General features: G+C 49.8%; 93 protein-coding genes and 2 pseudogenes (2 of these 95 running past the window's edge). 78 read left to right on the top strand and 17 right to left on the bottom strand.

What is annotated here, in order from left to right:
• The 17 genes from ACFPYJ_RS03835 to ACFPYJ_RS03755 all read left to right on the top strand — a co-directional run.
• Positions 1-191, top strand: the end of a protein-coding gene (locus ACFPYJ_RS03835) for an anti-sigma factor domain-containing protein (protein ID WP_379186715.1). 1165 nt of this gene lie to the left of the window's left edge; the window shows 191 of its 1356 coding nt (coding positions 1166-1356); the start codon falls outside the window, past its left edge; its stop codon occupies positions 189-191.
• A gap of 164 nt (positions 192-355) precedes the next feature.
• On the top strand, positions 356-754 hold the full coding sequence (locus tag ACFPYJ_RS03830; RefSeq protein WP_379186714.1) for an ATP-binding protein: 399 nt from the start codon (positions 356-358) through the stop codon (positions 752-754).
• Between the two features lie 3 nt (positions 755-757).
• Positions 758-2131: an ATP-binding protein gene (locus ACFPYJ_RS03825; protein WP_379186713.1), complete on the top strand. Its 1374-nt coding sequence runs from the start codon at positions 758-760 to the stop codon at positions 2129-2131.
• Positions 2132-2201: 70 nt separating this feature from the next.
• Positions 2202-3737 (top strand): leucyl aminopeptidase, encoded by a 1536-nt coding sequence (locus tag ACFPYJ_RS03820; protein WP_379186712.1) that lies wholly within the window; start codon positions 2202-2204, stop codon positions 3735-3737.
• A gap of 243 nt (positions 3738-3980) precedes the next feature.
• Positions 3981-4592 (top strand): sulfite oxidase-like oxidoreductase, encoded by a 612-nt coding sequence (locus ACFPYJ_RS03815; RefSeq protein WP_379186711.1) that lies wholly within the window; start codon positions 3981-3983, stop codon positions 4590-4592.
• Between the two features lie 151 nt (positions 4593-4743).
• Complete coding sequence (locus ACFPYJ_RS03810) at positions 4744-6783, top strand: molybdopterin-containing oxidoreductase family protein (protein ID WP_379186710.1); 2040 nt, start codon at positions 4744-4746, stop codon at positions 6781-6783.
• Between the two features lie 195 nt (positions 6784-6978).
• On the top strand, positions 6979-7818 hold the full coding sequence (locus ACFPYJ_RS03805; protein WP_379186709.1) for a sugar phosphate isomerase/epimerase family protein: 840 nt from the start codon (positions 6979-6981) through the stop codon (positions 7816-7818).
• A gap of 124 nt (positions 7819-7942) precedes the next feature.
• Complete coding sequence (locus tag ACFPYJ_RS03800; RefSeq protein ID WP_379186708.1) at positions 7943-8722, top strand: DeoR/GlpR family DNA-binding transcription regulator; 780 nt, start codon at positions 7943-7945, stop codon at positions 8720-8722.
• 6 nt (positions 8723-8728) lie between these two features.
• Entirely contained in the window at positions 8729-9649 is a 921-nt protein-coding gene (locus ACFPYJ_RS03795) for an HAD-IIA family hydrolase (protein ID WP_379186707.1), read from the top strand.
• An 8-nt stretch (positions 9650-9657) separates the two neighbouring features.
• On the top strand, positions 9658-10821 hold the full coding sequence (locus ACFPYJ_RS03790) for a sn-glycerol-1-phosphate dehydrogenase (protein WP_379186706.1): 1164 nt from the start codon (positions 9658-9660) through the stop codon (positions 10819-10821).
• A 573-nt stretch (positions 10822-11394) separates the two neighbouring features.
• Positions 11395-12261: a helix-turn-helix transcriptional regulator gene (locus tag ACFPYJ_RS03785; RefSeq protein ID WP_379186705.1), complete on the top strand. Its 867-nt coding sequence runs from the start codon at positions 11395-11397 to the stop codon at positions 12259-12261.
• 97 nt (positions 12262-12358) lie between these two features.
• The gene (locus tag ACFPYJ_RS03780) at positions 12359-13246 is read left to right on the top strand and encodes a phytanoyl-CoA dioxygenase family protein (RefSeq protein WP_379186704.1); all 888 of its coding nucleotides are present in this window, start codon (positions 12359-12361) and stop codon (positions 13244-13246) included.
• Between the two features lie 404 nt (positions 13247-13650).
• On the top strand, positions 13651-14316 hold the full coding sequence (locus tag ACFPYJ_RS03775; RefSeq protein WP_379186703.1) for a DUF4912 domain-containing protein: 666 nt from the start codon (positions 13651-13653) through the stop codon (positions 14314-14316).
• A gap of 1 nt (position 14317) precedes the next feature.
• Positions 14318-17173: a 1,4-alpha-glucan branching protein domain-containing protein gene (locus tag ACFPYJ_RS03770; RefSeq protein WP_379186702.1), complete on the top strand. Its 2856-nt coding sequence runs from the start codon at positions 14318-14320 to the stop codon at positions 17171-17173.
• A 324-nt stretch (positions 17174-17497) separates the two neighbouring features.
• Complete coding sequence (locus ACFPYJ_RS03765; RefSeq protein ID WP_379186701.1) at positions 17498-19135, top strand: response regulator transcription factor; 1638 nt, start codon at positions 17498-17500, stop codon at positions 19133-19135.
• On the top strand, positions 19128-20921 hold the full coding sequence (locus ACFPYJ_RS03760; RefSeq protein WP_379186700.1) for a sensor histidine kinase: 1794 nt from the start codon (positions 19128-19130) through the stop codon (positions 20919-20921). Before ACFPYJ_RS03765 ends, ACFPYJ_RS03760 begins: the two co-directional genes overlap by 8 nt.
• A complete protein-coding gene (locus tag ACFPYJ_RS03755) occupies positions 20918-22465 on the top strand; it encodes an extracellular solute-binding protein (RefSeq protein ID WP_379186699.1) in 1548 nt (515 codons plus the stop codon). The genes ACFPYJ_RS03760 and ACFPYJ_RS03755 overlap by 4 nt, the downstream gene beginning before the upstream one ends.
• A 333-nt stretch (positions 22466-22798) precedes the next feature.
• On the opposite strand, the gene ACFPYJ_RS03750 is transcribed toward ACFPYJ_RS03755, so the two are convergent.
• Both ACFPYJ_RS03750 and ACFPYJ_RS03745 read right to left on the bottom strand, forming a co-directional pair.
• Positions 22799-23212 (bottom strand): DoxX family protein, encoded by a 414-nt coding sequence (locus ACFPYJ_RS03750; RefSeq protein ID WP_379186698.1) that lies wholly within the window; start codon positions 23210-23212, stop codon positions 22799-22801.
• A gap of 41 nt (positions 23213-23253) precedes the next feature.
• On the bottom strand, positions 23254-23742 hold the full coding sequence (locus tag ACFPYJ_RS03745; protein ID WP_379186697.1) for an SRPBCC family protein: 489 nt from the start codon (positions 23740-23742) through the stop codon (positions 23254-23256).
• A 293-nt stretch (positions 23743-24035) separates the two neighbouring features.
• Between ACFPYJ_RS03745 and ACFPYJ_RS03740 the strand changes: the two genes are divergently transcribed.
• On the top strand, positions 24036-25268 hold the full coding sequence (locus ACFPYJ_RS03740) for a molybdopterin molybdotransferase MoeA (protein WP_379186696.1): 1233 nt from the start codon (positions 24036-24038) through the stop codon (positions 25266-25268).
• A 112-nt stretch (positions 25269-25380) separates the two neighbouring features.
• Here the strand turns inward: ACFPYJ_RS03740 and tatC are convergent, their stop codons facing one another.
• Positions 25381-26136: a twin-arginine translocase subunit TatC gene (gene tatC / locus ACFPYJ_RS03735; protein ID WP_379186695.1), complete on the bottom strand. Its 756-nt coding sequence runs from the start codon at positions 26134-26136 to the stop codon at positions 25381-25383.
• A 21-nt stretch (positions 26137-26157) separates the two neighbouring features.
• Positions 26158-26403, bottom strand: a complete 246-nt coding sequence (locus ACFPYJ_RS03730; protein ID WP_379186694.1) for a MerR family transcriptional regulator — start codon at positions 26401-26403, stop codon at positions 26158-26160.
• Positions 26404-26681: 278 nt separating this feature from the next.
• On the opposite strand from ACFPYJ_RS03730, the gene ACFPYJ_RS03725 reads away from it, so the two are divergent.
• The 3 genes from ACFPYJ_RS03725 to ACFPYJ_RS03715 are packed head-to-tail and all read left to right on the top strand — an operon-like array spanning position 26682 to position 29069.
• Positions 26682-28286, top strand: coding sequence for a flavin monoamine oxidase family protein (locus tag ACFPYJ_RS03725; protein WP_379186693.1), 1605 nt, complete (start codon positions 26682-26684; stop codon positions 28284-28286).
• A 21-nt stretch (positions 28287-28307) separates the two neighbouring features.
• A complete protein-coding gene (locus ACFPYJ_RS03720; RefSeq protein ID WP_379186692.1) occupies positions 28308-28874 on the top strand; it encodes a RidA family protein in 567 nt (188 codons plus the stop codon).
• Between the two features lie 18 nt (positions 28875-28892).
• Positions 28893-29069, top strand: a complete 177-nt coding sequence (locus ACFPYJ_RS03715) for a twin-arginine translocase TatA/TatE family subunit (RefSeq protein WP_379186691.1) — start codon at positions 28893-28895, stop codon at positions 29067-29069.
• 110 nt (positions 29070-29179) lie between these two features.
• Here the strand turns inward: ACFPYJ_RS03715 and ACFPYJ_RS03710 are convergent, their stop codons facing one another.
• Positions 29180-29482, bottom strand: a complete 303-nt coding sequence (locus ACFPYJ_RS03710; RefSeq protein WP_379186690.1) for a hypothetical protein — start codon at positions 29480-29482, stop codon at positions 29180-29182.
• Between ACFPYJ_RS03710 and aceB the strand changes: the two genes are divergently transcribed.
• From aceB to ACFPYJ_RS03670, 8 genes are all read left to right on the top strand, one after another.
• A complete protein-coding gene (gene aceB / locus ACFPYJ_RS03705; RefSeq protein WP_379186689.1) occupies positions 29472-31079 on the top strand; it encodes a malate synthase A in 1608 nt (535 codons plus the stop codon). The genes ACFPYJ_RS03710 and aceB overlap by 11 nt on opposite strands.
• Before the next feature lie 39 nt (positions 31080-31118).
• A complete protein-coding gene (locus tag ACFPYJ_RS03700) occupies positions 31119-31895 on the top strand; it encodes a fumarylacetoacetate hydrolase family protein (protein WP_379186688.1) in 777 nt (258 codons plus the stop codon).
• Positions 31896-32401: 506 nt separating this feature from the next.
• Entirely contained in the window at positions 32402-32914 is a 513-nt protein-coding gene (locus ACFPYJ_RS03695) for a response regulator (RefSeq protein WP_379186687.1), read from the top strand.
• Between the two features lie 40 nt (positions 32915-32954).
• On the top strand, positions 32955-33494 hold the full coding sequence (locus ACFPYJ_RS03690; protein WP_379186686.1) for an ROK family protein: 540 nt from the start codon (positions 32955-32957) through the stop codon (positions 33492-33494).
• A gap of 205 nt (positions 33495-33699) precedes the next feature.
• Entirely contained in the window at positions 33700-34668 is a 969-nt protein-coding gene (locus ACFPYJ_RS03685; RefSeq protein ID WP_379186685.1) for an ABC transporter permease, read from the top strand.
• 51 nt (positions 34669-34719) lie between these two features.
• Positions 34720-35604 carry a carbohydrate ABC transporter permease gene (locus ACFPYJ_RS03680; RefSeq protein WP_379186684.1) on the top strand — a complete coding sequence of 295 codons (885 nt, stop codon included), beginning with the start codon at positions 34720-34722 and terminating at the stop codon, positions 35602-35604.
• 52 nt (positions 35605-35656) lie between these two features.
• Positions 35657-37234, top strand: coding sequence for an extracellular solute-binding protein (locus tag ACFPYJ_RS03675; protein WP_379186683.1), 1578 nt, complete (start codon positions 35657-35659; stop codon positions 37232-37234).
• 118 nt (positions 37235-37352) lie between these two features.
• Complete coding sequence (locus tag ACFPYJ_RS03670) at positions 37353-43328, top strand: glycosyl hydrolase family 28-related protein (protein ID WP_379186682.1); 5976 nt, start codon at positions 37353-37355, stop codon at positions 43326-43328.
• A 162-nt stretch (positions 43329-43490) separates the two neighbouring features.
• Here ACFPYJ_RS03670 and ACFPYJ_RS03665 read toward each other — a convergent pair whose 3' ends face one another.
• The 3 genes from ACFPYJ_RS03665 to ACFPYJ_RS03655 all read right to left on the bottom strand — a co-directional run bounded on the left by ACFPYJ_RS03665 (position 43491) and on the right by ACFPYJ_RS03655 (position 45816).
• Positions 43491-44153 (bottom strand): DedA family protein, encoded by a 663-nt coding sequence (locus ACFPYJ_RS03665; RefSeq protein ID WP_379186681.1) that lies wholly within the window; start codon positions 44151-44153, stop codon positions 43491-43493.
• A gap of 158 nt (positions 44154-44311) precedes the next feature.
• On the bottom strand, positions 44312-44788 hold the full coding sequence (locus ACFPYJ_RS03660) for a hypothetical protein (protein WP_379186680.1): 477 nt from the start codon (positions 44786-44788) through the stop codon (positions 44312-44314).
• A gap of 95 nt (positions 44789-44883) precedes the next feature.
• On the bottom strand, positions 44884-45816 hold the full coding sequence (locus ACFPYJ_RS03655; RefSeq protein ID WP_379186679.1) for a proline dehydrogenase family protein: 933 nt from the start codon (positions 45814-45816) through the stop codon (positions 44884-44886).
• A 340-nt stretch (positions 45817-46156) separates the two neighbouring features.
• Between ACFPYJ_RS03655 and ACFPYJ_RS03650 the strand changes: the two genes are divergently transcribed.
• Entirely contained in the window at positions 46157-46456 is a 300-nt protein-coding gene (locus tag ACFPYJ_RS03650; protein WP_379186678.1) for a hypothetical protein, read from the top strand.
• A gap of 183 nt (positions 46457-46639) precedes the next feature.
• On the opposite strand, the gene ACFPYJ_RS03645 is transcribed toward ACFPYJ_RS03650, so the two are convergent.
• The 4 genes from ACFPYJ_RS03645 to ACFPYJ_RS03630 all read right to left on the bottom strand — a co-directional run bounded on the left by ACFPYJ_RS03645 (position 46640) and on the right by ACFPYJ_RS03630 (position 52276).
• The gene (locus ACFPYJ_RS03645; RefSeq protein ID WP_379186677.1) at positions 46640-47638 is read right to left on the bottom strand and encodes a YihY/virulence factor BrkB family protein; all 999 of its coding nucleotides are present in this window, start codon (positions 47636-47638) and stop codon (positions 46640-46642) included.
• 537 nt (positions 47639-48175) lie between these two features.
• On the bottom strand, positions 48176-48751 hold the full coding sequence (locus tag ACFPYJ_RS03640) for a hypothetical protein (RefSeq protein WP_379186676.1): 576 nt from the start codon (positions 48749-48751) through the stop codon (positions 48176-48178).
• Between the two features lie 64 nt (positions 48752-48815).
• The gene (locus ACFPYJ_RS03635; RefSeq protein WP_379186675.1) at positions 48816-50426 is read right to left on the bottom strand and encodes a response regulator; all 1611 of its coding nucleotides are present in this window, start codon (positions 50424-50426) and stop codon (positions 48816-48818) included.
• Between the two features lie 5 nt (positions 50427-50431).
• Positions 50432-52276 carry a cache domain-containing sensor histidine kinase gene (locus tag ACFPYJ_RS03630; RefSeq protein WP_379186674.1) on the bottom strand — a complete coding sequence of 615 codons (1845 nt, stop codon included), beginning with the start codon at positions 52274-52276 and terminating at the stop codon, positions 50432-50434.
• Positions 52277-52468: 192 nt separating this feature from the next.
• Here ACFPYJ_RS03630 and ACFPYJ_RS03625 point away from each other — a divergent pair, with 192 nt between their 5' ends.
• From ACFPYJ_RS03625 to ACFPYJ_RS03535, 19 genes are all read left to right on the top strand, one after another.
• Positions 52469-53935 (top strand): extracellular solute-binding protein, encoded by a 1467-nt coding sequence (locus tag ACFPYJ_RS03625; protein WP_379186673.1) that lies wholly within the window; start codon positions 52469-52471, stop codon positions 53933-53935.
• Positions 53936-54013: 78 nt separating this feature from the next.
• Positions 54014-54919 (top strand): carbohydrate ABC transporter permease, encoded by a 906-nt coding sequence (locus ACFPYJ_RS03620; protein ID WP_379186672.1) that lies wholly within the window; start codon positions 54014-54016, stop codon positions 54917-54919.
• A 27-nt stretch (positions 54920-54946) separates the two neighbouring features.
• Positions 54947-56263 (top strand): carbohydrate ABC transporter permease, encoded by a 1317-nt coding sequence (locus ACFPYJ_RS03615; RefSeq protein ID WP_379186671.1) that lies wholly within the window; start codon positions 54947-54949, stop codon positions 56261-56263.
• A gap of 23 nt (positions 56264-56286) precedes the next feature.
• Positions 56287-57051: an SDR family NAD(P)-dependent oxidoreductase gene (locus ACFPYJ_RS03610; protein WP_379186670.1), complete on the top strand. Its 765-nt coding sequence runs from the start codon at positions 56287-56289 to the stop codon at positions 57049-57051.
• 30 nt (positions 57052-57081) lie between these two features.
• Complete coding sequence (gene dgoD / locus ACFPYJ_RS03605; RefSeq protein WP_379186669.1) at positions 57082-58215, top strand: galactonate dehydratase; 1134 nt, start codon at positions 57082-57084, stop codon at positions 58213-58215.
• 83 nt (positions 58216-58298) lie between these two features.
• Complete coding sequence (locus tag ACFPYJ_RS03600; RefSeq protein WP_379186668.1) at positions 58299-58730, top strand: acyl-CoA thioesterase; 432 nt, start codon at positions 58299-58301, stop codon at positions 58728-58730.
• Positions 58731-58857: 127 nt separating this feature from the next.
• Positions 58858-60348, top strand: coding sequence for an aminoacyl-histidine dipeptidase (locus tag ACFPYJ_RS03595; protein ID WP_379186667.1), 1491 nt, complete (start codon positions 58858-58860; stop codon positions 60346-60348).
• A 610-nt stretch (positions 60349-60958) separates the two neighbouring features.
• Positions 60959-62104: an ROK family transcriptional regulator gene (locus ACFPYJ_RS03590; RefSeq protein ID WP_379186666.1), complete on the top strand. Its 1146-nt coding sequence runs from the start codon at positions 60959-60961 to the stop codon at positions 62102-62104.
• Between the two features lie 661 nt (positions 62105-62765).
• A complete protein-coding gene (locus ACFPYJ_RS03585; RefSeq protein ID WP_379186665.1) occupies positions 62766-64241 on the top strand; it encodes a sodium:solute symporter family protein in 1476 nt (491 codons plus the stop codon).
• A 67-nt stretch (positions 64242-64308) separates the two neighbouring features.
• Entirely contained in the window at positions 64309-65595 is a 1287-nt protein-coding gene (locus ACFPYJ_RS03580) for an AGE family epimerase/isomerase (RefSeq protein WP_379186664.1), read from the top strand.
• Position 65596: 1 nt separating this feature from the next.
• The gene (locus ACFPYJ_RS03575) at positions 65597-66796 is read left to right on the top strand and encodes a neutral/alkaline non-lysosomal ceramidase N-terminal domain-containing protein (protein ID WP_379186663.1); all 1200 of its coding nucleotides are present in this window, start codon (positions 65597-65599) and stop codon (positions 66794-66796) included.
• 9 nt (positions 66797-66805) lie between these two features.
• A complete protein-coding gene (locus ACFPYJ_RS03570; RefSeq protein WP_379186662.1) occupies positions 66806-67579 on the top strand; it encodes a glucosamine-6-phosphate deaminase in 774 nt (257 codons plus the stop codon).
• An 18-nt stretch (positions 67580-67597) separates the two neighbouring features.
• Complete coding sequence (locus tag ACFPYJ_RS03565) at positions 67598-68764, top strand: N-acetylglucosamine-6-phosphate deacetylase (protein ID WP_379186661.1); 1167 nt, start codon at positions 67598-67600, stop codon at positions 68762-68764.
• 28 nt (positions 68765-68792) lie between these two features.
• Positions 68793-69560 (top strand): sugar isomerase domain-containing protein, encoded by a 768-nt coding sequence (locus ACFPYJ_RS03560; RefSeq protein WP_379186660.1) that lies wholly within the window; start codon positions 68793-68795, stop codon positions 69558-69560.
• A 128-nt stretch (positions 69561-69688) separates the two neighbouring features.
• Positions 69689-70399, top strand: a complete 711-nt coding sequence (locus ACFPYJ_RS03555) for an SDR family oxidoreductase (RefSeq protein ID WP_379186659.1) — start codon at positions 69689-69691, stop codon at positions 70397-70399.
• Entirely contained in the window at positions 70396-71673 is a 1278-nt protein-coding gene (locus ACFPYJ_RS03550; RefSeq protein WP_379186658.1) for a nickel pincer cofactor-dependent isomerase, group 22, read from the top strand. Before ACFPYJ_RS03555 ends, ACFPYJ_RS03550 begins: the two co-directional genes overlap by 4 nt.
• Before the next feature lie 126 nt (positions 71674-71799).
• The gene (locus ACFPYJ_RS03545) at positions 71800-72810 is read left to right on the top strand and encodes a Gfo/Idh/MocA family protein (protein ID WP_379186657.1); all 1011 of its coding nucleotides are present in this window, start codon (positions 71800-71802) and stop codon (positions 72808-72810) included.
• Positions 72811-72852: 42 nt separating this feature from the next.
• Positions 72853-73002 carry a hypothetical protein gene (locus ACFPYJ_RS03540; protein WP_379186656.1) on the top strand — a complete coding sequence of 50 codons (150 nt, stop codon included), beginning with the start codon at positions 72853-72855 and terminating at the stop codon, positions 73000-73002.
• A 41-nt stretch (positions 73003-73043) separates the two neighbouring features.
• Positions 73044-74330 carry an MFS transporter gene (locus ACFPYJ_RS03535; protein WP_379186655.1) on the top strand — a complete coding sequence of 429 codons (1287 nt, stop codon included), beginning with the start codon at positions 73044-73046 and terminating at the stop codon, positions 74328-74330.
• Between the two features lie 333 nt (positions 74331-74663).
• Here ACFPYJ_RS03535 and ACFPYJ_RS03530 read toward each other — a convergent pair whose 3' ends face one another.
• Positions 74664-76046 (bottom strand): extracellular solute-binding protein, encoded by a 1383-nt coding sequence (locus ACFPYJ_RS03530; protein WP_379186654.1) that lies wholly within the window; start codon positions 76044-76046, stop codon positions 74664-74666.
• 238 nt (positions 76047-76284) lie between these two features.
• On the opposite strand from ACFPYJ_RS03530, the gene ACFPYJ_RS03525 reads away from it, so the two are divergent.
• The 17 genes and pseudogenes from ACFPYJ_RS03525 to ACFPYJ_RS33175 form a co-directional block, all read left to right on the top strand.
• The gene (locus tag ACFPYJ_RS03525) at positions 76285-77094 is read left to right on the top strand and encodes a hypothetical protein (protein ID WP_379186653.1); all 810 of its coding nucleotides are present in this window, start codon (positions 76285-76287) and stop codon (positions 77092-77094) included.
• A gap of 30 nt (positions 77095-77124) precedes the next feature.
• Complete coding sequence (locus tag ACFPYJ_RS03520; protein WP_379186652.1) at positions 77125-78111, top strand: Gfo/Idh/MocA family protein; 987 nt, start codon at positions 77125-77127, stop codon at positions 78109-78111.
• 59 nt (positions 78112-78170) lie between these two features.
• Positions 78171-81845 carry a hypothetical protein gene (locus ACFPYJ_RS03515; protein WP_379186651.1) on the top strand — a complete coding sequence of 1225 codons (3675 nt, stop codon included), beginning with the start codon at positions 78171-78173 and terminating at the stop codon, positions 81843-81845.
• A gap of 18 nt (positions 81846-81863) precedes the next feature.
• Positions 81864-84863, top strand: a complete 3000-nt coding sequence (locus tag ACFPYJ_RS03510) for a heparinase II/III domain-containing protein (RefSeq protein WP_379186650.1) — start codon at positions 81864-81866, stop codon at positions 84861-84863.
• A 221-nt stretch (positions 84864-85084) separates the two neighbouring features.
• Complete coding sequence (locus ACFPYJ_RS03505) at positions 85085-86278, top strand: DegT/DnrJ/EryC1/StrS family aminotransferase (RefSeq protein ID WP_379186649.1); 1194 nt, start codon at positions 85085-85087, stop codon at positions 86276-86278.
• 33 nt (positions 86279-86311) lie between these two features.
• The gene (locus ACFPYJ_RS03500) at positions 86312-87910 is read left to right on the top strand and encodes an extracellular solute-binding protein (protein WP_379186648.1); all 1599 of its coding nucleotides are present in this window, start codon (positions 86312-86314) and stop codon (positions 87908-87910) included.
• Between the two features lie 41 nt (positions 87911-87951).
• Complete coding sequence (locus ACFPYJ_RS03495) at positions 87952-88899, top strand: ABC transporter permease (protein WP_379186647.1); 948 nt, start codon at positions 87952-87954, stop codon at positions 88897-88899.
• Positions 88900-88915: 16 nt separating this feature from the next.
• Positions 88916-89797: a carbohydrate ABC transporter permease gene (locus tag ACFPYJ_RS03490; protein WP_379186646.1), complete on the top strand. Its 882-nt coding sequence runs from the start codon at positions 88916-88918 to the stop codon at positions 89795-89797.
• 16 nt (positions 89798-89813) lie between these two features.
• Complete coding sequence (locus tag ACFPYJ_RS03485) at positions 89814-91571, top strand: ligand-binding sensor domain-containing protein (RefSeq protein ID WP_379186645.1); 1758 nt, start codon at positions 89814-89816, stop codon at positions 91569-91571.
• Between the two features lie 21 nt (positions 91572-91592).
• Positions 91593-92399, top strand: coding sequence for a M55 family metallopeptidase (locus tag ACFPYJ_RS03480; RefSeq protein WP_379186644.1), 807 nt, complete (start codon positions 91593-91595; stop codon positions 92397-92399).
• 194 nt (positions 92400-92593) lie between these two features.
• Positions 92594-94078, top strand: coding sequence for an extracellular solute-binding protein (locus tag ACFPYJ_RS03475; protein WP_379186643.1), 1485 nt, complete (start codon positions 92594-92596; stop codon positions 94076-94078).
• Positions 94079-94104: 26 nt separating this feature from the next.
• Positions 94105-95376, top strand: coding sequence for a neutral/alkaline non-lysosomal ceramidase N-terminal domain-containing protein (locus tag ACFPYJ_RS03470; RefSeq protein ID WP_379186642.1), 1272 nt, complete (start codon positions 94105-94107; stop codon positions 95374-95376).
• Positions 95377-95477: 101 nt separating this feature from the next.
• A complete protein-coding gene (locus tag ACFPYJ_RS03465; RefSeq protein ID WP_379186641.1) occupies positions 95478-97211 on the top strand; it encodes a polysaccharide deacetylase family protein in 1734 nt (577 codons plus the stop codon).
• A complete protein-coding gene (locus tag ACFPYJ_RS03460; protein WP_379186640.1) occupies positions 97204-98109 on the top strand; it encodes a Gfo/Idh/MocA family protein in 906 nt (301 codons plus the stop codon). Before ACFPYJ_RS03465 ends, ACFPYJ_RS03460 begins: the two co-directional genes overlap by 8 nt.
• 16 nt (positions 98110-98125) lie before the next feature.
• A complete protein-coding gene (locus ACFPYJ_RS03455; RefSeq protein ID WP_379186639.1) occupies positions 98126-99373 on the top strand; it encodes a DegT/DnrJ/EryC1/StrS family aminotransferase in 1248 nt (415 codons plus the stop codon).
• Positions 99374-99409: 36 nt separating this feature from the next.
• The gene (locus ACFPYJ_RS33180; protein WP_465263353.1) at positions 99410-99625 is read left to right on the top strand and encodes a hypothetical protein; all 216 of its coding nucleotides are present in this window, start codon (positions 99410-99412) and stop codon (positions 99623-99625) included.
• A pseudogene (locus tag ACFPYJ_RS33175) lies at positions 99603-99776 on the top strand (epimerase); the annotation flags it as partial. The gene ACFPYJ_RS33180 and the pseudogene ACFPYJ_RS33175, both read left to right, overlap by 23 nt.
• 243 nt (positions 99777-100019) lie before the next feature.
• Here the strand turns inward: ACFPYJ_RS33175 and ACFPYJ_RS33170 are convergent.
• Positions 100020-100190 (bottom strand): annotated as a pseudogene (locus tag ACFPYJ_RS33170) (TetR/AcrR family transcriptional regulator); the annotation flags it as partial.
• Between the two features lie 281 nt (positions 100191-100471).
• Between ACFPYJ_RS33170 and ACFPYJ_RS03440 the strand changes: the two are divergent.
• Both ACFPYJ_RS03440 and ACFPYJ_RS03435 read left to right on the top strand, forming a co-directional pair.
• A complete protein-coding gene (locus tag ACFPYJ_RS03440) occupies positions 100472-100774 on the top strand; it encodes a hypothetical protein (protein ID WP_379186637.1) in 303 nt (100 codons plus the stop codon).
• The gene (locus tag ACFPYJ_RS03435) at positions 100746-101495 is read left to right on the top strand and encodes a nitroreductase family protein (protein ID WP_379186636.1); all 750 of its coding nucleotides are present in this window, start codon (positions 100746-100748) and stop codon (positions 101493-101495) included. The genes ACFPYJ_RS03440 and ACFPYJ_RS03435 overlap by 29 nt, the downstream gene beginning before the upstream one ends.
• 112 nt (positions 101496-101607) lie before the next feature.
• On the opposite strand, the gene ACFPYJ_RS03430 is transcribed toward ACFPYJ_RS03435, so the two are convergent.
• Positions 101608-101805 (bottom strand): DUF2188 domain-containing protein, encoded by a 198-nt coding sequence (locus ACFPYJ_RS03430; RefSeq protein ID WP_379186635.1) that lies wholly within the window; start codon positions 101803-101805, stop codon positions 101608-101610.
• Positions 101806-101955: 150 nt separating this feature from the next.
• Between ACFPYJ_RS03430 and fumC the strand changes: the two genes are divergently transcribed.
• The 3 genes from fumC (at position 101956) to ACFPYJ_RS03415 (ending at position 105771) form a co-directional block, all read left to right on the top strand.
• Entirely contained in the window at positions 101956-103344 is a 1389-nt protein-coding gene (gene fumC / locus ACFPYJ_RS03425; RefSeq protein WP_379186634.1) for a class II fumarate hydratase, read from the top strand.
• Positions 103345-103574: 230 nt separating this feature from the next.
• Positions 103575-104540: an aldolase catalytic domain-containing protein gene (locus ACFPYJ_RS03420; protein ID WP_379186633.1), complete on the top strand. Its 966-nt coding sequence runs from the start codon at positions 103575-103577 to the stop codon at positions 104538-104540.
• A 151-nt stretch (positions 104541-104691) separates the two neighbouring features.
• Positions 104692-105771, top strand: a complete 1080-nt coding sequence (locus ACFPYJ_RS03415) for a lactonase family protein (RefSeq protein ID WP_379186632.1) — start codon at positions 104692-104694, stop codon at positions 105769-105771.
• A 677-nt stretch (positions 105772-106448) separates the two neighbouring features.
• Here ACFPYJ_RS03415 and ACFPYJ_RS03410 read toward each other — a convergent pair.
• Positions 106449-107627, bottom strand: a complete 1179-nt coding sequence (locus ACFPYJ_RS03410) for a cytochrome P450 (RefSeq protein ID WP_379186819.1) — start codon at positions 107625-107627, stop codon at positions 106449-106451.
• Between the two features lie 287 nt (positions 107628-107914).
• Here ACFPYJ_RS03410 and ACFPYJ_RS03405 point away from each other — a divergent pair, with 287 nt between their 5' ends.
• The gene (locus ACFPYJ_RS03405; RefSeq protein ID WP_379186631.1) at positions 107915-108343 is read left to right on the top strand and encodes a MarR family winged helix-turn-helix transcriptional regulator; all 429 of its coding nucleotides are present in this window, start codon (positions 107915-107917) and stop codon (positions 108341-108343) included.
• 73 nt (positions 108344-108416) lie between these two features.
• On the opposite strand, the gene ACFPYJ_RS03400 is transcribed toward ACFPYJ_RS03405, so the two are convergent.
• Positions 108417-109286 (bottom strand): hypothetical protein, encoded by an 870-nt coding sequence (locus ACFPYJ_RS03400; protein ID WP_379186630.1) that lies wholly within the window; start codon positions 109284-109286, stop codon positions 108417-108419.
• Positions 109287-109343: 57 nt separating this feature from the next.
• On the opposite strand from ACFPYJ_RS03400, the gene ACFPYJ_RS03395 reads away from it, so the two are divergent.
• From ACFPYJ_RS03395 to ACFPYJ_RS03370, 6 genes are all read left to right on the top strand, one after another.
• Entirely contained in the window at positions 109344-109997 is a 654-nt protein-coding gene (locus ACFPYJ_RS03395; RefSeq protein ID WP_379186629.1) for a response regulator transcription factor, read from the top strand.
• Between the two features lie 22 nt (positions 109998-110019).
• On the top strand, positions 110020-111129 hold the full coding sequence (locus ACFPYJ_RS03390) for a sensor histidine kinase (RefSeq protein ID WP_379186628.1): 1110 nt from the start codon (positions 110020-110022) through the stop codon (positions 111127-111129).
• 143 nt (positions 111130-111272) lie between these two features.
• Positions 111273-112208 (top strand): ABC transporter ATP-binding protein, encoded by a 936-nt coding sequence (locus ACFPYJ_RS03385; RefSeq protein WP_379186627.1) that lies wholly within the window; start codon positions 111273-111275, stop codon positions 112206-112208.
• Between the two features lie 27 nt (positions 112209-112235).
• Entirely contained in the window at positions 112236-113360 is a 1125-nt protein-coding gene (locus ACFPYJ_RS03380) for an ABC transporter permease (RefSeq protein WP_379186626.1), read from the top strand.
• Between the two features lie 3 nt (positions 113361-113363).
• Positions 113364-114512, top strand: coding sequence for an ABC transporter permease (locus ACFPYJ_RS03375; protein WP_379186818.1), 1149 nt, complete (start codon positions 113364-113366; stop codon positions 114510-114512).
• Positions 114513-114742: 230 nt separating this feature from the next.
• Positions 114743-115343, top strand: the 5' portion of a protein-coding gene (locus tag ACFPYJ_RS03370; RefSeq protein WP_379186625.1) for a hypothetical protein. It continues 5 nt past the right edge of the window; 601 of the gene's 606 nt are visible here — the first part of the coding sequence; the start codon lies at positions 114743-114745; the stop codon falls past the right edge of the window.

Below are 115343 nucleotides of genomic sequence, written 5' to 3'. Positions count from 1 at the left end.
AGGGGCGGAATCAAAATTCCGCTCAATCACCTTCATCTGCGGATAAAGAGAAATCCAAGCTTCGTGACCATTCATCCGATAAGAAGAAGTCCAAAAGGGATGATTCGAGAAGGGATGAATCGAAGAAAAATGATTCGAAAAGGAATATTCCAAGAAGCAGCAGTCAAATCGTCAAGATCATTAAGGGATAACATGCGAAGGCAGTGGCATCGATTGCTGTTGCCTTTTTTGGGTTGGTCTAATGCGGCAAAATTCGACAGTATCTCCTGTTGACATAAATTAGGCGTTATCTCTATGATAATTGTAACCGTATTCCTTAACTCTTATGATCACTATGAGCGGGGGCGAAAGACAAGTGGAAATGTTTCGCATTCAAGAGTTGTCTGATGCAATCCTAGTTCGTCAGAAAGGAAGAGACATCGCAAGGATGGTTGGCTTCAATTTGGTTGATCAAACGGTCATCACGTACACCATCTCAGAACTTGCGCTCTATCTAATTTCCCTCTCAGAGAAAGGTCATATGACGATTCGGGCAATCGGATCTCACAAAGGAGAAGTGAAATCGGGAATTGAGGTACGCTTATTTGATCATTATCGAGGTCCAACCCGTGTTAATCCGCTATGGTTTGAAAAGGTAGCCGCCGATTTGGATGTGACCTGTGATCCGCTGCGAGGGACGATGATTACGTTTCGGAAATGGAAGGTATTACCATTGCGAATCGACTCAACGATTTGTGCTGCAGGAGAGGAGTAAGCCATGCACCCCATTCGAAAGCGCTATTTTCCGGCGCTTGCCGAATACATAAGAAGCGGTAGCGAGGCATCGCTTTTTGAAGCAACTGAAATCGGTAAATTGCTTCACGGCATTCATCCGGAAGACATTATTGCAATCCACGAAGAATCGATGCAAATGCTTGTGGCCAACGTGGAATCGGAAGAAGCACTCAAACTTTACAGCCGGTCCTTTATTTTCCTCATCGAATTAATGGTAGCTTTTCGATTTCGGCTGCAGCCTGATCAGACACCCGAGCAGCGGTTTAGTGAAATGCGGGACATGCTGTTAAATTCTCATCGCTCGTTTCGTATGGTAAAGAATAAATATGAGAATGTTCTCCAGCATATGGATAGCGGAATTGCTATTTTTGATGGGGACGGGATATTATCATTCGTTAATTTGCAGATGGCCCGGCTGCTGGATATTCCGCGAAAGGCGCTTATTGGCAGTAATTTAACCGATTTGTTATATCACCCACAGCTGCGCCGGGGAACCAAACGAATCGTATTGCGAATCTATAAAGAAATTTTTCTTAGACGAAGCCGCTATCTGGAGTTTCAAGATGCCAGCGGCAGACATCTGCTCGTAACCGTGACATACGGGGATCAGCTGGAAGGTGATTATCTCTTCAGCGTGAAGGATGTTACGGAATATAAGCAAATTGAGCAATCTGCTTATCAGAATGACAAGCTTGCCATGCTGGGTAAAATCGCGGCTTCTATTGCACATGAAATCCGAAATCCGCTTACTTCCATACGAGGCTTTATTCAACTGCTCAGACCCCATTTGATTCAGCTTGGCAAAGAAGAATATTCCCGGATTATCCTTGCAGAGATTGACCGGGCTAACGATATTATTTATGAATTTCTAAACTCTTCCAAACCCTCTGCCCCCATGAAACAGAAAGTGCTCATAAACTCCCTTCTGAAAGAAGTCATTCTTCTCTCCGACAGTGAAGCGCTAATGAAGGGCTGTCAGATCAATCATGAAACGTATGATGAGGATTTGACGATTTCGATTGATGTGAAGCAGATCAAGCAAGTGATATTGAATATCGTTCGTAATGCAATGGATGCGATTGGTGAGCTGGATGATGACCGGAGCGGACGTATCGACATCATAACGAAGCGGGACGGAACGTACGGGGAAATTACGATTCGGGATAACGGCAAAGGCATGGATTTGACGACGAAAGCGAAGCTGTTCGATCCATTTTTTACGACGAAGGTCGCTGGAACCGGACTTGGATTATCGGTCAGCTACCGGATTGTCCGCAACCATGGCGGGACGATCCGAGTATCAAGCAACGCCGGGGAAGGTACGGAATTTAATATCTATTTGCCATTGGTTGAATAAAGGATTAAAATCGGGGAAACCCGATTTTTTTGCGTTATGATAGACAAAGTTACTAGAGGAGTTGTTGAAGATGAGTGTTCAATTTACATATGGAGTAAATGGGCAGGATGGGAGTAATGTGGCTGATGTAATAGTGAGATTTATTAGCCGTGAGGAGCTGAAACGGGAGGATGCTGCTCGCGCGCAGTGGGTGCATCCTCAGCTTGATGAAGCGCTTCGCGGGCATTTTGATAAGGAGCTGTTTAAAGCGGAGCCTAAAGAAGTGCTCGTTCTGCCTACGCTGGGTTTACTGCCGGCCTCGCATGTCATTTATGTCGGGATTTCACCGGATGGCGGGTTAACGGTTCATGGTTTACGTGATTCTGCTGCAGCGGCAGCTAAAGCCGCCAGACGAGTCAAGGCAGTCCAAGTACAGCAGCTTGTACAAGATTCACTCTTCCTGGGCGCTGTGGAATATACGGTTAGCCAAGCGGCTCAGGCGCTGACTGAGGGTTATTCACTAGGATCTTATACACGCAGGACGGAAAAGAAAGAGGACGAGAAGCGTCAATCGTCTGTGCAATCGGTCTTATTCTCGCCTGTGCATAGCGGGTCTGCTCAGCAATCGGCTGAGAGCTCGGAGCAATGGACGGCGGGGATTCGCCGGGGCGCCGTATTTGCTGATTCGGTGAAGCTTGCAAGGGATTTGACTAATTTACCTGCAAATAAACTGACGCCTGAGATACTGGCCGAGGAAGCGGAAAGACTTGCCCTGAGCTACAGCCTCGATTGTGAAATCATTGATGAATGGACAGCAGCTGAACAGGGAATGGGAGGCTTGCTCGGTGTAGGTCAAGGCAGCGTCAACCCGCCGCGAATGATCGTTATTCATTATCAAGGCGCTCCTGACAGCGAAGAAACATGGGGGATTATCGGGAAAGGAATCACCTTTGATACTGGCGGTATTTCGCTGAAGAAGGCGCCTGGCATGGAGGAAATGATCAGTGATATGGGCGGTGCGGCAGCAGTGCTGGGGGCAGTCCGCATTATTGGCGAGCTCAAGCCGGAGATCAATGTGGTTGCAGTCATTCCGACCGCAGAGAATATGCCGTCTGACCGTGCGTTCAAGCCCGGTGATGTCTTGAAAATGATGAATGGAACGACGGTTGAAATCGTCAATACCGATGCGGAAGGACGTCTTGTTCTGGCAGATGGGCTTACGACGGCCATTCGCCGGGGTGCAACGAAGCTGATAGACGTTGCGACATTAACGGGTGCCGTGATGGTCGCGCTTGGTGACGTTGCGACAGGCTCAATCACGAATGATGAAGTGCTGCAGCATGAGGTCGTGCTGGCATCGAAAAAAGCCGGCGAACGCATTTGGCCGATGCCCGCTTACCCTGAATTCCGCAAGCAGCTGGACAGCGATGCAGCCGATATGAAGAATGGCGGAAGCCGTTTTGGCGGGGCGAGCATCGGCGGATTGTTTATCGGCGCTTTCGCAGAGGAGAAACCTTGGGTGCATTTGGATATTGCCGGAACAGCTTGGCTGGATCATGAGCGTACCTGGGAGACAAAAGGCGCTACAGGAGTAATGGTTCGAACATTGGGCGAGCTGCTGGTGTAACAAACTGAATAAGAACTAACCTTTACGACACCAAGAAGGGGTTACATCAACATGTCATTTTGGAATCATGTTTGTTCCGTGCGTGATTTAAAAACGCATTGAAGACAGCCCGCTGTGGCTGCAAAGCTATGGGGTTTCATTCCTCATCGGCGCTGCATTATTGATTCTTTCGCTTACAATCGGGCCGTTGGTCCTGCGTGAGGCCACGCAGCCGCGTTTACTAAAGAATGGAGGCAGGTAGCAATGGCTTTTGGAATCGGCAGCACTAAAAAGAATGAAGCGGGTGATGATGGTTCCCGCACACCGCCAGGCCAGAGGCTGACAGCAGGATTTCCGGTCCTGCATCATGGCGAGGTTCCTATTTATAAGGATTTGAGTACATGGAATTTGAAGCTGCTTGGACTCGTCGAGGAAGAGGTTGTAATTCCCTACAGCGAGTTTATGGAGCTGCCAAGGCAAGAGTTCGGCAACGATATTCACTGCGTGACGACCTGGTCGAAGCTCGATAACGTATGGGAAGGGATTGCGGTCTCCACCATCATGGACAAAATCAAACTGAAGCCGGAGGCGAAGTTTGTGATGCTGCATGCGGAGCATGGCTTCACGACGAACCTGCCGATGGAGGACTTCCTGAGGGAGACTTCATTCCTGGCGCTCCGCCACAATGGGGAGCTGCTGACGCCGGAGCATGGGTACCCTGTGCGGATGGTCGTACCTCATCTGTACTTCTGGAAGAGCGCAAAGTGGCTGCGCGGCATCGAGTTTATGGCTGCTGACAAGCCGGGCTTCTGGGAGCGGAACGGGTACCATATGTATGGAAATCCATGGGATGAGCAGCGATATGATTTTGACTAGGTGCATATAAGAAGACTGGAGAAGACACAAGCGAACCTTAATCGCCTGTGTCTTTCTTACATTATTGCGAAAACACTTTGATCTTTGCCCCGCTTTCTTTATAATGATTCTAATCACTAGCTTAGCAGGTGAAGGGAGCAATCATAAGACAATGAAATCAATGATCGAACAGCAAACCGGTGTTTTTCCATCCGTGTGTTCACTGGACTGTCCAGACCAGTGCGGACTTCTGGTTCATAAAGAGGATGGTAAAATCGTGAAAATAGAAGGTGACCCGTCTCATCCGGTCACGCAGGGCGCAATCTGTAATAAAGTCCGCCACATGGGGGAGCGCATCTATGACGAGAAGCGTCTTCGTTACCCGATGAGACGGGTGGGCCGTAAAGGCGACAGCCGGTTCGAGCGGATCACTTGGGAGGAAGCGATCAAGGAGATCACAGGCCGGTGGAAAGCGGTTATTGCTGCCGAAGGCGCCGAAGCGATTCTGCCGTACAGCTTTTATGGGAATATGGGCAGAATCGGCACAGAGGGCATGGGCAGACGGATTTTTAACCGAATGAGCGCAAGCAGGCTTATTTACTCGATTTGTGAAGCGGCCGGGTCGGAAGGGTATGGGTATACGATGGGCGGAAGCTATGGAATAGATCCTGAGGATTCGGTTCATGCCAAGCTGTTCATTATGTGGGGAATCAATGCGGTCAGCACGAATATGCATCAGGTTACAATTGCGGAGAAGGCTCGCAGGAACGGAGCCAAAATCGTTGTAATCGATGTTCATAATAACCGTACAGCTAAGTGGGCGGACTGGTTTATTCCGATACTGCCGGGGACGGATTCTGCGCTTGCGCTTGGAATGATGCATATTTTGTTCGCCGAGGGCAAGGTTGATGAGGATTTTCTTCACCAATATACCGTCGGTTATGAAGAGCTGCGCGAGCATGTGAAGCAGTATTCACCTGAGGTTGTTTCATCGATTACCGGCGTACCCGTTGATGATCTATTCAAGCTTGCACGTATGTACGGGGAGACGGAGTCTGCCTTTATTCGTATCGGCAACGGCCCTCAGCATCACGATAACGGCGGCATGACGATTCGGACGATTGCCTGCTTGCCGGCGTTAACAGGCCAGTGGCTGAAGCTTGGCGGAGGCGCGATTAAAGGCAACGGCGGCCATCTGACGCTGAATCATCGTGCCTTGGAGCGGCCGGATCTGATGAAGACGAGCACAAGACGGATCAATATGAATTTGCTTGGCAGTGCGCTGCTCGAATTAGACCCGCCAATCCGCTCGTTGTACGTGTATAATTCGAATCCGGCACTCGTGGCTCCGCATGCGAACAAGGTGCGTGAAGGACTGTCGCGGGATGATCTGTTCACCGTCGTGCATGATCTGTTCCTGACAGAGACGGCATCCTATGCGGATATCGTGCTTCCGGCGACTTCAGCTTTTGAGAATACGGATTTATACAGCTCCTATTGGCATCATTATGTGCAGATTCAACAGCCGGTTATAGCCCCTTTCGGGGAAAGCAAATCCAATGACGAGGTATTCCGGTTGTTGGCGGCAGCTATGGGCTTCGGAGAGGAGCAGGCTTTCCTGGACACGCCGGAGGACATGATCAATCAGGCACTGAATAATCCCAACAATCCAAACCTTCAAGGAATAACCGCTGAGCGATTGATGGAGCAGCAGTTTATTAAAGCTTCGGTGAAGCCGCTGTTCCCCGGAAAGCTGCGCACGCCAAGCGGAAAGATCGAGCTGTATTCCAAAACGATGGAGCGCAGGGGGTTCCCGGCACTGCCGACCTATGTGCCTCTTGCCGAAGATGAACCGCTGCCGTTCCTGTTCATTCCGACAGCTAATCATAACTTCCTTAATTCAACCTTCTCCAACAATGAGAAGCATGTACAGCTGGAGAAGACGCCGAAGCTGTATATGAATATAGCGGATGCTTCCGCTCTTGGTATCGCAGCCGGAGACGCGGTTCGGGTATGGAATAAGCGCGGCAGCTGTGAGCTGAAGGCTGCAGTGGGAGAGGATGTTCTGCCAGGCGTAGTTCTATGCCAAGGTCTATGGGCGGATGGAGAAACCGGCAAGTCGACTCTCAATGCATTGACTCCCGACCGGGTGGCGGATATGGGGGAAGGAGCAACTTTCTTCTCAGGGCGAGTTGAGGTGGAGAAGTGCTAGAGTGAGGATTTTTGCAATATAGTCAGCGCAAAAGCTGCGCCTTAAGAATCGGGCTTGTCCTTGGGGAAACGAAGAGTTATCCATGGACTATCGTGCCAACCCTTGATGAAATGTACCGTTTGTTCGAAGAACGGTTCTGCCGCGGGTACAAGCCTGCTGTGAAGTTTAATCCAGATTCAGAGAGGACAGATGATCTTGTATACCTACAGTGCGACACAATGGATATTTGGCAATGAAGATATAGAGACAAGCCTGATTCGGTTGAAAAAATACGGATACGACGGGGTTGAGCTTGCGGGAGAGCCCTACAAGATGGATTTGGAGCGGATTATAGAGCTGCTTCATCAATATGAAATGGTTTGTACGTCAATATGCGGAATTTATACGCCGGAGAGAGATCTCTCTTCATCTGATCCTGCGGTCCGGGGCAATGCCATTCAATATGTGAAGGACTGCGTCGATATGGCAGAGAGGCTGGGTGCCAAGCTCGTTATCGTCGTGCCCGCCCCGGTCGGCAAGACAGCACCTGACCCGCAGTCGAGCGCGGCCGCAGAATGGTCGAATGCGGTGAACAGCTTGCAGGAAGCCGGTCAATACGCGGCAGCGAAACCGGTGAAGCTTGCTATCGAAGCGTTGAACCGCTTTGAGACTTATCTCGTCAATAACCTGACGACAGCCAGGCGTCTGGTGGAAGAAGTGAAGGTCAAGAGCGTTCAGATCATGGCCGATCTATTCCATATGAATATCGAGGAGCGCAATCATACAGAAGCGCTTAGAATGATTGCCCCTTACCTCATTCATGTGCATATCGCCGATAATACGAGGGAAGCCGCAGGGCTTGGGCAGACTGATTTTGAGCCGATTATGAAGACACTTGCGGAGATTGGATATGAAGGCTCGATTACGATGGAGTTTCTGCCTCCGGTATCAAACCCGTACTTGGCGGCTTCAAGTGACGGGGCTGCTGAAATTTTCGATGACTATACGGAACGCTCCATTCGGGAAATCAAACGCGTTTTGACTCGGATTGGTTAAATGAAGTTTATTTCTTAAGCAAACTGAAATCAGCCTTCTTCGAGAATGCTGATTTTTGTTGTTGTTTACTGATATTTATCGACGATTAACGGTATAATAGATGAAAAACGGTGGGGGTCTGTCTATGTTTGCTTCGCAACGAAGAGATAGAATCATGGAGCTGCTGCGGCGGAACAAGCAGATCGTGGTCAAGGAATTGGCGCAGGAAATGAACGTCTCGGAGGGGACGCTTCGGACGGACCTGCGGATGCTGGAGGAAGAAGGGGTACTTGAAAGGACGCATGGAGGAGCTGTTCTTGCCCGGTCGAAATCGGCAAAGTCTGCTGTCGCTGACAATAACTCCGCGACCCGCAGCGATATGAATCATGAGGAGAAGGCAGCGATCGGGCAGCATGCGGCGAGTCTGGTGGCGAGAGGGCAATGCATCATTCTCGATGCCAGCTCCACCGTGCTGGAGCTGGCCAAAGCGCTGGTTGATTATGATTATCTGACTGTTGTCACCAATGGTTTGGAATCGGCGATGGTACTGAATCAGAATCCGCGGATAAACGTGATACTGGTTGGAGGCGTGCTTCGCGCCGGATCGAGAACGGTTGAGGGCGTTATCGGCAAGAGCATTCTGGAGCAGATCCACGCGGATCTGTTCTTTACTTCCGCAGAAGGGCTGAGCCTTGCGGAGGGCATGACCGATTTCAGCTTGTATGAGGCGGAGCTGAAGAAGGTTATGACGGCGAATGCCCGCCAAACCATTGCGCTTGTGGATCATACGAAGCTTGGCAGAAGATCAATAGCGACTTCCGTACTCTTAGAGCATATTCATACGCTGGTTACGGATGCCAAGGCGGATCCCGAATTCCTCCGGCGAATCCGCGGTCCGGAAATCATCATTGCGACGGCAAAATAACAAGAAATGAATCGTCATGTGATAACGTTTGAAAACGACAACAAAAGCAAACAGTCGTTGACACTCGAAGATAAATGGGGCGAAAATAGAGAGGAGAAGCACAGCGGAAGGAACGATCCTGACATGATAGATACGATCGATGGTTACATTATTGATTTGGACGGAACGGTATACCGGGGCAAACAGGCGATAGATGGAGCCAAAGAGTCCATTGCGCTCCTGCGGTCCCGCGGGAAACGGATGGTGTTTCTAAGCAACCGGGGTAACATCTCGCGAACGATGTGCCATGACAAACTGAAGAGTATGGGGATTGATGTCCGGCCGGAAGAGATTCTGCTCTCATCTACGGTTACGGCTCAATATCTGCAGGCCAATTACCCGTCCGCCAAAGCATGGGTGCTTGGGGAACAGGGCCTAAGAGATGAGTTATCTATTGCAAAACTGGCATTAGCGGAGCGGCCTGAAGAAGCAGATTGGTTAGTGATTACCCTGCACGAGACACTCACGTACGCAGAGCTGAATCAGGCATTCCGGGCAGTACGTCATGGAGCGAGGATCATCGCTACGAATGCCGATAAATCCTTTCCGGGGGATGATGGCGAATCTATTGATGTCGGCGGGATGATAGGCGCGATTGTTGCGGCTGCCGGCCAAGAAGTCGAAATTGTGATCGGCAAACCATCTAAGGTCATGTCGGATGCTGCACTGCGCTTGCTTGATCTTCCGGCCGATCGCTGCGTTGTGATCGGCGATAGTTTTGCATCGGATATCCGTCTTGGCAAGCAGGCAGGAATACGAACTGCGCTTGTGCTTAGCGGCTCCGCAAGCATGGAGGATGCAAAGTCGGCAGCCGATAAACCCGATTGGATTTGGGAATCCCTTACTGCACTATCTACTCTATTACAAAGAAACGAGGAACTAGGATGAGCGATTTCATGCATAAAATTAAACAAGCAGCTTCGAAAATTGAAGGTTATGACCCCGGCTTGCTGGCCATCGGTCCAGTCCAGCTTGAACACGGGGCTGTTAAGCAGGTCGCACCTTACTTGAAAGAACAGTCCTATACCGCAGTCTCGATTGTTGCTGACGCAAACACGTATGAAATTGCCGGAGCGGCATTGGAGGCATCCATACAAGAGCTTGGCATAACAGCACGCGTAACCCTGATCAATCCGGACCGTCAGGGCGATGTTATTGCAGACGAAGCTTCAATTATTCAGCTTATTTTGGATTTGAAGACAAATCCGTCTGAAGCCATTGTAGCTGTGGGCTCGGGAACACTTCATGATATTGCGCGCTTTTCCTCCTATACACTGGATATTCCCTTTATCTCGGTCCCGACCGCACCTTCCGTGGATGGATTTAATTCCAAAGGCGCGCCGATCATTCTAAGGGGAGAGAAGAAGACGATCACAACGATTGGACCGTCGGCAATCTTTGCAGATCTGGACATTCTGACGAAGGCTCCAGCGGCGCTTGTTGCGGCAGGCTTTGGCGATATGCTGGGTAAATACACCTCCCTATTCGATTGGAAGTTCGGCAGCATTGCCGGAGGCGAACCGTATTCCGAGGTTGTGGCCGAGATGACAAGAAACGCGCTTCAGCAGTGCGTGGATCATGCAGATGAGATAGCAGGGCGCAGCTCAGAGGGCATCCGGCTGCTGACAGGCGCTCTCCTAGAATCCGGCTTTGCGATGCTGCTCTTCGGGCAGTCCCATCCGGCTTCAGGTGCAGAGCATCATCTGTCCCACTATTGGGAAATGGAGTTCCTCCGCGTTGGAAGCAGACAAATCCTGCATGGAGCCAAAGTAGGCGTGGCATGCGCACAGATATCGCATTTGTACCATAAACTCTCCGCAGAATCGATGGTGCCGGTTGATGCTGCCCTGCAGCATGTCATCCGGGAGGAGATTAGCCGGATTCCTGACGGGCAAACCATTCGCCATCTGCTCAAAACGGTAGGAGGACCCACTACTCCAGAGGAGCTTGGGGTTAGCCCGGATCTGCTTAACAGAAGCTTGAATGAAGCGCATCTGGTTCGTCCTAATCGATATACGCTGCTTAGAGCTTATAACGAAGCGAAGCCAATTAACTCCTGATTTCACTGCTGAACAAGTTGGCAATAATGGAGGCCAATTGTTATCCGCTGTATAGCGGCAGTTCGCTGCTTTCTGCGCCGCTCGCAGCTCCAGGCGCGCGGATTGGCGCTGCATGACTGCGGTCAATCATATGCTGGATTTATTTTTTCCTTGGCACTGATCTATACTGGATTTCATACAGGATAGAGAGTGACATTTGTTCGTACATGCTGCTATACTGCATTCCATACAGTTAAATCTGCACCATAGGTCTTTATGGAGCTGAATTGCGGGATAATAACTGGAAATATCCAGTATAGCGCTCGTAATGAGGTTAAAAACGTTCTAATAACTGCAGATATCCAGTATAGAATGTACTGGAAAATTTTAAAGAGTTGTAATGTAGATTCACACCGCGTGCAGCTCTCAGCGCGTGGTGCTGAGCTGCATAGCGGCGGTCAACCCTGAAAGAGGACAACTGGAGCTGCCCTATGCCGAGAATTTGATCTGAGTAAGCGTCAATGTCTGAATGGACGGTTGTGTCGCTTCCAGCAAAGATACTCTCACACCACTGAAGTGCGATAGGGGGGCGTCATGAGTTTACGTATTCTTATGCATGATCGGAGCTTAAGGATCGAGCATATCACGACAGATCGGAAGCTGAACCGCAGAGGCATGATAACCCACTATCATCAGCATCCCGTCTTCCATCTGATGTTCATTACGGAGGGGCAAGGCACTTTTATCATTAATGACCGGACAACTACAGCGTCTCCCGGTCTTCTATACATGATTAGCCCGAATGAGCGGCATCAATTTTACGGGGATGAACGGCTTGGCTTGAACAATTTGGAATGTACCTTTCTCGTTAGAGATGAGCAGGATGAACCCGCAGCGGCGAATTTCCTCGATTGGGTGGAGGAGAAAAGAGGGCTGCCGCTTCCGGAATCGTTCCGGCAAGGGCCCGTCGCTGTACCGACGCATCTGCGTCCCTTTCTTCTGGATGGTTTTAACCGGCTGCTGGATCCGGCTAACCGCTATATGACCGCAGAACATTTGTCGCTGATGGTGGCTGATCTGATGCTTCGCACCGAGGAGACCATCTGGCAGGCCGGCAGGGAAGAGGATGTACCCGGCATACATGGCGGGGCCAAAGAAATTGACCTGCTGAAGCATTTTATGAAAGCGCATATCGGAGATTCGTTGAGGCTTGAGCAGCTTGCTCAGCTGGTCCATTGGTCCCCCAATTACTTATGCCGCATCTTCAAGGCGCATACCGGAAAAGCCCCGCTTGCTTACCTGCAGTGGCTGCGGATGACGGAAGCGGAGAAGCTGCTTCTGTACACGGATCTGCCTGTATTCGCGATTTCGGAGATGCTGGGCTACGAGGATGCTTCCTACTTTGCCCGCTTGTTCCGCAAGCATCATGGCCGCGCACCTTCCGCATATCGGATAATATAGTCCGTATGATGCGTTGTTTTCTACCTTCAACCTGCCGTAAGCGCTTGCTAAGATAAGGAGGAACTAACAAACCCTTATCTATGGAGGCATGGTAAGCATGAGATTATCGTTGGAGCAGATTATTCGTTATCAGACGGAAGGCTACTTAATCGTGGAGAATGTATGCAGCCATGCGGAGCTGCAGCCGGTCATCGAAGAGATCGCAAGCGAAATAGACAAGCGGGCTGATCGGCTTTTCGCGGAAGGCAAGCTGGCTGAGCTCTATAAGGATGAGCCCTTTGAACGCCGCTACTCTCTGCTGCACAGGCAGTGTCCCGAAATCGGAAGGGGTTTCGATATTGCCGGCTACTTGGGTGATGAGATATTCAAGCTGCTCTGCAATAAGAATTTAATTGATCTTGTGGAATGCTTGCTGGGAAGCGAGATCAGCTGCAATCCCATCCAGCACCTTCGCGCGAAGCATCCGGCGAGAGGGAGCGCGGATGGATCTTCAGCACCGGATTATTTTCAAAATGTGCCTTGGCATCAGGACTGCGCCGTTACGAGCGAAGATTCGGAAGCGTCTGAAATTATCACGTTTTGGATGCCGCTGGTGGATGCCACGGCAGAGACCGGCTGCATGGAAGTGATGCCGCATGTGTTCAAGCTTGGTTATTTGAACCATCAGGCCGAGGGAGGGACGATGATTGTGCCCGAGAAGCTCCCTCAGGTCGAACCGGTTCTGGCGGAATGCCCGAAGGGAAGCCTGGTCATTATGAACAAATACACCCCTCACCGTGGAATCTCCAACCGATCCGATATCATTCGCTGGTCCATAGACCTTCGGTACCATAAGACAGGTGCGAACTCGGGGCGTTCCTTCCAGCCTTCTTTCCCTGTCCGAAGCAGCTCCGACACCGGCAGCGTTCTGAGAGATCCGGATGTATGGCGTACGCTGTGGCGTGAAGCGGCTAATGGTGCGGGACGCAAAATTCATCGGGTATAATAAATACGGATCCATAGAGACTTCCCCTGCATGCGAGAGCGTGCAGGGGAAGTCTTTTTATTTGCGCATAAGTATCGATCAAAAGTCGAATTTTCTTTGCCGTGGAAGATTATGTCGATTTTGGTTGAGGGGGCCGGTAGTTCATTTGTCGAGTAAAATATCATCAAAATATCATGATTAGGAGGGAGAGTTTAATTAATTAAATAATTCTATGAATTATGCCCTTAAATATACATTTATTACAAGATCGTTGTGTGAATAGATGAATTTCTATCTACAAAAAAAGGGTTATTTCGAAGACTTGTTTCGGCAGACTTTATCATCACTTATCGGTTACACTTACAACCATGCTGTGGTAAAGAGAGTCAAGCCAAGGCAAAATACTTGATTAGGGGGTATGCATCTTGGATATCACAATGATCCTGAGACTGTTGGAAACGGGGAAAACACAAAAGGAAATAGCCGAGCAGTTGGGCATGCCGGTTAGCAGACTAAGGTATCAGCTGTCCAAGCAGAAGAACATCACAGCTTCAGCGACTTCTGCCGGGGACAGCAGCCTTGAGGACTATACCACTATACAAGAGACATATGGTACGGACAGGCTGTTCACACTCCCTAGAGACCCGCAATCGCTTTATTTGTATTGGGAATTGACATCAGAACGAAAACGGATGGTAGAAGAGCATTTTCACTGCGGATGGACGGAGCTTCCGAAGATCCTGCGCGTATATGATGTTTCTTTCCATTATTTTGAAGGAAACAATTTCAACCGTTATTGGGATTTTTCCATTAATCAGGAGGCAAGCAATTGGTTTGTTAAAGGTATTGCGCCGGATTGTTCCTATATCATTGATTACGGAGTCCAGACGATAGACGGAAGGTTTATTACGATTCTGCGTTCAAATAGTGTCAAAACACCGCCGAAAGAGGAACGTTATCATGGTGAATATCGGTGGACCCGGATGGAGGTCACTCCAAATGAGGTGATCCCGATGTCGGAATGGCAGTCTCTATTATCCGATTGGGGACTTTCCGAGGCAATTATGGAGAAAGCGGAAGGGGGATTCTAATTTGACTAAAGGGTATTTGTCTCTCGTGCTTCATGCTCATTTACCGTTTATCCACCATCCTGAGAGTGAAGAATTCATTGAAGAGAGATGGCTCTTTGAGGCGATAACCGAGAGCTACATTCCTCTTCTGGACGTGTTCGAGAGGCTTGCCAATGATGGCGTCGATTTTCGGATCACGATGTCTATGACACCGACGTTATTATCGATGCTCTCAAGCCCGATGCTTCAAAAACGGTATATAAAATATATCGATAATCTCATTGCACTGAGCAAACAGGAATGCAAACGAACGAAGAAAGACAAAGCTTTCTTCCCGCTCTCTACGATGTACAGGGAGCACTTCATACATATTCGAAAGCGTTTCATTCAGACCTATGAAGGGGATCTCATTAACGGGTTCAAACGGTTTCAAGCATCCGGCCATCTCGAGCTGATCACCTCATCCGCGACACATGCTTTTCTTCCCTACGTGAAAACAGAGCAGGCGCTGCGTGCCCAGATCGAGAATGCGGTGCGCATCCACACCGATCTTTTGGGGAGAGCGCCGCAGGGCATTTGGCTTCCGGAATGCGGTTTTGTTGAAGGGCTGGACCGGATTCTGAAGGAGTACGGGATCACCTTTTTCTTGACTGATACCCATCATGTGCTTCATGCGAGCCCTAAACCGGTTCATGATGTATATGGTCCTGTTCTCACGCCGCACGGAGCGGCCGCATTCGCGAGAGATCATGAAACGTCCAAGCAGGTGTGGAGTTCGCTTGAGGGTTATCCGGGCGATTACGATTATCGGGAATATTATAAGGATATCGGTTATGATCTAGATTATGACTATGTGCTTCCTTATCTGCATCCATCAGGAGTCCGTCTGAATACCGGAATCAAATACTACCGGATTACCGGAGGGGATCAGCCGAAGGAGCCGTATTATCCGGAATGGGCAAGGGAGAAGGCTGCGCGTCATGCGGGCAACTTCATGTTTAACCGGGAAAAGCAGATCGAACATCTGAGCGGCATAATGGACCGTAAGCCGATTATCGTTGCTTCCTACGATGCCGAATTATTCGGACATTGGTGGTACGAAGGTCCGATGTGGATCGAGTTTCTATGCCGCAAAATCCATTATGACCAAGATACGGTGGGCATGATTACGCCAGCCGAATATTTACAAGAGTATCCGGATAATCAGCAGTGCGAGCTTTCCTTCTCCAGCTGGGGAAGAGGCGGGTATGGCGAGGTATGGCTCGGGCAGAACAATGAGTGGATCTACCGTCATCTGCATCAGATGGAAGAGCGGATGATTGAGCTTGCGGACAGCTACGAAGAAGCTGAGGGGCTTAGGCTGCGCGCGTTGAATCAGGCCTCAAGGGAGCTCATGCTGGCGCAGAGCAGCGATTGGGCGTTCATTATGGACACCCAAACGATGGTGGAATACGCCATCAAACGCACGAATAACCATATCGGTAGATTTCAGCGGATATATGAGAATGTAAAGCAGGGAGAGATAGATGAAGGGTGGCTGCGTGAAGTGGAAGCGCGGGATTCCATCTTTCCACATGTGGACTACAGGACGTACCGGTCCAAGCCGGTGGTGCTGCAGGGGATTAGGGAAGCTCTACCTTCAGGCAGACAGCAGATGCACTCCCGCATCATCATGCTGTCTTGGGAATTTCCTCCTATGACGATAGGCGGCTTGTCCAGACATGTTTTTGATTTATCACGCACGCTAGTGGAGCAGGGAACCGAAGTGCATGTCATTACAACCTATGTGAACGGATATCCCGCTTACGAGATTAATCAAGGCATTCACGTGCATCGCGTTAGAACCTATCAGGAGCAGAATTTGGATTTCATGGATTGGGTGTTCCAGCTCAATCTGGCGATGACCGATTATACGAAGCATTTGATCAGGAACTATGGACCGTTTGATCTCATTCATGCTCATGATTGGCTGGTCGGCCAGGCGGCGAAAACGTTGAAGCACGCCTTCAGGCTGCCGCTGGTGGCGACGATTCATGCGACGGAGCACGGACGTAATCAGGGCGTGCACAGCGAGCTGCAGTACCGCATTCATAATTTGGAAGGGCAGCTCACATATGAAGCTTGGCGGGTTATCGTTTGCAGCAAGCACATGGTTCAGGAGATCAAACAGCTGTTCCATCTGCCGGCCGAAAAAATCGATATGATTCCAAACGGCGTTGATCCCGCTTTGATTCGAGCCCATCCTTCTGACAGCGATGCAAAAGAACCTTATGCGCTGCCGGAAGAAAAAGTTGTTCTCTTCGTCGGGCGGCTTGTCCGCGAGAAGGGCGTCCAGGTACTGCTGCAATGTATTCCTGCTGTATTGGATGCCTGTCCGGAAGCCAAGTTCGTCATTGGCGGCAGCGGGGCGATGATGGAGGAACTGCAGGAAATGGCGAGGGCGCTCGGCATTGCGCACAAGACGGCCTTCATCGGATTCGTTGATGATCAGACGCGCAACCATCTGCTTCACATCGCTTCCGCAGCGGTCTTCCCGAGCTTGTACGAGCCGTTCGGAATCGTGGCACTTGAAGCGATGGCTGCCGGAACTCCGGTCATCGTATCCGGTGTTGGCGGACTGCAGGAAATTATTCAGCACGGGGAGGACGGCTTTACCGTGCTGCCGGGAGATGTTCCTTCCTTGTCCGCCCACCTTGTTGCCATGCTGCAGTTCGAGGATATGGCGCGTTCGATGGCGAAGAAGGCATTCCAAAAAGTAAATACGTTGTATGACTGGGATCGAATCGCGGAACAGACGTCCGTGACCTACAATTATATGCTGAATAAGCTTCCAGATGGCCTGCTTTACAAGGAGCTTGCCGCAGCCCGTGAAGCATGATTCTCTCGTACCTTCAGTTTGAACGGCCATAATGGATAGAAATGGGACTGCTCAAAGGTATTTCACTTTGAGGCAGTCCTTTTTCATGGATCCGAACGCTTAAATTCCGCTTGTTCTGCCGGGGGAAACCTGTGAACCGGATATCGGACAGCTTTAGCCGATTCCTCCGGCTGTATTGGATAAGATTGCAAGGATTTGTTTAAGATTTTCTCCTTGTTTCTGTCAGGCATCAGCTTTAAAATAGAGGCACTTCCTTGAGGTACCGTACAAAGATAAGAAGGAGCGGCATGACGAAGGAAATCTTCATCTGGAGGAGGGGTTACCATGATGCGTGTTCTCATTGTCGATGATGAATTCGAGATTCGCGAAGGACTCAGGAACCGGTTTCCATGGGCAGCCTACGGAATTGATGAGGTGGAAGTGGCTGATGACGGCGACTCTGCACTGGCAATCGCTCTTGAGAGACAGCCCGAGCTTATCGTGACAGATATCAAAATGAACCGGATGTCAGGCACTGATTTTCTCCGTTCTCTGACTGCAGTGGACGGTTATGATTGGAAAGCGATCGTCATCAGCGGGTATGATGATTTTGATTTGGTGAAGCAGGTCATGAAGCTCGGAGCGATGGACTATGTCTTGAAGCCGATTAATACGGATGAATTGGATCAGGTTGTAAGGAAAAGTGTGGATCAGATCCGCAGAGAACGTATGGAGCGTCAGAATCAGCTGCTCCTGAATAATCAAATTCATTTCGCGCTTCCCAAGATGCGCGAGGAAATGCTCCTGGAGTTAATTGAAAGCGGTTACGTTCCATACCGGGAGCTGAGAACGAGACATCGGCTGGAGACGCTGAATCTGGGATGGATGAATCATGAGTCCATGCTCCTGATGATGCTGGAAGTGGACGATCTGAAGGCGATCGACAATCAGAAGCGATATTCGAAAGAGAGGGAGCTGGTCTTATTCGGAATCGGGAATGTCGTCACCCAAACGCTCGAGGAGGATTATCCCTTCCCGTTCGCCCTCTGCTTGAATGCGCAGAACCGCTGGATTGCCGTATTGAGCTGCAGCCATCAGGAACAGACTGATCTCTGCCAGGAGGTAGCGCAGCAGTGCATTCGAAGAATTAATCAATATGTGAAGGTTAAAGTGAGCATCGCCATGTGTGCAGCCCCGAAGACTCTGCCCAATCTTCATGATATGTTCGTCGAGGCAGACGAAATTTTGGAACAGAAGGCCGTCTATGGAGGCAATCAATTATTTACGGTTCAGGGGCTTGGTGCTGTAAAGGAACGGGTGGATCTGTCGCTTCAAGAAATGGACGAAGTCCTGGATTTGGTCAAGTATGGCACGGACGAAGACATCAGCTCGGCGATGGACCGGTTTGTTGAGCTGATGCAATCTTGGGGACTGACACAGCTAAAAGATATCCAGCAGCGGATATTCGAGTGGCTGCTTGAGATATTCAAGAAAGCATCGGCTGCCGGCTGGCAGGATAAAAGCTGGCAGAAGAATCCGATTGCGATCTGGGAGCAGCTGGAGCAATATGATACTCTGCATTCTCTGCGCATTCAGGTGGAGAAGTTTTTGTTATCGATAGCGCTTGATTTCCAGAATCAAACCGCAGCGCCCAGCCAAATCATATGCGAAGCGGAGAAAATACTGCGGATGCAGTTCGCAGAAAGCCTGACGCTGCAAAGCGTGGCTTCGGAAGTTCATGTCACCCCTGTCTGGCTAAGCAAGCTCTTCAAGAAAGAGAAGCAGAAGACATTTCTGGAGTCATTGACGGATATAAGGATGGAGAGGGCGAAAGAAATGCTTGGCGATGTGCGTAGTAAAATCTATCAAATTTCCTGCCAGGTGGGCTATAAGGATCCGGTCCACTTCTCGAAGCTGTTCAAGAAGCAAACCGGCTGTTCACCCAAAGAATACAGGAAGCAGCTGGGGATCTCCGATGAATAATGCGGCGCTGCGTCTGGGTTCGTCGATCCGCAACAAAATGATCGTGATCTTCTTCCTGATCATCATCGTTCCTTTCCTGCTGTTTGCTTATTACGCGCATATCAAGTCGATTGAGGGAATTACGAACGCGAATGCCGCTTTTTCGATGAGCTATCTGCAGCAGGCGAAAACAAATTTTGAAACCTACCTCAATCAATTGAATGACCAGGTGAATGAAATAATCGGCAATAAGCAGATTCAGGATCTGCTTGGTCAGAAGCCCGGGAAGGCGGCGCAGGAAGAAGCGTTCGCCGTGAATATGCTGACGGAGCTCTATCTCCAAACGCCTCTTGTCGATGCGTTCCGGGTAAGGGTGTATCCGCTCGAGCCTTCCCTGTATCCTACGTATATGAGCACGATAGGGGAATCTCCGCTGCTGGGAAATGAGCGTTGGTTTCAATATTCCAAGTCGGCCATCGTCCCTTCCTGGAATCTCTTTATGCCGCAGCAGGGTCGTTATACAAGGCCGCTGCTCTCTTATATCAAACGATTCTCAGGGCTGTATGATCAAATTCCGCGCGGAATCATCGTAACGGATCTGTCTGAGGACCAAATGAAGCGATTCTTTTCTCCCTCTGAACAGATGAAGGGGCAGAAGTTTCTGCTGATGAACAATGCGGGTGCAGTTCTCTATGATTCTCAAGATAATCAGTGGACAGGCAGCCTCATTCCATCCGCTAATTTCACGGCTTTCATTAAGTCGAAGGCAGAGGGGTCAGAGACGATCCTCATTGACGGAGAGAGGAACTTAGTTACTTATATTCAGATGGACAGCGAGCCATGGCTGATTGTCAGCCTGACCCCGCTTCATGAACTGACGAAGCCGATTCAAGAGATGAACCGGCTGCTGATTTTTTTTCTGATTATCTATCTGATATGCTGCTTCGGAGCTGTCATCTACATTACTATGTATTTCACCCAGCCCATTGCCAAGCTGGTCCGGTTCATGCGCAAATTAGAAACAGGCGACTTCCAGTTTACATTTCCCGGGTCTTCGCGCAGGGATGAGGTGGGCTGGTTATACCGCGGATTCGGCGATATGAGCCAGAAGATCGAAGGTCTAATCGAGCAGGCCTCCCAGTCGGAGCGAAAAAAGAAAGAGCTGGAGTTTCAAGTTTTGAGCCATCAGATCAATCCGCATTTTTTGTACAATACGCTTGAATCTATTCGTTGGAAAGCTGAGAATCATGGCCGGAGCGATATCAGTGAAATGGTCTCGGCGCTTGGCAATCTGCTGCGTTTAAGCCTGAATCAGGGGAAGGAAATCACGACGCTGGGGCGCGAAATCGAGCAGGTGAAAGCTTATGTCCAAATCGAACAGGCCCGCATGGGTCAGCCTGTGCGTATTCTATATGCTTTTGACGAGGAAACGCTTGCTTTGCCTTTTCTGCGCCTGCTGCTTCAGCCGCTGGTGGAAAATGCGATCCAGCACAGCATTCGCGATAACTTTGAAAAAGGTAAAATAGTTGTATCCGGCCGCAGGGAAGGCCAGGATATTGTGATTGAAATTGCCGACAACGGCAAAGGGATCCCGTCAGCTGTGCTTGTGCGGCTGCAGGATCAGAGTGAGCAGGAGCCTGGCCGAAGGGGTGTGGGACTTCGCAATGTCAATGATCGGCTGCGGTTATATTACGGCGATCATTACAAGCTCCAGATCGAGACAGGGCCTGAGTTCGGAACCAAAATTACGGTGCGCAGCCCCATTGCAAGCGAGCAGGCGTTACAAGGAGGAAACAGGCAGCCATGAACATCATCAAATCCAAGCTTCTCCTTGTTGGCCTTCTGATTCCAGCTGTTGTCTTATCCTCCTGCGACAAGGGAGGAGGCACGGTAGGCAGCATGGCGAATTCACAGTCAGCCTCTGAGGAAGCCGGACAAGAGGTCACGCTCAAGTTTTTTTTCAGCGGCGACAAGAAGTCGGCGACTGACGAAGTATGGTCAGCGGTAAGCGATTATGTGAAGAGCAAAGGGTTGAACGTCAGATTCGATATTCATTTTATACCGATCGGCGACTATAAGAATAAAATGTTAGTGATGGCAGCCGCCGGTGACAGATGGGATATGAATTTCGATGCGGATTGGCTGTCCTATAAGCAAATGGCAGCCAAAGGCGCTTACATGAGATTAAACGAGCTTCTTCCAAGCTACGCGCCCCACTTGTACAGCAAGTATAAACAGCAGAATAACCTGGAGGCTGCAACCTTGGACGGCAGCATTGTCGGGCTTCCTTGGATGCTCAAGATGAGTCAGCGCCTGTATGCCCAGTGGCGGTCGGATATGACCAAGAAGGCCGGAATCAATCCGGCGCCGGACTCCATTCAGACCATTGAGGATATTGATGTTCTGCTTCATGCCTTCAAGAAAGCCTATCCCAATGTAAAATTGACACGCACCTTGCCAAGAGATATCTATAAGCTTCGCGATGAGTGGGTTGATCTTGGCTTTCACGGAATGGGCTTTTATATTAACGATCCCAAGGTGCGGATACAGCCTATTGAACAGCAGCCGTTTTATATGGAGGCTGCGATCATGGCACGGAAGTGGTATGCGGACGGGATTCTGAACAAAGATACGATGATTGACAAAGAGGATGGGGCCGTCCTGTGGCGGGGCGGCAATATGTATTTCACCTCCCAGTCCCATGAATGGGTTCATGCCAATCAAGGCTTCACCGATCCTTCCTTCGAGCAGGAGAGTTCGCTGCTGTATCCGGATAAAAATGTGGTTAATCGCACGTCACTTGCCAATGTGGTTGCCATTAACCGTAATTCCGCCCATCCGGACCTGGTGCTGCGTTTTCTCGATATGCTGGAGACGGACCAGGCGCTGTATGATCTCGTTCAATATGGAATTAAAGGTAAAACGTATGTGCTGGATGGCGAAGCCGTGAGCTATCCGCAAGGATTAAATACGAGTACAAGCAATTATATGGAATGGGGAGGACAGTGGAGCCTGTGGAAGCCTCAATTTATGCGTCCTACTCCCACTTACGGGAAAGACTTTTGGGTTAAAGAAGCTGAATTCGCCGGTGCAAGCCATAATGTGGATTCGCCGATTGACGGCTTATTCCTATCGGAGGACAAGATAAAGAACGAGTTATTAGCCAGGGACCGCCTGATCGAGAAGTGGACAGGACCGATTGAAATTGGCTCCGTCTTGAATCCGAAGGAGGCTGTAGCTGCGTATATTCAGAAGCAGAAGGAGAGCGGCCTTGATGCGATTATTGCACAAGCGCAGCGGCAAATTGATATTTTCCTGGCGAAGAGAAAGCTCGCAGGGAAAGGCGGATAGTCCGGTTCAAAAACGAAAAGAACCTTAAGCACCACACTTTCATCGTGGTTTTTAAGGTTCTTTTGCATGAATGAGATGGGAATTGCAGCTCTTGGGTCTCCCTTAGGGGAGAGCCTCTATATTTGCTGCCGGCAGTTAAGCTTGACCGTCTGCTTATTCTTCCATATAAAGCACTTCCCATAGGTGATTATCGACATCTTGAAAGCTCCAGCTGTACATGAAGCCATGGTCCATCATCATGGTAAGGTTTACTGCCGGCTTCCAGCGCTTTATGGACAATCTCGTTGCGCCGGTAAATTGGATTGGTTCTGAAGAAGCAGATCTCCGTTCCGGCTATATGGCTTGCTGCGTTACATGGGTTGACTTGCTTTGGTGCAATGAACTTGCTTTGAGTCTTTTATGGTAGTAAACATAGGACCCGGCTATCAGCACATATCCGATGAAGAAAACGATCCATCCGCTCGCAGGATCACCAACGGATATGCTCGAATACATCGCGCCTGTTAAATCAATTGTTAATCCGGCATAAGCCCACTCCTTAATGCGCGGGAAGCCGGGAATCAGTATCGCTGCACACCCTAATAATTTGGCAGTCCCGAGAAAGGGAAGCAGATAGTCAGGGTAACCCAAATGTTCGAATAAAGTAATTGCATCCGCAGCAGACAGAATATCGGGAATAGAACCAACAGCCATTAAAGCAATCAACAACCCGGTAAAAATCCAGTAGACAATGAGCGTTTTTTTCATGTCTTGTCATTCCTCCATTGGTTTGGTTTGTTCTGGCCTTCTTATCCTCCAAGCTTCGCCAAATGCTCTTCAAGCCGGTCAAACGTTGATTTAGCACCCTCAATCGCTCCGTACTCTTTAACGACCTTATCCAGTTCTTCGGCTGATTTGAAGATCATCCGCATCGTAATCTCGGTCTGATTGCTTTGCTCTGCAAAATTCACCGTCACTTGAAATTGATCATCTTCGCCTTCTCCGCCATGGGAGTAAACGAGCCGCTCGGGATTTACGACTTCGATGTAGACGATTTTATTGTCATAGTCGATTCCATCGGGGCCATGCATGATATAATGCCAAACGCCTCCCGGACGAACGTCGATCTCATGTGTGGTGATCGTAAAGCCTCTAGGCCCCCACCATTTCGGCAAATGCCCGGGATCTGTCCAGGTTTGGTAAACGAGTTCACGCGGTGCCGGGAATACACGGTTTATTATGAGTTCCTTGCCTTGCATGGATGTAGTCGTACTGCCCGTTGAATGATTAGCTGACATAAGTTCACTCCTCCAAGATTTTATTATCGGTTTAGCAACAAAGCCGATTTCATGTTTTTAGTATACCTTTTAAGGAATATTCCTGTCAAGGAATATTTAAGGTGTTTTTGAATGATGAATGGCTGGGATTTATTTGTTTATATCAAAGTATAGGTTTTGAAATCTCCTATGATTATGTTATGTAATATGACATATGAGGTTGACTTTATCGTAGAACGATATATATTAAAAGTATTAATCCTTAAAAACACGAATAGGTTATCCGCGTTTTAGCAGGTATAAGGAGGAGTACGATGGAAGCGCAAGCGCGTAAAGGCGTTGCCGTAGAAGATGGCTTAGAGTTGTTATTCGCCCATACCGGGAAGCGTACCATCAAGCGAGTACCGCTTATGGAATCATTGGGGAGAGTTCTTGCCGGCGATTGTTATAGCCCGTTCCCAATCCCTTCATTCCGCAAAGCCGCCATGGATGGTTATGCTGTTAAATATAGTGAAATAAAACATGCTGCCCCCGAGAATCCGGTTGTTCTGCGAGTCACCGATGAGATTAAGCCAGGCTCTGTAGAATTCCCTGCCGGACATCATTTCGCTGTGCGTATTTTTACAGGAGCTCCGGTTCCTGAGCCTTACGATACCGTTATTATGCAAGAAGCCGTAATTGCTCAAGAGGACGAGTCTTCTCTCTGCCGGTTTTTGTTCCCGTCGGAACGGGGTAAACATGTTGCTGAAATCGGTGAGGACATTCCAGCGAATGCATGTATAATCACGGAAGGTACTGTTATTAGTGCCAAAGAAATTGCCATATTGGCTGCATTCGGAACTCAGGACATTGAAGTTTACCGCAAACCCATTGTGGCAGTCATTCCGGTAGGCGATGAGCTGCAGCTGCCGGGCGAAGCTTTAAGCCCCTATCATCTCTATGAATCAAATGGATTTATGCTGGAAGCGAAGTTGAGGGAGTTAGGAGCGGATTGTATCCGGTATGCGCCCGTGCCTGATAATAAATCCAGCATTTCTCAGGCGATCCAAGCCGCATTAAGGGATGCGGATTTCATCATAACGACCGGTGGAATTTCAGTCGGAAAATATGACTATCTCCTGGATGTGATGAACGAACTATCGGCGGAAGCTTTGTTCACGAAGGTGTTAATGCGTCCTGGTGCACCAACATCTGTATATAAAATAAAGGAAACATTGAGCTTTCATCTATCGGGTAATCCATCGGCTTGCTTTGTCGGTTATGAACTGTTTGTTAAGCCGAAGCTGCTATTCGAATTAGGGTGCAGTAAATATCGAAATGAGATGATGGAGGCTGTTCTTGAAGGGGATGTGAGCAAGCCTTGCCCTTATCCCAGATATGTGCGGTCCTTCGCCGAAATTAGAAAGGGCAAGCTTTATGTTGCCCCGCTGACAAAGGATCAATCCGGAAATTTAGCAGCTTTTGCCAAATCCAATGCGTTATCCTTGATTCTCGCAGGTGGAAAAGGAGCAGCAAAAGGGCAAGTCGTTCAAATGTTCTGGATCTGAAATCTTAGTACCGCATGAGAAAGGGACTGCCGGAGGCAGTCCCTTTCTCTTTCAAACAACATAGATGAATTAGCGCCAGCGTCCCTTATTCCGGCGTTTGACCGTCAGCGGATTATCCATTCATTACAGCCGTATCGATAGCTGGAAGCTTCGTCTTTTTACGATAGATGGCACGGGACAGCCAGACACTAATCTCATACAGGACGACTAAAGGGATAAAGACCATCAGATGGGAAATAAGTTCGGGCGGCGAGATTAAGCTGGCTAATATGACTAGTGACAGGTAGGCATAACGGCGCATGCCGCTTAGCATTTTGGGCGTCAGCACCCCGATTCGGGTGAGAAACATGATGACCACCGGCAGTTCAAAGGCAAGGGACATCGGAATGACAATACTGAGCATAAAGCCGAAATATTGGGCGATTCCATATGTCGGGGTAAGATCCAGCCTGTCAGAGATCCGGGAGGTGAAGTCAAAGCTCATCGGGAATACGACAAAATACGCAAAGGATAAGCCGGTGAAGAAACAAAGGATGGAATAGGGGATGTAGCGCAGAGTGGCCTCCTGTTCCTCCTTCTTTAGTCCGACTTTCATAAAGCTCCAGAGCTGATATAGGATATAGGGCAGGGTTACGGCTGCCGAGAACACGAATGCGACCTGCATATAAATACGTAGACCATCCCACGGCGAGAAGACGTTCCAAGTAATCCCGGAAGCCGGGGGGATGCTTTTCAGATAGAGAAGTACTTTTGGAGAGAGGAACAGGCCTCCGATCATGGTTAGAAATAGAACGACAACCACCCCAATAATCCGCTTCCGAAGCTCCGCAAGATGTTCAATTAAGGACATCCTCTTGTCGTCGATCATAACGGTCTCCCCTTTCTTGGATTAGGCCTGACTTCTTCTGCGCGTCCGTTTATTCAGCATGCCTTCGAGCTCAAACGTTCGGAAGCCATCCTTAATGTTCCGGTTGATCTCACGAAGATGATTCACATCCTCAAATGAATATTTTCGCACGCCTCCTTTTGTCCTGACGGGAAATACGAGCTTTCTTTCCTCGTAATAACGAATTTGCCTTTCAGATAATCCCGTCAGCTCGCTCACTATCCCTATGTACATCACTTTCTCTTCCATAATCCTTAGCCTCCTTTGGTGATTGAATGCTGCAACATCAATACAGGTACCAAGATTACTGAGATGTTAAGAAACCTAACGCAAATAAAGGGGTTGGGACGGATTATAACAAGCGTTTTGATCGTTTGCAAGCGTATTAGAGAAGTTTATTGCAATATATACCTATGTAAAAAATTATTTATGTAAGGTATTCTAACATAATTTGCTTACCGAGCATGATTTATGTGATACATTTCTCTTGCAAGGTTGAGTCCACTTTGAGAAGGAGATGTTACGCCGTGGAGACCAAAGAGAAGCCGAACGAAATCACCCGCAGACAGTTCTTGACAACCGTTGGGAAAGTGGGAGGATCAGCTGCCTTATTTAGCGTGATGGGGACGCTGGGACTGCTTTCTCCGGAAGCTGCAAAGGCAGCGGATTTCACGCCTCCGGGGAACAGCGATCTGACGGTAACCAACCGCAATGGCAAGAAAGTGATTATTCTTGGCGCTGGTATCGGAGGCATGACAGCTGCTTACGAGCTGGGCAAAGCCGGATATGACGTTACGATTCTCGAAGCCAGAGACCGGGCCGGCGGACGGAACTGGTCGATAAGGCGGGGCACAACATCCACCGAGATCGGTGCTTCCAAGCAGGTGGCCCGGTTTGATGACGGGATGTATCTGAATGCAGGTCCCATGCGTATCCCTCAATTTCACGTGACGATGGAGTACTGCCGTGAATTTGGCGTGGAGATTGAGCCTTTTAACAATGTGAATGACAGCGCTTATTATTATAACGAGAATGCAGGCACTCTCTCCGGCAAGAAGATTCCGAAGCGGGCGGCAAAAGCTGATATGCGGGGTTACGTATCCGAGATGCTGGCCAAAGCGATCGATCAGAAGGCGCTTGATCTCCCGATTACGCCGGAGGATAAAATCAAACTGGTTAACTATCTCAAGGTGGAAGGGGATCTTGACGAGGATTTGTTTTATCGGGGCTCCGAGCGCGGCGGCTATAAGGATGAACCGGGGAGCAGGCTGGATGCCGGCGTTCTCCGGGATCCTTTCGACATGAAAGCGATCATTGGTTCCGGCTTCGGTAATTTCTTCAGCAGCGAATACAGCTATGATCAGCAGATGATGATGTTCCACCCTGTCGGCGGCATGGATATGATTGCGAAAGCCTTCGAGAAAAGGGTCGGCCACAAGATCAAATATCATGCGGAGGTTACGGAAATCCGCCAGTCTTCCACGGGGGTCCGTATTGTCTTTAACGACCTGGACAAGAATACAGCGAAAGAAGTAAGCGGTGATTATTGTATTTGCACGATCCCTTTATCGGTTCTTAAAAGCATTCCCGCCGATTTCTCGCCTGACATGGCCAAAGCAATCTCCAGTGTCGGATATGCCTCTGCCGGCAAGATAGGGCTGCAATTCAAACGCCGATTCTGGGAGGAGGACGAACAGATTTACGGCGGCAACACACTGACCAATATGGATATCACATCCATTTACTACCCGCCCACTAAGTATTTTTCCAAAAAAGGCCTCCTACTTGGCTACTATGCCTTCGGCTCCAACGCGGATAAGCTGGGCAAGATGAGCTACCAGGAACGTGAAAAACTCGCCTTGATGCAGGGAGCTAAGATTCATCCTCAGTATTATGAAGAATTCCAGGCCTCTTTCTCTATCGATTGGAAGAAGATCAAATACAATCTTGGGGGCTGGGTCGCTTATTCCTCAGATGACCGGAAAACCTATTATCCTACGCTGTGTAAGCCGGACGGGCGGATCTATCTTGCAGGGGAGCATATCAGTTACATAACGGCTTGGCAGGCCGGGGCGATCGAATCCGCCCGTTCCGTTGTAACGGATATCCACCAGCGCGTAATGAAAGAATAATAGGCTGATAGGAGGCGTATGATGAATCTGCCGAAAAAAGTAAAACTGCTGATAGGCGCCGTGGTCATATCCAGCTTTGTCTGCGTGAGCGCATTTGCCGCCCAGGAGGACCCCGCTACCCCTAGCAAATATCCGAGTGAGCCCATTAAGGAAGTGGATTACTATGGAAGTCCAACATCTTCCATATCCAGCGCAGTCGCGGTCCCGGCCGGTTCCTCCACTTTCTCGACAAGCGGCACAGTACCGCCGCTTCTCAACAAGGACGGCAAAACCATTTATGAACGTTACGGCAATACAAAGACCCAAGGTGTCGGAATCTTGAAGGAAATTGAAAAGCAGCTGAAGGAGCAGGGTCTGACGCTTGCAGATGTCGCTTATCTACGGGTGTACGTCGCTGAGGACGCGGGAAAAGAGAACAAATTCGATTTTGACGGCTGGTTCCAAGCATACGCCCAATTCTTCAACACACCGGCTAACCCCGTAAAACCAGCCCGCTCCACGGTGGGAGTCGCTGCTCTGGTCAATCCCGACTGGCTGATAGAAATTGAAGCTGTCGCCGTCTATCCGAAACACCGCAATCAAGATTAAAGATGAAGGAGTGATCGCATGCTGCAAAATATTGGTTTGCCCGGACTTATGATGATTCTCGTTGTCGTTTTGATTGTTTTCGGCCCGTCCAAGCTGCCGGAGCTCGGCCGCGCAGTAGGGCGTACGCTTCACGAGTTCAAATCGTCGGCTAAGGAACTTGTCACCGATCATAAAGAGGAAGAAAAGCAGGTATAGGGAGTGTTACGAATAGACGAAGGCAAAAAGATGTGAGGACCCGTTAAGGGTCTCACATCTTTTTTATTTGGTCTGCATTCTTTTTTGATATCCAGCATCTAAACCTCTATTTAATATGATATACTGAACTCATTTTTTCGAATTGCCGCACAGGCCACTTTAACGAGGAGAAGAAGCATGATGCCGTCCGTGCAGCCGCTTCCAGCGTTCCCGAAGAAGAGTTGTATGAACATTGCACGATTACGAGTATATTTAATGAAAAGGCTGTGCAGCCGGTTTGCGATGCTGTCATCGAAGCGGCGCTTCGATGGCAGGCGCGGCGAAACGGAGGCCGCCGGAATTTGACTCCTCTGGAAGAGATCAGGCTTTATCAAATCCAAGTATGGAAAGGTTTGTGATTTCATGAGCGCCATTAATCAAAGCCTCCTTGCCGACAAGATCCGGGTAACGGGTGAAACCGGCGGTGCGCTGGATGATATTCTCACACCGGATGCCCTCCGGTTCGCAGCGGCGCTGCACCGCAAATTTAATCCGATCCGCGAAGCTTTGCTGGCTGCCCGCGAGGAGCGGCAGCGCGAGATCGACGGCGGCAAGCTTCCCGATTTCCTGCCCGAGACCGCGCATATCCGCAGCGACAGCTGGCGCGTGGCTCAAGTTCCTGCAGATCTGCAGGATCGGCGCGTAGAAATTACAGGACCTGCCGGCGACCGCAAAATGGTCATTAACGCCTTGAATTCGGGGGCAAAGATGTTCATGACGGATTTTGAGGATGCGAACTCGCCGACCTGGCTTAATTCTGTCGGCGGACAAGTAAATCTGCGCGATGCCATCCGCCGGAAAATCGACTACGTAAGCCCGGAAGGCAAGTCTTACAAGCTGAATGAGCAAACGGCCGTGCTTATCGCGCGCCCGCGGGGATGGCATTTGATCGAGAAGCATGTAAGGGTTGATGGTGAACCGATCTCAGCAAGCCTCTTCGATTTCGGCCTTTATTTCTACCACAATGCCAAGGAGCTGCTAGCCAGAGGAAGCGGTCCGTATTTCTATCTGCCGAAGCTCGAAAGTCATAAGGAAGCCCGCTTATGGAACGATGTATTCGTATATGCGCAGAACGAGCTGGGGGTGGAGCAAGGCTCGATTAAAGCAACCGTATTAATCGAGACCATTCTCGGAGCTTTCGAAATGGATGAAATTCTGTATGAGCTGCGTGAGCACATCGCCGCGCTGAACTGCGGGAGATGGGATTATATTTTCAGCTATATCAAGAAGCTGCGCAGGCAGCCGGACATTATCCTGCCTGACCGCAGCGTCGTAACGATGACCGTACATTTTCTGCGTTCTTACTCGCTGCTTGCTATTCAGACCTGCCATAAGCGTGGGGCGCATTGTATCGGCGGCATGGCTGCGCAAATTCCGATTAAGAACGATGCCGCAGCCAATGCAGAAGCGCTTGCGAAAGTGCGAAGCGATAAGCTTCGCGAAGCGGCAGACGGACATGACGGCACATGGGTAGCCCATCCAGGTCTTGTGCCGGTAGCCATGGACGTTTTTGATGAAATCATGCCTGCGCCTAATCAGGTAACGAAGCTGCTGAGCGATGTGGTCATTACAGCGGAGGATCTCCTGAAGGTCCCGCAAGGGGAGATTACGGAAGCCGGATTACGCTTAAACATCAGCGTAGGTATTCAATACATGGAGGCGTGGCTGCGCGGCTTCGGTGCGGTTCCGATCAATAATCTGATGGAGGATGCTGCCACTGCGGAGATTTCCAGAGCGCAAGTGTGGCAGTGGATCAAACACCCGAAGGGTGTGCTCGCAGATGGACGCAAGGTGTCGGAGCAGTTGTTCCATACATTGCTTGAAGAGGAACTCGAAGCTATCCGCCGCTCGGTCGGTGAAGAGGCCTACATCGATGGGCAATATGCAACAGCAAGCGCCTTGTTTGCACAGATGAGTCTGGCTGAGACGTTCGAAGATTTTCTGACCGTTCCCGGATACCGGTATTTATAATTTCGTATTCATACTTACTAGATAAGGGGCTTGGTGCACATGAAACTGATTCGGTTTAAAGCAGGCGGCGAAGCAGAGGAGCGCAGCGGCATTCTGGATGGCATCCGAATCCATGAGTTTGCCGGCGACCTGTTTGGAGATCGTCCGCTCACGGGCGAAACGTATTTTCTGCAGGATATCACCCTTTGCGCACCGCTTGCGCCAAGGCATATTATCGGCATCGGCAAAAACTTTGCCGCTCCCGGAACGGCCAAACCGGATATTCCGGAGATTCCCATCTTTTTCTTTAAGCCGCTGGGCACAGTAGTCGGTCCGCTCGATCCGGTCATCCTGCCCGAAGGAACGGATGGAATCAAATTCGAGTCGGAGCTTGCCGTGATCATTGGGAAAGAGGCGCGTAATCTTACAGCTGATGAAGCGGAAACTGTCATTTTTGGATATACAGTCGCAAACGATTTCGGGGCAATTAACTATTTTCACCCTGAAGGGCATTGGACGGTCGGCAAATCCTTCGACACGTTCTGCCCGCTTGGCCCGCTGATCGAAACCGAGTTCAATTACAGGGAAGCCCGCATCCAGGCAGAAGTGAACGGGGTGATGAAGCAGGATGATTACATGTCCTCAGCCATTATGCCGGTTGACCGGATGATAGCCTATGTGAGCGGCTTTATGACGCTGAAGCCGGGCGATGTTATTCTGACGGGAACTCCGGCAGGCGCGGACTTTGTAGGGAACGGAGACATTGTGGATGCGATTATTGACGGCATAGGCCGTCTTCGCAATCCGGTACGCATAAGCAAGCAAATTGCTTATTAAATGGTACCTAGAGGGGCTATTCATACGTCAACTTTGATGACTTATGTGAAAGCCCCGTCATCCATTGCTCTATACTGGATTAATTACAGTTATTTCGGACTATAGACGTTCAAACGAGTGCTATACTGGAAATTTCCAGTTATTAATGCCTAATTGAGAGCTCCATAAGCTCAAATGGGCGATTTAACTGTATCGATTGCAGTATAGAGCAATTCACAATCGGAGAGCACTCTTTTTAACTGTACGGACTCCAGTATAGGCAAGGGCGTAACAGGTTTCTTTTCCCACGGACCATAGTGCGAATGTCTGTAACCCGCCGGATTCGATTCTCGAAGCCGGCGGGTGTTTTTATTCATTTCACGCAGGGTGCAGGGCCGGACAGGCTCATAAGATGTCCTATTCCTGCAAAAACAAGTCTCAATTCTATAAATACGCCGAGGCATGATCCGATTATAATAAGAATTACGCTCTCAGCAGGATTATAGCGTGGAAATGGGGGTATGGGCGTGCATACCATATTAATTGTCGATGACGAACCAATTGAACGAAACGGAATAAAATCTCTTATTAGAAGATTTCAATATGCATTAACGATCATAGAGGCCGACAATGGCGAACACGCGCTGGATATTATCAAGCGAAGACCGATCGATATTTTGTTTACAGATTTTAAAATGCCTTTCATGGGCGGTCTGGAGCTGGCTGAACAAGCAAAGATAGTCAATCCGGCCTTGGAAATTGTCATTTATAGCGCTTATGGCGAATTCGATTATGCTCGCAAAGCCATAGAGCTAAGAGCGGTGAATTATTTGTTGAAGCCGATTGTTATTGATCACTTCAGCAGTACGATGTCTGATATCATCGATCTGCTTACAAGCAGAGAAGCAGAGCAGGAACAGCTGGAGAAGATGCTGGAAGGGTACAAAATCGGGGTAGCGCATGTGAAGGAAAAGATGCTTCTAGATCTGCTTAGCGGTTCATTGTGGGAGCAGCATACGGACAACGGCATTGATTGGTGAATCAGCCTATGGAGCTGCCAAAGGTCAGAAGGATGTCGTGATGGTGATTTTCAGTACAGGCATCGGAACGGCGGTTATGATCGATGAACAAGTGCTCAGGGGCAAACATCATCAAGACGGTGTGCTTGGGGGTCACCTGACTACTGATATTCGGGGGCCTCTATGCAACTGTGGAAATCGGGGCTGCCTTGAAGAGCATGCCAGCCACCGGTCGCTGCTGCCCAGGGCAAGGGAAAGTGAGAAGTTCAAAGACAGTGTCCTCTTCTCTGTAGAAGAGATGAGCTACCTGGCCGTCATTGATGCCTGGCAGTCAGGGGACAGCTATGCGCAAGAATATATGAATGAATTAATTTCGCATTGGAGTGCAGGCATCGTGAATTTAATTCATGCCTACGATCCGGAAACCGTTATTCTAAGCGGAGGTTTAATGAAATCAGCCCATGTCCTGCTCCCGATTATTGAGGAGCGTGTCCACAGTATGACATGGACGCCATGGGGCAAGGTGGGTTTCTTCGTCTCGCCGCAGCCGGACGCTTCCGTACTGCTGGGACTTTCACATTTGTTAGATTCAGAACAATAAACTTGAGCAGGAACAACAAATTTAGATGTCTGCCCGCGGGTTTACCAGCCAACAAGAGAAAGCCGTCCCTATTCGGACGGTTTTTTTTGCTGTGCGCCAGCAGAGTGGCGAACAAGCCAAATTTGACCCGTAAAGTTTAAGTTTGGCTCATTGGAACCGAATGGCTGGGGCGATATGATTAGGGCATCCCACAAGAGAAAGGTAAATGAATATGAAATCAATGACTGGGACTGCGCACAACGATCGGTCAGGAGTAAAGGGCGTGATGAGGGAGCTTATCCGCAACCGTACGCTGCTGCTTATGTTCCTGCCGGTAGCTGTACTTCTGTTCTTCTTCAATTATCTGCCGCTGGCGGGTCTTGTCATCGCCTTCAAGAACTTCGACTTCAATAAGGGCATATTCGGAAGCGATTGGGCACAGCCGCTGCTGAACAACTTCGACTATTTGATGTCATCCTCCGTGGCTTACCGGGCTGTTCGGAATACCATCCTGTTAAATGCGTTATTCATAGCGGTCGGCCTTATATTTGAAGTTGGGCTTGCTCTTATGCTGAACGAGATGAGGAACAAATATATCAAGCGCATCACGCAATCGTTAACGTTTCTGCCGTTCTTCATCTCCTGGATTGTCGTTGGCGTATTTGCGTACAGCCTGCTTAATTTTGAAAGCGGTGTTATTAACCGGATTTTGGAGGCTATGGGCTTTCAGGGCATCGATTTCTACAGTGAAGCGGGATTATGGCCGGTTATTCTGACCATCGCCATCCGCTGGAAAGTAACCGGGTATGGCACAATCATTTATTTGGCGGCGCTCACGGGAATCGATAATTCCTATTATGAAGCCGCCTCGATCGACGGCGCATCAAGGTGGCAGCAAATGCGCTATATCAGCCTTCCGATGCTGAAGCCGACAATCTTGATTCTCACCCTGCTTGCGGTTGGCCGAATCATGAATGCGGACTTCGGAATGTTCTACGCCATGGTTGGCGATGCCTCGCTGCTGTTCCCGACGACGGATGTTATCGACACGCTGGTTTACCGCAGCCTTCGCAAATCCGGCGATATCGGAATGGCTTCGGCAGCCGGATTCCTTCAATCCATCGTAGCCTTCGTGCTTGTCATCGGAAGCAACTATGTAGCCAGGAAGGTGGATAAGGACTCGGCGATTTTCTAAACGTCCAGTACGGAACGAAACCTATCTATTTTGCATTGGAGGAACCAAACTATGCTTGCCAAGCGATTTTCATACAGTCAATTTATTATAACTGCCCTTGTGTGCCTGTTCAGTTTATCCTGCCTGCTGCCCTTTATCATGGTCATCTCGGGCTCGCTCAGCACGGAGAAGGACATTATGGATTACGGCTACGGCATCTTCCCGAGGCATTTCACCTTAGATTCGTACCGCATTCTCATTCTCGGCTCCAACCGGATCGTCGATGCGTATGGAATCAGCCTCATTGTTACGGTAGCGGGCACCCTTCTCTCCGTGCTGGTGACGAGCATGGGGGCGTATACCATGGCCAGACGCTCGTTTAAGTACCGTAATCTGCTGTCCATCTATGTCATCATCACCATGCTGTTCAGCGGAGGATTAATTCCCTGGTACATCATTTGCGTCCGGTATTTGGACTTGAAGGATACACTCTGGGCCATGATTCTGCCCCCTCTTGCGAACGCGTTCAACATGTTCCTCATCCGCAATTTCTTCTTATCGATGCCTGAGGATATCTATGAATCGGCCAAAATGGATGGCGCGGGGGAATTCCGGATCTATGCCCAGCTTATCGTCCCTCTTGCCAAGCCGGTTCTCGCAACTGTCGGTCTATTCATGGCACTCAGCTATTGGAATGACTGGTTCCTTGGCTTGATGTTCGTCGATAAGCAGGAGCTTCAACCGCTCCAGCTGCTGCTTCGTACACTGGTCTCCAATGTGGAGTTTCTCAAAAGCTCCGGCAACGCGATGGATATGCAGCGAATCTCGGCGCAAATTCCGTCCGAATCGATCAAAATGGCGCTAACCGTCGTGACCATCGGGCCCATCGTATTCCTGTACCCTTTTCTTCAGCGATATTTCGTCAAAGGGCTTATGGTAGGCGCGGTCAAAGGATGACAATTTCAGCTTCGGCTGTATTGTATATAACTGCTTAAGGGGAGAGGCTTACATGGGAAGAACGAAAGCTAGATTACCGCTGCTGATCACGGTCATTTTGCTGCTTGGGACGATGCTGGCAGCATGCGGCGGCAACAACAACGGCAGCAACACGGGGAATACCGGCAGTGAGGGGAACACGAATAAGACAGACAACGGCAGTACGGCGAAGCCAGGCGAAGGCAAAGCAGAGGATGAGGTGACGCTGAAGTTTTATTTTGGCGGGGACAAGAAATCGGCTACGGATGAAGTCTGGTCCGCTGTCAGCGATTACGTCAAAGCGAAAGGGCTGAACGTGAAGTTCAACATCAACTTTATTCCGTTTGGCGATTTCAAGGATAAAATGCTGGTCATGGCCGCATCCGGCGACAATTGGGATATGAATTTCGACGGGGATTGGCTGTCTTATAAGCAGATGGCCGCAAAAGGCTCTTATATGGCCTTGAATGATTTGCTGCCGCAATACGCTCCGAATCTGTATAAGAAATATCAAGAGCAGGGCACGCTGTCGGCTGCTACAGTCAATGGCCAAGTCGTCGGCCTGCCGTGGACGATGAAGATGAATCAGCGGATCTTCGCCGGCTGGCGGGCGGACTTGACGGAGAAAGCAGGCATTAATCCGGCTCCGGATTCTATTAAGACGATCGAAGATATCGATACCTTCCTTCATGCCGTGAAGAAAGCGTATCCAAACGAGAAAATGTCACGGGTAACGCCGCTTGCCATCTATCAGGTTCGTGACGAGTGGGTAGACCTTGGCTTCCACGGACTGGGATTCTATCTGAACGATCCGAAAATCACCGTTCAAGCGATCGAACAGCAGCCTTTCTTCAAAGAATCGGCTCTGATGTCCAAGAAATGGTATGACGATAAAATCCTTAACCGCGACGCGATGATCGACAAAGAAGACGGCGCAGCGCAGTGGAGAAACGGTAAATCGCTCTTCACGATTACATCCCATGAATGGGCGAATGCGAATCCTGGCTTTGCGGATCCTTCCTTTACACAGCAGACATCGCTTCTTTATCCGGACAAGAAGTTCGTGAACCGTACAGCGCTTGCTAACGTGGTGGCGATTAACCGGAATTCCGAGCACGCCGACCGCGTCCTGCGTTTCCTCGATATGCTGGAGACGGATAAGACGCTGTACGACCTTGTTCAATACGGTATTGAAGGCAAAACCTATGTGCTCAAAGGCGACGCTGCGGAATATCCGGACGGCATGCAGACAACCACGAGCAACTATATGGAGTGGGGCGGCCAATGGGCGTTCTGGAAGCCGCAGTTCATGCGTCCGAATCCAACTTATACGAAGGATTTCTGGCTGCAGGAAGCGGAGTTCGCAAGTCAGCCGATCAACGTAAACTCACCGGTGGACGGCCTGTTCATCGCCGAGGACAATATAAAGAACGAAATCGCCAAGCGCGATCAAGCATCGGATGAGTTCGGCAAACCGCTGGACTTCGGTACGGTCAAAAATGTCGAGGAGGCTGTTGCGAGCTACATCGAGAAACAAAAGGATAACGGAACAGACAAAATCATCGCCGAGGCCCAGAAGCAAATCGACGCTTATCTTGCCAGCAAGTCCTAAGCAGTTCAGTCATAAGCATCCCCGGAGAAGCCAGCCTTGTGCAAGAGGAAGGCTTCTTCTTCCTTACCGGAGGTCAATCGAACTTTTAACTATATGATGCGAAGGAGACTATTTATACATGAATAGCAGGCTGGGCAGCTGTCAAGGAATGATAGCCCGAATAGTAGTCGTTTTGTTGCTTTGTTCAGGAATTCAGGCCGTTCCCGTCTATGCTGCGGAGTCTAATCCGGATTCGGCAAAGGTATCGATTTCACTCGGGGAGAGTCCGGTAGAAGATGGCATTCATGCCTGGGCGGGAGATTACCCGGAAGGACTGCTGACAGGAACGATTGGTGAAAAGCCCTATTGGCAGACAAATAAATTAACTCCGGATCCCGGAACGAAATATTTCTACATGAATGTGGATGACAGCTTCCTGCTGGATAACAGCGATCAGAATGTGCAGGTCACCGTGGAATATTATGACGAGGGCAACGGGCAGATGGTGCTGCAGTATGACGCGAATTCTGCGGGATTCAAGGATGCGCCGCTGTTCTCGTACACCGATACGAAGACTTGGAAGACCCATACGTTCGAACTGGCAGACGCCAAGTTTGCCAACCGGACGAACGGCGGCGATTTCCGTTTGGGCGTGGACGGAGCGGGAGCCAGCAGCAGTACGAATGCAGATCTGAAAGTAGCCTCCGTTACCGTTACGAAGTCACCGAAGGTTGTCGAAGATTCCAATCAAGTGAATATCAAGCTGGGAGAAATGCCAACCGAGAACGGGATTACAGCCAGAGGCGGAGATAATGAGGCGGGGATCGTAACCGGTGTGCTGGATGGCAAAGGCTATTGGAAGACAAACCGGCTCGCTCCTGATCCGAAGACCTTGTACATGTACATGAATGTTAAGGATGACTATCTATACGACAATCCGAATCATGATGATGTCTACGTCACCGTTGAATATTACGATCAAGGCAGCGGCAGCATCGTGCTGCAGTATGATGCGGATTCCGCGGCATTCAAGGATGCGCCTCTATTTAATTATAAGAATTCGGGTCAATGGAAGACCTACACCTACAAGCTGAGCGATGCCAATTTCGCGAACCGGACGAACGGCTCTGATTTCCGGATCGGCATTGACGGCGGGGGTGCATCGCCGGCCAATCCGGATCTGTATGTCGCCTCGGTCACAGTCAAGAAGCTGCCGAGAGTCAATTCGGACACTCAAACAGCAGTGGTTCAAACTCTGTATCCGACTGCGGATATCGTCATCGCTGATTTTAATGCCGCTGATTTTGGCGCCAAGGGCGATGGTGTAACCGACGATACGCAGGCGATACAGGATGCGCTGGATGCAGCCGGGAATAATGGCGGCGGCGTAGTCTTTGTTCCCGCAGGCCGTTACAGGATTACCGGCTCGCTCCTCGTTCCAACCGGCGTTACCCTGCGGGGAGATTGGGTCAATCCGCAAACCGAAGGAGCGGTTAAAGGCACGATTCTCGAGTCTTATGCAGGCCGCGGGGATGAGAATGGAACGAGCTTTATCCAGCTTCAGTTTTCGAACGGGGTCACGAATCTATCGATTTGGTATCCGGAGCAGACACTGAATGATCCTGCCGCATATCCGTGGACGATCGAACAGCTTACCGGCGATAGCGCGAATGTGGAGAACGTTACGCTTGTGAATGCCTACAACGGAATTAAGATCGGACCAACCTGGAATGAGCTGCATTACGTGAAGAACGTATACGGTACGGCTCTGAAGACCGGTATCTTCCTCGATTACACGACAGATATCGGACGACTGGAGCAAATCAGATTATCTCCGGCAGCATGGGCGGCTTCGGGCTTGCCGGGTTCGCCTTCGCAGGAGGAATTATCGGCCTATATGACTGCCCACGCGGAAGGAATCGTGATGGGACGCTCGGACTGGGAGTATATGTCGGACATCCAGATTTCCGGATTCCGGACCGGGATGCGGGTGACCACAAGAACGGATTCCTTAGAGGCTGCCAATGCGCAGATGTACCGGATCCGGATCGAGAATTGCAATGTAGCGCTGAAGATTGAAGGGGTGAACGACTTCGGACTCCTCATCACGGACAGCAGCTTCAAGGCGAGCGTTGGGGATTCGCCTAAAGCCATTTATGCGACGCAGGGCTTTCATTCCATCGTTCAGTTCAATACGGTAACGGTTGGCGGGAATCCCCAGCATGCGGTTGTAAACGAAGGCAGCGGGGTCTTGTCCTTCGAGAACAGCGTCATCGAGAATTGGAACGACCAGGCTGGAGGCTATGCGATCACAGCGGATGCAGGCTCTCTGATTCTCGGCCATACGGCGTTTGCAAAGCCGGATAAGCAGCTGCTGATTAAGAAAAGCGTGTTCTCTGTCAATGCCGTTAATTCGGGCTATCAAGGCGAGCTCAAGGTCGATAATCAAAGCGATGCGGCGGAGCTGAATATTCATCAAGGCGACGATGCGCCGCTTGAGACACTGCCGGCCGTTTCAGCTCTGGACCGGGCTGTGCAGCCGAAGCCTTCGACGGCACAATTATTTAATGTGATTGCAGCACCATACCTGGCAGATAAGAACGGTGTGGTCGACGCGTCTTCAGCGGTGAAGCAGGCTATCACAGATGCCCAGGCGGCCGGCGGCGGAACGGTTTATTTTCCGGCTGGCATTTACCGGATTGACGAGGCGATTACGGTGCCGACGGGCGTAGAGCTTAGAGGCTCATGGGATGTGCCGCATCATACGATTGGCGGCGGAAGCGTCCTATTCACGAATTATGGGGAGAACGATGCGAGTGGCGTACCGTTCATTTCGCTTGAAGCATCGGCTGGTATTAGAGGCCTCTCCATCTATTACGATCAGCAGAGCTGGACGAATGTGAAGCCTTACGCGTGGACGATTCAAGGCAAAGGGCATGATGTCTATGCCATTAATACGACCCTCATTAATCCTTATCAGGGCATTGACTTCGGCAGCCATGATACAAGCGGGCATTATATCAGCTATGTGGCCGGATCTCCGCTCAAAGAAGGCATTTTCCTCGGCGGCGGCGCAAACGGCGGAATGATGAGGAATGTGCAGTTTAACCCGCATTATTACGGAAGAAACAATTATCCCAATCATCCGGACGGTGACGGGGCGAATCTGGTATGGAATTATCAGAAGGAAAATTTGGATGCGTTCCGGATCGGGAATGTAAGCAATGAGACGGTTTTCAACACGTTCGTATTCGGTTCTCTCTATGGAATCCATTTCGTTGATCAGGACGGCCATGGCCCGGAAGCTGTCGTTATCGGACACGGCACAGACGGCAGCAAGAAGGGAGCCTACGTGGAGAGCGCCGGCGCGGGCGGACTGAATTTCATTAATACGGAACTGGTTTCAATCAGCACTTCGGATAAGGTCTACGTAACGATCGGCGAGCAATTTGATTCGAAGGCGACGTTCTTCAATACCTCCATGTGGGGAGACACGACGCGTTCCTTCGATATCCATGCCGGTAAAGTCCGCATCCAGCAGAGCAACTTCACCAATGTGGGTGAACGCGGCATTAACGTGCTCGGAGGCGATATCACGCTGTACGACTCCTACTTCCAGCAGGGCGGAACGACACATGTATACGCCGGCGCGGAGACCGGTAAAATGATCATCTCCAATAATATTTTCAAGGATGGCTTCAAGCTGGTCAATCTGGCGCCAACCAAGGTAACAGGAACGAACATGGTTCCGGTATCGCTTGAGCTGGTTAAAGGCATATTCAGCGCGGAGCATCCGGAACAGTCGAACACGGTGCTCAGACTGAACAATCTATCGGCTCCAAATCCGATTAGCGGAACGATCGAGCTGGTTCTCCCATCCGCCTATCAGAGCAAGCTGAAGCCGATTCGATTCACAGGCGTCGCGATCGGCACGAGCGTAGATATTGCGCTGCCGTATTTGGCAAGCGATGACCTGAAGTATAAGGTGACCTTGGATAACGGCTATGTGTACATGACTTCGCTTGAGCTCGGTCAATCCTTCGCTGCCCGCTCGGATGCAGCTCTGCCTGATGCACCGGCTGCCTCGCTTGATAACACCGACCAATACAGCAGCTTAGGGGGACAATGGAAGGGTACGGATGATCTGAGCGCCGAGGCCGGTGTGAAATGGGACAGCAATAACCTGTATTTCACGATTGCCGTACATGATGATGTTCAATTTCAAAGCTGGAAAGATGTTGATATCTGGCAAGGAGACAGCATCCAGCTTGGCATTGATTTATCCAGAAAAGACGGTGCCGCAAGCCAAAATGTAAGTGAGCTTGGCTTCGCGTTGAATAATGACGGAACGGTAACCAAATGGAGGTGGAGAGCGCCAAGCGGCTTAGCGACAGGTGTTCTGAATGAATCAGAGGCCGTAGTCACGCGCGATGCCGATAAGGGAGTAACCAGCTATCAAATTACGATTCCGCTGGCTCAGCTTCACAGCACGGATTATACGTTCTCCCCTGATGATCCGATCGGCTTCGCGCTGCTGATGAATGAGAATGACGGCACGGGAAGATCGGGCTTCATGGAATATAACAAAGGAATTGGCACGAGTAAAAATGCGGCGCTTTTCGGCGACCTCTACCTGCTGGACAGCGGATATACGACTCTGCTGGAGAAATCTGCAGCGGCAGCCGTCAATGAAGCGAAGCAGGTTAAGGATACGGTTCACCTCGACGGAGCGGCTAACTTTGTCAATCTTCTGCCGGAGGGCAATTTGAAATCTGACTTGCAGCAGCAGCTTGCGGACATCGGAGCGGGCCAAGGCAGCGGCGGCGGTGATGGAGGCTCTACCGGAGGAGGCTCCACAGGAGGCCAAACTGGAGGAGGCATCACCCCACCCGAACCGCCGGCTGACGGTTCTTCCATAGAGCAGTCTGAGGATGGAGCTGTCGCTATTAAGACCAAATCGGTGCTGGACGCTGCCTCTCATTTGGGAAGCTCCTCTGTATCCCAGGCTGTGCTCGAAGAAGCATTCAAGCTAGCGGCAGCCGGAAAAGACGGCATCAAACAATTGTCCATCCTTGTATCCGAATCGGAATCCGCGCAGGGTTATGCGGTGGAACTGCCGCTGCGTCTGCTGAGTTTGGATAGCGCGGGTAATATCATCGAGCTTCAAACACCATCGGGTACTTTGCTATTGCCAAGCAACATGCTTAGCAGCCTTCAGAAGGAACACCGTGCAGAAGAGAAAGTGACTTTCTATATCCGTGCTGCAGACCGGGCAAGTTGGAGTGAGAAGCTGCAGCAGCAGATCGGCGGCCGGCCTGCGGTGGATTTATCTTTGCAGATCGGAGATCAGACCACTGCATGGCATAATGACCAATCGCCGGTTACGGTCCGTCTGCCATATGCGCCAACAGCCTCGGAGCTGAAGGATCCCGAGCATCTCGTTGTTTGGTATATCAACGGTCAAGGGGAGGCAGCTCCGGTTCCAAGCGGCAAATACGATCAGAGCACGGGTCAAATCGTATTCCAAACGACTCATTTCAGCGCTTATGCAGTAACGGATGTTCACAAGGCTTTCCCGGACTTGCTTCAAGTCCCATGGGCCAAACATGCGGTGGAGGTATTAGCCGCCAAAGGTATTATTAACGGTACGTCGGCAGCAGCCTTTGAACCGGCAGCACCTGTCAAGAGAGCGGATTTCATCATGATGCTCGTGAAGAGTCTCGGACTGACTGCACCCTTTACTGCAAACTTCCATGATGTGAATCAAGGAGCTTATTATTACGAAGCAATCGGGATAAGCAAGGCACTTGGCATATCGCAGGGATCAGGCAGCAACGCGTTCAAGCCGGATGCGGCGATCAGCAGAGAAGATGCTGCCGTGCTGCTCTATCGCGCGCTTCAAGTGCGGGCAGCTGGCCTTGCAGCTGGCAAACCTGATGTGCTTGCGGCATATGCGGATGCCGGTAAAGTGGCTCCTTATGCGATGGAGAGCGCAGCTTCCCTCGTACAGGCGGGGCTGCTCCAAGGCAGTGGGGGCAAGCTGAATCCGAAAGGGATTTTGAGCCGCGCCGAAGCAGCGGTTCTACTGTATCACGTGTATAACCAGTTTTCGTAATAGGCAGAAGCGATGTGGCATAAACGTATACCCAAATATAGGAGACAGCGGAGCAGCCGCTGTCTTCTTCCAATATATAGAGGATAACAATGGCCAAAATCACGCAAATCAAATGCAGAATGATCCGGTGAACCAGGCGGTGGTTTTAAGCTTATTGGGAGCTTATCTCAATAAGCTTAAAACCATTATTAACAGTGCGGCTAGAATGACGAAAGGGTTCGCTTTCGCAAAAGTACGGAGCTGGATGTGATATTTTCTAACCAGGATAAAGGCTGTAATTCCAAATGCGATGAAGCAGCCTGCCCAGATGGAATACTTCGCAATAAGATGGATGATCGATTCAAACCGTTGGCCCAGCAGCCTGCCAAGCAAGACATAAGCGGCAACCCATAACAGGGCACCCGTATGGTTAAAGATCAGGAAAGTGCGGAATCGAATACGGATAATTCCGGATACATAGCCGGTGAAATGCCGAAATCCAGGGATGAAATAGCTGATCAGCAGTATTTTATCGCCATATTTTTCAAACCAGACGGTAATTTTATTCATACGGGCAGGACTCAAAAGAATGAACTTCCCATATTTGGCGAAGAAGGGCGTACCCAGCTTGTACCCGATGAAGTAGGTGACCGTTGTTCCGACTGCAGCTCCGAGAAAAGCGGATAGGATGACGAAAGCGAGCTGGAATTGATCCAGAAAAGCCAAATATCCGGAATAGGCCATTGCCAATTCGCCCGGAAAAGGGGCAGCCAGCGATTCGGAGAATAAGCCAAGAAACAATACCAAATAGCCGTGATGCTCAAATAAGCGGTGAATCCATTCCATGTGTCCTGCTCCTTCGTCCATCGGTTAAGTTGCTCTGCTGCAACTATAACGCAGATGCGGCTGCTGCGAAATGGACTAAGGATTAGCTTGCTTCTGGACCATGGTCGAGGGTGGATCCAGGACCGGTTATATCCATCAACTGTACAGGCATCTCCGGTTTATTCCTGCTTCCAGCCCTCAATAAGCCAGTCGTACAGCGCTTGCGAATGGAGGCGAAGCCTGCCGGAGCCGCTGCTGAGCAGCACTTCGCCGCCGATGTTGGTGCAGGTTTTGAGAGTTCTGTAATCATCCAGCTTTTTGCTTTCACAATGGTACGCAGGCTCGGCATCGAGATGATTGCCGTCCTTTGTGACGATGCGCAGGATTTTCGGATAACCATGCTTCTCCATTAAGGTTTCATCCCGTACAGACGGGGAATGGTTGATCCAGCCAACCACCTTGTTAATCACATTCGTACCGGTGGAATCAAGCGGCAGGTAGAGAGGGGAGTTCTTAGACCCGTGCAAACCTCCAATAACCTGAAGGGAAGTGACCGCTTGAGGCGGAATGATAGGTTCAGCAGCTTTGATGGAGCTGCAAGCAGACAGGAGCATAACGGACAGCAGAGACAGCAGCATACCTGGATTTTTGACCATAACGGATCACCTTCATTAGAAAGTTTTGTGAGAGATTCAGAGTGCGGACATCCTTTGCTGCTTATCTAACGAGGTGATAACGGATAAAGTTGCGCTTAACGCTTCACCATATTCTTAACAATGAACCACACGTTGGCGGGCCGCTCGGCTAATCTCCTCACAAAGTACGGATACCATTTGCGTCCATAGGGAACATAGCAGCGGACCTTGTAGCCCTCCCGGGCAAGCTGCTCCTGAAGCGGCGTGCGTACGCCGTATAACATTTGAAACTCGAAGCTCGAGAGGGGAATCCGCTCTTCATTGATGAAGGATTTGACCCAATTGATGATATTCTCATCATGCGTGGCAACAGCGGTATAGACCCCGCTGCGCAAGCGATAGGCGATGAGCCGCTTGAAATTCGCATCCACATCGCGAAGCTGTGGATAAGCGATCGCTCTTGGTTCTTTGTATGCCCCTTTTACAAGCCGGAGATTCGCCCCCTCCGCGGTCAGCTGACGTATATCCTCCTCGCTTCGGTAAAGATAGGCCTGAATGACAGTCCCTACGTTGGTTAACCCTTCGGCATGGCAGCGTCTCATAAGCTCGATGGTCGCATCGGTGAAGGGGGAATTCTCCATATCGATTCGTACGAAGTTTCCCAAAGACTTTGCATGAATGACGATATTATGAATGTGGCTGTATCCTGCTTTCGGATCAAGCGATAACCCCATTTGAGTGGGCTTCAAGGAGACGTTGGCGTACAAGCCGGTGATCCGAATTTGATCAAGCAGCCGAAGATATTCCTCTTGGAAGGAAGCAGCCTCGGACAAGTGACGGACGCCCTCCCCCAAATGATCAAGCGTTGCAACGATTCCTTTTCGGTTCAACACGCGTACCTGCTCCAGCGCCTCCTCCAGTGTCTCGCCAGCGACGAATTTACTTGCTCCCAGCCTTAATCCATATTTGAGCGCCAGCGATTCAACAGCCCGATTCCCCGCAAGCGTGAGCAGAATGGAACGAAACAGCTTCGTACTCACATCCATCATGTACATCTCCTTCCTCCGATAATTACATCCTTATGCCCTAAGCCATGAGGGTATGTAAAAATCGGCAGGCGGAGCATTGCTTCGTTAAAGCGCTCTTCCCGAATGCACCGATCCAGGCATGAAAAAGAACAAAGGTGAGGCGCTATACTGGATTCTGTACAGGATAAGGGGCTATATCTGATCGACAACGCTGCTATACTGCATTCCATACAGTTAAATTGCTTCATAGTGGGCTTTTTGAGCAAAATCCGGCAATTTTAACTGCAAATATGCAGTATAGCAACCATTTGGATCAAAAATAGCCCCAAATAGCTGCAACTATCCAGTATAGAGGCAGATGTTGGAGCAGGTGTTGGAGCTGGAGTTGGAGTTGGAGTTGGAGCTGGAGCTGGAGCTGGAGCTGGAGTTGGAGCTGGAGCTGGAGCTGGAGTTGGAGTTGGAGCTGAAGTTGGAGCTGAAGTTGGAGTTGGAGTTGGAGCTGGAGTTGGAGCTGGAGTTGGCGATGGAGTTGGAGCTGGAGCTGGTGTTGGTGCTGGAGTTGGCGATGGAGCTGGAGCTGGAGTTGGAGCTGGAGCTGGAGTTGGAGTTGGAGCTGAAGTTGGAGCTGGAGTTGGGTGCTGGAGCAGGTGTGCAGGTGTAAATGGAAATTCAATCCACCATTCCGAGCAAAAACGAAAGTGGCTGCGCAGGAATAAACTCCCCGTTCAGCCACTTTGCATGAAAATTTCAACTTCAGATCAGAAATTTCATCCGTTTCCTATTCTAATGCTCTTTTGGAAAGCTCCTTGCGATACGGGCTGTATGGCGAAATGATTAGAAGCGGCTACTTGTCAGCGGGCGGCTTGGCCTTCTTCAAGAATGGAAAAGAGAGCGAGAACTGCTTGCACCCGGCTCTCTGTTTGCCGTATTTATCGAAGTGGAGCACAGCGTTAATTTCTCCGCCCAGCACGATAATGATGCTGGATAGATACAGCCAGGTCAGAAGCACGATGATACCGCCGATGCTTCCGTAGGTTTTCGTATAGCTGCCGAAGTTATTTACATAGAACGAGAATAACAGGGAAGTGATAATCCAGCCAAATGTGGCGAACAGTGCGCCGGGTATCACTTCTTTGAAGGTTAGACGTAGATTCGGGACATATAGGTAAAGGGAAGCAAATACCACGGCCATGACCCCGATCGGAACGGCATATTGCCCGATGCTCCAGATGAGATCGATATTGCCGGGAAGTTGTGTCCATTTGTACAGCATGTCACCGATCACCTTACCGAATATGAGCATCACCAAACTGAATGCGATGACAAGCGCTAATACTACGGTGAAGAGCAGGGAGATGGCTTTTACCTTCCAGAAGGGGCGGTTTTCCTCGGCATCATAAGCTTTATTAAGGGCCTTGATGACGGCGCTGACCCCGCTTGAGGCGGACCATAGGGTGACGAGAAGCCCGAAGGACAGCAGGGAACCGCTGCGGGAGGCTTGAATTTCGACGAAAGCTTCCGTAATCGTCTTGGTGGACATTTCCGGCATCACCATCCGGATTCGCTCAATGACATCTTGCACGGTTAGATTAGCGAAGCTGAGCACGGCAATGATGAAGATGAGAAAAGGAAAGAAGGACAGGATCAAATAATAGGTGAGCTGTGCACCCATCGCCGGAACCTCGTCCTCCTGAAAACGGCAGTACAGATTCTGTGCAAAATTCAGCACCCGCCGTCTTTTCGAGACACGCAGCTTCTGATCATATAATGGACGCGCAGCCTGAGGTTTGGATGACCCCGGGAAAATCTGCTTATTCGTGTTGGAGTGAAATGAATTTGGCATGATATTTCCTCCTAAGAGTTTTTGCGAGGCTCTGCCCAAGTAACCTGACGAGGTTACGTTCGAGCAAAAACTCACATCGGAAGCATAAACTTAGTTTTTGCGAGGCTCTGGCCAAGTAACCTAACCAGGTTACGTTCTAGCAAAAACACATCGGCAGCATAAACTTAGTTTTTGCGAGGCTCTGCCCAAGTAACCTGACGAGGCTACGTTCTAGCAAAAACACTTCGGCAGCATAACCTAGATTTTATGTAATTGGGTCGATTGGATTTCCTTCTATTTACCCCGTGCCCCCTCCGGTAAATCTATTGTTATTGAACCGACTTTATACTTGTCCATCGTTGGAGTCGTTTATTTTCATCAAAAAAAATACCCCGAGCAAGCTAAACCAGCTTGTTCGGGGCAGATCCCTCGTTCATGCAGAACTACTCGTTATTGAAGCGCCTCTTGTTCTTTAAGCACTTCTCGTTCTTGCAGCACTTCTCGTTCTTTAAGCACTTCTCGTTCTTGCAGCACTATCGCTCCTGCTGCAAATCCTCGTTACTTTGCAGGTGCAATATCATGGTTAACTGTAATGATGCCGAGTTTCTGCGGTGCCGAGATATCGCCGCCAAACCAGATTTCACCATTGCCGACCATGACACCTTGATAGTTGACGAATAGGGAGTCCTTCGTTTGTTTAGCTAATGCTTGCTTGATGGGCTCCGTGAAGATTTCATCATATTGCTTCAGAAACTCTTCTTTGTTGGCAATCTTCAAGGCGCTTCCCGTTCCGTTCACCCGCAGGGGATATAGAATATAGGCTGCTGCGGCATTCTTATCACCGTTAGCAACCGCAGTCTTGAGCGCATCGAACATGGCATCGAAGGCTTGGGGATCGGCGATGCCGGCTGTTTCATAAGGATTGCCTTTCTGCGGATCGCTGCCTTTCACACTGCCTTGAGCGGCTGATGCTGTAGATGCATCTGAGCCTGCATTCAGGTCAGCTGCGGAGTTAGATGCGGATTGATTATCTGAACTACATCCGGCTGCGGCGAGCAGCCCGGTGGAGATGATTAATACGGCCATCAGACGGCTAAATATCATTTTGTAATGGCGACCTGCACTCGTGTTCATTGTCATTCATCCCTTCTTGTACTTAGGCTTTCACATATCTGACGAAAGGATGCGTATGAATGTTTCATTTTTCGTTGCTGGGAAGTAATGTATCTCCACGGTAGGCGGAAGGGCTGATCCCCGTAGCCTTCTTGAACACATTGCAAAAGTAATTTTGATCCTCGTAGCCGACAAGCTGCGATATGCGTGCGATTTTCATCGTCGTTGCTGCAAGCAGCTCTTTGGAACGTTCCATCCGAACCCGCGTCACATAATCGTTGAAACTGATGCCAACCACCTGTTTGAATCGTTTAGAGAAATAATTCGGATGGATGTAATAGCTGTCCGTTACCCATTGTAAGGAAAGATTCTCCGCAAAGTGCTGCTCCACATACTGCTGAACGGAATGGATAATATCATCGCAGCTGGGGCTTCTATCCTCCTTGCGGTCCAGCATGGAGAGCTGCTGTTCCAGGATAGGAATAATATCGTTCCAGCTCTTCATGTCTTCCAGATTAACGAGGGTCTTCAGCTCATCCTCGGGTGAAAGGTGGATTCCTTTCTTGGCGGTATGTCTGCGAAGAAGATGGATGATCTCGGTGTACAAATATTCAAGCTGCTCGTAGCGCGGTGTCGGCCCATTAGCCAGATCTTGGAATAATCGCTGCGCGTATTGGATGAATTCCTTATAATTGCGCTCCACCAGCATACTGGAGAGTGCCTTCTGCGCTTGCTCCGTCAGCAGCGGATAACCTTGCCGGGCGTTCCCGCAGCAATCATCCGCGTAGACCCTGCCATCTCCAAACAGCAGCCGATTCTTCAAATGATGACGCGCTTCCAGATAGGAGATTCGCAGCTTAGACTGTTCCTGCTTAGGGCTGCCGATTCCAATAGAGACGCAGAGTCCCAGATGCTCCGCCGACCAAACCAAGGTCTCTTCCAGCTCTTCAGCCATTTGATGCAATTCAGGCAAACTCCTGCAGCCCAGAAACCATACAATCTCCTCGGGATGATAGGCATGCTTGAATGCAACCGATTTGATTTTATTGGATAACGGCGTATCATGAATGAGATTCAGAACGGCAAAGCGCGCTAAGGCATGATCACTTTCTTTGAAGCGGGCGTTGTTGAGCTGAGGTGTGATTTGGATAGAGGCTGCAGTCCAATAGGTGCTTTCGCCTAAGGTGAGGAGGTGCCGGCGGAAGTCCGCACCCTGCTCCGTCAGGAGGTGTGTGAACTGAAAATCCGCTGCCTCCAAATCGCTTTGCCGCATCAATTGCTCAAGCTTGCTAAGCTTCGAATGTTCTGCAGCTGCCTGTTTCTCATCGCGAAGCTGCCGGCATAAACTCGACAGCAGTGTATGAAGCTTGTCCCGGTCGACAGGCTTCAACAGATAATCCTTCACATTGTACTGCATCGCTTCCCGAACATATTCGAATTCATTATAGCCGCTTATGATCACAAATTTGGTATGAGGCAGCGAGGCATGTACCTTGCTGATGAACTGCAGTCCGTCCATTCCGGGCATCCGAACATCGGTCAGAATGATGTCCGGCTTATACTGCTCCAGCTGGCTGATCGCCTCTAAGCCGTCGCTTGCCTCGCCGGCCAGCTGCAGATCCAGCTGCGACCAATCGATTTTGCGGATAAGTCCTTCCCGGAGCAGCGGTTCATCCTCTACGATCATCACCTTCATGCAAATCATCGCCTCCTGCTGTCCTGCTTCGGTAGCATAAATTGAAGTCTGGTTCCGTTCCCGGGTGTACTCGCAATAGACACCTTCGGATCGCATTCATAATACATGACGATGCGTTTGAAGACATTTGCAAGACCGATCATCGTTCTAGGAGATGCCGGTGAATGTCTAAAGGTTGAGGCGGAAGGATCAGCCAGCTTCTTCTGAAGCAGCTCCATCATGGAAGAATCCATTCCGACTCCATTATCCTCTACGGCAAATTCCAGCCAATTCTCATCCAGGCTCCGGATCGTAATGTGAACCGACTTATAGCCGCGTTTCTGTTCCAAACCGTGAATAATCGCATTTTCGACGAGCGGCTGAATGAGAAATTTGGGTATAACAAACGCTTCCGCCTCCTGCTCCACGTTGATTTCATAGTGAAATTGCTCCGCAAACCGGATCTGGTAGATCGATAAATATCGGTTCAGATGGGTGACTTCCTCCTTGATCGTGGCCAGGCTGCCGCCGTTCAGATTGTACCGGAGCATATCGCCGAGTGCCAGGCAGATATAACTGACTCTTTGGTCACCGTCAATGGAGGAGATGCTGTCGATGGTACTGAGTGTGTTATAGAGAAAATGGGGATTGATTTGCGACTGCAGCGCTTGAATCTCCGCCTCTTTCTTAAGCAGCTCCGTCTCATACACCTTGCTGATAAGCTTGCGGATTTCGGCGGTCATTTTGTTGAAGCTATACTGAATGGTAGACAGCTCATCGGAACCCTTAACTTGAATATGAGCTTGAAAATCCCCCATCTCTACCAGCTTCATCTTCTTGTTTAATTCCTTCAGGGGTCTTGTGACTCCGCTTGCGATGATGGAGCCAAGCAGCATCGCGACCAGAAAGCTGATTGCGGCGATAACGATCAGTGTATTGCGGAATACGTTGACTTTATGCAAAATCCGATCAAGCGGTACGCTTCCGATGACGATCCACCCGCCGTAATTCAGGGTATGAGAGAAACCGATGTACATCTTATGGTTATTCGTAAACCGGAAGTCCGCATATCGGACAGCTGTTTTTTCTTCCGTATATGCAGCGAATAAGGGGCTTTGCGCAATAGAGCGGCTGATCTGGGCATCATTATTGGTGAAAATAATCGTTCCCTTCCGGTCGGCAATATAATAAGTGCTGCCGTCATCATTTTCCAGGCCAAGGAACGCTTTCTCCAAAATATCCGGATCCATATCAATCTGAATGTAGCCGACCGGATATTGATTATTCGAAGTAATTCGTTTCAGCTGCTGTACGTAGCTTATGGTATGAATGGGTTTAAGCTCATTCTTGGCGGTCGTCATGGAAACGGTCCAGAGCGGGTAACCGTCCAGCAGTTTGGCCCTCGCGTACAGCATCTGCTGATTATCCGCCATCAGTGAACGCAGAGCTGAATTATAGTAATAATAGCTGGAGAATTGATCACCGTTAAGCCGGGTCATTTGAATAAAAGAGATGAGAGGGGTCTGCATTTTTTGTCCCTCGAGCCGGTCGCGATAATATTTCTGATTATCGAAGCTCGGTGTGCCCTCGAGAAACTTTTGCACGGACGTGTCGCTAAAATAACTGTAGCCGATGCTGCTGATCGTTTTGAAATGGAGCTCCAAGGTATCTACCGTCTGCTCTGTCATCTTCTCAAGGCCTTCGAGTGTGGAGGCTTCAAGCTCGCGGCTCATAATCCGGTAGTAGGAATAACCCATGATTAAGGCAGTCAGTCCGATGACAAGGAAGAAGGAAAGTATGATTTTACTGCGAAATTGCAGGGCGTTCAGCTTGCGCATGTTCATCATCAGACAAGGCTTAATGAGTCTCATCCCCCTTCCCAAATGTATGCGTTTACTGCGAATGTATTCGACAACCTGCACCGTTTTCCTGTCTCACTAAAGCAGGTCGGAAGGATACTTAAAATATTGCTAATGGGATGTTAGGATTTTATATAGAAAGCGCTATCAAGAAATCTTATGCTTGATTTGTGAATCATTACCACGACAAGGAGGCAGTCGAAGGTGAAGACAAAAAAACGGTTTGGCAAGTGGCCACGTGCGTCTTTCGTTTTGGCATTCATGCTTATTGTTTCAGCTTGCGGCAGTAACAACGGAGGGTCTAACACAGGAACCAACGAGACCGGTAACACGGCAGCGCCCGCCGCGGTGAATGAGACTGCAGATCCGGCAGCGAATACCAACAATGGAGCAGATGATGAACAGACAGATACGCCAGCTGCGAATGTTGAACTTAAAGTTTGGGATCAACCGAAGCCGGATGATCCGAATAAGCCGGTGTGGGAGGAGATTGTGGCTGGCTTTGAGGCGGCAAATCCGAACATTAAGGTCACCCATGAGCTCATGCCGCAGGGAACCAATGACCGCGAGGTATTCGTAACGGCGATGGCTGGAGGCAATGGACCGGATGCTTATCAAGCGGCGCATTTTCCGATTATCGGAGACTGGGTCGGCCAAGGACTCGCGCTGGATTTGACGCCGTACTGGGACAGCTACGCGGATAAGGATCAATTCATTCCTTCCTCGATGCAGGCAGGTACGATTGACGGCAAGGTATACGGCCTGCCGCATGACATGTATGTAACGGGACTGTTCTGGAACAAAAAGATGTTCAAGGATGCCGGCCTTGATCCGAACAAGCCGCCTGCCAATTGGGATGAGCTCGTTAGCTTCGGCAAGAAACTGACGAATCCGGATAAGAAGCAGTACGGCATCACCCTGCTCGGGATGGAATGGGCAGATTGGTGGTTTGAGTATTATGTATGGCAGGCGGGCGGTGATTTAACTCATCTGCAGGAGGACGGAACGGTTAAATTAGCCTTCACCGAGGAGCCTTCGGTGACCGCACTGCAATTCTACAAGGATCTCAAATGGAAAAATAAAATCGTCCAAAATAACGTGCTTCAAAGCTATCAAGACAATATGAACGATGTTTATCAAGGCCGGGCGGCCATGTCCAATGGTGCATCCGGCGGCTTCGGGGACTATGCGGGCAATGGGCTGGATCTGAACGAAATCGGCTTTGCCCCTTATCCGGTCGGTCCTTCCGGCAAAGGTCCCGGCCAAATCGGCGGCGCCTACTGGATCATTAATCCGAAGACCTCCAAAGAAAAGCAGGATGCAGCTTGGAAATATATCACTTACCTGAATTCGAAAGAAGTGCTCGAGAAGTATCTGCAGTTCCAATCCGACAATGGGATTTTCCCGAATCTGCTGTCCGTGCGCAGCGATGTCAATCCGGCTCAGTTCGCGGCTAACGTCTCGCAGGAGCTGGTGGATGGCGTGAATAAAGCGGCTTCGGACACGCATCTGGAATATTTCCTGAAGGAACGGCTGACGCCATATGTCGTGAAAGCGGTGCAGAAAGCGCTGACCGATGAGAAATCTGATCCGAAGGCGCTGCTGCAAGAAGCACAGGATGCTGCTCAGAAGGAAGTCGTTGATGCTTACAACGCATCCGTGAAGAAATAACAAATCGTGCGGGCGGGGGATGAAACGGGAGTATTCGCCGATTGCTCCGCCTGCCGGTTCCGAAAGGAAGCATGTACGATGAAAACCGTCACCGGGCAGCAGCCGCAAATCGGGATGAGAGCCGGATTCCGCCTGAAAATCCCTTGGACGCCGATTCTCTTTCTCACGCCGGCTGTTCTTGCATTCCTCTTATTCAAGTATTATCCGTTATTTCAAGCGATCTACATGAGCTTCTTCGACTACAAAGTCATTAATCCGCCGGGGCGATTTGTCTGGCTTGATAACTATGTGTATCTCATTCATTCCACCGAGTTCTGGAATGCATTCTTCAATACGTTCGCGTTCTTCTTTATTTATTTCATTCTGACGTTCTGGGTACCGATTGTGCAGGCGATTCTGCTGAACGAAATCCGTTACGCGAGCAAAACGATTCGTGTGCTGTACCTGCTGCCGACCGCCGTTCCTGCCGTTGCAGGCTATCTGCTGTGGAAGTGGCTGTACAATCCCGATTATGGATTATTGAACTACCTGCTTCATTTCGTCGGCCTCGGGCCCTATGGATGGCTGAACGACCCGCAAATGGCCAAGTGGGCGATCGTATTCCCGGGTGTTTTCGGCACGGGCATGAGCATGCTCATCTACTATTCCGCCCTTCAAGGCATTCCAAGCGAAAATATTGAAGCCGCCAAAATCGACGGTGCAGGCCCATGGCGCAGAATGTCGGCGATCGTGTTCCCAAGCCTGAAATTCGTTATCGGCATTCAGTTCATTGCCTTTATATCAGGCGTCTTCCTGACCTTTGACCCGATGTATATCATGACAGGCGGAGGGCCGGCTAACAGCACAAGAACATTGTCCATGCTCGTCTTCAACAGTTCCTTTAAGGAGTTCCGGTTTGGCGTGGCGGGCGCGATATCCTTCGTCATGTTCATCATTATTGCGGTCATTACGTTCATACAGATCAAGATGTCGAATCAAGAATAACATTTCTGACCCCGGAAGGAGATTCTCATGGCAGCACGCAGACGGATACAAGAGCGGGGCGGACTTTCCGTCAAGATCGTTTCCTATACTGTTGCAGGTCTATTCATTCTCGTATCCGTCATCCCGCTGATCTGGATGATCAGCTCGTCGATGAAGGATAACATCTCCATCTACCGGTTCCCGCCTACCTGGGTTCCCGAGGTTCCTAAGGCTATTCATGTGACGTTAAATTACGACGGGACGGATCTTGCGAAGCCGGAGGATTACGAGCTGGATGCGATGGAGGCGATCTGGTTCACGTGGAAAAAAATGCAGAACGACGCGGTCGGCGCCCTTCAGGTCACCGGCGTCAAGGATGGTGCCGTCGTTTACAAAGCGGGCATGCCTTCTTATAAATTCACGCTTGGCCGCCCGCAAATCGTACCGACGATGCTGGCGACCCATGCGACGATGAAGATCAAGCTGCCGCAGATCCGCGAACGCAAGCTGACTGATTATCAATGGTTTGGTCAGGGAGAGGCTTACAAGGGAGCTTCCGCGGCTGCTTCCGGATTATCTTCAACAGCAGGTACGGTACAGCAGCTGTTAGCGGAATCCAAGGTGGTCAAAGGCAAAGTAATGACCCTGTCCGAGAATAACGATTGGGCCAGATTCTTCGATAATTATCTGGTGCTGTGGAAAATGGCCGAGGCGGATGAAAACGCCTATGGTTTCCCCCACTTCCTGATGAACAGCGTCATCGTAACCGCAGCAACGATATTCAGCCACATGCTCATTGGCGGAATGGCCGGCTTCGCGCTTGCCCATCTGGTTCGGGGGCGAATCGGCGCCTGGTTGACGCTGTTCTTCGTTGCGACGATTATGATCCCGGAAATCGCGATTCTTGTTCCGCTTTACTTAACGATGGATAAGCTGCATTTGGTCAATACGCTGTGGGGGATTATTTTGCCGCATACCGCCTGGGGGATTGTTATCTTCCTGTTCAAGGGCTTCTTCCAGCAGCTGCCCGGTGAGCTTATTCAAGCGGGACGAATCGATGGCGCTTCCGAGTTTCGGATCTATTGGCGGATCATTGTCCCGATGTCCGCACCGATCTTTACGGTTGTTTCGGTCATGACGTTCATTGGGGTATGGAACGAGTTTCTATGGCCGCTGGTTGTGGCAAGGTCACCTTCCGTATGGACGTTTACCGTTGCGCTCAGCGACTTTCAGAACCGCCAGAGCATGGGAGCCAACGTCATCATGTCCAGCTTGGTGTTAGCCACCATTCCGCTGATGATTATCATCGTGTCTTGTCAGAAGCTGATTGAGAAGGGTGTTTCGTTTACAGGTTTGAAGGGTTGATTATGACCTAGGGAGGAACAGCCATGGAGAGAAAGGTCGCTTTGGTCACGGGATCAGGAAGAGGAATCGGCAAAGGAATCGCGCTGTCCTTTGCGGCTGCGGGCTACGACGTGTGCGTGAACTATAACACAAGCGAAGAGCGGGCGCTTGCCGTTGTTGAGGAGATCAGGGCGCTTGGCGTTCGGGCAGAAGCCGTGCAGGCGGATATTTCCACAATGGATGGTGTTTCTGCATTATTCGAAGGCTTCTCGGAGCGGTTCGAACGCTTGGATGTTCACGTGGATAATTCGGGGATTACGCGAATGAAGCCATTCCTTGAGACGACGCCGGAGATGTTCGATGAGGTGATCCATACGAATTTGCGCGGACTGTATTTCTGCGGACAGCGTGCCGCACGCCTTATGGTCCAGCAGGGTACGAGGGGCGTGATTATTCACATCAGCTCCAATCATACGCAGGGCACGTGGTCCAACTCGACCGTTTATGCAGCTGCCAAGGCGGGCGTGAACAAGTTGACGAAGAATATGGCGCTGGATCTGGCAGGTTATGGAATTCGGGTTGTTGGAATAGCACCGGGGTATACGCTGCTGGATAAACAGCGGGATGAGCGGGCGCTGCGGCACATCGACGCTATATCTGCTCATATTCCGATGGGCCGATTTGCAGCTCCAGAAGAAGTTGGCGAGGCGGCGGTGTACCTGGCATCGGACAAAGCCGGTTATATAACGGGCACAACGCTGTACATGGATGGGGGAGCGCTGCTCCCGGTATGGGCTGACAAAGCATGAGATCTTAGGAGCGAAGGAGACAGATCGTTTATGAAAATCACGGATATGAAGCTGTTTCACGTCAAGCCGCGATGGTTGTTTCTAAAAATCGAAACCGACGAAGGTATTTGCGGCTGGGGTGAACCGATCGTTGAAGGACGGGCGCTAACCGTTGCGGCGGCTGTTGAAGAATTGAAGCGGTATCTTGTCGGGGAAGATCCGCTCCGGATCGAGCATCATTGGCAGGTCATGTACAGAGGAACCTTCTACAGGGGCGGACCGGTTCTAGTTAGTGCGATAAGCGGAATTGAGCAGGCGCTGTGGGATATTAAGGGCAAATATTACAATATGCCCGTCTATGAAATGCTGGGCGGCAAATGCCGTGACCGGATACGCATGTACAGCCACTGCGGAGGTGCGACGCCGGAGGAAATGGCGGCTAATGCCGTCCGCAAGACAGAAGCTGGCTTCAACGCGATCAAGATTGGCGTGGATGCCCCGGTTCATAACGTCGATACGCTGCGATTCGTGGAAGGCCAGACAGCCAAGCTTGCTGCAATCCGCGAAGCTGTCGGAAGCGGGCTGGATGTGGCCATCGATTTTCACGGGCGGGTAAGTCCCGCGATGTCGATCCGCTTGGCACAGGCCTTCGAGCCCTATTATCCGATGTTCATCGAGGAGCCGGCATTACCGGAGAATGTGGACACTTTGGTGCGCATTGCGCAATCGACAACGATACCGATTGCTTCCGGCGAACGGCTGTTCACCAGATGGGGCTTCAGGGAAGCGCTGGAGAAGCAAGCCATCGCCATTGTGCAGCCGGATCTATGCCATGCCGGAGGAATATTCGAAGCTCGGAAAATCGCAGCAATGGCCGAAGTTTATTACGGTTCTATCGCGCCGCATAATCCGCTGGGTCCAATTTCACTCGCCTCCTGCCTGCAGCTCGATGCCTGTACGCCGAACTTCCTTATCCAGGAGCATCCGTCCATGGCGGAACGCTGGGATTTGGGAGAAGGCTATTTGAACCAGGCGTTCAAGATTCAGGATGGCTATATCGCGGTGCCCGAAGGTCCCGGCCTAGGCATTGAGATCAACGAAGAAGCGCTGCTGGAGCGGGCCTATCCGGGAGATTGGGATACTCCGCGTCTTTATTATGCTGACGGGTCATTTGCGGAATGGTAATTATGATTATGCTGCTTTTGACAAAATAATCCGGTCTGGCTAACATGGAAGCATCTGAGAAATGCCGAAGGAGACCAACAACCATGGAAGCTGTAATCGAAATCATTGTTCGTTCTACGGAAATCGACGTTAATGGCCATGTCAACAACGCCAAATATTTGGAATATCTCGAATGGGGCCGGGAAGAGTGGTATGAGAAGGCTGAGCTGCCTTATGCCGCTTTTCTGGCTATGGGAATTCAAACCGTAACCGTCAACATCAATGTGAATTACCGGAAGGAATGCCGGCAGGGGGACAAGCTGACGGTGCGGACAGTGCCGGAGCGCGCAGGCAGAACCAGCTATGTGCTGAAGCAGGAGATTGTCAATGAGCAAGGCGACGTATGCGCGGATGCTGCGGTTACCTGTGTCACCATGGATGCGGCCGCCCGCAAGAGCCGCGAGCTGCCTGACGAGCTGCGTCAATGTTTTATCTGTAAACGGGTGAATGCTGCATTTCCCGACCTCCGTCGGTAAACGGGTGAATGCTGCATTTCCCGACCTCCGTCGGTAAACGCAAACCAATCACCCTATTTAGCGTTTATTGTCCGCATGCGCTAAACTGAACCTATACGTCTCAAATCAAGAAGGAGGATTTTTACATATGAGCGATTCGACAGGCAAGGTGTATACGGGCGACAGCAGGGTGCTGCAATTCTTCGAGGAGCTCTCCAAGATCCCCCGGGGATCGAGCAACGAGAAGGCGATCAGCGATTACGTCGCGGATTTCGCGCGCCGGCGGAACTGCGCGGTGATTCAGGACGACAAATTCAACCTGATCATCCGGAAGCCGGCGGCGCCCGGGTACGAGAACGCGCCGACGATCATTTTCCAAGGCCACTTGGACATGGTGTGCGAGAAGAACAAAAACACCGTGCACGACTTTACCAAGGACCCGATCCGTTTCAAAATCGACGGGGACATGATCTACGCGGAAGGCACGACGCTCGGCGCGGACAACGGCATCGCGGTGGCGACGGCGCTGACGATCATCGATACGCCGGACATGGCGCATCCGGAGCTGGAGATTTTGCTGACGACGGAGGAGGAAACGAGCATGGGCGGCGCGTTCCATCTCGACGCTTCCCGGCTGAAGGGCCGCATGATGATCAATTTCGACTCCGATCGCGAAGGCGTGCTGTTCGTCAGCAGCGCCGGCGGCATCAATGCGTATCACTCCGTTGCGCTGGCCTACAAAGAAGCGCCTTCGGGCGAGCCGTACACGATCGGCGTGCAGGGCTTGATGGGCGGACACTCCGGCGACGACATCATCCACGAACGGGCCAATGCCAACAAGCTGCTCGGTCGGGTGCTGGACGACTTGCGCCGGCATACGGCCTTCGATCTCGCGGGCGTAAGCGGCGGGATGAAGGTCAATGCAATTCCGCGCGAAGCGGAAGCGGCGGTGTACCTGAGCGGCGAAGGCAAGCAGGCGGCGGAAGCCCGCATCGCCGAGCTCAACCGGATCTTGAAGGATGAATTTCAAGCGAGCGACAAAGGCGTAACGGTCGTGCTGCATGCCGGTTTTGACGCGAACAGCGGAGCGGGCGCTGCCGCCTCCTCCGGCCGGGCGTTCGCGGAAGACGTGAAGGCGTCCGTCATCCGGCTGCTGACGCTCATCCCGAACGGCGTGCTGAGCATGGACAAGGCGATCGGCAACCTCGTGCGCACGTCCTCCAATCTCGGCGTCGTCTCCGTGAACGAGACGAATGTCGTCATGCAAAGCCTGTCGCGCAGCTCGATGCGCTCGCAAGTCGACGAGGTCGTGCGCGTGATGCAGACGCTGGGCGAATCGGTCGGCTGCGAGTTCCGGACGGATCACTACTTCCCGGGCTGGCCGTACCGCGCGGATTCCAAGCTGCGCCCCGTCTTCCAAGCGGCGTACGAGAAGCTCTTCGGCAAGCTAATCGAGATCAAGGCGATCCATGCCGGCCTCGAATGCGGCGTCTTGATCGAGAAGATGCCGGACCTCGACGCCATCTCCTTCGGGCCGAACATGTACGAGATTCATACGCCCGACGAGCATCTGTCGATCTCGTCCGTGGAGCGGACCTGGCCGTTTCTGGAGGATGTGCTGCGGGAGCTGAAGGGGTAAAGCATCGGACTATTTTAGTCTAATGTACAAAAACGCCAAGCCGATTAAAGGCTTGGCGTTTTTATTAGGAACAGTTACTTCCTTCGATCGTGCCAGCGCGGCATCCTGTTAAATTATCCTCTCGGCGCCGACCGGAATTCTGCTAGGTTTAGGCCTGGCGCTGCTGCTTAAACCGACCATTCCGAGAGAAACGACTTATACAGGCGCTTGTTCTGACCCCATGATGATCCCACCGGTCGCCGTATACCTGTCCTGAAAATTCCTGCTGGAGCCGACTTTCGGCATCGTCAATTATATGCTCGTGAAGGAAGAGCTAACAGGTGATCGTGCAATGCTTTCAGTAGCATCCATTGCTGCATAAGGAGAGTAGGATTCATGGCAACAATGTCAATAACTTGAAAGCTTATTTATGGGACCTCGTAGTCGACCAGGACATCACGAAGGTGCAAGAAAACAGAGGGGAGATTCACCCCCACATTCTTCCATATAGGGCATCATGCATTCTCCGCGTCGCTCCTGGAGGTTTTCTCTCCCCAATCTTTTTCTAACTATGCTATTATTGAACAAGATTAAAATATACACTATCTGATTCATAAGGATGGCATGAATTATGAACAAAGGAACCGCCTTGTTACGGCAACACAACGAGAAACGCACGTTAACTCTAATGCGTAATCACCAGTATATCTCTAGGCAAGACATTGCAAAGGCGCTGGACCTTAGCAAAAATACGATTTCGTTGATAATCGATAAATTTATAAAAGACGGTATCGTCAAGGAAATCGGAATGGATGAGAAACAAACGGGTATTGGCCGTCCCCGAATTCAACTGAGCTTGGTGACCGAAGCGTACAAAGCCATCGGTATTCTGATTCAAAATGAGTTCTGCAAATACGTGGTTACCGACTACTGCTCGAAGATCTTGGAGGAAGGTCAGATGCCCGTCGATGGTAATGACCCGGACAGAAGCATTGAAGAGCTTGCGAAGCTGTGTAATACGTTATTGAAAAAGTATCCTGAGGTACTTGGAATCGGGCTGGCCGTACCGGCCTTGGTGGACCCTGTAGAGGGGGTCGTCCACTTCTCCTCCCACTTGAACTGGAGGGAGGTCCGTCTGAAGGAACGGCTGGACTCCATGCTTCCGGCGAAGTCCAAAGTTCTCAACAGTGTGAAAGCTTCAGCGATAGCCCCTTCTTCCGTGGTCCCACAAGAGGTGCTGACCAATTCCTTCTATTTATGTATTGATGAAGGGGTGGGGGGAGCCCACATAGTGGATAGTCAAATCTATAGCGGTGCCAGTTGGAGTGCGGGGGAAATCGGCCATCTTCCCGTTAAAGCAGATGGTCCCCTCTGCACCTGCGGCCAGAGGGGCTGCCTGGAGACATTAGTCAGCCTTCCTGCGATCCGCAGGCGAATACTGAAAGAATACCCAGGTGTAAAATTCGAAGGGAGCATTCTGAATCAGTGGAATCAAGCAGACGGTCTAGATTTAGCTCTCGACAAGATCATACGTGAATCCGGCGAATATGTGGGAATTGCAGTCTCGCAAATCATCACTTTGCTCAACCCCAAATATATCGTCGTGGACAGTCCGTTCGAGAAGTTGGAAATTTTTAGGAATGCCGTGAGAGCTTCCATGGAAAACCGATCTCTGAAATACCCTTTGCAAAAAACAAACTTGCTGTTTGTAGCAAATGTCTATTCCTCCAGTGTTGGAGCCGCCTTTGCTGTTATCCTTGATTTTGAAAAGGAATAACAGCTTTTTTTCTTTCTTATCGGACTTCTAAGCGAAGACCTCGTGCCAACCCGCATAAAAATTTTACCAAAAGAGATCCGATCACTCTTATAAAATGATTTCCTCCATGCGAAACGAGCCTTAGAAGCGATTCTAGGAGTCTCGTTTTTCTTTGATTATTTTCTTGTTTTAGAAATATTGACTTTTGTAGGGCTCCCCAAAAGAGCTGCTTTAGGCTTCTCGTAGAGCCGCTGCGATAAGCGTCGTCCCAGGGTAGAGTGGCTGATCTCGGCAGCTGGCTGCAGATTCAGCGGTGACAAGGTAAGAATGACGAGCAATAACTCTATTTACAGAGGTTCTCGCGAACGGGGACACTTATTATCTGAATCCGATGATACGCGAGCACCCGCACGATTTCATGAATGATCGTGAATTTTTCGTTGTAATAATGGGTATAGTTTACTCATCGTTTTCACAAACAATAATCGACTTTTTAAAGTCATCCTTACTACATATCCCCTCAGTAAGATTTAAATGTGAGTTAACCGTACCCTTTAAGTTAGATTTAAGTGAGATTTAAGTGAGATTTATTGACGCAGAAATGATTCCGTGTTACCGTAAGCTTAGTATTAGTCCTTAACTAGGACTAAATAAAAATTCTCAATCACAGGGAGATGTGCTCATGTCATCAGCGGATTGGATTGTTTTAGGGTTGTTTTTTTTGCTTATGGTCGGAATCGGGGTTTGGTCTTTCCGCCAAATCAGCGGCACCCAGGATTTTTTCGCGGCGGGCGGGAAGATGCCTTGGTGGCTGTCGGGCATATCTCACCATATGTCGGGGTACAGCGCCGCCGTATTCGTTGCTTATGCCGGCGTAGCTTACACGTACGGGTTCACGCTTTACATTTGGTGGGCGGTTCCGGTGTCGATCGCGGTTTTTGTGGGCGCGTTCTTTATCGCTCCTAGATGGTCACGGCTGCGTCAGCGGCTTAACATTGAATCGCCGATGGAGTATTTGTCCACCAGGTACAATGTGCCGACTCAGCAGCTCATGGCCTGGAGCGGCGTGTTGCTGAAGCTGTTCGATGTAGGAGCCAAATGGGCGGCCATTGCCGTCGTCCTGAACGTCTTCGCGGATGTACCGATGGTCGTAGGGATCGTGGTATCCGGGGCCATTTCCCTTGTATATTCGGCTATTGGCGGCTTATGGGCGGATGCCTGGACGGATTTTGCCCAGTTTATCGTTCAATTGGTTGCCGGCGTGGCCATGTTCGTCATTATTCTCGCGAAGCTGGGCGGGGTGGGAGCCATCACCGGCATTTGGGATAAGCTGCCAGCCACGCACAGTCAGCCTTTGGTAGGACCTTACACACTAGGTTTCGTACTCGCTTATTTACTGATCGACTTTCTGAGTTACAACGGGGGAACGTGGAATTTGGCGCAGCGCTACATCGCATCGCCGAGCGGTTCCGATGCCCGTAAGGCCGCTATTCTTTCCGGCGCTTTGTATCTCGTGTGGCCATTGATCTTGTTCTTCCCGATGTGGGCGGCGCCGCTCTTTTACCCGAGCCTGGAGGATCCGACCCAGTCCTACTCGTTGATGACGATGGAAATGCTTCCGCATGGTTTGATCGGACTGGTGCTGGCTTCGATGTTCGCCCATACGATGGCGATGACGACGTCGGACGCCAACGCGATAACGGCTGTTATTACGCGGGATATCCTGCCTGTCATCTCGAAGAAATACCGCGGCCTCAGTGAGAAGTCTGCACTGGTGGTAGCCCGGGTGGCGATGGTGACATTTATCGTGTTTACTTTGATTATTGCGGTTTATTCGGCTTCCTTCGGCGGAATCCTGAGCCTGCTCATCGTCTGGTTCGGAGCGCTCGTCGGACCGATCTCGATTCCGATGCTGCTTGGCCTGCTTCCATCTTTCAAGCATAGCGATTCGAAAGCAGCTATCGTCTCTTGGGCAGCCGGCATTATTACCTTCGTCCTCGTGAAATATGTGTTTATCGTTAGTACAGCAACCCTGGTGGCGTCTCCCGTGCTGGTATCTACAATCCTGTTTATAGGGTTGGGTCTCATCAATCGCAATAAGCCGGTTGCTCCGAAGGTCAACCAATTGCTGAATTCCTTAAATGAGGATGTTCGTTAAGAGGCACCGCATGAGAACGGACTGAAATACAAACTGTAATCAACCCAGAAGCATAGGAGGGAGTTCGATGACAGAACGACTGGACAAAGAAGCGGTGCGGGAATTTTATAAGAGCCACCTTCTGCAGGATTTGCTTCCGTTTTGGATGAAAGCGCTCGATGAGCGGCACGGCGGGGTGTATACGTGCTTTAACAATGATGGGAATGAGCTTCTGAGCAAAGATAAGTATACTTGGTCGCAGGGCCGGTTTATCTGGCTGTGGTCGCGGATCGCGTGGTTGTGTGAGCGTAAAGTGCTGCCCGGCAGCGCGGATGCCTTCTTGCAGCATGCTGGGAAGACGGTCGATTTTCTTAAACGGAATGCGATTCTGGACAACGGCAATTGCGCCTTTCTTCTAACGGAGGAAGGAGAAAAGAAGGAGAGCATCCCCGGTCAGGGGTACGATACGAGCTTTTATGCGGATTGTTTTGTCGTTCTGGGCTTCTCAGAATACGCTCGGGTCAGCGGGCGAGCTGACATAGCCGGGGATGCTCTCCGTTTGTATGACCGAATTCGCGACAGATTGCAGCGTGATCATGTCCGGAGCGAGCCCTACCCGATTCCGGAAGGATTTAAGTCTCATTCGGTTGCCATGATCATGCTCAATATTTCTCAGCAACTGATGGATGCTTTGGCGTCGCTAGCGAATCCCGAAGAAAGCCGAATACGGTCCGATTGTCTCGAGTATGCGCAGCAAATTATCGGACAGTTCGGACAGCCGGATGGCCGGATCGCTGAGCTGCTTCCAAAAGAAGGGGATGTTCCTGATACGGTATTATGCCGGCATGTGAATCCGGGTCATACACTGGAGAGCATGTGGTTCGTAATCAGTGCGGCGGAGCGTCTAAAACGGAGGGAGCTCATCGACGCCGCGCTTCCGGTAGTGAAGCAAGCCTTTAAACTCGGATGGGATGCGCATGAAGGCGGGTTACTGCGTTTTGTCGATCGCGATGGCGGCAAACCTGGGGGACTTCGGACGGGCGATCCTTATGAGCAGCTCATTCTGGATACCTGGGATACCAAGCTTTGGTGGCCGCATTCGGAGGCGCTGTACAGCGCTTTGCTCGCTTACGAGCAGACAAGAGATCCGGATTTTCTGTCACTATACAGACAAACGCATGATTATGTATTCCGCACGTTCCCCCATCCGGACCCAAACGTTCGGGAATGGATCCAAATCCGGGCACGCAGCGGCCAACCTTTAAATAAAGTTGTAGCTTTGCCCGTGAAAGACCCGTTTCATATTATTCGGAATGTGCTTCTGATCATCGAACTTTATTCCGAGGCAGGCCACGCGCAGACGGAGGTTGTCTAGCATGAAGCCGCTTTTATTGCTTGGTTCCGCTAAAATAGATATTACCCCGGTTCACTCCGTTCCGCTGGCCGGGTTTGCCCATCGAAAGAATGGCTTTGAATCCGTTGTACATCCGTTGTATTCGAGAATTCATTGTTTTGAGCAGATCGATGCCGAAGGCAAGCGGATGAGTGTGCTCTTCGTTTCGGCTGATCTGATCTGGTGGGGAACGGACTTCGTAGAGCAGCTCAGACCTAAGCTTGTCAAGCGCTTCGGATTCGATACGGTTCTGCTGCACGCCACACACACGCACTCCGGACCGCAAACGAGCGGAAGATTTGTTGAGGCGCTTGGAATGAAAGATGAAGCCTATATGGAGTTTCTGGAAGAGAGGCTGGTCCTGGGCACTGAGCAGGCTCTGCGGACCGTGGAGCCCGTCACCGTTCAGAAAGGAAGCGAGTCCTGCCGGATCGGCGTGAACCGGAGACTGGAGTCCGACGGAGAAATCCTCATGGCTCCGAATGAAGCCGGGCCGGTGGACCAGGAAGTGACGGTGATTCAATTCCTCAAGCTGAACGGTGGAACAAAAAGCGTATTTGTTCATTATACCTGCCATCCGACAACGACGGATGATAACGCGGTATCCTCCGAGTTTCCGGGGTATGCGATGGACCGGATCGAAGATGGTTTTGGCGGAGAGGCAGTAGGAGCCTTTTTGCAAGGCTGCTGCGGCGATATCCGTCCTTATCTGGCTGAGGAAGGCCAGTTCTACAGGGGAAGCCGCGCTGAGGTGGAACGGTTCGGAAAGCAGCTCAGCGACACCGTATTTCGCATCGTGCAGCGGCCGATGACTGAGCTGGCCCCGTCGGTGCTCCAGAGCAGAAGTTCCGCCTTGGAGCTGCCCTTTCAGGAACCCTCTCCTCTAACCGGCATTTCCCTGGAAATATCCTGGCTGCAACTGGCAGAAGGGTTATCTTTAATAACGTTTAATGCGGAGATGGTTGTCGAATACGGGCTTTATATTAAAGAGAATTCTCGTGGAAGTATTCTTCCGATGGCGTATACCAATGGAATGATCGGCTATGTCCCTACACGTCAACAGCTTGCTCAAGGAGGGTACGAGGCAAAGGGCTCTGTCCCTTTTTTCGGGCTACCGGGTCCATTCGATCCTTCCCTTGAAAGCAGGATCCGCCGGGAGATACAAAATTACATGATGAGGTGAACCATTCTGATGAGTATGAATATAGAGCCTATCCGCTCGGAAACCGTAGACCGCTTGAAAGTGCAAGTGTACGCGAGTCGAAGCGAGCTGGGGGAAGCCGCCGGATACGATGTGGCGAACGCCATGAAGGAGCTGCTGGGGCGCAAGGGGCAGATTCGCATGGTATTTGCCGCCGCACCGTCGCAAAACGAATTTCTAAGCACACTGAAGTCCATCGAAGGAATTGATTGGTCCAGGGTCACTGCATTTCATATGGATGAATATATCGCTTTGCCGATGGATGCGCCGCAGCGCTTCGGAACGTTCCTGTGCCGCGGCTTGTTCGACGAGGTTAAGCCTGGTGAAGTCCACTTGATCGACAGCTCGAGCGACTTCGAAGCGGAGTGTCAGCGTTATTCAAGGCTCATCCAAGAGGCTCCGATCGATATCGTCTGCCTGGGAATCGGGGAGAACGGACATATCGCGTTCAACGATCCGCCGGTGGCCGATTTCGAAGAGGAAGCGCTCGTGAAGAGCGTCGAGCTCGATCTGGCCTGCAGGCAGCAGCAGGTGAACGACGGTTGTTTCGGTGCCTTGGCGGATGTTCCCACGCATGCGCTGACGCTGACGATTCCGGCTCTTTTTGCCGGAGCACACTTATTCTGTATGGTCCCTGGCGTTACCAAGGCGGCTGCCGTTAAGCGTACGCTAAACGGTCCGATATCCACGGAATGCCCTTCTACAATACTTCGCAGGCACTCGGATTGCACGCTCTATGTAGACAGGGATTCTTACGGTGAATGAAGTTAGGAGATGGAAAGCATGCAAGAGAACGTAACGGTTATTTCGGGCGTTCATTACAAAACAGGGGAACCCGTTACTATAAGCGTGGAAGACGGAATCATCAAGGGCATCCGGCAACAGTCTCCGGAGGATGCCGATCATTCTCTTCCTTTGATCGGTCCGGGATTGGTTGACCTTCAAATTAACGGTTACAGCGGCACCGACTTCAATACCGTTCCCCTACAGGACAGGACGGTCGAGAAGGTTACACGCGCTTTGTGGAAAGAAGGGGTAACCTCATATTATCCGACGGTCATTACCAACGGGGACGATGAAATCTGTCAGGCGCTCCAAACGATTGCACACGCTTGTAAATCAGATAGCGTATCAGATGCCGGGGTGGCGGGCATTCATTTGGAGGGGCCGTTTATTTCCAAAGAAGACGGCCCCCGGGGAGCTCACGGCGCAAGCTATGTGAAAGCGCCGAACTGGTCGTTGTTCCAGCGCTGGCAGGAGGCTGCTGAGGGACGCATCAAGATCATTACGCTGTCTCCCGAGTGGCCGGAAGCTGCTCGGTTTATCGAGCGCTGCGTGGAACAGGGCGTTACCGTTTCCATAGGCCATACCGCGGCGACAGAGGAGCAAATTGCCGAAGCCGTACGAGCCGGGGCGCGCATGTCGACCCACCTGGGCAATGGTGCGCATCTCACTCTTCCCCGCCATCCGAACTATCTATGGGAGCAGCTATCCCAAGATGGGCTGGCTGCGTGCGTGATCGCGGACGGCTTCCATTTGCCGGATTCCGTGCTGAAGGTCGTGCTGCGAACGAAGGGGGAGCGGGCGCTTCTCGTTAGTGACGCCGTTTATTTAAGCGGTATGGAGCCCGGAGCTTATAAGAGTCACATTGGAGGAAGCATCGTATTGACGCCCGAGGGCAGACTGCACATTGCGGACAACCCAAAGCTTCTGGCGGGCTCAGTCCAGCTGCTTCCGCATGCAATCTATCATTTGGTCCGACGGGGACTTGCAGGGCTCGGGGAAGCTTGGGACATGGCTTCGGTACGCCCGGCCGCGTTCATGGACCTTCCCTCACAGCAAGGATTAGCGGTGGGGGCACCGGCCGATTTGGTCGTTTTTGTCCAAGCGGAGAACAGAATATTTATTCAACAAACCTATAAAGCTGGAAAACAAGTATTTTCTGTATGACGATAATTTCATAAGGAGCGTGACCATAATGGGTATGGCAGATACAAGCGTCATGTCGCAATATTTCCAAAAAATTGTTCAACATCTGGAGATTCTCCATCAGGAGGAAATGGCCTCCATCCATAAAGCGGCGAATATGCTGGCCGACCATATCAAGCAGGACAAGCTGGTTTACGTTTACGGACCGGGTGGGCATTCCAACCTGGGCTCTCAGGAAATCTTTTTCAGAGCCGGAGGATTGATGCACATCAGTGCGATTCTGGATGAAGGGACGTTACTGAGCGGCGGCGCTTTAAGATCAATGGCAGTGGAGAGGACGCCAGGTTACGGTAAACTCGTCTTGAACGACTACGGATTGCGGGAAGGCGACCTGCTCATCCTCATTAATGCATATGGAATCAATGCAGCTTTGATCGATGCGGCACTGGAAGCGAAGGCGAAAGGCGTGAAGACGATCGGCGTGACCTCCGTTCGGCATGCATTAGCGACACCGCGCGATCATGTAGCCCGCCATCCGTCCAAGCAAAACCTTCATGATCTCGTCGATCTTGTGATCGACAGCAAGATCGAAGTTGGGGATGCCGTGGTGGAGATAGAGGGACTGGACCAGCGAGTTGCGGCGATGTCAACGTTCGCCAATGCGTATTTATTGAACTCCGTTATGGCCGAAACAGTGGATCTACTTGTAAAAGAGGGCGTTCATCCGCCGATATGGATGAGCGGGAATGCTAGCGGAGGCGACGAGGCCAACTCCCGCTTTATCGAGCGGTTTAAAGGCAGAATCAAAAAGCTGTAATAAAAAGGACAGTTCAAATTATAATTGGACATGATAAAAAATAACGTTGTATATTTTCGTTCAGGAGGTGTTCACTGATATTTAACCTACAAAAAACGGTATCCGTTGTCATCGGCGGCAATGGCGTTTTGGGCAGTGCCATGGCATCTGCGCTTGCCGAGGCTGGATCAAAGGTAGCGATTTTAGGCCGTAATATGGAAAAGGCGAGAACGGTCTGTGACCAAATCGAGCGAAATGGAGGCGCTGCAATTTCTTTAAAGGCAGATGCCACCAATACGGAAGAGCTTGAGGCCGCGTTAGCTCGCGTACTGGAATGGGGAGGACGCGTTGACACCCTAGTCAATGCCTCAGGGACGAACAGCTCAACTCCGTTCTTTGAGATCAAAACGGATGAATGGGATCGAATTATGGATGTTAACCTCAAAAGCGTCGTATTAGCATGTCAAGTTTTCGGTAAACAAATGGTCGACCAAGGAAATGGCGGCTCCATTATCAATATCTCATCGGTGTCATCTGCTCCGCCGCTCTCAAAGGTTTTCACTTATTCGATATCGAAGGCGGGAGTAAACAGTGTGACGCAATACCTGGCTCGGGAGTTCGCTCCAAGCAGAGTAAGAGTTAACGCCATCATCCCCGGATTCTTCCCTGCGGAACAGAATAGAGCCATTCTGTCTGCAGACCGAGTGGAATCGATTATGCGGCAGACCCCGATGAACCGTTTCGGTGAACCAGAGGAATTGAAGGGGACAGTCGTATATTTGGCTTCTGCCAAAGCATCTTCGTTCGTCACGGGAGCATTTCTCCGCGTCGACGGAGGATTTGGAGCGATGACCCTATGAGCGACATCCTTAGGAGGCTAGTCGAGAAGACGCCAATTCCCAAAATGGTTAGGATTCGTCAGTCGTTCGATGACACGAAGCTCGATGACCCCATTCATGAGTTATCCAATCAACTACGAATTTCAGATGCTATGGCGGGAATTACTGTCGGAAAAAGAATTGCCGTTGCGGTAGGAAGCCGAGGAATTTCTCGCATTAATGAAATAACGAAAACGGTTATTGATGAATTAAAAAGAATAGGTGCCGAGCCTTTTGTCGTTCCCTGCATGGGAAGCCATGGAGGAGCGACGGCTCAAGGCCAGATCGATGTGCTTGCCCATTTGGGCATAGACGAAGAACGGATGGGGTGCCCGATACGTTCTTCCATGGAAGTGATTGAACTGGATCGATTGCCGAATGGGCTGCCTGTCTACTGTGACAAAATTGCAGCGACCGAGGCTGACGCTATCGTGGTCATCAATCGAATTAAACCGCACACGGCTTTCCGTGGTCCGATTGAAAGTGGTCTTCTCAAGATGATTGCGATCGGGCTTGGCAAACAGAAGGGTGCGGAAGCATGCCATCAGTTAGGCTTTAAATATATGGCGGAAAATGTACCTGCAATGGCTCGCATAATGATCGCTAAGCTTCCCATCCAGTTCGGAATTGCGATTGTGGAGAATGCTTATGACCAAATATGTCGGGTTGAAGTTTTAGGTACAGAAATTATGGAAGAGAGAGAGAAGGAGCTGCTGCTGGAGGCAAAGAGCCGACTGCCGAAAATCCTTTTTGATGAAATCGATGTGCTCGTGATTGACTATATCGGAAAGAACATTAGCGGAGATGGGGCCGACCCGAATATCACGGGCAGGTATCCAACGCCTTATGCGCACGGTGGACCGGAGGTGAACAAGATGGTTGTCCTCGATCTGACCCCGGAGTCTAAAGGTAATGCTAACGGAGTTGGAACAGCGGATTTCACGACAAGTCGTCTAGTCGGGAAGACAGATTGGGCGAGTACGTATGCGAACGGTCTTACGTCAACGGTTTGTGCACCTACGAAACAGTCGACAACGCTCGAAAATGATCGCGATGCTATCAAAGCTGCGATCAAAACCTGCAACATTCTGGATTATTCAAAGTGCAGGTTAGTCCATATTCGAGACACGCTTCATCTGGGAACCATTGAAATTTCCGAAAGCCTGGTAGAGGAAGCATTACGTCATCCGCGCATTGAAATCCTAGAAGGACCTTACGACTGGAAATTCGACGAAGAAGGGTTTCTGCCGAAATGAGTAAAGATACGAAAATTGTACTGGCGGTCGACAAGCGGATGCGCATTCAAACGGTCATGAAGCGCGGACAGCCGTTCATGCCGGAGTAAACATGATCATCAATGATCGATAGTGGAGGGGCGGCAAATGACAATAAGGAGATTTGGCCTTATCGGCTGCGGAGCGATCGCGGATTTTCATATGAAATCTTTAAGGGAGATCGATTGTGCGAGACTTGTCTGCGTGTCCAGCCGCAACGAAAACAGCGCGAAGGAGGCCGGGGAACGCGAGGGGGCGGATTGGGTCACCGACTATAAGGAACTGCTCGCTCGACCGGACATCGATATCGTTTGTGTGACCACAAGCAGCGGGAGTCATGGCGCTATCGGAGCGGAGGTGCTGAAAGCAGGAAAACATCTGCTGATGGAAAAACCGATCGCGATGACGGTAGAGGAAGCGGAAACGCTGCTCCGGCTTGCGGAAGAGAACGGCCGGTTGCTGTCCGTTATTTCACCGCGACGCTTCGAGGAATCCCTCCAATTGGCAAAACGGGCCGTGACCGAGGGAAGAATAGGTAAGCTACTGTTAATTGAAGCGCAGACGCCGTTTTTCAGAAACCAGGCTTATTATGACAGCGCTGATTGGCGGGGAACGATTGCCGAAGACGGAGGCGCTTTAATGAACCAGGGCATCCATCAAATTGATTTATTGCTTTGGCTGGGCGGTCCGGTCCGATCGGTATGCGGCAGGATTGCAACGCAAACCCACCGGATGGAAGCGGAGGATATAGGCGCAGCCATTGTCAATTTTGAGAATGGGGCTATGGGAACGATCATGGCCTCGACCAGCATCAGGCCCGGATTTCCAGCAAGCATCAAAATATTTGGAGAAGAAGGAACGATCATTATTGTCGGGGATGCGATTACGTACTGGATGGTTCCCGGTATGGAGGCTGATGTCAGGCAGGATGATGTTCGCGCTGGCGGGGCCAGCAATCCGCTCGGCATATCGCATGAAAACCATAAACGTCAGATTGCGGACGTGATAGAAGCCGTTTCCTATGATAGAGCGCCATATGTGACCGGACAGGACGGCCTGAACGCCGTGAAATTGATTCATGCGATCTATCATTCGTCGGCTTCAGCAATGGATATGTAAAACCAGGTAAGGGTTGTATTATCCACGAAGAGAAAGATATGCATGACATCGCGCAGGCATTTCGGAAAGTCATCCCATCGGTATTACAAGCAGCTGTATACAAAAGGTCGTTCGTCATTCCGCCTTCCCTGCCAGGCGGGCAGCGATCTTTTTATCGTTATGTACGATGCAGTCATTGATGACCTGACGTAAGCAAAGGAGACAGCAGCCGCTGGAGGAGAGAAAATACAAGAATGGCAGTATGGAAGCGTAATTTGTATATATTGTGGGCGGGAAGCTTCCTTAGCTCAGTAGGTATGAATATGATCATTCCTTTTCTTCCTTTATATGTTCAAGAATTGGGCGTTCACGATATCAAGCAAGCGGCCTTATGGGCAGCATTTGTCTTCGCCGCGAACCATATCATGATTGCGCTGGTATCGCCGCTTTGGGGAAGACTTTCGGACATTCACGGTCAAAAAACAATGATGATCTGCTCCGGATTGGGAATGGGGATCCTCGTTATTGCGATGGGGCTCATTCATACGCCGCTTCAACTCATTGTTCTTCGCATGGTATTCGGCTGTGTGGCCGGGTTTGCTGCTTCCGCATCCGCACTGACGGCCGTCGAGACGCCGAAGGAGCATGCAGGCAGTGCCCTCGGCACGCTGCAAACCGGCATTGTGTCCGGTCAACTACTTGGACCGATATTCGGCGGGTTGCTGGCCGAAACGTACGGGATACGCAACGCCTTTTATTTGACGGGCTTTCTCTTGCTCTTGGCGACGGTGCTGGTGATCACCGGAGTGATGGAATCACGGAAATATCCGCGCGAAGGCCGAAGCTTGCCTGGACCGTTCGGAAGGAAAGCGGGCAGTTTCTCCCGCGGCATATCGTTATCATCGGCTTTCGGCAAAAATACGTTGATTGACGTCATGAAGCATTCTCCGATGGTATGGACACTGTTTATTTCATCCTTCCTCATTTCCGCAAGCCTTCTGAGCATTGAGCCGGTAATTACGCTGTATGTCCAGAGCCTGCATGTGGAAAGACACGTCGAATTGATGGGAGGTCTCGTATTCGGTGCCAGTGCGCTCGGTACGATATTGTCGGCGCCGTATTTGGGAAAGCTCGGAGACCGGCACGGGCACGCAATCGTTCTGCTCGCTTCGTTATTCTTTATGTCCGTGCTTTACATTCCGCAGGCCTGGATTACCAACGTGTGGCTGTTGCTGTTCGTCCGATGGCTGACGGGGCTGTGCATGGGCGGCATGATTCCTGCCATCAGCGCGCTACTTCGCACGTTGACCCCGGTCGGGATGCAGGGCAGCGTTTTCGGCTACCTGTCGAGCGCGAACTCGCTCGGCAACGTCAGCGGAGCCCTGTTAGGAGGAACGATTGGCAACGCATTCGGCATATCCCACATTTTTTATATTGTCTCAGGCATTTTCTTCATTCATTTCGCCATGCTTCTGCTTCGTCTCAGGAAGCTTCACGCGTCCGCGGATCGGAAGCTAGAGGAGCCAGGTTTCGATGCTTAATCGGAATAATCGGATTGATGGCGTGCTTAGGAGCCGCGATACTGGGAAAGAGGGGATTTCAAGGCTGTTATTTGCGGAGGAGAGGCAGGAACGGGTCGTTGCGTGATTTGCATCAATCCGGCTTATGGCGCATTGCTCCAGTTCAAACCGGCATGAAATTCCCCTGTCACTTACCCGAATCTCCGGGCACTCGCCGCAGCGATGAAGAGCGGTACGATTCACCCTCGTGTGAAGATCGTTGTCTCAACCAGCTATCATTCAGAAGCAGCCAAACAGGAAGGGTCAAATATCCCGTCCTGTTTGCTTTTCCCGTTTCAATTTTAAATGGACGGTTCAGCCTTTTTTCTCCTGCCGGGCGATCATACCCAGCAGCCAGTCCGCAAAATGGTTGGCCGACTCCAAGCCTGCCCAATAAAGCGCCATTTCCGATTCGATTTCCTCCAACATACCTAAATCGGGAAAGATTTCATTCAGAAAACGGCTGTTGCTTAATCGATCGTTTACAATATTCAATGACAATAATGTCGTCTTGTCCCAAATGGCTTCGTTTACGGATTCAAGCACCGACAAGAAATGCTTATTTCGGCTGATTTTTTCCTGGATTTCGTAGCTAAGAGCGAATTTCAAAAAACGGATTGCCATTTCTTCGTCGTTACATCCCTCGGGAATCATCATCGCATTAGCTATCAAAAGCGGTGCCTGCGTATCCCCGAACGGCATGGACGCCACACGCGGCTCGAACTGCAGCTTCTCGTTTCTCCACCCCGCAAGCTCGATTGCTGTCGTGAGAACCATTGCGGCTTTTTCTCTGATAAATACTTCCAAGTTGAGTTGTTGTTTGGGCAATAAGGTTGCGATCCGATATCGATATAACAAATCATGCAGAAAAGTTAATGTTTTCACAAGAGCTTCCCGTTGAACGTCTTCTTTAAAATTGACCCCATTTTGCAGAGCGAACATCGTCCAACGGTTGATGGCTGGCGAGAGGGCGAATCCATATTGGTCGACAATTCCATCGCTGTCCGTATCCATTGTCAGAAGTTGGGCGGCGCGCAGGAAGTCCTCCCTTGTCCAATCATGCTTTGGCAGGGGAACGTTATATTTCTGAAAAAGATTCGGATTGTACACCAAATATACGCTGGAAAAGGTAACCGGGATCGCCTTTATGCTGCTGAAAGCGCTACGCAAAGTTGGATAAAGCCCCTGAAAAATGTCTTTCATCGGCTCTTTCAAGTCAATGAATGGTCCCGCATCTTCCATTTCGATCAATTGTCGGTCGCCGACAAGTATGATATCAGCCTGAAGCCCAAGCTCATTGCTTGCCCGAACCGATTCCCAGAATTCCTCTGTTGGAAAACCTAAACATTTCACTTTGACATTGGGATAGTGCTTTTGAAATTCCTCAATAATCATTGGCATGCAGATATCCATGAAATGAGAAGGGGAGGTGGCTAAAATCCGAAGTACTTTCGTTCCGGGTTCATCGATAATGAGGTCCGGAGAAACGATTGTTCCTAATCCGGCCTTTTTTACAATTAGGCCTTCCTTCAGCAGATTATCCAGCGATTTGCGTACGGATGTCCTGCTCATTCCGTAGTAGCGGCACAGATCGTTCTCAGACAATATAAATTCCCCTGGTTTGATGTACCCAGATATAATCTGTTCCCGCAGAATGCTGGCTAACTGCGTATAGCGAAATTCATTTTCTCTCCTCATCGTCTTGTCCATCCTAATCCCTGATTTTGATTAAGTAGTATTTTGTATTTTATACGAATCTCATTTGGAATACAAGTATCATACTTTTTCTTAATTTTTGTTCACAAACCCTCTATGAATCAGAGAATTAGCTTGTTATAATACAATACAAGTATGATACATATACTATTTTTGAGGTGAACGCTATCAATGGAGTTGTTATCGACAGGCAGAGAAATTTATGGGGAGGAAAGTGACCATGGGATCTATCATTGTTCCGACAAACTACTATCAGCATTTTGACGCCGATTTTTCCCTCGATGTTCCAGGAGAAGGGTATGGCGGTTGGAAAAGGGAAGATTTGCCGATCAGCATGGAACATACAGCAGTAGTCGTTATGCATGCATGGAACTGCGGAACGAGAGAACAGTATCCCGGATGGCACCGTGCAGTCGAGTATTTGCCGCGATCCTATGAAATTTGCGAAAAGATATTTCCGGCGTTACTTGGCGCTGTTCGAAAATCGGGGCTGAAACTGTATCATGTCGTGTCCTCCGAGGATTACTGCAGATCCTATCAGGGACTTGATCGGACCAAATCATTTGCCGGCGAAACACCGGGTTCTCTTGAAAAGGTCAAAGATGATGAAGTGCTGCAGCAGCTTCATAAATTTCGAACGAAAAACGTTTTTCCCGGCGAACATAATCAACCGGATATAACGCGAGGTTTTGCGAACCTTGCTTTTCCCCATGAAGCGAAGCCGCAAGGAAACGAAGCGATTGCCGCAACATCTGAACAATTATTTGCTTTGTGTCGGCAAGAAGAAGTAAACCATTTGATCTATACCGGTTTCGCAATTAATTGGTGCCTGCTTTTGTCTCCGGGGGGAATGGCCGACATGTCGAAAAAAGGTATACTCTGCTCGGCAATCCGTCAAGCTGTAACAGCGGTGGAAAACAAGGAAACAGCCCGACAGGAGCTGAACAAAGAGCTCGCACTGTGGAGAGTTGCGCTCGCCTTCGGGTTTGTCTACGATGCGGATGATATTATCCAAGCGATAGCCCGGTAATGCCAAATACATAATGAGGAGTGCATGGATATGAACTTTGCTATCGTCGGTTGCCAGCATAGCCATATTAAAATATTTATCGATCAGATGTTGGAGTTGGGGCATCGGTTTGTCGGGATATTCGATCAAAGTCAGTATTTTTTACCAGGAAAATACGCCGAACACTATAACGTTCCGCTTCTCAGCAGCCTTGGGGAACTGCTCGAGCTCGGAGTTCAGGTAATCGGTAATGCTGACCGCAACGATCGGAAAATCGATGTCATTGAATGGGCCGAAACGCATGGAATTCACGTTATGACGGATAAACCGATTGCCATCGACAGGGATGGTCTGGAACGGCTCTATAAGGTGATTGAGCATGATCGGATCAAAATCGGCATGATGCTTACGGAACGCTACGAACCGACGCTCTACACATTGAAAACATTAATCGATCAAGGGGAGTTGGGGGAATTGATCGATTTTACGTTCTTGAAACCCCATAAAGTAAACCTTCCCTCAAGACCGGATTGGTTCTTCATGAAATCCGTTAACGGAGGATTAATTATCGATATTTTAATCCATGACATCGATTTGTTAAGGTGGTACACGAATAAGGAAATCGTCCATTTTCAGGGTGTGCTGGTCAAAAACATATTGCCCGAATTCCCGGATTTCTACGACAATACACAGGTCGGTTTAGTCATGGAAGACCGAATTACCGCTGTCTTGAAATCGGACTGGCTGATGCCGGAAGCGTTTGATATGTGGGGAGACGGGCGCATATTTGTTACGGGAAGCAAAGGAAGGGCCGAGGTGCGCTCTGCAGGAGACGTTTTTGGCCAGCCCGGCCCGTTTTTGTCGCTGGTGACTCATCACCGCAAGGCAATCAGGGTTGACTTAACCAACGCTCCCAATAATTTAACAGAGGATTTCTTGAACAAAATCGCCAATAAACCTCATCTTCTTTCAACCGGGGATATTTATGAAAGCAACAAAGCAGTTCTTGCGATTAATGAAGCGAGTTCGAAACTGTAAACAGTATCCTCTTCTGTCGTTACAACCAACTGATTATGTTTGGAAAGGTGGACTGACGCTTGAACTTAACGAAGCATCTGTATCCTGTCTATCCGGTTCATGAACTGGAAGCCGGATTTCCGATCCTTGCTGAAAATGAATTTACGCTGGATCATTCATTCGTTTCGCCGAAATCGAATACGGAATTCCGGATGTATACGAAGGGAGACATCCTATTCGTTCAAATTGGATATGAATCCGAAAGCGACGCCGGAGCAGAGGAAATCACCTTGTTCTTTGATCCGGACCATTCAGGAAGAAAACCCCATAATTCGGTCATGTTCACCTTTCTTACAGACGGGAGCCTGAAATACGAAACCTATCAGTATTTCATGGAGCAAAAGGATATCCCTCAAGACGTCGAGTTCACTTCGTTCTCGGAAGGGAATCGCCATGAACTTGCATTATCGCTTCCGCTCCGCCTGATGCGCATTCATTCCGAGGAGAAGAGAGTGCTTGGTTTTAATTTGTTTCGCAGCATCCTATTCGGCGGTACAAAATCGCTTGCAAAATGGTCGGGGCTGCCGGGGGACGTAGCAGTTACAGGCCAAGGCGCAGGAAATTTATTATTGACTAGGGGTCTGGGGCAGGACGAAATCGATTGTTGGATGGACAAGCTTGGAAACGAAAGCGGCGTGTATTATACCGCCTGGAAGAAAAGGACCGTACCCGAGGAGATTTACTCCTACGTGACCGAAAAAAAGAGAGGGCTGACGGTCAGAATCGGAGAAGACGATGTGAGAAAGGCCCGTGAAAATGCGCAGCACACGGCTTGGGGGAAGCGGATGAAAGAGGCTATCGTCCAGGTGGCGGATTACTGGGCGGCCAAGAGCGACGATGAATTATTCGATCTTGTACCTGTCGGGAATCCGCGAGCATTGACGCCCGGCCAATACTTCGGTGACCCGCTGAACGAGGGAAACCGCACCGCGTTCCAAATGTGCCTTGAACGGCCTTACCAATATTACAACCCAGCCACGAAAACGTGGTGGCATAACGGGATGCAAATCGTCAATCCGACGACAGGCGAGGCTGTTATCGTGGAGGATGACGGACGCGGTTTTCTTGCCCCGGCCGGATTTCCGAATCCCGGGGTCCGTTACATGTTCACCGCCTCCTATCGATTGTTCGTGATCTCCATGCTGTTGGCGGCGCCATATTGTCCCGTCGTGGAGGATGCGTCAGTTTGTCCCGAAACGACGGGCCGGCGTTATGCGGGAGCAATATCGAATTTGTGTTATGCCTACCGCTTGACGAATATCAAAACATACGCAGCCAAAGCGTTGATTCTGATCGGCAGAATGGCGGAACTGCTCCCTTACATGAACGGCAATTACGGGGATGGAACGTATTCCGATACGGTTCATATTGCGGAGCCTTCGACAACCGAATCCGCCTGGTTGTGCAATTTTTTTGAAGCGGCGGATCTTATCTATGACGTTATCGATGAGCTAGAACCCGATTTGCAGCGGTTATTTTCCCGCAAACCGGACGCCGAAGGAAATGTGAGACTGGAGCCCTTCCGCATCAAGACTGCAATCCGCGATATGATCCCCTATTTGATATACAGCTGCGAGCTGGAGAAACCAAAACGTTCGGACTGGTCCATGCGGTATATTCACCTGGAACTGGTATTGGCCAGTTTTATGGGAAGCGGGAAGCTGATGAGGAAAATTTTGTTTGAAGGCAAGTACAGCCTGGAGTCGAAAATCCTTAACAGTTTTTTTCGGGAAGGCAGATATGCCTACGACTCGACCCAATACATCGAACATATTTGTGTGCAAATGCTAGATATGCCGAACTATAATTACCGTTTTCAAGATAATGCGTATTTTACCGAACCGATCGATATGTTTGAAGACGAGCGTTTCGGCATGAATCGGATCGTTAATCTGTTCTTCCATCTGAAGTCGGGAGAGCTGACGGCCATGTTCGGGGATACGGCGGTCGACAATCATGAACCTGTTTCCGATGAGCGGAAAAGGGGCGTATTCAGCTACAGCGCTGCTTTGGAAACAACCTATGCCAGAATGAAATCGCTCAGATCCATAATCGGTCCCGTACTTTCCCTTTACGACCGTGAAGAGCTGGAGGAGAACCGTCTCCGCTCCGTCTCGCAAACGTACTTGAACCATTCCCTTCTACTACTCGCGACAGCGGCAGATTACACGGAATACCTCGGCTGCCGCACCTCCGAAAATTTCATTCAGTCATCCTTCCTTCTGGAAGATTCCGAAACCAGCATTTTCCGTGCCGGCTCGAACCCTCATAACTGCAAGCATGTCGTTCTCTATGGGCAGCCTTCCGCGCCTCATGTCCATGGCGATAAGCTGGGTTTATGGATTGGTGCATACGGCTACCATCTGCTCGCCGCTGCGGGAGGATATCCTTATACATGGATCAGTCCGAAATTCCAAGCGTGGGAGACGCATTCAGCATCCAGTACGGTCGTTGTACCCGACGGTAAAAATCAGCAGCATTCCTTTTCCAAACTAAGATGCCACTACGAAGGCGTTTGTTTAAGCGTTGCCGGGATGGAAAATACGGCAGCATATCCTGGCTCCCATTTGGAAAGATGGTGCTGGGTTGTTCAGGCTCCGAACAAGGAAGACGCATATGTCGCTGATTTGAATTTTGTCTCGAAGGGGCAAACGTTCGACTATAATACGATCGGTTTGAACATTTCTTTTGAGCAGATCGATTTCTCGGGAATAAATCCGGAAGACTGGGTACCGATGAAAGGCACGCTTGCCGGAGAGGATATTCCCCTGTACGGCAATCCGGGTCAAGGATGGTTGAAAGCAGTGCGCAAAACCGTCGGGGCTCATCCAGTGTCCTGGACCTTCCGTTACCCCAATGCCGCTCTTCGAATTCATACGGTTCAAGACGATAAGGAGAGGGAATTGATATGCGCTCTTGGGGAATTAGGAGGGCAGGAGAAGGGGAAATCGAGATGGGAGCCCTTTGTCGTGTGGCGGGATCGGGAATTTGCCGGGAATAGCGAAGAACGTTTTGCCAGTTTCTTTACGATTATGGAACCTTATGAGCAGAAACCGTTTCTGAGCTCGGTAAAACCGCTAAAGCTGCTGGGCAGCGAATCGCCTTTCTTCAAGCCGTTCGGAGCGGAAATCTTGCTGCCGGACGGATATCGGGATATTCTTATCGGCACTTATAACGAAGGAGAGGCGATCAGCTTCCGCGATTCGGAAGGTCAGGTTTATACGACGGACGCAAAGGCATTGTTATTGCGGTATAAAGGTCGGGATCTGGTAGATGCCGAAGCCATCCGATACACCAGGATTGAAGCGGCATCGTTTTCGGCCAAACGGGAGCGCCCGGCTTTGACGGGGCGGATTGCTTCCGTCGACGTAGATCGACGGCAAATCGAAGTGCTCCTCGATCATGCATGCGACGTTTCGGCCGACCGGCTTGCGGGACAAGTCGCCTATTTGGATGACGACGACTACGAAAAGCCTTCTTCCTACTATATGGTGAATCCGGAGATCAAGGGAAGCAAGCTGACCTTTTATACCGATATTCCGTTGATTAAGCTGGATGCAGACTGGCCGGACCCTGAGAAAAGATTGGGTCTCGGCATGAAGCAGATGACGCAGTATGAAGGGAAAAACGTTCTGGTTGATGTAAAAGCCGGAGACCGGTTTGAAGTATTCAATTATTACCGCCTATCTCGTTAACCTGAAAGGGGAGTGAAAATGGAACAATCGAATAGCGTCGTATTCAAAAAGAGAAGGACCTTCTATACAGATGAAAAGCTGTTCAATGCCCGCAAAAACCGCGCAAACTATGGCTGGGCCAAAGAAATGATAGCGGCTGTCATCCAGGAAGCCGATGCATTTGTAAACCACGGCCATGAATATCTGTGGAATATCGTAACCAGTCAAAAAATTCCCCGGAGTTACGGCGTCAATCAACTGTCCGGCTGTCCGGTATGTAAAAAAGAGATTGACCGGCTCGGAAATTATCCCTGGCTTGGCGATCCGGTCCAACATCCTTGGAAGCTGATCTGCCCGGGTTGCTGGTCGGCGTTTCCGTCCAACGATTTCGCGGCTTATTATGAAAGCGGTAAAGACGCGAGCGGCTTCTTCAACCCCGAGTTGGCCGACCGCAGCCTTCTGATAAACACGTTATATCCCGAAAAGGATGAAAATTGGTGCGTAGACGACGGATACGGATGGCTGGACCCCGGCAATCCCGACAAGGAATCCGGAAGATATACATTTGTCGCCTACTACAACCATTGGATGCTTTGGTATAACGGCGGGGTGATTTATTCGGCTTTAAAAGCATTGTCCGAGGCGTATTTATTTACGGCAGATATGCGATACGCGTGTGCAGGGACGATCCTCCTCGACCGAATCGCCGATGTGTACCCTGACATGGACAGCTCCGTTTATAAATGGAAGGACGGGTTCCGAAATTCCCATGGACATTCCGGACTGGGTAAAATTGTCGGGTGCATATGGGAAACCGAACTTGTCAAACAATTCGTGCTCGCGTACGACGCTTTGTTTCCGGCTATGAATCACCCCGACATCATCGATTTTCTGGCTAAAAAGGCGCGGCTGCATCAAATGCACAACCGGAAAACTTCGGTCTCGGCGATCAGGCACAATATCGAAAGCGGGATTCTTCTCCAGGTGTACCCGGCGGTGAAAAAGCGGCAGATCCGGGGGAATGCGGGCATGCACCAAAGCGCCTTGGCTCTGGCGGCCGTCGTGTTAAACGCTCCCGAGAAATCCGAACAATGGGTGGATCATCTGTTTAAAACCCAATCCGGAGGCTCAGGAGATCTGCTGAAAATATTGGTGAACGATGTGGATCGGGATGGCCATGGAAATGAAGCCTCTCCGTCATACAATAATCTTTGGCTCGAAAATTTGAAGCTGGTTGCCGATGCGCTGGAAGGATCCATATTGTCCCCGTCGATTGATTTATATGAATACCCCAAGTTTCGTAAGCTTTCCCATATGGCATTTCCACTCATTATGCTGGATAACTTTACTCCTTCCATCGGGGACACCAAGAAAGCAGGCGATCCTGGAATTATCGGCCGCCTCCAGACGCATCTTTCCATGTTTGAGCGGACAGGAGATCCGCTGCTGGCCCGGTTTGTCTATTTTCTAAACGGGAACAAGCTTGAGGGGCTGCATGCCGGTATATATTCGGATGCTGAAAAGCTTTGCGCCAGGTTGAACGGCGTGATCGACTCCTATGGAGCATTCCAATGGAAAAGCACCCATTTGACGGGCTACGGTTTTTCCGCCTTGCGTGACGGAAAGGAAGAGACGCAGCGGGGCCTTTCGGTTTACTACGGGAGAAACACCGGACACGGGCACAAGGATGCGCTTAATCTCGGAATCTATGCCTTCGGCATGGATCTGTCTCCCGATCATGGGTATCCATGCTTCGCGGACCAGAATTTTGAAAAAGTAAGATGGACAGCCAATACCATTTCCCACAATACCGTCATGGTGAATCAATCCGAGCAGGAAAATCAAATTGTGGGTCTGCCGAATCATTTTACGGGTGAAGGCAGAGTGCGGGTAATCGATGTTGAAGCTCCTTCGGTCTATCCGCAAACGACGCTTTACCGGAGGACGACGGCCATGATCCAAATTGATGACGAGCGATCCTATATAGTCGATATTTTTCGTATCAAAGGCGGAAATGAGCATCTTTATAGTTTTCACGGAGCGGAAGGGACGGTGTCGGCGGAGGGACTTTCGTTGATTAAGCAAACAAGAGGCACCATAGCGGGGGAAGAGATAGCCTATAAAGATACGGTCTTCGACCAATCCGTAACCAGTGGATTAAATTATCTGCGCAACGTGGAAAGAGATGTAAATCCTACGGCTCCATTCAGCGTGGACTGGAAAGTCAAGGATACATGGGGCGTTCATCCGCACTGCAAAAACGTGCACCTTCGCTTGACCATGCTGTCGGAAGTAGACGAAGCGGCCCTTGCTGACGGGGAACCTCCGCAAAACAAACCTGGCAACCCGCAGCGCTTCCGGTATGTTTTAGCCGTGCGGAGAGGTGCGGATGTGCAAAGCCAGTTTGTTTCTGTTTTGGAGCCCTATAAGGAAAAGCGGGCAATTGAAAGCATAACATCTGCACAGTTGAAAATAAACGGCAAGTCGGTTTGCGGTTCAGAAGCTTATGCTGTAAGAGTTGCCTTTGCCGGCGGCAGAACGGACTTCATTGTTAATTCGCTAAACAAGGATGAAACCTATACCGTTAATGACAGATTTGAATTTAGGGGCTTTTATGGGGTGTGCTCCTTTGAGAAGGAAAAGCCGGTTTACGCTTATTTATGTGAGGGATCGATGATCAAAGTCGGGGAACGGCATCTTTTCGATCTCGATGCTGCAAGATGCCTGACCGGCGAGGTCGTTTATTTTACCAAAGAAATGTCCGCCGTTAATGAAATCGTTGTTCGGTTGAATGAAAGCAATCAAGGAATCCGTTTGATAGGCAAGTGGATCTATATCGAAAACGACGGAAGCCGTAACGCAGTGTATGAAATCAAATCAGTCAGAGCTGACGGGGAACGGCTCATTCTCGATATCGGAGACATTACGCTGATCAGGAGCTGGGCAGACGATTTCGATTTTTCGCAAGGATATCGGTATGACATTTACGAAGGAGCAAGGTTTCGAATTCCAATGTCATGTGAATGGCATGAAACATAACAATGAAATCCGATTTCCTTAATCGTTTAATGTTATCAAAAAAATTCAAGTGTTCCATGTTAGGTTAAATGACATAAATAGGTTGACAGTTTTTCGGGATAAGAATATATTAGTTACAGGTATCGTACAAGTTACTTATTAGTCTTAAGTCATATTTTGCTGTCGTATCTTGTTTCCCCCTCAACTTTACCGAATTTCAATGTAAGGAAGGATGAGATGTTATGAAAAGGGTACTGCATGACGACGTAACGCCGGTGAGAACAAAACCGTTTCCGAGTTGGCCGGTTTACGGAGATTTGGAGAAGCAACTATTAATGGAGGTTGTTGAATCGGGGAAATGGGGAGGGACGTCACGGATAAAGCTGGAACAGTTTGAAGAAAAGTTTGCGGCTTTTCAAAATGCAAGCTATGCGATCTCCGTGAATAATGGAACCATTGCGATTACGGCTGCCCTGCTTGCTGCTGGCGTGAAGGCCGGCGATGAGGTTATCATGCCGCCTTATACATTTATTGCGACGGCGACGGCCGCTTTAATGTTCGGGGCATTACCCGTCTTCGTCGATATCGAAGCGGATACTCTGCTGCTCGATCCTGAAAAGGTCGAAGCCGCGATAACGCCGAGAACTAAAGCCATTATTGCCGTACATATTGCCGGAGCGCCGGCTGATTTGACCCGTTTAAAGGAGATTGCGAGCAAACACGATCTTCAACTGCTAGAGGATGCCGCGCAAGCTGTCGGAGCGCAATGGGAAGGGGTTGGCGTCGGGGCAATTGGTGATATAGGTACGTTCAGTTTTCAGTCCAGTAAAAATTTGAATTCCGGGGAAGGAGGAATCATCCTAACCAATGACAAGGAATTGGCAGACCGTGCTTGGTCTATGGCCAATGTAGGCAGGGTAAGGGATGGTGCTTGGTACCAGCATGAGGAGATCGGCTGGAATTTGCGTTTGACGGAGTTCCAGGCGGCCATATTGCTCGCCCAGATGAGCCGATTGGAAAGTCAATGTCAGCTTCGTGAGCAAAATGCGGCCATATTAACCGATTTAATTGGAGAAATCGATGGCATTCAATTGTTAAAGAGAGATCCGCGCATTACCCGCCACGCTTATCATTTGTATATGTTCCGCATTGCCTCGGATCTTGCCGGCCGTATCGATAAGGCGGATGTCATTAAAAGGCTTCAAGCGGAAGGGATTCCGGTTGCCGCCGGCTACGTATCATTAAATCAAAACAAAGCGATAATCGCGAAAACAAAAGAATGGTCGGGCGAAGACCGTCTCTACTCTTGTCCGGTCAGCGAAAGAATGTGCGATAAAGAGGCTCTTTGGCTAACCCAGAATGTTCTCCTTGGGGACGAACAGGATATGGTTGATGTTGCAACAGCGTTGCGAAAGGTTATCCGGTTTTATTCTTGATCATATGGACCTTTTAAGGAGGCTGGTGGTGTCATGCATCGAAAGGGCAAATCTGCTTCGCTTTTCATTATCGTTGCTCTCATAATCGGAATGATCGCATCGGGATGTTCGAAGACTACCGGTTCGACCGGTACCGCCAGTAGAGTAACGCTCAACATGTTTATGGGAAACTCCGGATTGGAATACCCGGACGGCGTCGATCCCAGCAGCAATCCATTCATCGATGTCGTGAAGAATTACGCCAATGTCAATTTGAAATTGGAAGTGCCAGGCTATCAGGATTTCAAAACAAAACTCGATTTATTGCTCGCGTCGGGCAAGCTGCCGGATCTTGTACATAGCTGGTATCCCGATGAAATGGAAAGCGCTGCTGATCAAGGCGCATTTATCGATTTAAAGAAATATTACGACAATTCACCGATAGTGCAGAAAGTCGTTACTCCGCAAATGATGGAGCTGGCCAAATCTCAAAGCGGCCATTATTACAGAATTCCAATGGCGTGGGATAAAGCCCCTCAAGGTTCAGGTCTGATTGTAAGGTATGACCTGGTCGAAAAATACAATAACGGTAAATGGCCCGAAACCGTGGACGAATGGGTTAACTTAATGCGGAAAATACACCAGGCGGAACCCGATTCCACGGTACTCTCCAACAGAGTGGTGAACGATTATGGGCTGACGTACGGCGGAACGGTCATTTATAACATGTTCGGAGCAGCCCCGTATTCTTACAGAGTGCAGGAAGGAAAGGTAGTCAGCACATTTGAACTGCCGGAATACCGGCAGGCCACGATACTGATGAAGCAGTTGTACGATGAAGGCATCCTTGACAAAGAATTCGCTACGAATGATCTGAATGCCTGGAACGAAAAGCGGTTCAATAAAAACGTTTTGATGGAATGGGACAGCGCGGACCAACTCGTCCCGAACGCGCAGAAGGCATGGCTGGGGCAAGAGAATCCAGGTACAAAAACATGGAAATTAGCTTTTGCCCCTGCTTTGAAACAATACCCAACCGACCCGAAATATGTCTGGCCGAATAAATCGTTGCCCATCAATACTCATGGCATCTATATTTCCAGCAGCAGCAAAAATCCGGATCAAGCGTGGAAGGTCATCGAAGGGTTCGCATCCGACCAGTTGAAAGAAGATATTTTCTGGGGAAAAGAAGGGGACACCTACACGGTAAAAGACGGAGTGCGGATTCCGAATGCCGAAAAGTTGGCGGATCCCAATCGGACCTGGTCACTGCAGCTGGCAATTCTATTCGGGTTTGTGGACGGACAGGATGTCAAGAGTGCCCTCGCCAAGCAGGTAATGGGTCCGGAGTATTCCAAGTTCGTTAATGACAGCATACAGCCGATCGGCGATATGGCAACCAAGAAGGGGTATCTTCTGAGCGGTTTCTTTAAAGCTTCCAACGAGGCTGACAAGAAGACGCCGGAGAGCCGACAGTTCATTACCCAAGCTACCGTTGAAGCGATCATGGGGAAAATAACCATGGAAGAGTTTGATCAACGAGTTGCGCAGTTCAAGCAAAAATACGGCTTTATTTATGATGAAATGACGAAATTCATGAATGACAACAAGGACGACTTGAGGAAAAAAGGTGTCGTGGAAGTGGATTGGTAGGCTGCGGGCCGATTATGTTTTTTGTTCGAGGAGGTTAAAAAATGGCGTTGGCATTAAAATTAATCAAACCGGAAGCCCGAAAACTAAGTACCAGAAAACATTCCAAAAAGATCTTCAGCCTGTATCTGCTACTTGCGCCAGCGATTGTCCTTCTTCTCGTATTCAACTATATACCCATGTACGGGATCGTGATCGCATTTCAGGATTATTCCGTTTTTAAAGGCATCGCCGGCAGCACGTGGGTCGGATTCAAGCATATCGGTTATTTTCTGCATGACGATACGTTCTGGAAGGTTATGAGGAATACGTTGATCATTAACTTTTACGATATTCTGTTCGGGTTTACCGCGCCCATTATCTTTGCTTTATTAGCCAATGAGATACACAGCAGAAGCTTCAAAAGGGTCATGCAGACGATTTCCTACTTGCCGCATTTTCTATCCTGGATCGTCGTTTCCGGTATCATATACGAGATGCTCTCGCCGCAGCACGGAATGGTCAACGATATGCTGGGCATGATGTTTGGTACTAAACCGGTATTCTTCATGACCGAACAACATTTTTACAGAGGTATTACGGTAGCGGCTGATATCTGGAAAAGCGTAGGCTGGTCCGCTATTTTGTATTTTGCCACGATTGCCGGAATTGACCAGAGCATGTATGAAGCGGCCATGATCGACGGGGCCAGCCGGTGGAAGCAGACGCTGTACATCACGTTGCCGATGATGGTTCCAATGATCACATTATTGTTATTATTGAAAATTTCCTCCATTTTCACGGCCAATTTCGACCGGTTCTTCCTTCTGGAAAACCCTTTGGTTTACGACGTCGGCGACGTGATCAGCACCTATACCTACCGGATCGGACTTGAGCAGGCGCAATACAGTCTGACAACGGCTATCGGCTTCGTGCAAAGTCTGCTTGGATTTATTTTGCTGATTTCCGCAAACAAGCTTTCCAAAAAGCTCATCGGACTGGGATTATATTAAGATCGGGGGGAGTGGAATGGCTTATCAATCGGTATCCAGGAGAATATTTCTCACCTGCAATTATCTGTTTTTCATTCTTGTTAGCCTCTCCATTCTAATTCCCTTTTTGAATGCCATTGCCATCTCCTTAAGCGATGCTCAAGCCGTTGTCAAAGGAAATATCGGGATCTGGCCTCAAGGCTTTAACCTGGAGGGGTACAAGCGGTTGTTAGGCAGCTCGCAGTTTATGCATTCGGTATTCAATACCGTCTTTTTGACGGTAGTCAATACGTTCCTGGTAATTATTATTTCAATCGCGGCGGGCTACGCCTTGGCGAACAAGCATTTCATCGGGAAAGGCTTTATGTTTATCTATATCTTAATTCCATTGTATTTTAACGGCGGCTTAATTCCGACGTATTTGCTAGTCAATAATCTCGGTCTGAATGAAACCTTTCTCGCTCTTATTTTGCCGAACATAGTCAGCGTCTTTTATATCATTGTTTTTAGAAATACCATCGATCAGTTGCCAAGGGAGCTGATGGAATCCGCCGAGATCGATGGAGCAAGCGAGCCGAGGATTCTGGGCCAAATCATTTTGCCGCTCATTCTCCCGATGACGATGGCCTTCGTTATATTCAGCGCTGTCGCATATTGGAATGAATGGTTTGGCGTTCTGCTTTATATACGGGATAAATCGATGTGGACGCTCCAATTCCAGCTGAGGGATATTCTTGTGAATGCGGACTTAGCCGACACCCAAACTCAACAAGCGATCGTACAAAACGGGCCTAGGGTTAACCCGCAAAACCTGAAAATGGCCGCTCTGATGATTACCATCCTGCCGATTATCGTCATCTATCCATTTGTACAAAAATATTTTATTCACGGGCAACTGGTTGGCGCCGTTAAAGGATAATCAGGAGGAGAACGATTTGAATAAATTGGACAAGCAAATGCGTTATGAGTTTGTGGACGAACCCTGCAGAAACTTTAACATTCTCGGATCGACGACGATTATGGATCCCAAAGACGGACGCGAGAAAATCGTGCTGTCCAATTTTGCGGCGGGAGCCACAGGAAACGTGATATTCATCGATAGTCTGACCGGTGAAGGGGAAGCGATCCGACTGCCCGGAGATAACGGCGCATGGGCGACCTTGAATCTGAACAACGACAAGCTTTTAATCGGAACCTGCGCGCAGTCGGGTTACCTGCATTGTCTTGATCTGAAAAGCCGGATTTGGGCGGAGCCGCTCAGGGACGAACACGAAACTTATATTTGGAATTTAACCCTCGGCTCCGACGGAATGGTGTATGGCGGCACTTATCCGGGGTGTTCATTGCTGCGTTACGATCCCGAGAGGCATGTACTGGAAAACATGGGGAAGGTATCGGATAGTTCTCAAAACCTGTACAGCCGTCAAGTGACCGGGGAATTGCCGGGATATATTCTTATTTTGGGAGGATTCGATACGCCCTTCCTAACTGCCTGGAATATGGAAACCCGCGAATTCAAACCATTCGGCAATCCGGATACAGTAGGATCGTTTAAGGAAGTCAATGACGAATTCATTTGTGTTTCCGGCAAAAATGAAGGGGAATTGTATTATTACGATTCACGAACGTTTGAGCCCATTCAGAATAGGTCACTTGATAATCAGGTTGCCGCTTCCAAAGGATTGAAACTGAAGGATGGCAGAATTGGGGGCGTTCGGGGTCAGGATTATTTTATTCTGAATAAAGAAGGGGATAAGCCCCTCTATCAGCGAATCCCGACCCCGGCTCCGGCTACCCACATTCATACGATTATATCCGACGCTCATGGAAACATTTGGGGAGCTTGCGGCTTCGGGCAAACGATTTTTTGTTATAGACCGGAAGAAAAAAGTTATTGGAACTCATCCGTCATCTGCAATAACGGCGGAGAAGTATACGGAATGAGCTTTGTCGGGAACCAGCTGTACATGTCGGCATATTCCGGAGGAGATCACGTCGTGTATAACATCGATAACCCGTGGAATCAGTTGGACAATGTAAATCCTGTAACGTTACAAGCCGTTGCGCCCGATCTTATCCGTCCTACAGGCAGAACGTTAATTGGCCCGGATGGCGGCGTGTGGACGGGATGGTCGGCAAAATACGGGACTTATGGCGGCGGGCTCTCCCGAATCGACGTGTATTCGCAAGAGGTCGCCTCTTGGTATGATCCGATCCCATGCCAACAAGTTGCAGGACTTGCCGCGGATAACCGATATCTTTATTTTACGACTAACGGAGGGGCAAGCGGGTTGCCCTATAATAAGGAAGTCATTTGCCACTTTGCGGTTTGGTCAACGGACGGTCGTTTAGTTTATAAGCAAGCATTTGCAGAAGGCATCAAACTCGATGCCGTTTTAGCCGTAGGGGGCCGTGTCCTCGTGAAAACAGGGGACGCAATTCAGATCTTTGATCCCGGCAGCATGTCTTTCGCGCAAACGGTTTCTGTCGGTGAAGCCTGCAGCTGGATGATCAAAGTCGACGATGAACATGCCGCGGCATTTTGCGGCCGCCATGTTTACAGCATTAACAGCAGGACGGGGGATTGCAAATTGCTGTCCGAGCTTCCCGGCGAGGCAGGTACCGCAGCGATAACTCCCAAAGGCGATATTTATTTTGCTTACGGAACGGCACTCTACAAGCTGACACAATAAATTTGAATCCGGAGGACAGGAATGAAAATTTTTATTATGACCGATATGGAAGGCGTTTGCGGCGTTGCAAGCTTCGAAGAATGGGCAACCCCGCAAGGCAGGTATTATGAAGAAGGCAAGAAGCTGTTGACAATGGAAGTAAACGCGGCTATTGACGGTTTTTTCGCAGCGGGCGCAACGGAAGTTCTGGTTATGGACGGTCACGGCCATGGAGGAATCAATAATCTTCTTCTGGATAATCGCGCTTTTTATCTTAAGGGACCCTTACCGGGGCCGTATCCGTTTATGCTGGACGAAACTTATGATGCCATAGCCTGGGTCGGCCAGCATGCAAAAGCCGGAACGGAACTCGCGCAAATGGCCCACACGGGTTGGTTTAACGTGATCGATTACAAAATAAACGGCATTTCCGTCGGGGAATTTGGCCAGATTGCAATGTGCGGCGCTGCTCTCGGGGTACGATCAATATTCGGCGCCGGCGACGAAGCCTTCACGAAAGAAGCGGCCGAGCTTGTTCCAGGGATTGAAACCGTTAGCGTAAAGCGGGGAATCATGCCGGGAAGCGGAAACGAGTACAGCAGCGAAGGCTATCAGGAACGCAATAACGGAGCGATCCATATGCATCCCGACAAAGCGAGAATGTTTATTCGGCAAGGGGCCGAGCTGGCGCTTAGGAAATTTTCCGAAAACAGGGAGCAGTTTGCTTTGTTAAAGCTTGACCCGCCTTTCACCAGAGCAATCACCTACAGAACCGAGGGCCGCAAGGCGGCTTATACGATAAAGTCAGAGCATCCGAGTTCCCTTATTCAGTTATTAAATTCAAAGTAGATAGAAAGGGGCGAACTAAGAATATGACAAGAAGATATTCTTTTGCATTACTCGCTATGTTGCTTCTTATGAGTTTAGTAGCGGCCGGATGCTCCCAAAAATCCAATTCCGGTTCCGGTTCCAATTCCGGTACGGCCGATTCGTCCGGAAGCTCCGGTCAATCAACCGAGCCAAAGGAAAAGATGACCATGTTCATGAGCAATTCGGGACTGGCGTACCCGGACGGCGTCGATCCCAGCAATAATCCGTATATCAATATTATCGAGAACTACGCCAATGTCGATCTGCAAATGGACGTTCCCGGATACCAGGACTTTAAAACAAAACTTGATTTGCTTCTGGCCTCAGGAAAGCTTCCGGACATCGTTCATTCTACATACCCGGACGATATGAATAAAGCGGGAGACCAGGGCGCATTCATTGATTTGAAGTCATATTATGACAAGTCTCCGGTAATCCAGAAATATATTACGCCTCAAATGATGGAATTGGCCAAGTCGCCAAGCGGGCATTATTACAGAATCCCCATGGCTTGGGATAAAGGACCGCAAGGTTCCGGAGTACTGGTCCGATACGATTTGGTTCAAAAATATAACAATGGCAAATGGCCTGAGTCGGTGGACGAATGGATCGCGATGATGAGAAAAATGCATCAAGCCGAGCCCAATTCGCTTGTGATGTCCAATCGGGTCATCAATACGACTGGATTGGCTTATGGAGGGACGCCGATTTACAGCTGGTACGGAGCGCTGCCTTACCAGATCAGAGTTCAGGACGGAAAGGTGATGAGCACGTTCACTCTGCCGGAGTACCGCGCAGCGACGATCGTCATGAAACAGCTGTATGATGAAGGGATTTTGGACAAGGAGTTTGCAACCAAGGATCTGGACGGCTGGAACCAAGCGGAAAATTACAAGAATACATTAATGGAGTACAATACTGCGGATCAGCTGGTGCTATTTGCGACCGGAGTCGAAGTTGCCGGAAAAGAACACAGTGAGGAGACAAAAGATAGACGGTATCTGTTCGCTCCTCCGCTGAAACAGTATCCGTCGGTGCTCAAGGATCCGAAATATGCGCAAGCCTTTAAGTCCTTGCCGATAACGGGTCATGGCTTGTACATACCGGATTCGACCAAAGATAAGGACCGGGCGTGGAAGGTTATTGAAGGATTTGCATCTCCGGATTTATGGGAGAACGTCTTCTGGGGAAAAGAAGGAGAGACCTATACGGTACAAAATGGAAAAAAAATTCCGGATGCCGCCAAAATCTCGGATCCAAGCCGCGCCTGGTCGCTTCAGCTTGCGATCATATTTGGCTTCACAGACGGCCAGGATGTGAAAAAAGCGACGGTGGAGCAATATTCCGGTACGGAATATTCCAATATGATCTACGACAGCTTGAAGCCGATGGCCGAACAAGCGGACCGGAACGGCATCGGCATTATGCCGGGTTATGTCCCTTCAAACGAGGCTGCGGCACAATTGCCTGAAACAGCCGCCTTTATAACGAACGCGACGGTCCAAGCCATCATGGGGAAAATTTCAATGGAGCAGTTTGATCAAAGCGTTCAGGACTTTAATCGGAAATACGGTTTTATCTATGATGAACAAACCAAGTACATGACGGAACATAAGGACGAATTAAGAAATTTGGGTGTTAAAATGGTAGACTGGTAAATCGATCCATTCGGAGGCGGGAGCGAATGAAATTACCACTCAAGCTAGGGACTTCGAAAATTGATATAACTCCGGAAAGGCCGATTCCTTTGGCGGGATTTTCCTCCAGAAAAAATGCCGGAGGTTTCGACGGGGTTTCCCGCCGTTTATTTGCCCGTATATTTTTTTTTCAACGGAAAAATGAGCAAGGCAAGATCCAGTCGGCTTTGCTTGTTACGGCTGACCTTATCTGGTGGGGATCTGAACGCGTTCCGCTGTTAAAATCGAAAATTCGGGAAAAATGGGGCGTGGATGAGTCGGCGATCATCCTTCATGCCAGCCACACTCACTCCGGACCGCAGACAAGCGACAGGTTTACGGAGCTGCTTGGACAGCATGATCCGTCTTACATCCAATATCTGGAGAACTCCTTAATGGATGGGATTGAACAAGCCTGCCGCAGCCTGGAACCAATAACGATGGAGAAAGGAATCGGCGAATGCGGCATCGGCGGTAACCGCAGAAACAAACAGCTAATGAAGCCGAACCCTAATGGACCCCGAGATCATGAGGTCAACGTGATTCGTTTTCTGACCGAAACCGGAGCGACTAAGGCGGTTCTGGTGCATTACGCATGCCACCCGGTCGTTACAAGGGAGAATCTGGTTTCATCCGAGTTCACTGGTGCGGCGATGGAATACGTCGAGAAATCGTTAGGGGGAAGCGCGATATCCGGCTACATGCAGGGCTGCTGCGGGGACATCAATCCCGTTTATAACGGAGAATTTTGTTTTGGCGAAGCGGAAGAGGTGAACAGGCTTGGTCGTTTATTGGCTGAAGAAGTGATTGGCGTGCTGAGCCGACCGATGGAAGGACTCGTTCCTTGCGAAATTTCCGTGCAAAGCAAAATGATTCCCCTTCCGCTTCAGCCATTGCCGGACCTCTCCTGTTTAGAAGCCAAGAAAGCGTTGACGGATGTATACGGTCAATGGAGCCGGATGCTGCTTGCGCACCCGGATCGGATGAAATCCGAACTTTATTTTCAAATCAACCGGATACAAATTGCCGACGAACTTGCGCTCCTTGGGATGAATGGGGAAGTTGTCGTCGAATACGGATTATATCTCAAAAAACAATTTCAGGGAACAATTCTTCCTCTCCCTTATAGCAATGGAATGATCGGTTATATTCCAACAGAACTGCAGCTTGCCGAAGGCGGTTACGAATCGGTAGATGCTTGTTATTATTTCGGGATGCCGGCCCCTTTCGAAAAGTCTGTTGAATCGATCATTAAAGACGCCTTGGCAGCTTTAAAATAAAGCGAACGATTAGTAAAGGTATATGGACAAATAAATTAAACTTATAAAGATACAAGTATGATACATGATATTAAAGATAAAAGAGAGAAAGGTTGATCCCGATGGAAATGGCTACAGTTGGAGTTCTCCTTGATAAACGAACAGCGGAGCGCCGATGGACGTACGGACTAAATGCTTTTGAATTCTATATTGAAGAGATTCTCTCCCATGAAGGAATATCGTACCGACTATTTGACGACATTGATCAGTTGACCGAATCTTGCGACATTGCAATAGCCGCCCTTGCGGCTGATAATGCAGAAACGGCTTCAAGGCTTTGGACATTTATGGAGAAAGGAGGGACCGTGATTTCCTATGCCGGACTGAACGCTATGGCTTCACGCTTGGGGTGCGTATGGACGGGGAACAGCGGCGCCGGCTATGCAATAACAGGAAGCGATTTCGGAGAGGAGATACCGATTCGTTTTTTGAACGCTCAACCTTGGCGGAACGGTTCGACCTGCGAATGGCCGATCGAAGAGTCCGGTACAATCATGAAGGATCATCCGAATGGACCGGTGATAGGCACTGCGCGCCATACCTTCAAAATCGGCAAAGGTGTGCTGGTTCGCTGGGCGGTAGACATCATTGGAACGATCATCGCCATGCAGCAAGGATCCAAGCCTGTATTGACGGATGGCATACCCGCTTATGACGGGACGGGGCCTGTGAATGAAGGAATATTGAAGGCAGACGATCAGGTTGAAATGGATTGGGATAAAGATCGTTTGTATACGGAAACCGGCGCTCCATATTACGCCCATCCGTATGCGGATTATTGGCGGAAGGAACTTATCGGTCATTTACTGCGCGTGAGCGTCGACAAGGGAATGACGCTGCCTTTTATCGGGTATTGGCCGGATGGGGTCAGGCATGTAGCCATGATTTCCCATGACAGTGACGGCAATCAAGACGAGCATGCCGAAACAACGCTCGAATTTCTTCGCGAATGCGGCATCCTTTCTACCTGGTGCATCATTGAGCCCGGATACAGCCGGCATATTTACGACAGAGTAAAGGATGCTGGGCACGAGCTCGCGTTTCATTTCAACGCATTGGACTCCCAAGGCGGGCAGTGGGATGAAGCCGAATTCAATCGTCAATTATCCTGGTTAAAGGATGCCGCCGACCTAAAAGAGGTAGTCTCCAATAAAAACCACTATACGCGCTTCGAGGGATGGGGCGAGTTGTTCGCCTGGTGTGAAAAAGCCGGTATATTGTCCGATCAAACAAGAGGTCCCAGCAAAAAAGGCAATGTAGGTTTCTTGTTTGGCACCTGCCATCCGTTTTTTCCGATTGCATGGTCGAACGAGAAAAACCGGATATACAATGTCCTCGAGATCGGTTTTCTGACGCAGGATTTGGATCTAGCCTCCCATTGGGCAGACAGTAGTATCGTGAACCCTTTCCTGGACCGAGTGCGACATACGGAAGGCGTAGCCCATTTTCTGTTTCATCAGGTGCATATTCATAATCATGAATCAGTGCGAAAAGCGCTGCGGAAGGTAATCGATGAGGCAAGAAAACAGGACTACGTGTTTTGGACCGGAAAACAAGTAAATGATTGGACTCGAGTCCGCAGAAAGCTTGGCTTGGTATCCATAACGAAACAGGATGAAATTAAAATAAGCGGCCGGCTCGAGGCGCAGGGCGCAGTGGCCTTGATTCCGGTTCCCGATAGTTATGAGGAGCAAAAGGATGAGCAAGTGGAAGTTCATTTTGGCGTTAAGTGTAAGAAACAAATAATCCAATATTTGACAAGTTATATAAGCGGTGGAGGTGCCATAAATGTCTAAGACGTTACAAATTGGCTTGATCGGTTTGGATACCTCTCATGTTTCGGCGTTCACGAAGCTGCTCAACGATCCGGACGCGGAATATCATGTTCCGGGCGGAAAGGTGACGGTCGCTTATCCCGGAGGCTCTAGCGATTTAGAGCTTAGTTACTCACGGGTCGACGGATTCACGAACGAGCTTCATGAGCAATACGGCATTCAAATCGTCGATTCTCTCGAAGCGGTTGCCGAGCAAAGCGACGCTATCATGCTGGAATCGGTCGACGGCCGCGTACACCTGAATCAATTCATGCAAATTGCGCCTTTCGGCAAACCGGTCTTCATTGATAAGCCTTTCGCTTTAAGCACGGCCGAGGCGGATAGTATTTTCGAATTGGCGACGCAGTATAACGTACCGCTGATGAGCTGCTCTTCGCTTCGATATGCCGAAGGGCTGGTCCAGGTGCTTAGTCAGCAGGAAAACGGCCCGATTTATGGAGCCGATTTTTACGGCCCGATGGAGATACAACCGACGCAGCCCGGATTTTTTTGGTACGGCATTCATACCGTTGAAATGCTGTTTGCCGCTATGGGCGCAGGATGTGAACATGTTACCGTTACGACCAACGATAAACAGGATGTAGCCGTTGGCGTTTGGAACGATGGGCGCATAGGAACGATTCGGGGGAACCGGCATGGTAACCGCTTGTTCGGAGGATTGATCCATCGTGACAAAGCAACGCAGGAAGTGGACGTTTACGCCCATCGGAAACCATATTATGCGAGTTTGCTAGAAATCGCATTGGCTATGTTCCGGACGGGGAAGCCGCCCATTGACCGGAACGAGACCCGCCAGATTATCCGCTTTATCGAAGCTGCGAACGAAAGCCGGGTAACCGGAAAAATGGTCAATCTGTAAAGGAGGAACAAACCTAATGGGAGAAAAGACAACACAAGAGAAACTGGCGCTGCATGGCGGTCCGAAGGTGAAAGAAACGCCGTTCGGTACGGGAAAACGGTTCGGATTCGAAGAGGTGAAGGAGCTCATAGAGGCGCTCGAACAAAATACGCTTTTCTATCATCAAGGCAACAAAGTGAAGACGTTCCTGCGCGATTTCAACGATTTGTATCAAATCGATTATAGTGTGGCTGCTTCCTCCGGAACGGCTGCAATTCATGTCGCTCTGGGTGCGGCCGGCATCACGGTCGGCGACGAGGTGATTACGAGTCCGATAACGGACCAGGGCACGCTAATCGGAATTTTGTATCAGAACGCTATACCGGTATTTGCGGACCTCGATCCGCACACGTACAATCTGGATCCGGCCTCTATTGAAGCTCGCATAACCAAGAGAACGAAAGCGATCGTTGTGGTTCATTTGGCCGGCAATCCGTGTGATATGGATCCAATTATGGAGCTTGCAAAAAAACACAATCTGAAGGTCATCGAGGATTGCGCGCAAAGCTATATGGCCGAATATAAAGGCCGTTTGGTCGGAACGATCGGGGATTACGGCTGCTTCAGCACGAACGACTTCAAGCATATTTCAACGGGAGACGGCGGCATTGTCACCATTAACTCGGGGGACCTGGATGATTTCCATAAGGTGCATGCATTCGCGGATAAAAATTATCAGCGCTTCAGCAACATGGTATCCCGCGCGATGGACTACTTGGCTCCCAATTACAGGATGACAGAGCTCCAGGGAGCAGTCGGAATCGCCCAGCTTAAGAAGCTGCCGGCTATTTGCGGCGCGAGACAAAGGTATGGAGATCGAATAACCGCGGGCATTACGGGACTTCCCGGTATTAGACCTCATAGGGTCAAGGAAGGGAATAGGTCAACATACTGGTTTTATATGCTTCGGCTGGATGAGTCGGAGCTGACTTGCACACGTAATGAGTTTTCTAAGGCGTTATCTGCCGAAGGCATACCGAACACGATCGGATATATTCCAGATGTAGTTTATATGCAGCCGATGTTCCAGAACCGGCAGGCATACCTGAACAATCATTTTCCGTTTGACCTGACTGGCATCACCTACGAAAGGGGTCTGTGTCCGAATGCGGAGAACATTCTGCGTTCTGCTGTACGTTTAACCGTCAACGAATTTTTTACCGATCAAGACATCGAGGATATGATAAGCGGAATCCGCAAGGTAACGATGTTTTACCGCAAATAGAAGATGCAGACCCATACAAGAGAGGGGTATGAGGCAATGAGATCTGTTTTTGAGCTGGATTCCAGACTATCGGACCCATCCGAAGCTCTTCTGAAGGACATGGCGGACGTAGAAGGGGATATCCTGCTGCTAGGCGTTGGCGGGAAAATGGGTCCAAGCTTGGCAAGGCTGGCCATGAACGCCCTCAAGAAAACAGGACAGGGCAAAAAGGTCATCGGCGCTTCGCGCTCCTATGTTTATTTATCGGCTTAACTATGCGATCGACCTCCGCTACGGCGTGCTGCTAGAAATTGCCAAGTCCGTCAAGCAAGGCCGGCCGATTGATATTACCATGGGTCACGTTAATGTCATTTGGCAGGGCGATGCCAATGAATATGCGCTTCGTGCTTTGAACGCATGCAGCTGTTTGTTCGAAGCGCGTCTTGACGCGTTCGAAGATGGCCTCGAATTCGCGGCGCGTATAATCCCTGACCGCCGTCTCCGGAGTCGTATAGCACATCATGACCAGCAGGATTTCGTCGCGATGGCTGATGAGCAGGTCCACGAACGCTTTGCCCATCGTTTCCTGCAGCCGTTCGGGCGGCGCATTGACGGCGTCGAAGGCATGCAGGATGCGCCGGTAAGCCCGTTCCAGGACGGCGAGATAGAGCGATTCTTTCGATTTGAAGAAGTGAAAGACATAGGGCTGGGTTACGCCTACGGCGCGCGCCACATCGGCGGTCGTCGTCTTGTAATAGCCGCTCTGCGCGAATAGCGAAGCCGCGGCATCGAGTATCTGTTCTTTGCGGTTAAGGGATGCATCGTCTTTGGGTGTCATGACTGAAGCGGCTCCTCACGGTTATTTATTGACTAATAAATAAATACCATATCGAGGAAGCGGCTGTCATAACATGAATTTCCCATTAGCCATATCATCATCATCAACGTTTATTTCAACGGATATAGAACTAATGATTGACGATAGATTCGTTCAATGTTAGAATTTTATTATTCCGATTGAATTAGTTGGTTAAACGTTGACCGGATAACTGGAGACGTGCGCTATTAATAGCCGCGTCTCTTTTTTATTTGCCTGTAAAGGGATGAGGATGTGATTAATTGATCGTAACGGGTATGCCTCATGGAGGCGATGCAGCAGAACTGTCTGTCCAAGCCGGTAAAGCTTTTATAGAACAAGACTGCATACATACAAGCGAGGCAGCAGCCTTGGCTGCAACTGCCAATTGGATGTATGCCCCGGCGCTTGTTCGCCGGGAATCGCGTAATCAGCATGCCATTGCCGACTATACATTAGCGGATACGGCACAGCAATACCGGTTTATCGTTACAAGACTTGAGCATGCTCTCAAATTTAGGAAGGAGAAGGATCGTTATGAGCACCAAACTACCGTTTCAAAGTGACCAATCATCCGCAAACGACAAGCACGCCGAGGAGATAAAGCAGCATCGGAATCCCGATCATCCCGTTTCCCCTTTGTTCATTAACCGCTGGTCACCACGCTCCTACACGAATCAGCCTGTAACCGACGAAGTTCTGTATACCGTATTGGAGGCAGCCAGATGGGCGCCTTCTTCGAGCAATTTGCAGCCTTGGCAATTTATTATCGCCAGAGAGGCAGCGGAGCACGAGCTCTTCCAGCAGTTCATACTGCCAGGGAACCGGATATGGACAGATCATGTACCTGTCCTCATCTTGGTTGCGTCCAAGAAGCTAAGAGAAGATGGGGAGCCGAACGGAGCCCATGCTTTTGACACCGGAGCCGCGTGGGCGACGCTTGCGCTTCAAGCTCATTTGCTCGGATTATCTACACGCGCGGTAGGCGGGTTCGACCGCTCAAAGGCAAGGGAAGTACTGGATATTCCGGATCACATCGAGCTTCATGCCATCATCGGGCTTGGTTACCGGGGCGGGATCGATACGCTGGATGAACGATTCCATGAGACCATAATAAGTGTGGTGGTGATTGAGAACAGCAGCACCATCCTGCAGACCAGAGCGCTCATCGGCAGGCTGAGCCAATCTGCAATGAGGGAGCTGGCTTCCAAGGCTCTGGAATTGGATAGTCCTGATGAAATCCGCAGCTCCATCGAGGCGAAGGTTCCTGAAATTCTTGATCTGTAACAATTTTGCCGGGCAGTATCAATCAGCTTGAAAAATCCAAAGGGCAGTGAACTCAAGTAAATTCGCAGGAATTCCGCGCTTGAGCACTGCCCTTTGGATTTCATCTTGCCTCTCATTCATGCCCTTTTTTGCGGACCTGCTTGTGGTGATTCTCCGCCCATTCTTTGGCTTGAGCTGTTGCGATGGCAATGGCTCTTCCTTCCTCATAACCATCTTCAAGCAGCGCATTAGCAATCTCGACAGCCTTCTCGCGGACCGGGGCCATGAAGTTTTTGAGCGATTCCGGATAATCATCTTTGTTCCAAGGCATAAATTCAACCTCCTTCGTACAAGGTAAATTTAGTTCTTTTTAGACGTATTCGTCAATGTTTAAACCTTTGTCGTTACATAAATATGCTTTTGACGTTATAGGTAAGTAGTAGGGATGGCTCATTAGAGCTGAAGAAGGGGAAGGTGACGTATGACGGAATACCGGATCGAGAAGGATTCAATGGGGGAAATCGAGGTTCAGGCGGATCGGATGTGGGGCGCGCAAACGCAGAGGAGCCTGCAAAATTTCAGAATCGGCACGGAGAAGATGCCGTCTGAGCTGATCACGGCATTTGCTTATTTGAAGAAAGCGGCCGCACTGGTCAACCAGGATCTTGGCAAGCTGGATACCCGCAAGGCGCAAGCTATCTCGGAAGCGGCAGATGAAGTCATTGTCGGCCGCTGGGCGGATGAATTCCCGCTTGCCGTATGGCAGACCGGCAGCGGAACGCAGTCCAATATGAACGTGAATGAAGTCATCGCCCGCAGAGCAGGGCAGCTGCTTCAGGCAGAGAGCGGCGGCGATGCTGTGGTCTCTATTCACCCGAATGATGATGTGAACCGCTCGCAAAGCTCTAACGATACATTCCCGACCGCCATGCATATCGCCGCGCTGATCGCTGTGGAAGACAATGTGCTGCCTGCCATTGACCAGCTGAAACAAACGCTGCAGCGCAAGAGCGAAGCGTTTGCCAAGGTGATTAAGATTGGGCGTACGCACTTGCAGGACGCGACGCCGCTCACGCTGGGGCAAGAGATCAGCGGCTGGGTCCGCATGCTGGAGAAGGGAGAGCGCAATATTAAACTTGCCAGCAGCGAGCTGCGTGAGCTTGCCATTGGAGGAACTGCGGTAGGTACGGGGCTTAATGCGCCCCAGGGCTTTGGCGATCTCGTATCGGCGTCCATAAGCGAGCTAACGGGCAAAACCTATTCGAGTGCGCCTAATAAATTTCATGCGCTGACCAGTCATGACGAGATCGTCTTTGTTCATGGCGCCTTCAAGGCGCTGGCAGCCGATCTCATGAAGATTGCCAATGATGTCCGTTGGCTGGCAAGCGGGCCGAGATGCGGAATCGGAGAAATCCGTATTCCGGAAAATGAACCCGGCAGCTCCATTATGCCCGGCAAAGTAAATCCCACCCAGTGTGAAGCAATGACGATGGTCGTTTGCCAGGTGATGGGCAACGATGCTGCGATCGGCTTTGCGGCAAGCCAGGGGAATTTCGAGCTGAATGTCTTCAAGCCGGTGATCATTCATAATTTTCTGCAGTCGGCCCGGCTTTTAGCGGATGCCATGCGATCCTTCGATGAACACTGCGCGGCAGGCATTGAAGCCAATTTAGATGCGATAGAACGTCATTTGAGCGAATCCCTTATGCTTGTCACAGCGCTTAATCCCCATATCGGTTACGAGAATGCGGCGACCATAGCGAAGACAGCACATAAGAAGGGATTAACGCTGCGCGAGGCGGCCATCCAGAGCGGACTGATCACTGCCGAGAAGTTTGACGAAGTCGTGCGGGCCGAAGAGATGATATGATACCGCAAGGAACAGCTCCTGCAGCCGTTACTAAACATGGTTTATTTATCTGTTCGCGCCCCTTTTTTCAGCTCGACACGGCGTTTGGAAGTGTTTAAAAAGATTCCGACTGAGAGAACGCAAAGCTGACAAGTAATGGCTAATTCCGACAAAATAGCTTTGCGTTCAAGCCCATTTTCAAGTATCATGGATAGAAAGACTTGCTTTACTAAAGGAGCTATCACATCGGAATGAATACAAAAACCAATCATTGCAAAATTGTAGACTGTACGATTCGTGACGGAGGCCTCGTTAACAACTGGGACTTCAGTATCGAATTCGTTCAGCATTTGTATACGACTTTGAACGAAGCTGGCGTTGATTACATGGAAATCGGCTACAAGAATTCCCCGAAACTGCTTAAAGGTGCTGAATCCGCTGGCCCATGGCGTTTTCTGGACGATGATTTCCTCCGCAAAGTCATTCCGCATAAGCTGAATACGAAGCTGTCGGCACTTGTCGATATCGGCCGCGTAGACGAGAATGACATTCTGCCGCGCGAAGAGAGCCTGCTCGACTTGATCCGCGTTGCCTGCTACATCCAGGATGTAGAGAAAGCGCTGGAGCTTGTCAAAGTGTTCCACGATCGCGGATACGAGACCACACTGAACATCATGGCGCTCTCCAACGTCATGGAGAACCAACTGCTTGAAGCATTCGAGCTTATCGATGCAAGCGTGGTTGATGTTGTGTATGTGGTTGACTCTTACGGCAGCCTGGATCCGAACGACTTCAACTACCTGGTTGGCAAGTTCCAGAAATACCTGCCAAACAAACGTCTTGGGGTTCATACGCATAATAATATGCAGCTCGCATTTGCGAACACTCTCGTTTCCGCAGAGAAAGGCGTCGAACTGCTTGATGCTTCCGTGTACGGTATGGGCCGTGCTGCAGGAAACTGCCCGACTGAGCTGCTGGTAGCCCATCTTAAAGGCACCAAATATAATGTTCGTCCTGTCTTGGACATGATCGAGAAATACATGATTCAGCTTCGTGAGAAAGAAGAATGGGGCTACATCATCCCTTACATGATTACGGGTATGCTGGACGAGCATCCACGCTCGGCTATGGCGCTTCGCGAATCCGCCGACAAGGATAAAGCTGTTGATTTTTACGACAAGCTGACTACGCCGGAGGTTCTGCACAGCGTCAAATAAGCGTGAATCATACACTGAGAATTGAACAAACCCTTTGCTGACTTCATGTTAGTGAAGGGTTTGTTGTTTTATTTTTTACTCCAATGATTTGCCAACAGGATGCCGATTTGCGATAATTCGCTTATACATAATAGACAAGGGAGATTGAGCCATGGGGAACAACAATTTGAAGATACTCGCTTTTATCGGTTCATATGCGGATGCGAAGGATTCTGGACTGTATGTCTGCAATTTCGATGAAACAAGTGGTAGCCTCGAGCTGATTGAGCAAGCTTCCGGGCTGCAAAACCCGACCTTTCTGGATGTGAACGCCAATACCTCGAAGCTGTATGCAATTACCGAAGGGGTTGATGCGGACAATCAGCGCTGCGGGGCAGCTGCTGCCTATACCATTAATCCTTCTACCGGCGGGTTATCCTTGCTGAACAAGGAGAACACGGTTTCTGCACCAACCTGTCATATTACGTTAGACCATTCCGGCAAGGTTGCGATCGTATCCAGTTATCACGGCGGTATGGTTGGTCTGTCTCCATTATTGGAGGACGGACAGATCGGCACGACTGCGGATATCCAGTGGCATAAGAGCTCGAGCGTGCCGCCTGTACAAGCCCGTGCACATTCCGTCTTCATCGACCGAATGAACCGCTTTGCAGTTGCTTGCGATTTGGGCTTGGACCGTCTGTTTATTTATAAGCTTGACTTAGAGCTGAGCCGTCTGGTTCCTCATCGTGAGATTCAGACAGCAGCGGGATCAGGTCCCCGGCATTTTGCTTTTCATCCTGCTCTTGGCTTCGGTTATGTCATTCATGAGCTTAACGCCACCGTTACAGCCTTCGCCTACGATGGTGAGCAGGGGGAGCTTGCGGAGATTCAAGTTATTTCTACACTTCCGGATTCCTATAACGGGGAAAATGGCTGTGCGGACATTCATATTTCTCCGGATGGAAAATTCCTATATGGTTCGAATCGGGGACATGACAGTATCGTCGTGTATGCCATTGATCAACAAACGGGCAAGCTGAGGGTCGTTGAGCATGTCTCAACGCTTGGCGGGCATCCGCGCAACTTTGGAATTTCGCCTGATGGCCGATTCCTATTAGTCGCTAATCGCGACGGCAACAATATTGTAACCTTCCGAAGAGATGAGCGGACAGGGAAGCTGCAGCCTACGGGAAGCGAACTTCATGTATCGAAACCGGTATGTATCAAGTTTGCTCGTTTCGAAGGTTAATGGAGGCAGTAATTTTATGAAGGGGAAACCTCAAATCTTAACAAAGAGGCTCGGGGTCAACCCGTAATAAACTTGTGAATGACCTTGTTGTTGCATGTGCTTGATTGCATGCTGCTTGATTGCGTGCTGTTTGATTGCATGTTGCTTTTGCATGTTCGGCTTAAGCGGCATGCGCATCTATACTGGATTTTTACATCTATTTCTTGCTTTAGACGTTCAAAATAGCGCTATACTGGAAATTTCCAGTTAAATAAGCCGAATTGAGCTCTTTAAGGCTCATTTGGGGCGATTTAACTGTATGGATTGCAGTATAGAGGCAGCCTCAAGCGGATGGCACTTTTTTAACTGTATGAATTCCAGTATAGGTAGGTCAGGTGCTAACCGACATCTTTCTGCACCCCGCACAGCTCCCAGCGTGCGGCGGGGCGACGATACTTGATGGCGGTCAACCCATATGCCACACGGGTTGGAAGAGAAGATGATACCGAGACTGTCCCATAAGTCATCACAGTTGGCTCATGGATAGCCCCACTTAGAAAAATGGCTGTACAGGTTTGATGACCACCTGTACAGCCATTTTTTATAAGAGAGATAAACTAGGGTGTGATTGTCTTGATTTTATCCCTTTTGAAGCAGCCCTTCTCTCATTGAAGCAGCCTTTCTCTCATTGCCTGCCTTTATAGAATTTCAGCGCGAAACTTCAATGATTCGTACCCTCGGAATATGATGTTCGGCCGCCACACGGGCTCCTCGATTAATTCAGGATGAATGACCCGCTTCATGAGCTTCTCAAATGCAATGATGCCCTCCAGCCTTGCAAGGGGAGCGCCCAAACAGAAATGAGGACCGGCGGCGAAGGATAAATGTTTGACAGTCTTACGGGTAATATCAAATTTGTCGGGATCGCTGATTACCGAAGGATCCCGGTTAGCACCGGCAAGTGCAAGCATGATATCTTGTCCCTTGTACAGCAGCTGGCCGGCAAACTCCATATCCTCTGACACCATCCTGCTTGTCATAAGGACTGGGGGCTCATACCGTAATATCTCTTCTACTGCGTTAGGGGCCAGTTGAATATTTGAGCAAAGGGCGTCATACATGGGAGGATGCTGAAGCAGCAAACGGTAGCCGTTTGTTATCAGATTCGCAGTTGTTTCATGCCCTGCAATCATAAGCAGCAAACAGGTTGCAACCATTTCATCTGTATTCAGCTGATCGCCGCTCTCTTCCGATGCGATCAAGCCGCTGATCAGATCTTCCCGAGGAGATGATCGGCGTAAAGCAATCAATTGTTCGAAGTAAATTCTCGAGTCATTGATATCCTTGGATAACAACTCTAACTCTTCCATGCTTGGATTAAAGTCGATGAACCGAATGAACGCATCAGACCATTGCCGGAAGAAATCACGATCCTCCTTAGGGACGCCGAGAAGCTCCGCAATAACTAATACAGGCAGCAGATAGGAGAAATCGCGAATCAGCTCATGCTCCGTGCTGCTTCTCCTATCATCAAGCAGGTGATCGGCTATACTTTCAATTGTCGGTCTTAGTTTGTCCACCATCCGCGGCGTGAATGCTTTGTTAACCAAATTTCGCAGCCGGGTATGATCAGGAGCATCCCGAAACAGCATCATGTTATGCATCAGCTGCATTACGGGGGCAATACGCTCGGAATACACTGGCAGACGCTCTGGAGATATAGCCCTGCCAGCTTCCTTAACAAATCTGGAATCCTTCAGAATAGCTTCCACTTCTTTGTAGCCTGTCGCAAGCCAAGTGGTTACACCCAGCAGCTCGTGCCAAAGAATAGGATGCTGCGCTCGTGCCGCTGCGAATTCAGAATACGGGTTATTAATGTAATGGTTTGTATCTAAAGCAGTTATAAGTTAATGTCACCACCCTTAATGATTATACAGATATAGTTCTGTATTTGTTAAAATACTCCTTTATTTCAATCATTTTGCCAGCTTAACGAAATGAATACGGCTTCCGCAGGCAGCTCCTACACAGCACGATGATGAAGGTTTGATCTTTCTCCGTACGTGATAAATGACTGACAATTTCACAATTGCATGTGTTGACAAGATCATTGCAATGTTTTATATTTGTTGTACATACAAAATAAACAAAAGGAGGTTGCATAATGGATGAAACTTTCCTTAACAGCTGCTTGTTTTTTACTGCGAACCGTTTAGGCCGGGCGATTACGAAGGTGGCAGAAGAAGAATTTGCCCCAACCGGTCTGACGCCCATGTATGGATATTTGATCCGCTTAGTCAATGACAATCCTGGTATCACTCAGAAGGAGTTATCCGAGAACCTTAGCATCACTCCTTCAACGTTAACCCGTTTTATTGATAAATTGGAAGGCAAGCAGCTGGTACAGCGGCAAGTGCTGGGCAAGACCGTGCTGGTTCATCCAACTGACAAAGGAAAAGAACTGGAAGGTACAATTCGCCAGGCATCCAAGAATCTTAAACTCAGATACGAGACCATTCTCGGCGCTGAAGCCGCAAGGAAGTTATCTGCAGATATAGAATTGACTAGCGCTCAAATAGAGAAAAATTTTTGATTCTATATTGTATGAGCTTATCGAGTAGGGATGAATTACCAGACGCCATATATGATTAGTGGAGTACGGGAGGTCAGTCATGAACAGCTGGAGCGGCATGCTGCCGATTATGCCGAAGGATGAATAAAAGCTGCTTCAGGAGTTTAATTGAACGCCATAAACCGGAATGAACCGGATGGATAGGCCAGTACGAGCGGCTGTATCCATCCGGTTTTTGCGATTTACCAGGCGAGCGTGCTTTCAGTTTGAGCGATATCTCTTCCAGCAAGGCTGGATCAATCTGTTCTTGGCTTGCGAACACCATGATACCACCGTAAGTCGTATAGCGGTAATTGAATCTGCCGTTTTGCGCAGCATCGCCCTGATCAAGAAACTGCATAATATCGCCTTCTGCCACGGAGTTATCGGCCCATTTGAAATCAAAGCCAGGCGCTGATGATAAAGGCAGCAGATTCTTCGGAACAGTGACTGATAATGCATTGCCGATGACCTTGTATTCGGCTTGACCGGCTGTTTCCCAGGTCCAGTCATTGTTCGTGCTGCGTTCGATGCTCAATTTTCCGTTATTTCGCGAGCGGTTAATGATGTAATCATGACCTTCCCAGCCGGTTGCGTCGTCCTGATCCGCATTGATGATCAGGTTCATCCAGTTTGTTCCCTCCGGAGCAGTGATCGGTTCCTTCGTTCTGACGTAGAAGAACCGGTTCTTTTTGTCTGAGCTGACTTTTGCGTATTCCATGTCGTTTGCTTCCGCTGTATTCGTATAATTAAATTTGCCAGCGAAGGAAGGACTGTCCCGATGAACGGTATCGCCAAGTGTATCGCGGTATTCCGGTCCGACGGCGTTCCAGACTTCCAGCTCCTCGTTGGACTTGACCTGACCGAATGCGGCCGGAATCGGTCTGGTTTGGTAGTAGTAATTGTCTGTAAATCCACCCTTCATCGGCTCGATATCGCAGCTGAAATCATGTAAAATAATGACACAAAGGAGCGTGCTTTCATGAAGATCAGAGTACTGATTGCGGACGATAATTCGTTTATACGCGAAGGTATGCGGATCATTCTGAATACCTTTCAAGAATTCGAGGTCCTGGATACGGTCGGGGACGGTAAGGAGGCCGTTGATTATTGCAAGGCAAACGAGGTTGATGTTGCCCTGCTCGATGTTCGAATGCCTACGATGAACGGGGTCGAAGCAACGAAGCTGATTACAGAGCAGACCAAGACGAAGCCGCTTATTTTGACCACATTTGATGATGATGAATATATTCTGGATGCGATCCGGTTTGGCGCCAAGGGCTATCTGCTTAAGAACAACGATCCGGAGCGGATCCGCGATGCGATTAAGAGTGTACACAGCGGGAATAACGTGCTTCAGGATGTGGTGCTGGATAAGTTGAAAACGACAATGGATGGGATGGCAGTCAAAGGCTCCGCTGCGTTCGAAAGTCCTATTGACCGCACGCCTTTCACGGAGCGGGAGCTCGAAGTGATGTCGCTTATTGCCAAGGGCTTCTCAAACAAGGAAATTTCCAAGGAGCTGTTTATATCGGAGGGGACGACAGCGAACTATATTACGTCTATTCTCAACAAGACCGCGCTTGAGCATCGAACACAGATCGCGATCTACTACCTGACGGGAAAAACCCGTTGACCGAAAGGATAAGGGGCTAGATATGGAATTATGGACGGTTGGCAATAAAATGGTTCTTTTGTTCTATGTCATAGCGGTCTCCTATATTACTGTCTCTCAGCCCTCCCCTTGGTTGGTCTTATACATTCTGATTTATATATCGCTCAATCTTACCGTACATATCGTGAAGAATTATGCTGTCAAGCAGGGAATCATCGTACTTATCATTATTTTCCTGATTGTTTGTTCAATCAGTGAAAGTCCGTATTTCATCCTTCTGCTGCCGCTCAGCTCCTATGAGATGGCCTCGTTCTATGAGGAAAGACAGCGATTCGTAATTCTCCCATTAATGATCCCACTGTTATTCATGCCACCATCGATGATGGTTTTCTATGCGTTTATTGCCGTGCTGAGCTTCTTTAACTTCATGCTGATCAGGCGTTACATGGCCAGAATGAACAAACAGGAGGATCAAATCGAACGGATGCGCAGCAGCCAGCAGCAGCTGAGCAGGAAGCTAAATGAGAATCATGAGTTTATTCGAACCTCAGAATATATGGTGAAGCTGGAGGAGCGTAATCGGCTAGCGCAGGAAATCCACGACGGGATTGGTCATTCGATGACAGGCGCACTGATTCAGATGGAGGCCGCCAAGCGTCTGCTCACTGAGGATCCGGATGCCGCCGCGCAGCTTCTGCAGAACGCGATCGGAATTTCCAAGGAAGGCATAGAAGAAATCCGGTTGACGCTCAAGAATATGAAGCCTCCGGTAGAGCAGCTTGGATTCAGCCGGCTGAAGGCGGCGGTAGACAATTTCGGGGTTCAATCCGGTCTGCTGACAACGGTTGTGCATGAAGGCAATATGGAGATCATTACTCCGATCCAGTGGAAAATCATTCACGAGAACATTATAGAATCGCTTACCAACGCAGCTAAATATGCTAATGCCTCGTCCGTTCACGTTGAAGTGAGAGTTCTTAACCGCTTCATTAAAGCGGTCGTCTCTGATAATGGACAAGGTGCGGCTAAAATCGTTAAAGGCCTTGGGCTGATCGGAATGGAAGAGCGGACGGCTGCTGTGAATGGGACGGTTATAGCCGATGGCGACCAGGGCTTCATCGTCACTACGCTTATTCCATATGGGGGAACGTGAGAAATTTCATGTGCCCTCATAGCCTGAAGCTGCAAGATATGAATATTCTCATACGCAAAGGATGAACTTATGCACTGACATAAGGGCATCCTTTTTTCTTACAATAGGATTATCAAAGATGAGGGAAACGGAGTGAACAACCGATGAACGTATTGGATATTCGAAGTTTAACGAAGAAATTCGGCGATTTTATTGCAGTGGATAATGTATCTCTAACGATACGGGAAGGGGAAATATTCGGGTTTCTGGGAGCGAACGGCGCCGGGAAAAGCACAACGATCAACATGATTTCATCCCTGCTCGTACCTACGAGCGGCGAGATTCGTATATTGGATCGGGACATTACAAAGCATAGCCGCTTCGCCAAGCTTAATCTAGGTATTGTGCCTCAGGATTTAGCGATATACGAGGACATGACCGCTTATGAGAATGTGAGTTTTTTCGCTGGACTGTATGGAATTCGGGGGTCGGAGCTTAAGGAACGGACGGAGGAGGCGCTTGCGTTTGTCGGGCTTAGCGACAAGGCGAAGAGCTTCCCGAAGAATTTCTCGGGAGGTATGAAACGCCGGCTGAACATTGCTTGTGCGATCGCTCATAAGCCCAAGCTGATCATTATGGATGAACCGACTGTCGGAATTGATCCGCAGTCCCGTAATTATATCCTCACTTCCGTCCGCAAGCTGAATGAATCCGGCTGCACCATTATCTACACGAGCCACTATATGGAAGAAGTCGAGGAGATCTGCACGCGGATTGCGATTGTGGATCATGGCAAAATCATCGCTGAGGGAACCAAGGAGCAGCTAAAAGCGACGATTACCGATGTGAAGGATATCCGTCTGGAAATGAAATCCTCAGCAGGCACAGAGAGTGAGAGGTTAACCTCGATACCGGGTGTCCGCAAGGTTCTTCAGGAAGAGAACGTGATTTATATTCAAAGTGATGCAGCCGTTGACAACTTGAACCGGATTCTGAAGCAGTTAATGGCCGATGGAATGGAAATTCGCGCAGTTGAAGAACGCGAGCCGAATCTTGAATCGGTATTCCTGACATTGACCGGACGTAAGCTGCGAGATTAAGCGGATGCAAGAGAGGAGGATGTAGAAGTGAATATACTGCGGATAACGTTGAAGGAACTGAAAATTAATATTCGTGATAGTCGGACTTTTATATTCATGCTTTTATTTCCAATCGTGCTGATTCTGATCCTTGGCTTAACGCTGACCAATGCGTTCAATGGCAATGTCAGCTTCGGGGATATGAAGGTGCTGGTTCAGGATAACAGCAGTGTGGAGCTGTCCCAAGCCTTCTCTTCATTTGCCCGGGAAATGCGCAAGTCCGGCATTCTATTCGAGAAGCTTCAAGCAGGCACGGACGGCCGCAAGGAGGTAGAGGCTAACCGGTATACCGGGTTTGTCACCCTGACAGATAACAGTATCACCTTGTACGGGAGCAGCCGGACAATAATGGAGAGCAATATGGTGCAGGGTATGCTTGCTGCCTTCACGGATAAATATAACGCAGCAGCTGCAGTGGCCAAGAACGATCCGGACAAAGTCCAGCTTGTATTCGCCGGGGGCGGGGGGCACCAGAGATATATTAAAGAAACGTCCATTCAAGCCGACCGGACACCGCGCTCCATCGATTACTACGCGCTTGCGATGACGGTCATGATCGGGATGTGGAGCGCCATATCCGCAGGGTCGCTCATTCGTGGTGAAATCAACCGCGGCACAGCTGTAAGACTTATTGCGGCTCCAGTTCGCAAAAGTGATATTTTCATAGGTAAAGTGTTAGGCAATATTATCGTTAACATGCTCTGTATCTTCATTATCGTATTGTTCAGCAAATTCGTGTTCAAGGCTTATTGGGGCGAACATCTGTGGACGGTCATCCTTGTTTTACTGGCAGAGGTTGTAATGGCGGCCAGCTTAGGCCTTGCGGCGAGCTATCTCCTGAAGGGAAAAGCAGCAAGCGGCGTCATCATGATGATTGTGCAGATCACTTCAATGTTCGGCGGTGCCTATTTCCCTGTCGATGATGAAGGAGCCGGCTTCATGGGCTTTCTCGTTAAGATCTCGCCAATCCACTGGGGCAATCAAGCGCTGACGGCTATTATCTACGACAACCGGTTAACGGCAGCTTTGCCGGCAATTGGGCTATATCTGGGTTTAGGCGTGTTATTTCTCATTGCTTCGGCGACGATGATGCAGCGCAGGGAGGGATTATAAATGTTGAATGATATTTGGTTCCTGGTTTGGAGTACGATTCGTACTACATTTCGTAAACGTTCCAGCCTGATCTTGTATATCGGGCTTCCGATTGCCGGCATCCTGGTTTCTACACTTATATATGGATCACCCGGGCAAACGGAGCTGCGTATCGGTGTTGTGAACAAGGATCACTCGGAAATGCTTGCAGCAGATACCATTGGGTTCGTGAAAGGCTTGGCTCATACGACAATCGCAAATGTAACGGAAGCCGAGCTGAAGGAGCGGCTTGCCTCCAATCAGCTTGACAGCGGACTTGTGATCGGAGAAGGCTACTCTCAGAGCGTGCGGAGCGGTAATCCGGATCATATTACGATTCAATCGGTTAAAGGGGCTCAGGTGACTTCTTATATGAAGTCGATGCTCTATGGATATATCGATAACGTGACGGCTATTGGCAAAATAGCCGGGGGTGACGAGGCGAAGTTCAAGCAGCTGTACGACAGCTATCACAGGCCCGATTTCAAGCTCACTGCGCAAACCGTGAATGATACATCAAGCACGAAGGATATGTCGAATCAGTCCATCGGATTTCTGATCATGTTCATGATGACATCTGCTGTCAGTCTGTCAGAGCTTACGCTCAAGCACCGGGAGAATCGGACTTACTTTAGAATCATTTCTTCACCGATCAATGCGAGAGCTTATGTGCTGTCGAATGTGATCGTGAATCTGATGATCATGATGGTGCAGATTGTAGCAGCTATGTTCTTCATGACGGTCGTCTTCAAGCTGGATCCCGGCGTACCGGTGGCCACGATGGTTGGCATTCTGTCTCTCTTCGCGCTTGCATCGGTCAGCCTCTCGCTGGTTATTGTTGCTTTTGCCAAGAGCACTGCTGCAGCCGGAGCGCTTCAGAATTTAATTGTAACACCGACTTGTCTCCTGGCGGGCTGCTTCTTCCCGGTTGATGTTATGCCAGGCAGCATCCGCCGCGTTGCCGATTTCCTGCCGCAGAACTGGGTGCTGCAGTCGATCCATAAACTGCAGTCCGGCAGCAGTTTATCCGGCATTTGGTTTCATTTAGCGGTTTTGCTTGCCTTCGCAGCGGTCTTCTTCCTAATTGCCGCCTACAAATTCGGACGAAACAATGACACCAGAAACTTTGTATAATCCATAAGCTTACTCAGTTGACTGTACACCAGCTTGTAAAGGCAGGAATCCTCCTTGCGGGGAATTCTGCTTTTTTCTGCTTTAGTTATTGTCACGTTGAGAAAAAGCGGTTAAATTAATATAATCTACACCAAGCTTTGATTCTCCTTTTCTTTATTCGCATCTCCATGCGCCCTTGGCCGTGCTTGATGAACAACCGAACGTTTAGTACATAAAAGGAGTGAATCACAATGAGTGTTCAGCTGCAGCTTTCGGATATGGTTGCGAAGCTTCAAGAACGCAGACCCCTTCAGTCTTTAGCACCCGAGCAGGTTTGGGATGCTTCGCTGGAACAGGCGATCAGCACGATGGTTTTTCATCCTGAAGATGCCCGCCTGGAGAGAAGCAAAGAAATCATCGCGCTAAAAGCAGGGCTTCATCTGCTGAATGACAGCCTTGACCGGTCCCATTCCTATTCGCAGGAGATCGAGGATGACGCAACTGGCTGTTACTGGCATGGCATTATGCATCGCATGGAAGGCGATTATTCCAACGCCAACTACTGGTTTCACGGCGCAGGAGCCCATCCTGTGAAAAGCAGGCTTAATGCCAAAGTAGCCGACTGGCTGCAAAACGGCATCATCCTGGGAGAGCTTCCGGATAGTGCAATTCGGGATACGCTTGTCCATATGAAAGGGCAGCGTGCATGGAATCCGGGCGCATTCACCGACTTGATTCAGCAGCAAGTATCCGGCCAGGGCTCCGATGAAACGCGCAGTGCCCTTGAGTATATCCAGCATATCGAAATGCTTGAGCTGCTGGCTCATACGCTCAGCGCAGCAGAAATTAAGA

Origin of the sequence: Paenibacillus solisilvae, assembly GCF_042656405.1 — a bacterium.
Lineage (GTDB): Bacteria > Bacillota > Bacilli > Paenibacillales > Paenibacillaceae > Paenibacillus_Z > Paenibacillus_Z solisilvae.
The sequence above is the reverse complement of the archived record's forward strand: the minus strand, read 5'-3'. Positions and strand labels throughout refer to the sequence as shown.

What these genes read in the sequence shown, in the direction of transcription:
- ACFPYJ_RS03800 (WP_379186708.1), top strand. Translation starts at nt 7,943, where the DNA reads ATGTTTGCTTCGCAACGAAGAGATAGAATCATGGAGCTGCTGCGGCGG.
- ACFPYJ_RS03505 (WP_379186649.1), top strand. Translation starts at nt 85,085, where the DNA reads ATGAAAAGGGTACTGCATGACGACGTAACGCCGGTGAGAACAAAACCG.
- ACFPYJ_RS03675 (WP_379186683.1), top strand. Translation starts at nt 35,657, where the DNA reads ATGGGAAGAACGAAAGCTAGATTACCGCTGCTGATCACGGTCATTTTG.
- ACFPYJ_RS03520 (WP_379186652.1), top strand. Translation starts at nt 77,125, where the DNA reads ATGAACTTTGCTATCGTCGGTTGCCAGCATAGCCATATTAAAATATTT.
- ACFPYJ_RS03405 (WP_379186631.1), top strand. Translation starts at nt 107,915, where the DNA reads ATGGATGAAACTTTCCTTAACAGCTGCTTGTTTTTTACTGCGAACCGT.
- ACFPYJ_RS03815 (WP_379186711.1), top strand. Translation starts at nt 3,981, where the DNA reads ATGGCTTTTGGAATCGGCAGCACTAAAAAGAATGAAGCGGGTGATGAT.
- ACFPYJ_RS03715 (WP_379186691.1), top strand. Translation starts at nt 28,893, where the DNA reads ATGCTGCAAAATATTGGTTTGCCCGGACTTATGATGATTCTCGTTGTC.
- ACFPYJ_RS03685 (WP_379186685.1), top strand. Translation starts at nt 33,700, where the DNA reads ATGAATATGAAATCAATGACTGGGACTGCGCACAACGATCGGTCAGGA.
- ACFPYJ_RS03795 (WP_379186707.1), top strand. Translation starts at nt 8,729, where the DNA reads ATGAATCGTCATGTGATAACGTTTGAAAACGACAACAAAAGCAAACAG.
- ACFPYJ_RS03540 (WP_379186656.1), top strand. Translation starts at nt 72,853, where the DNA reads ATGACATCGCGCAGGCATTTCGGAAAGTCATCCCATCGGTATTACAAG.
- ACFPYJ_RS03670 (WP_379186682.1), top strand. Translation starts at nt 37,353, where the DNA reads ATGAATAGCAGGCTGGGCAGCTGTCAAGGAATGATAGCCCGAATAGTA.
- ACFPYJ_RS03640 (WP_379186676.1), bottom strand. Translation starts at nt 48,751, where the DNA reads ATGAACACGAGTGCAGGTCGCCATTACAAAATGATATTTAGCCGTCTG.
- ACFPYJ_RS03710 (WP_379186690.1), bottom strand. Translation starts at nt 29,482, where the DNA reads ATGGCGCTCATGAAATCACAAACCTTTCCATACTTGGATTTGATAAAG.
- ACFPYJ_RS03470 (WP_379186642.1), top strand. Translation starts at nt 94,105, where the DNA reads ATGAAATTACCACTCAAGCTAGGGACTTCGAAAATTGATATAACTCCG.
- ACFPYJ_RS03810 (WP_379186710.1), top strand. Translation starts at nt 4,744, where the DNA reads ATGAAATCAATGATCGAACAGCAAACCGGTGTTTTTCCATCCGTGTGT.
- ACFPYJ_RS03480 (WP_379186644.1), top strand. Translation starts at nt 91,593, where the DNA reads ATGAAAATTTTTATTATGACCGATATGGAAGGCGTTTGCGGCGTTGCA.
- ACFPYJ_RS03395 (WP_379186629.1), top strand. Translation starts at nt 109,344, where the DNA reads ATGAAGATCAGAGTACTGATTGCGGACGATAATTCGTTTATACGCGAA.
- ACFPYJ_RS33180 (WP_465263353.1), top strand. Translation starts at nt 99,410, where the DNA reads ATGAGATCTGTTTTTGAGCTGGATTCCAGACTATCGGACCCATCCGAA.
- fumC (WP_379186634.1), top strand. Translation starts at nt 101,956, where the DNA reads ATGACGGAATACCGGATCGAGAAGGATTCAATGGGGGAAATCGAGGTT.
- ACFPYJ_RS03740 (WP_379186696.1), top strand. Translation starts at nt 24,036, where the DNA reads ATGGAAGCGCAAGCGCGTAAAGGCGTTGCCGTAGAAGATGGCTTAGAG.
- ACFPYJ_RS03750 (WP_379186698.1), bottom strand. Translation starts at nt 23,212, where the DNA reads ATGAAAAAAACGCTCATTGTCTACTGGATTTTTACCGGGTTGTTGATT.
- ACFPYJ_RS03415 (WP_379186632.1), top strand. Translation starts at nt 104,692, where the DNA reads ATGGGGAACAACAATTTGAAGATACTCGCTTTTATCGGTTCATATGCG.
- ACFPYJ_RS03755 (WP_379186699.1), top strand. Translation starts at nt 20,918, where the DNA reads ATGAACATCATCAAATCCAAGCTTCTCCTTGTTGGCCTTCTGATTCCA.
- tatC (WP_379186695.1), bottom strand. Translation starts at nt 26,136, where the DNA reads ATGATCGACGACAAGAGGATGTCCTTAATTGAACATCTTGCGGAGCTT.
- ACFPYJ_RS03530 (WP_379186654.1), bottom strand. Translation starts at nt 76,046, where the DNA reads ATGAGGAGAGAAAATGAATTTCGCTATACGCAGTTAGCCAGCATTCTG.
- ACFPYJ_RS03655 (WP_379186679.1), bottom strand. Translation starts at nt 45,816, where the DNA reads ATGATGGATGTGAGTACGAAGCTGTTTCGTTCCATTCTGCTCACGCTT.
- ACFPYJ_RS03385 (WP_379186627.1), top strand. Translation starts at nt 111,273, where the DNA reads ATGAACGTATTGGATATTCGAAGTTTAACGAAGAAATTCGGCGATTTT.
- dgoD (WP_379186669.1), top strand. Translation starts at nt 57,082, where the DNA reads ATGAAAATCACGGATATGAAGCTGTTTCACGTCAAGCCGCGATGGTTG.
- ACFPYJ_RS03585 (WP_379186665.1), top strand. Translation starts at nt 62,766, where the DNA reads ATGTCATCAGCGGATTGGATTGTTTTAGGGTTGTTTTTTTTGCTTATG.
- ACFPYJ_RS03820 (WP_379186712.1), top strand. Translation starts at nt 2,202, where the DNA reads ATGAGTGTTCAATTTACATATGGAGTAAATGGGCAGGATGGGAGTAAT.
- ACFPYJ_RS03665 (WP_379186681.1), bottom strand. Translation starts at nt 44,153, where the DNA reads ATGGAATGGATTCACCGCTTATTTGAGCATCACGGCTATTTGGTATTG.
- ACFPYJ_RS03595 (WP_379186667.1), top strand. Translation starts at nt 58,858, where the DNA reads ATGAGCGATTCGACAGGCAAGGTGTATACGGGCGACAGCAGGGTGCTG.
- ACFPYJ_RS03785 (WP_379186705.1), top strand. Translation starts at nt 11,395, where the DNA reads ATGAGTTTACGTATTCTTATGCATGATCGGAGCTTAAGGATCGAGCAT.
- ACFPYJ_RS03825 (WP_379186713.1), top strand. Translation starts at nt 758, where the DNA reads ATGCACCCCATTCGAAAGCGCTATTTTCCGGCGCTTGCCGAATACATA.
- ACFPYJ_RS03565 (WP_379186661.1), top strand. Translation starts at nt 67,598, where the DNA reads ATGCAAGAGAACGTAACGGTTATTTCGGGCGTTCATTACAAAACAGGG.
- ACFPYJ_RS03580 (WP_379186664.1), top strand. Translation starts at nt 64,309, where the DNA reads ATGACAGAACGACTGGACAAAGAAGCGGTGCGGGAATTTTATAAGAGC.
- ACFPYJ_RS03620 (WP_379186672.1), top strand. Translation starts at nt 54,014, where the DNA reads ATGAAAACCGTCACCGGGCAGCAGCCGCAAATCGGGATGAGAGCCGGA.
- ACFPYJ_RS03760 (WP_379186700.1), top strand. Translation starts at nt 19,128, where the DNA reads ATGAATAATGCGGCGCTGCGTCTGGGTTCGTCGATCCGCAACAAAATG.
- ACFPYJ_RS03690 (WP_379186686.1), top strand. Translation starts at nt 32,955, where the DNA reads ATGGTGATTTTCAGTACAGGCATCGGAACGGCGGTTATGATCGATGAA.
- ACFPYJ_RS03680 (WP_379186684.1), top strand. Translation starts at nt 34,720, where the DNA reads ATGCTTGCCAAGCGATTTTCATACAGTCAATTTATTATAACTGCCCTT.
- ACFPYJ_RS03435 (WP_379186636.1), top strand. Translation starts at nt 100,746, where the DNA reads ATGAGCACCAAACTACCGTTTCAAAGTGACCAATCATCCGCAAACGAC.
- ACFPYJ_RS03475 (WP_379186643.1), top strand. Translation starts at nt 92,594, where the DNA reads ATGAGCAATTCGGGACTGGCGTACCCGGACGGCGTCGATCCCAGCAAT.
- ACFPYJ_RS03600 (WP_379186668.1), top strand. Translation starts at nt 58,299, where the DNA reads ATGGAAGCTGTAATCGAAATCATTGTTCGTTCTACGGAAATCGACGTT.
- ACFPYJ_RS03745 (WP_379186697.1), bottom strand. Translation starts at nt 23,742, where the DNA reads ATGTCAGCTAATCATTCAACGGGCAGTACGACTACATCCATGCAAGGC.
- ACFPYJ_RS03700 (WP_379186688.1), top strand. Translation starts at nt 31,119, where the DNA reads ATGAAACTGATTCGGTTTAAAGCAGGCGGCGAAGCAGAGGAGCGCAGC.
- ACFPYJ_RS03780 (WP_379186704.1), top strand. Translation starts at nt 12,359, where the DNA reads ATGAGATTATCGTTGGAGCAGATTATTCGTTATCAGACGGAAGGCTAC.
- ACFPYJ_RS03455 (WP_379186639.1), top strand. Translation starts at nt 98,126, where the DNA reads ATGGGAGAAAAGACAACACAAGAGAAACTGGCGCTGCATGGCGGTCCG.
- ACFPYJ_RS03525 (WP_379186653.1), top strand. Translation starts at nt 76,285, where the DNA reads ATGGGATCTATCATTGTTCCGACAAACTACTATCAGCATTTTGACGCC.
- ACFPYJ_RS03535 (WP_379186655.1), top strand. Translation starts at nt 73,044, where the DNA reads ATGGCAGTATGGAAGCGTAATTTGTATATATTGTGGGCGGGAAGCTTC.
- ACFPYJ_RS03430 (WP_379186635.1), bottom strand. Translation starts at nt 101,805, where the DNA reads ATGCCTTGGAACAAAGATGATTATCCGGAATCGCTCAAAAACTTCATG.
- ACFPYJ_RS03545 (WP_379186657.1), top strand. Translation starts at nt 71,800, where the DNA reads ATGACAATAAGGAGATTTGGCCTTATCGGCTGCGGAGCGATCGCGGAT.
- ACFPYJ_RS03610 (WP_379186670.1), top strand. Translation starts at nt 56,287, where the DNA reads ATGGAGAGAAAGGTCGCTTTGGTCACGGGATCAGGAAGAGGAATCGGC.
- ACFPYJ_RS03590 (WP_379186666.1), top strand. Translation starts at nt 60,959, where the DNA reads ATGAACAAAGGAACCGCCTTGTTACGGCAACACAACGAGAAACGCACG.
- ACFPYJ_RS03645 (WP_379186677.1), bottom strand. Translation starts at nt 47,638, where the DNA reads ATGCCAAATTCATTTCACTCCAACACGAATAAGCAGATTTTCCCGGGG.
- ACFPYJ_RS03390 (WP_379186628.1), top strand. Translation starts at nt 110,020, where the DNA reads ATGGAATTATGGACGGTTGGCAATAAAATGGTTCTTTTGTTCTATGTC.
- aceB (WP_379186689.1), top strand. Translation starts at nt 29,472, where the DNA reads ATGAGCGCCATTAATCAAAGCCTCCTTGCCGACAAGATCCGGGTAACG.
- ACFPYJ_RS03575 (WP_379186663.1), top strand. Translation starts at nt 65,597, where the DNA reads ATGAAGCCGCTTTTATTGCTTGGTTCCGCTAAAATAGATATTACCCCG.
- ACFPYJ_RS03660 (WP_379186680.1), bottom strand. Translation starts at nt 44,788, where the DNA reads ATGGTCAAAAATCCAGGTATGCTGCTGTCTCTGCTGTCCGTTATGCTC.
- ACFPYJ_RS03720 (WP_379186692.1), top strand. Translation starts at nt 28,308, where the DNA reads ATGAATCTGCCGAAAAAAGTAAAACTGCTGATAGGCGCCGTGGTCATA.
- ACFPYJ_RS03495 (WP_379186647.1), top strand. Translation starts at nt 87,952, where the DNA reads ATGGCGTTGGCATTAAAATTAATCAAACCGGAAGCCCGAAAACTAAGT.
- ACFPYJ_RS03615 (WP_379186671.1), top strand. Translation starts at nt 54,947, where the DNA reads ATGGCAGCACGCAGACGGATACAAGAGCGGGGCGGACTTTCCGTCAAG.
- ACFPYJ_RS03460 (WP_379186640.1), top strand. Translation starts at nt 97,204, where the DNA reads ATGTCTAAGACGTTACAAATTGGCTTGATCGGTTTGGATACCTCTCAT.
- ACFPYJ_RS03630 (WP_379186674.1), bottom strand. Translation starts at nt 52,276, where the DNA reads ATGAGACTCATTAAGCCTTGTCTGATGATGAACATGCGCAAGCTGAAC.
- ACFPYJ_RS03550 (WP_379186658.1), top strand. Translation starts at nt 70,396, where the DNA reads ATGAGCGACATCCTTAGGAGGCTAGTCGAGAAGACGCCAATTCCCAAA.
- ACFPYJ_RS03490 (WP_379186646.1), top strand. Translation starts at nt 88,916, where the DNA reads ATGGCTTATCAATCGGTATCCAGGAGAATATTTCTCACCTGCAATTAT.
- ACFPYJ_RS03400 (WP_379186630.1), bottom strand. Translation starts at nt 109,286, where the DNA reads ATGAAGGGTGGATTTACAGACAATTACTACTACCAAACCAGACCGATT.
- ACFPYJ_RS03420 (WP_379186633.1), top strand. Translation starts at nt 103,575, where the DNA reads ATGAATACAAAAACCAATCATTGCAAAATTGTAGACTGTACGATTCGT.
- ACFPYJ_RS03765 (WP_379186701.1), top strand. Translation starts at nt 17,498, where the DNA reads ATGATGCGTGTTCTCATTGTCGATGATGAATTCGAGATTCGCGAAGGA.
- ACFPYJ_RS03790 (WP_379186706.1), top strand. Translation starts at nt 9,658, where the DNA reads ATGCATAAAATTAAACAAGCAGCTTCGAAAATTGAAGGTTATGACCCC.
- ACFPYJ_RS03730 (WP_379186694.1), bottom strand. Translation starts at nt 26,403, where the DNA reads ATGGAAGAGAAAGTGATGTACATAGGGATAGTGAGCGAGCTGACGGGA.
- ACFPYJ_RS03570 (WP_379186662.1), top strand. Translation starts at nt 66,806, where the DNA reads ATGAGTATGAATATAGAGCCTATCCGCTCGGAAACCGTAGACCGCTTG.
- ACFPYJ_RS03560 (WP_379186660.1), top strand. Translation starts at nt 68,793, where the DNA reads ATGGGTATGGCAGATACAAGCGTCATGTCGCAATATTTCCAAAAAATT.
- ACFPYJ_RS03500 (WP_379186648.1), top strand. Translation starts at nt 86,312, where the DNA reads ATGCATCGAAAGGGCAAATCTGCTTCGCTTTTCATTATCGTTGCTCTC.
- ACFPYJ_RS03465 (WP_379186641.1), top strand. Translation starts at nt 95,478, where the DNA reads ATGGAAATGGCTACAGTTGGAGTTCTCCTTGATAAACGAACAGCGGAG.
- ACFPYJ_RS03635 (WP_379186675.1), bottom strand. Translation starts at nt 50,426, where the DNA reads ATGAAGGTGATGATCGTAGAGGATGAACCGCTGCTCCGGGAAGGACTT.
- ACFPYJ_RS03510 (WP_379186650.1), top strand. Translation starts at nt 81,864, where the DNA reads ATGGAACAATCGAATAGCGTCGTATTCAAAAAGAGAAGGACCTTCTAT.